This window comes from Mesorhizobium sp. RSR380A (genome assembly GCF_054719385.1).
Genome location: NZ_JBTTIB010000001.1, coordinates 1,299,600 through 1,408,224 on the forward strand (window position 1 = coordinate 1,299,600; position 108,625 = coordinate 1,408,224).

Annotated in this window: 116 protein-coding genes, 1 tRNA gene and 2 pseudogenes (2 of these 119 only partly in view); 53 read left to right on the forward strand and 66 right to left on the reverse strand. The window is 62.4% G+C overall.

What is annotated here, in order from left to right:
* From ACYG9Z_RS06170 to ACYG9Z_RS06180, 3 genes are all read left to right on the forward strand, one after another.
* On the forward strand, nt 1–112 hold the 3' end of the coding sequence (locus ACYG9Z_RS06170) for a type I secretion system permease/ATPase (RefSeq protein WP_245259977.1). Its footprint begins 1,562 nt before the window's first position; only the last 112 of its 1,674 coding nucleotides appear in the window; its start codon lies off the left edge, out of view; its stop codon occupies nt 110–112.
* Nucleotides 113–131: 19 nt separating this feature from the next.
* Nucleotides 132–1,469 carry an HlyD family type I secretion periplasmic adaptor subunit gene (locus tag ACYG9Z_RS06175; RefSeq protein ID WP_023681016.1) on the forward strand — a complete coding sequence of 446 codons (1,338 nt, stop codon included), beginning with the start codon at nt 132–134 and terminating at the stop codon, nt 1,467–1,469.
* Nucleotides 1,470–1,746: 277 nt separating this feature from the next.
* Nucleotides 1,747–2,094, forward strand: a complete 348-nt coding sequence (locus tag ACYG9Z_RS06180) for a conjugal transfer protein TraD (RefSeq protein ID WP_348524581.1) — start codon at nt 1,747–1,749, stop codon at nt 2,092–2,094.
* Here ACYG9Z_RS06180 and ACYG9Z_RS06185 read toward each other — a convergent pair.
* Complete coding sequence (locus tag ACYG9Z_RS06185; protein WP_023753022.1) at nt 2,063–2,371, reverse strand: AIPR family protein; 309 nt, start codon at nt 2,369–2,371, stop codon at nt 2,063–2,065. The two genes, ACYG9Z_RS06180 and ACYG9Z_RS06185, sit on opposite strands and share 32 nt — an antisense overlap.
* A gap of 237 nt (nt 2,372–2,608) precedes the next feature.
* On the opposite strand from ACYG9Z_RS06185, the gene ACYG9Z_RS06190 reads away from it, so the two are divergent.
* Both ACYG9Z_RS06190 and ACYG9Z_RS06195 read left to right on the forward strand, forming a co-directional pair.
* On the forward strand, nt 2,609–2,797 hold the full coding sequence (locus tag ACYG9Z_RS06190; RefSeq protein ID WP_156931615.1) for a hypothetical protein: 189 nt from the start codon (nt 2,609–2,611) through the stop codon (nt 2,795–2,797).
* A 129-nt stretch (nt 2,798–2,926) separates the two neighbouring features.
* Nucleotides 2,927–3,466 carry a hypothetical protein gene (locus ACYG9Z_RS06195; protein ID WP_023714719.1) on the forward strand — a complete coding sequence of 180 codons (540 nt, stop codon included), beginning with the start codon at nt 2,927–2,929 and terminating at the stop codon, nt 3,464–3,466.
* Nucleotides 3,467–3,489: 23 nt separating this feature from the next.
* Here ACYG9Z_RS06195 and ACYG9Z_RS06200 read toward each other — a convergent pair whose 3' ends face one another.
* The 11 genes from ACYG9Z_RS06200 to ACYG9Z_RS06250 all read right to left on the reverse strand — a co-directional run bounded on the left by ACYG9Z_RS06200 (nt 3,490) and on the right by ACYG9Z_RS06250 (nt 11,843).
* Nucleotides 3,490–4,083, reverse strand: a complete 594-nt coding sequence (locus tag ACYG9Z_RS06200) for a hypothetical protein (RefSeq protein WP_023753021.1) — start codon at nt 4,081–4,083, stop codon at nt 3,490–3,492.
* Entirely contained in the window at nt 4,080–4,679 is a 600-nt protein-coding gene (locus ACYG9Z_RS06205; protein WP_031244251.1) for a L,D-transpeptidase, read from the reverse strand. Before ACYG9Z_RS06205 ends, ACYG9Z_RS06200 begins: the two co-directional genes overlap by 4 nt.
* A complete protein-coding gene (locus ACYG9Z_RS06210) occupies nt 4,663–5,826 on the reverse strand; it encodes an AAA family ATPase (RefSeq protein ID WP_023726606.1) in 1,164 nt (387 codons plus the stop codon). Before ACYG9Z_RS06210 ends, ACYG9Z_RS06205 begins: the two co-directional genes overlap by 17 nt.
* On the reverse strand, nt 5,823–6,461 hold the full coding sequence (locus ACYG9Z_RS06215; RefSeq protein WP_023753019.1) for a TadE/TadG family type IV pilus assembly protein: 639 nt from the start codon (nt 6,459–6,461) through the stop codon (nt 5,823–5,825). The genes ACYG9Z_RS06210 and ACYG9Z_RS06215 overlap by 4 nt, the downstream gene beginning before the upstream one ends.
* Nucleotides 6,455–6,949 carry a TadE/TadG family type IV pilus assembly protein gene (locus tag ACYG9Z_RS06220; protein ID WP_023753018.1) on the reverse strand — a complete coding sequence of 165 codons (495 nt, stop codon included), beginning with the start codon at nt 6,947–6,949 and terminating at the stop codon, nt 6,455–6,457. Before ACYG9Z_RS06220 ends, ACYG9Z_RS06215 begins: the two co-directional genes overlap by 7 nt.
* 5 nt (nt 6,950–6,954) lie before the next feature.
* Nucleotides 6,955–8,406 (reverse strand): TadE/TadG family type IV pilus assembly protein, encoded by a 1,452-nt coding sequence (locus ACYG9Z_RS06225; protein ID WP_023753017.1) that lies wholly within the window; start codon nt 8,404–8,406, stop codon nt 6,955–6,957.
* Between the two features lie 69 nt (nt 8,407–8,475).
* A complete protein-coding gene (locus ACYG9Z_RS06230; protein ID WP_023753016.1) occupies nt 8,476–8,757 on the reverse strand; it encodes a hypothetical protein in 282 nt (93 codons plus the stop codon).
* 4 nt (nt 8,758–8,761) lie between these two features.
* Nucleotides 8,762–10,207, reverse strand: a complete 1,446-nt coding sequence (locus ACYG9Z_RS06235; protein WP_023726611.1) for a type II and III secretion system protein family protein — start codon at nt 10,205–10,207, stop codon at nt 8,762–8,764.
* 51 nt (nt 10,208–10,258) lie between these two features.
* Nucleotides 10,259–11,299, reverse strand: a complete 1,041-nt coding sequence (cpaB, locus tag ACYG9Z_RS06240) for a Flp pilus assembly protein CpaB (RefSeq protein WP_023726612.1) — start codon at nt 11,297–11,299, stop codon at nt 10,259–10,261.
* A 92-nt stretch (nt 11,300–11,391) separates the two neighbouring features.
* A complete protein-coding gene (locus tag ACYG9Z_RS06245; RefSeq protein ID WP_023753013.1) occupies nt 11,392–11,610 on the reverse strand; it encodes a Flp family type IVb pilin in 219 nt (72 codons plus the stop codon).
* 14 nt (nt 11,611–11,624) lie between these two features.
* Nucleotides 11,625–11,843, reverse strand: a complete 219-nt coding sequence (locus tag ACYG9Z_RS06250; RefSeq protein ID WP_023753012.1) for a Flp family type IVb pilin — start codon at nt 11,841–11,843, stop codon at nt 11,625–11,627.
* Between the two features lie 527 nt (nt 11,844–12,370).
* Between ACYG9Z_RS06250 and ACYG9Z_RS06255 the strand changes: the two genes are divergently transcribed.
* Genes ACYG9Z_RS06255 through ACYG9Z_RS06275 form a run of 5 tightly spaced genes read left to right on the forward strand, consistent with a single transcriptional unit; the run spans nt 12,371 to nt 16,843 of the window.
* Nucleotides 12,371–13,759 carry a CpaF family protein gene (locus ACYG9Z_RS06255; RefSeq protein WP_023753011.1) on the forward strand — a complete coding sequence of 463 codons (1,389 nt, stop codon included), beginning with the start codon at nt 12,371–12,373 and terminating at the stop codon, nt 13,757–13,759.
* Nucleotides 13,759–14,730: a type II secretion system F family protein gene (locus ACYG9Z_RS06260; RefSeq protein WP_023726616.1), complete on the forward strand. Its 972-nt coding sequence runs from the start codon at nt 13,759–13,761 to the stop codon at nt 14,728–14,730. Before ACYG9Z_RS06255 ends, ACYG9Z_RS06260 begins: the two co-directional genes overlap by 1 nt.
* 30 nt (nt 14,731–14,760) lie before the next feature.
* A complete protein-coding gene (locus ACYG9Z_RS06265) occupies nt 14,761–15,702 on the forward strand; it encodes a type II secretion system F family protein (protein ID WP_023753010.1) in 942 nt (313 codons plus the stop codon).
* Nucleotides 15,703–15,754: 52 nt separating this feature from the next.
* On the forward strand, nt 15,755–16,303 hold the full coding sequence (locus ACYG9Z_RS06270; RefSeq protein WP_023726618.1) for a tetratricopeptide repeat protein: 549 nt from the start codon (nt 15,755–15,757) through the stop codon (nt 16,301–16,303).
* Between the two features lie 9 nt (nt 16,304–16,312).
* Nucleotides 16,313–16,843: a prepilin peptidase gene (locus ACYG9Z_RS06275; RefSeq protein WP_023753008.1), complete on the forward strand. Its 531-nt coding sequence runs from the start codon at nt 16,313–16,315 to the stop codon at nt 16,841–16,843.
* A gap of 658 nt (nt 16,844–17,501) precedes the next feature.
* On the opposite strand, the gene ACYG9Z_RS06280 is transcribed toward ACYG9Z_RS06275, so the two are convergent.
* On the reverse strand, nt 17,502–18,002 hold the full coding sequence (locus ACYG9Z_RS06280; RefSeq protein WP_156931613.1) for a hypothetical protein: 501 nt from the start codon (nt 18,000–18,002) through the stop codon (nt 17,502–17,504).
* 93 nt (nt 18,003–18,095) lie between these two features.
* Nucleotides 18,096–18,419 (reverse strand): hypothetical protein, encoded by a 324-nt coding sequence (locus tag ACYG9Z_RS06285; RefSeq protein ID WP_348524880.1) that lies wholly within the window; start codon nt 18,417–18,419, stop codon nt 18,096–18,098.
* A 210-nt stretch (nt 18,420–18,629) separates the two neighbouring features.
* Between ACYG9Z_RS06285 and ACYG9Z_RS06290 the strand changes: the two genes are divergently transcribed.
* On the forward strand, nt 18,630–18,815 hold the full coding sequence (locus ACYG9Z_RS06290) for a hypothetical protein (RefSeq protein ID WP_023833470.1): 186 nt from the start codon (nt 18,630–18,632) through the stop codon (nt 18,813–18,815).
* Between the two features lie 188 nt (nt 18,816–19,003).
* Here ACYG9Z_RS06290 and ACYG9Z_RS06295 read toward each other — a convergent pair whose 3' ends face one another.
* Nucleotides 19,004–19,228 carry a DUF768 domain-containing protein gene (locus tag ACYG9Z_RS06295; RefSeq protein ID WP_023753006.1) on the reverse strand — a complete coding sequence of 75 codons (225 nt, stop codon included), beginning with the start codon at nt 19,226–19,228 and terminating at the stop codon, nt 19,004–19,006.
* Between the two features lie 771 nt (nt 19,229–19,999).
* Between ACYG9Z_RS06295 and ACYG9Z_RS06300 the strand changes: the two genes are divergently transcribed.
* The 3 genes from ACYG9Z_RS06300 to ACYG9Z_RS06310 all read left to right on the forward strand — a co-directional run bounded on the left by ACYG9Z_RS06300 (nt 20,000) and on the right by ACYG9Z_RS06310 (nt 22,918).
* On the forward strand, nt 20,000–21,196 hold the full coding sequence (locus tag ACYG9Z_RS06300; protein WP_460222884.1) for an IS256 family transposase: 1,197 nt from the start codon (nt 20,000–20,002) through the stop codon (nt 21,194–21,196).
* 271 nt (nt 21,197–21,467) lie between these two features.
* Complete coding sequence (locus ACYG9Z_RS06305; protein WP_084566247.1) at nt 21,468–21,698, forward strand: helix-turn-helix domain-containing protein; 231 nt, start codon at nt 21,468–21,470, stop codon at nt 21,696–21,698.
* A 485-nt stretch (nt 21,699–22,183) separates the two neighbouring features.
* The gene (locus ACYG9Z_RS06310; protein WP_245259832.1) at nt 22,184–22,918 is read left to right on the forward strand and encodes a tyrosine-type recombinase/integrase; all 735 of its coding nucleotides are present in this window, start codon (nt 22,184–22,186) and stop codon (nt 22,916–22,918) included.
* A gap of 96 nt (nt 22,919–23,014) precedes the next feature.
* On the opposite strand, the gene ACYG9Z_RS06315 is transcribed toward ACYG9Z_RS06310, so the two are convergent.
* Nucleotides 23,015–23,090, reverse strand: a tRNA-Ile gene (locus ACYG9Z_RS06315).
* 134 nt (nt 23,091–23,224) lie between these two features.
* Here ACYG9Z_RS06315 and ACYG9Z_RS06320 point away from each other — a divergent pair.
* Complete coding sequence (locus tag ACYG9Z_RS06320) at nt 23,225–23,935, forward strand: SIMPL domain-containing protein (protein WP_023686087.1); 711 nt, start codon at nt 23,225–23,227, stop codon at nt 23,933–23,935.
* A 259-nt stretch (nt 23,936–24,194) separates the two neighbouring features.
* Here the strand turns inward: ACYG9Z_RS06320 and ACYG9Z_RS06325 are convergent, their stop codons facing one another.
* Nucleotides 24,195–24,539 carry a hypothetical protein gene (locus tag ACYG9Z_RS06325; protein WP_023672466.1) on the reverse strand — a complete coding sequence of 115 codons (345 nt, stop codon included), beginning with the start codon at nt 24,537–24,539 and terminating at the stop codon, nt 24,195–24,197.
* 220 nt (nt 24,540–24,759) lie between these two features.
* Entirely contained in the window at nt 24,760–25,206 is a 447-nt protein-coding gene (locus ACYG9Z_RS06330; RefSeq protein WP_023686086.1) for a YcgN family cysteine cluster protein, read from the reverse strand.
* 202 nt (nt 25,207–25,408) lie between these two features.
* Between ACYG9Z_RS06330 and ACYG9Z_RS06335 the strand changes: the two genes are divergently transcribed.
* Nucleotides 25,409–27,604 (forward strand): OmpA family protein, encoded by a 2,196-nt coding sequence (locus tag ACYG9Z_RS06335; protein ID WP_023751188.1) that lies wholly within the window; start codon nt 25,409–25,411, stop codon nt 27,602–27,604.
* 325 nt (nt 27,605–27,929) lie between these two features.
* Nucleotides 27,930–28,445, forward strand: coding sequence for a TIGR00645 family protein (locus tag ACYG9Z_RS06340; protein WP_023672463.1), 516 nt, complete (start codon nt 27,930–27,932; stop codon nt 28,443–28,445).
* 130 nt (nt 28,446–28,575) lie between these two features.
* Here ACYG9Z_RS06340 and ACYG9Z_RS06345 read toward each other — a convergent pair whose 3' ends face one another.
* The 3 genes from ACYG9Z_RS06345 to ACYG9Z_RS06355 form a co-directional block, all read right to left on the reverse strand.
* Nucleotides 28,576–29,442, reverse strand: coding sequence for an SDR family oxidoreductase (locus tag ACYG9Z_RS06345; RefSeq protein ID WP_023741127.1), 867 nt, complete (start codon nt 29,440–29,442; stop codon nt 28,576–28,578).
* Between the two features lie 119 nt (nt 29,443–29,561).
* Nucleotides 29,562–30,269 (reverse strand): helix-turn-helix transcriptional regulator, encoded by a 708-nt coding sequence (locus ACYG9Z_RS06350; RefSeq protein WP_156931471.1) that lies wholly within the window; start codon nt 30,267–30,269, stop codon nt 29,562–29,564.
* An 8-nt stretch (nt 30,270–30,277) separates the two neighbouring features.
* Entirely contained in the window at nt 30,278–31,150 is an 873-nt protein-coding gene (locus tag ACYG9Z_RS06355; protein WP_023751190.1) for a S1C family serine protease, read from the reverse strand.
* 169 nt (nt 31,151–31,319) lie between these two features.
* On the opposite strand from ACYG9Z_RS06355, the gene ACYG9Z_RS06360 reads away from it, so the two are divergent.
* On the forward strand, nt 31,320–32,270 hold the full coding sequence (locus ACYG9Z_RS06360) for a S1C family serine protease (RefSeq protein ID WP_023748202.1): 951 nt from the start codon (nt 31,320–31,322) through the stop codon (nt 32,268–32,270).
* 3 nt (nt 32,271–32,273) lie between these two features.
* On the opposite strand, the gene ACYG9Z_RS06365 is transcribed toward ACYG9Z_RS06360, so the two are convergent.
* Both ACYG9Z_RS06365 and ACYG9Z_RS06370 read right to left on the reverse strand, forming a co-directional pair.
* Nucleotides 32,274–33,119 (reverse strand): arginase family protein, encoded by an 846-nt coding sequence (locus ACYG9Z_RS06365; RefSeq protein WP_245259836.1) that lies wholly within the window; start codon nt 33,117–33,119, stop codon nt 32,274–32,276.
* 160 nt (nt 33,120–33,279) lie between these two features.
* Nucleotides 33,280–33,704: pseudogene (locus ACYG9Z_RS06370) on the reverse strand (VOC family protein).
* A 66-nt stretch (nt 33,705–33,770) separates the two neighbouring features.
* On the opposite strand from ACYG9Z_RS06370, the gene ACYG9Z_RS06375 reads away from it, so the two are divergent.
* On the forward strand, nt 33,771–34,397 hold the full coding sequence (locus ACYG9Z_RS06375) for a TetR/AcrR family transcriptional regulator (RefSeq protein ID WP_023751192.1): 627 nt from the start codon (nt 33,771–33,773) through the stop codon (nt 34,395–34,397).
* Here the strand turns inward: ACYG9Z_RS06375 and ACYG9Z_RS06380 are convergent.
* Nucleotides 34,330–35,286, reverse strand: a complete 957-nt coding sequence (locus ACYG9Z_RS06380) for a LysR family transcriptional regulator (RefSeq protein ID WP_023751193.1) — start codon at nt 35,284–35,286, stop codon at nt 34,330–34,332. The genes ACYG9Z_RS06375 and ACYG9Z_RS06380 overlap by 68 nt on opposite strands.
* A gap of 109 nt (nt 35,287–35,395) precedes the next feature.
* Here ACYG9Z_RS06380 and ACYG9Z_RS06385 point away from each other — a divergent pair, with 109 nt between their 5' ends.
* Together ACYG9Z_RS06385 and ACYG9Z_RS06390 are read left to right on the forward strand one after the other, a co-directional pair.
* Nucleotides 35,396–36,031: an FMN-dependent NADH-azoreductase gene (locus ACYG9Z_RS06385; RefSeq protein WP_023751194.1), complete on the forward strand. Its 636-nt coding sequence runs from the start codon at nt 35,396–35,398 to the stop codon at nt 36,029–36,031.
* Nucleotides 36,032–36,545: 514 nt separating this feature from the next.
* Entirely contained in the window at nt 36,546–36,827 is a 282-nt protein-coding gene (locus ACYG9Z_RS06390) for a hypothetical protein (RefSeq protein ID WP_245259837.1), read from the forward strand.
* A 47-nt stretch (nt 36,828–36,874) separates the two neighbouring features.
* Here the strand turns inward: ACYG9Z_RS06390 and greA (ACYG9Z_RS06395) are convergent, their stop codons facing one another.
* The 3 genes from greA (ACYG9Z_RS06395) to ACYG9Z_RS06405 form a co-directional block, all read right to left on the reverse strand.
* The gene (greA, locus tag ACYG9Z_RS06395) at nt 36,875–37,357 is read right to left on the reverse strand and encodes a transcription elongation factor GreA (protein ID WP_023751195.1); all 483 of its coding nucleotides are present in this window, start codon (nt 37,355–37,357) and stop codon (nt 36,875–36,877) included.
* 101 nt (nt 37,358–37,458) lie between these two features.
* Nucleotides 37,459–37,749, reverse strand: a complete 291-nt coding sequence (locus ACYG9Z_RS06400; protein WP_023751196.1) for an HlyU family transcriptional regulator — start codon at nt 37,747–37,749, stop codon at nt 37,459–37,461.
* Between the two features lie 101 nt (nt 37,750–37,850).
* The gene (locus tag ACYG9Z_RS06405) at nt 37,851–38,528 is read right to left on the reverse strand and encodes a PadR family transcriptional regulator (protein ID WP_023672450.1); all 678 of its coding nucleotides are present in this window, start codon (nt 38,526–38,528) and stop codon (nt 37,851–37,853) included.
* A 272-nt stretch (nt 38,529–38,800) separates the two neighbouring features.
* Between ACYG9Z_RS06405 and ACYG9Z_RS06410 the strand changes: the two are divergent.
* A pseudogene (locus ACYG9Z_RS06410) lies at nt 38,801–39,057 on the forward strand (DUF2798 domain-containing protein).
* Nucleotides 39,058–39,102: 45 nt separating this feature from the next.
* Here ACYG9Z_RS06410 and ACYG9Z_RS06415 read toward each other — a convergent pair.
* The 5 genes from ACYG9Z_RS06415 to ACYG9Z_RS06435 all read right to left on the reverse strand — a co-directional run bounded on the left by ACYG9Z_RS06415 (nt 39,103) and on the right by ACYG9Z_RS06435 (nt 44,953).
* The gene (locus tag ACYG9Z_RS06415) at nt 39,103–39,483 is read right to left on the reverse strand and encodes a thiol-disulfide oxidoreductase DCC family protein (protein ID WP_023751197.1); all 381 of its coding nucleotides are present in this window, start codon (nt 39,481–39,483) and stop codon (nt 39,103–39,105) included.
* Between the two features lie 69 nt (nt 39,484–39,552).
* Nucleotides 39,553–39,846: a GYD domain-containing protein gene (locus ACYG9Z_RS06420; protein WP_023672447.1), complete on the reverse strand. Its 294-nt coding sequence runs from the start codon at nt 39,844–39,846 to the stop codon at nt 39,553–39,555.
* 190 nt (nt 39,847–40,036) lie between these two features.
* A complete protein-coding gene (gene rpoD / locus ACYG9Z_RS06425) occupies nt 40,037–42,061 on the reverse strand; it encodes an RNA polymerase sigma factor RpoD (protein WP_023672446.1) in 2,025 nt (674 codons plus the stop codon).
* Between the two features lie 412 nt (nt 42,062–42,473).
* Nucleotides 42,474–44,414 (reverse strand): DNA primase, encoded by a 1,941-nt coding sequence (dnaG, locus tag ACYG9Z_RS06430; protein WP_023751198.1) that lies wholly within the window; start codon nt 44,412–44,414, stop codon nt 42,474–42,476.
* A 170-nt stretch (nt 44,415–44,584) separates the two neighbouring features.
* Nucleotides 44,585–44,953, reverse strand: coding sequence for an RcnB family protein (locus ACYG9Z_RS06435; RefSeq protein ID WP_023751199.1), 369 nt, complete (start codon nt 44,951–44,953; stop codon nt 44,585–44,587).
* A 388-nt stretch (nt 44,954–45,341) separates the two neighbouring features.
* Here ACYG9Z_RS06435 and ACYG9Z_RS06440 point away from each other — a divergent pair, with 388 nt between their 5' ends.
* Nucleotides 45,342–47,006, forward strand: a complete 1,665-nt coding sequence (locus ACYG9Z_RS06440) for a Na/Pi cotransporter family protein (protein WP_023691517.1) — start codon at nt 45,342–45,344, stop codon at nt 47,004–47,006.
* A 95-nt stretch (nt 47,007–47,101) separates the two neighbouring features.
* Nucleotides 47,102–48,283 carry an MFS transporter gene (locus tag ACYG9Z_RS06445; RefSeq protein ID WP_023751200.1) on the forward strand — a complete coding sequence of 394 codons (1,182 nt, stop codon included), beginning with the start codon at nt 47,102–47,104 and terminating at the stop codon, nt 48,281–48,283.
* A 7-nt stretch (nt 48,284–48,290) separates the two neighbouring features.
* Here ACYG9Z_RS06445 and ACYG9Z_RS06450 read toward each other — a convergent pair whose 3' ends face one another.
* Nucleotides 48,291–48,848, reverse strand: a complete 558-nt coding sequence (locus ACYG9Z_RS06450; RefSeq protein WP_023672441.1) for a GNAT family N-acetyltransferase — start codon at nt 48,846–48,848, stop codon at nt 48,291–48,293.
* 109 nt (nt 48,849–48,957) lie between these two features.
* On the reverse strand, nt 48,958–49,407 hold the full coding sequence (locus ACYG9Z_RS06455; protein WP_031243959.1) for a GatB/YqeY domain-containing protein: 450 nt from the start codon (nt 49,405–49,407) through the stop codon (nt 48,958–48,960).
* Between the two features lie 260 nt (nt 49,408–49,667).
* On the opposite strand from ACYG9Z_RS06455, the gene carA reads away from it, so the two are divergent.
* Nucleotides 49,668–50,885, forward strand: coding sequence for a glutamine-hydrolyzing carbamoyl-phosphate synthase small subunit (gene carA / locus ACYG9Z_RS06460; RefSeq protein WP_084566248.1), 1,218 nt, complete (start codon nt 49,668–49,670; stop codon nt 50,883–50,885).
* 263 nt (nt 50,886–51,148) lie between these two features.
* On the opposite strand, the gene ACYG9Z_RS06465 is transcribed toward carA, so the two are convergent.
* From ACYG9Z_RS06465 to ypfJ, 3 genes are all read right to left on the reverse strand, one after another.
* The gene (locus ACYG9Z_RS06465; RefSeq protein WP_460222885.1) at nt 51,149–52,069 is read right to left on the reverse strand and encodes an aldo/keto reductase; all 921 of its coding nucleotides are present in this window, start codon (nt 52,067–52,069) and stop codon (nt 51,149–51,151) included.
* The gene (locus ACYG9Z_RS06470; RefSeq protein ID WP_023751204.1) at nt 52,066–53,331 is read right to left on the reverse strand and encodes a TCR/Tet family MFS transporter; all 1,266 of its coding nucleotides are present in this window, start codon (nt 53,329–53,331) and stop codon (nt 52,066–52,068) included. The genes ACYG9Z_RS06465 and ACYG9Z_RS06470 overlap by 4 nt, the downstream gene beginning before the upstream one ends.
* A 176-nt stretch (nt 53,332–53,507) precedes the next feature.
* A complete protein-coding gene (gene ypfJ, locus ACYG9Z_RS06475) occupies nt 53,508–54,443 on the reverse strand; it encodes a KPN_02809 family neutral zinc metallopeptidase (protein WP_023744344.1) in 936 nt (311 codons plus the stop codon).
* Between the two features lie 186 nt (nt 54,444–54,629).
* Here ypfJ and ACYG9Z_RS06480 point away from each other — a divergent pair, with 186 nt between their 5' ends.
* Nucleotides 54,630–56,696 carry a hypothetical protein gene (locus tag ACYG9Z_RS06480; RefSeq protein WP_031243960.1) on the forward strand — a complete coding sequence of 689 codons (2,067 nt, stop codon included), beginning with the start codon at nt 54,630–54,632 and terminating at the stop codon, nt 56,694–56,696.
* A gap of 28 nt (nt 56,697–56,724) precedes the next feature.
* Here ACYG9Z_RS06480 and ACYG9Z_RS06485 read toward each other — a convergent pair whose 3' ends face one another.
* Together ACYG9Z_RS06485 and mntR are read right to left on the reverse strand one after the other, a co-directional pair.
* On the reverse strand, nt 56,725–56,913 hold the full coding sequence (locus tag ACYG9Z_RS06485) for a hypothetical protein (protein WP_023672434.1): 189 nt from the start codon (nt 56,911–56,913) through the stop codon (nt 56,725–56,727).
* Nucleotides 56,914–57,004: 91 nt separating this feature from the next.
* The gene (mntR, locus tag ACYG9Z_RS06490; RefSeq protein WP_023672433.1) at nt 57,005–57,460 is read right to left on the reverse strand and encodes a manganese-binding transcriptional regulator MntR; all 456 of its coding nucleotides are present in this window, start codon (nt 57,458–57,460) and stop codon (nt 57,005–57,007) included.
* A 257-nt stretch (nt 57,461–57,717) separates the two neighbouring features.
* On the opposite strand from mntR, the gene ACYG9Z_RS06495 reads away from it, so the two are divergent.
* The 3 genes from ACYG9Z_RS06495 to ACYG9Z_RS06505 all read left to right on the forward strand — a co-directional run bounded on the left by ACYG9Z_RS06495 (nt 57,718) and on the right by ACYG9Z_RS06505 (nt 60,755).
* Nucleotides 57,718–59,076, forward strand: coding sequence for an Nramp family divalent metal transporter (locus ACYG9Z_RS06495; protein WP_023697071.1), 1,359 nt, complete (start codon nt 57,718–57,720; stop codon nt 59,074–59,076).
* Nucleotides 59,077–59,129: 53 nt separating this feature from the next.
* A complete protein-coding gene (locus tag ACYG9Z_RS06500) occupies nt 59,130–59,987 on the forward strand; it encodes a protein-L-isoaspartate O-methyltransferase family protein (RefSeq protein WP_023697070.1) in 858 nt (285 codons plus the stop codon).
* Between the two features lie 117 nt (nt 59,988–60,104).
* A complete protein-coding gene (locus tag ACYG9Z_RS06505; protein WP_023751206.1) occupies nt 60,105–60,755 on the forward strand; it encodes a dihydrofolate reductase family protein in 651 nt (216 codons plus the stop codon).
* A 64-nt stretch (nt 60,756–60,819) separates the two neighbouring features.
* Here the strand turns inward: ACYG9Z_RS06505 and ACYG9Z_RS06510 are convergent, their stop codons facing one another.
* Nucleotides 60,820–61,698 (reverse strand): LysR family transcriptional regulator, encoded by an 879-nt coding sequence (locus ACYG9Z_RS06510; RefSeq protein WP_460222886.1) that lies wholly within the window; start codon nt 61,696–61,698, stop codon nt 60,820–60,822.
* Nucleotides 61,699–61,785: 87 nt separating this feature from the next.
* Here ACYG9Z_RS06510 and ACYG9Z_RS06515 point away from each other — a divergent pair, with 87 nt between their 5' ends.
* Nucleotides 61,786–62,385: a LysE family translocator gene (locus tag ACYG9Z_RS06515; RefSeq protein ID WP_023689744.1), complete on the forward strand. Its 600-nt coding sequence runs from the start codon at nt 61,786–61,788 to the stop codon at nt 62,383–62,385.
* Between the two features lie 162 nt (nt 62,386–62,547).
* Here the strand turns inward: ACYG9Z_RS06515 and ACYG9Z_RS06520 are convergent, their stop codons facing one another.
* A complete protein-coding gene (locus tag ACYG9Z_RS06520; RefSeq protein WP_023751208.1) occupies nt 62,548–63,342 on the reverse strand; it encodes an SDR family NAD(P)-dependent oxidoreductase in 795 nt (264 codons plus the stop codon).
* A 179-nt stretch (nt 63,343–63,521) separates the two neighbouring features.
* Here ACYG9Z_RS06520 and ACYG9Z_RS06525 point away from each other — a divergent pair, with 179 nt between their 5' ends.
* The gene (locus tag ACYG9Z_RS06525) at nt 63,522–63,986 is read left to right on the forward strand and encodes a MarR family winged helix-turn-helix transcriptional regulator (RefSeq protein ID WP_023683783.1); all 465 of its coding nucleotides are present in this window, start codon (nt 63,522–63,524) and stop codon (nt 63,984–63,986) included.
* 29 nt (nt 63,987–64,015) lie between these two features.
* On the opposite strand, the gene ACYG9Z_RS06530 is transcribed toward ACYG9Z_RS06525, so the two are convergent.
* Nucleotides 64,016–65,194: an MFS transporter gene (locus ACYG9Z_RS06530; protein ID WP_023683782.1), complete on the reverse strand. Its 1,179-nt coding sequence runs from the start codon at nt 65,192–65,194 to the stop codon at nt 64,016–64,018.
* Nucleotides 65,195–65,393: 199 nt separating this feature from the next.
* Here ACYG9Z_RS06530 and ACYG9Z_RS06535 point away from each other — a divergent pair, with 199 nt between their 5' ends.
* A complete protein-coding gene (locus tag ACYG9Z_RS06535) occupies nt 65,394–65,750 on the forward strand; it encodes an ArsR/SmtB family transcription factor (RefSeq protein WP_023683780.1) in 357 nt (118 codons plus the stop codon).
* Between the two features lie 20 nt (nt 65,751–65,770).
* On the opposite strand, the gene ACYG9Z_RS06540 is transcribed toward ACYG9Z_RS06535, so the two are convergent.
* Entirely contained in the window at nt 65,771–66,241 is a 471-nt protein-coding gene (locus ACYG9Z_RS06540) for a nucleoside deaminase (RefSeq protein WP_023691527.1), read from the reverse strand.
* Nucleotides 66,242–66,418: 177 nt separating this feature from the next.
* Here ACYG9Z_RS06540 and ACYG9Z_RS06545 point away from each other — a divergent pair, with 177 nt between their 5' ends.
* The 3 genes from ACYG9Z_RS06545 (at nt 66,419) to carB (ending at nt 72,235) form a co-directional block, all read left to right on the forward strand.
* Nucleotides 66,419–67,195, forward strand: a complete 777-nt coding sequence (locus ACYG9Z_RS06545; protein WP_023689739.1) for a metallophosphoesterase family protein — start codon at nt 66,419–66,421, stop codon at nt 67,193–67,195.
* Nucleotides 67,196–67,437: 242 nt separating this feature from the next.
* Nucleotides 67,438–68,496, forward strand: a complete 1,059-nt coding sequence (locus ACYG9Z_RS06550; protein WP_460222887.1) for an SH3 domain-containing protein — start codon at nt 67,438–67,440, stop codon at nt 68,494–68,496.
* 235 nt (nt 68,497–68,731) lie between these two features.
* Entirely contained in the window at nt 68,732–72,235 is a 3,504-nt protein-coding gene (carB, locus tag ACYG9Z_RS06555) for a carbamoyl-phosphate synthase large subunit (RefSeq protein WP_023751210.1), read from the forward strand.
* A gap of 27 nt (nt 72,236–72,262) precedes the next feature.
* Here the strand turns inward: carB and ACYG9Z_RS06560 are convergent, their stop codons facing one another.
* The 5 genes from ACYG9Z_RS06560 to ACYG9Z_RS06580 form a co-directional block, all read right to left on the reverse strand.
* A complete protein-coding gene (locus ACYG9Z_RS06560; protein ID WP_156931475.1) occupies nt 72,263–73,003 on the reverse strand; it encodes a thymidylate synthase in 741 nt (246 codons plus the stop codon).
* Nucleotides 72,969–73,673 carry a hypothetical protein gene (locus tag ACYG9Z_RS06565; RefSeq protein ID WP_023751211.1) on the reverse strand — a complete coding sequence of 235 codons (705 nt, stop codon included), beginning with the start codon at nt 73,671–73,673 and terminating at the stop codon, nt 72,969–72,971. The genes ACYG9Z_RS06560 and ACYG9Z_RS06565 overlap by 35 nt, the downstream gene beginning before the upstream one ends.
* Nucleotides 73,674–74,055: 382 nt before the next feature.
* A complete protein-coding gene (locus ACYG9Z_RS06570) occupies nt 74,056–74,448 on the reverse strand; it encodes a Rid family hydrolase (protein ID WP_023683775.1) in 393 nt (130 codons plus the stop codon).
* A 238-nt stretch (nt 74,449–74,686) separates the two neighbouring features.
* Nucleotides 74,687–75,151, reverse strand: a complete 465-nt coding sequence (locus ACYG9Z_RS06575; protein WP_023751212.1) for a cupin domain-containing protein — start codon at nt 75,149–75,151, stop codon at nt 74,687–74,689.
* Between the two features lie 300 nt (nt 75,152–75,451).
* Nucleotides 75,452–76,003: a DUF4142 domain-containing protein gene (locus ACYG9Z_RS06580; RefSeq protein ID WP_023751213.1), complete on the reverse strand. Its 552-nt coding sequence runs from the start codon at nt 76,001–76,003 to the stop codon at nt 75,452–75,454.
* A 326-nt stretch (nt 76,004–76,329) separates the two neighbouring features.
* Between ACYG9Z_RS06580 and ACYG9Z_RS06585 the strand changes: the two genes are divergently transcribed.
* Complete coding sequence (locus tag ACYG9Z_RS06585; RefSeq protein ID WP_023751214.1) at nt 76,330–76,668, forward strand: hypothetical protein; 339 nt, start codon at nt 76,330–76,332, stop codon at nt 76,666–76,668.
* A 284-nt stretch (nt 76,669–76,952) separates the two neighbouring features.
* Here the strand turns inward: ACYG9Z_RS06585 and ACYG9Z_RS06590 are convergent, their stop codons facing one another.
* Nucleotides 76,953–77,441, reverse strand: a complete 489-nt coding sequence (locus ACYG9Z_RS06590) for a GNAT family N-acetyltransferase (protein ID WP_023751215.1) — start codon at nt 77,439–77,441, stop codon at nt 76,953–76,955.
* Nucleotides 77,442–77,446: 5 nt separating this feature from the next.
* Nucleotides 77,447–78,376, reverse strand: coding sequence for a lytic transglycosylase domain-containing protein (locus tag ACYG9Z_RS06595; protein ID WP_023751216.1), 930 nt, complete (start codon nt 78,374–78,376; stop codon nt 77,447–77,449).
* Nucleotides 78,377–78,553: 177 nt separating this feature from the next.
* Here ACYG9Z_RS06595 and ACYG9Z_RS06600 point away from each other — a divergent pair, with 177 nt between their 5' ends.
* Nucleotides 78,554–79,135, forward strand: a complete 582-nt coding sequence (locus ACYG9Z_RS06600) for a methylated-DNA--[protein]-cysteine S-methyltransferase (RefSeq protein ID WP_023751217.1) — start codon at nt 78,554–78,556, stop codon at nt 79,133–79,135.
* A gap of 161 nt (nt 79,136–79,296) precedes the next feature.
* Here ACYG9Z_RS06600 and ACYG9Z_RS06605 read toward each other — a convergent pair whose 3' ends face one another.
* Complete coding sequence (locus ACYG9Z_RS06605; RefSeq protein WP_023695754.1) at nt 79,297–79,623, reverse strand: hypothetical protein; 327 nt, start codon at nt 79,621–79,623, stop codon at nt 79,297–79,299.
* 298 nt (nt 79,624–79,921) lie between these two features.
* Here ACYG9Z_RS06605 and ACYG9Z_RS06610 point away from each other — a divergent pair, with 298 nt between their 5' ends.
* Both ACYG9Z_RS06610 and ACYG9Z_RS06615 read left to right on the forward strand, forming a co-directional pair.
* Entirely contained in the window at nt 79,922–80,134 is a 213-nt protein-coding gene (locus ACYG9Z_RS06610) for a cold-shock protein (protein WP_015316174.1), read from the forward strand.
* Between the two features lie 230 nt (nt 80,135–80,364).
* The gene (locus tag ACYG9Z_RS06615; protein WP_023671961.1) at nt 80,365–80,565 is read left to right on the forward strand and encodes a hypothetical protein; all 201 of its coding nucleotides are present in this window, start codon (nt 80,365–80,367) and stop codon (nt 80,563–80,565) included.
* Between the two features lie 100 nt (nt 80,566–80,665).
* On the opposite strand, the gene ACYG9Z_RS06620 is transcribed toward ACYG9Z_RS06615, so the two are convergent.
* Both ACYG9Z_RS06620 and ACYG9Z_RS06625 read right to left on the reverse strand, forming a co-directional pair.
* Complete coding sequence (locus ACYG9Z_RS06620; protein WP_023689726.1) at nt 80,666–81,526, reverse strand: EAL domain-containing protein; 861 nt, start codon at nt 81,524–81,526, stop codon at nt 80,666–80,668.
* A complete protein-coding gene (locus ACYG9Z_RS06625; protein ID WP_023751218.1) occupies nt 81,523–82,434 on the reverse strand; it encodes an EAL domain-containing protein in 912 nt (303 codons plus the stop codon). Before ACYG9Z_RS06625 ends, ACYG9Z_RS06620 begins: the two co-directional genes overlap by 4 nt.
* A 276-nt stretch (nt 82,435–82,710) precedes the next feature.
* On the opposite strand from ACYG9Z_RS06625, the gene ACYG9Z_RS06630 reads away from it, so the two are divergent.
* On the forward strand, nt 82,711–83,913 hold the full coding sequence (locus tag ACYG9Z_RS06630) for a pyridoxal phosphate-dependent aminotransferase (RefSeq protein ID WP_023751219.1): 1,203 nt from the start codon (nt 82,711–82,713) through the stop codon (nt 83,911–83,913).
* Between the two features lie 59 nt (nt 83,914–83,972).
* Here ACYG9Z_RS06630 and ACYG9Z_RS06635 read toward each other — a convergent pair whose 3' ends face one another.
* Nucleotides 83,973–84,368 carry a (R)-mandelonitrile lyase gene (locus ACYG9Z_RS06635; RefSeq protein WP_023711180.1) on the reverse strand — a complete coding sequence of 132 codons (396 nt, stop codon included), beginning with the start codon at nt 84,366–84,368 and terminating at the stop codon, nt 83,973–83,975.
* Between the two features lie 48 nt (nt 84,369–84,416).
* A complete protein-coding gene (locus ACYG9Z_RS06640; protein ID WP_023724921.1) occupies nt 84,417–84,968 on the reverse strand; it encodes a methyltransferase family protein in 552 nt (183 codons plus the stop codon).
* A 147-nt stretch (nt 84,969–85,115) separates the two neighbouring features.
* On the opposite strand from ACYG9Z_RS06640, the gene ACYG9Z_RS06645 reads away from it, so the two are divergent.
* The 3 genes from ACYG9Z_RS06645 (at nt 85,116) to ACYG9Z_RS06655 (ending at nt 89,498) form a co-directional block, all read left to right on the forward strand.
* Complete coding sequence (locus tag ACYG9Z_RS06645; RefSeq protein ID WP_023705865.1) at nt 85,116–85,976, forward strand: alpha/beta fold hydrolase; 861 nt, start codon at nt 85,116–85,118, stop codon at nt 85,974–85,976.
* A gap of 247 nt (nt 85,977–86,223) precedes the next feature.
* Nucleotides 86,224–88,275: an elongation factor G gene (locus ACYG9Z_RS06650; RefSeq protein WP_023683761.1), complete on the forward strand. Its 2,052-nt coding sequence runs from the start codon at nt 86,224–86,226 to the stop codon at nt 88,273–88,275.
* A 725-nt stretch (nt 88,276–89,000) separates the two neighbouring features.
* A complete protein-coding gene (locus tag ACYG9Z_RS06655) occupies nt 89,001–89,498 on the forward strand; it encodes a methyltransferase family protein (RefSeq protein ID WP_023751220.1) in 498 nt (165 codons plus the stop codon).
* 22 nt (nt 89,499–89,520) lie between these two features.
* Here ACYG9Z_RS06655 and ACYG9Z_RS06660 read toward each other — a convergent pair whose 3' ends face one another.
* A complete protein-coding gene (locus ACYG9Z_RS06660) occupies nt 89,521–90,417 on the reverse strand; it encodes a LysR family transcriptional regulator (protein WP_023671970.1) in 897 nt (298 codons plus the stop codon).
* A gap of 80 nt (nt 90,418–90,497) precedes the next feature.
* Nucleotides 90,498–91,472, reverse strand: a complete 975-nt coding sequence (gene trxB, locus ACYG9Z_RS06665) for a thioredoxin-disulfide reductase (protein ID WP_023705868.1) — start codon at nt 91,470–91,472, stop codon at nt 90,498–90,500.
* Between the two features lie 257 nt (nt 91,473–91,729).
* On the opposite strand from trxB, the gene ACYG9Z_RS06670 reads away from it, so the two are divergent.
* Complete coding sequence (locus ACYG9Z_RS06670) at nt 91,730–92,209, forward strand: Lrp/AsnC family transcriptional regulator (RefSeq protein WP_023751221.1); 480 nt, start codon at nt 91,730–91,732, stop codon at nt 92,207–92,209.
* A 5-nt stretch (nt 92,210–92,214) separates the two neighbouring features.
* Here the strand turns inward: ACYG9Z_RS06670 and ACYG9Z_RS06675 are convergent, their stop codons facing one another.
* The 4 genes from ACYG9Z_RS06675 to ACYG9Z_RS06690 form a co-directional block, all read right to left on the reverse strand.
* The gene (locus tag ACYG9Z_RS06675) at nt 92,215–92,862 is read right to left on the reverse strand and encodes a D-glycero-alpha-D-manno-heptose-1,7-bisphosphate 7-phosphatase (protein WP_023683759.1); all 648 of its coding nucleotides are present in this window, start codon (nt 92,860–92,862) and stop codon (nt 92,215–92,217) included.
* Nucleotides 92,855–93,427, reverse strand: a complete 573-nt coding sequence (locus ACYG9Z_RS06680) for a D-sedoheptulose-7-phosphate isomerase (RefSeq protein WP_023683758.1) — start codon at nt 93,425–93,427, stop codon at nt 92,855–92,857. Before ACYG9Z_RS06680 ends, ACYG9Z_RS06675 begins: the two co-directional genes overlap by 8 nt.
* An 8-nt stretch (nt 93,428–93,435) precedes the next feature.
* Nucleotides 93,436–94,929: a D-glycero-beta-D-manno-heptose-7-phosphate kinase gene (rfaE1, locus tag ACYG9Z_RS06685; RefSeq protein WP_023751222.1), complete on the reverse strand. Its 1,494-nt coding sequence runs from the start codon at nt 94,927–94,929 to the stop codon at nt 93,436–93,438.
* Nucleotides 94,930–95,053: 124 nt separating this feature from the next.
* Nucleotides 95,054–95,686, reverse strand: a complete 633-nt coding sequence (locus tag ACYG9Z_RS06690; RefSeq protein WP_023671977.1) for a LysE family translocator — start codon at nt 95,684–95,686, stop codon at nt 95,054–95,056.
* 134 nt (nt 95,687–95,820) lie between these two features.
* Between ACYG9Z_RS06690 and rfaD the strand changes: the two genes are divergently transcribed.
* From rfaD to waaC, 3 genes are read left to right on the forward strand one after another with little or no spacing between them, the layout of a single operon-like run.
* Nucleotides 95,821–96,771, forward strand: a complete 951-nt coding sequence (gene rfaD / locus ACYG9Z_RS06695) for an ADP-glyceromanno-heptose 6-epimerase (RefSeq protein WP_023683756.1) — start codon at nt 95,821–95,823, stop codon at nt 96,769–96,771.
* Nucleotides 96,744–97,751 (forward strand): lipopolysaccharide heptosyltransferase II, encoded by a 1,008-nt coding sequence (gene waaF, locus ACYG9Z_RS06700; protein ID WP_023683755.1) that lies wholly within the window; start codon nt 96,744–96,746, stop codon nt 97,749–97,751. The genes rfaD and waaF overlap by 28 nt, the downstream gene beginning before the upstream one ends.
* Nucleotides 97,748–98,722, forward strand: coding sequence for a lipopolysaccharide heptosyltransferase I (gene waaC, locus ACYG9Z_RS06705; protein WP_023683754.1), 975 nt, complete (start codon nt 97,748–97,750; stop codon nt 98,720–98,722). Before waaF ends, waaC begins: the two co-directional genes overlap by 4 nt.
* Nucleotides 98,723–98,745: 23 nt before the next feature.
* Here the strand turns inward: waaC and greA (ACYG9Z_RS06710) are convergent, their stop codons facing one another.
* Nucleotides 98,746–99,219 (reverse strand): transcription elongation factor GreA, encoded by a 474-nt coding sequence (gene greA, locus ACYG9Z_RS06710; protein WP_023683753.1) that lies wholly within the window; start codon nt 99,217–99,219, stop codon nt 98,746–98,748.
* Nucleotides 99,220–99,507: 288 nt separating this feature from the next.
* Nucleotides 99,508–100,044 carry a tetratricopeptide repeat protein gene (locus tag ACYG9Z_RS06715; protein ID WP_023741092.1) on the reverse strand — a complete coding sequence of 179 codons (537 nt, stop codon included), beginning with the start codon at nt 100,042–100,044 and terminating at the stop codon, nt 99,508–99,510.
* A 229-nt stretch (nt 100,045–100,273) separates the two neighbouring features.
* Between ACYG9Z_RS06715 and ACYG9Z_RS06720 the strand changes: the two genes are divergently transcribed.
* From ACYG9Z_RS06720 to ACYG9Z_RS06730, 3 genes are all read left to right on the forward strand, one after another.
* Nucleotides 100,274–100,699 (forward strand): DUF3775 domain-containing protein, encoded by a 426-nt coding sequence (locus ACYG9Z_RS06720; RefSeq protein ID WP_023683751.1) that lies wholly within the window; start codon nt 100,274–100,276, stop codon nt 100,697–100,699.
* Between the two features lie 198 nt (nt 100,700–100,897).
* Nucleotides 100,898–101,974 carry an extensin-like domain-containing protein gene (locus tag ACYG9Z_RS06725; RefSeq protein ID WP_023751223.1) on the forward strand — a complete coding sequence of 359 codons (1,077 nt, stop codon included), beginning with the start codon at nt 100,898–100,900 and terminating at the stop codon, nt 101,972–101,974.
* 132 nt (nt 101,975–102,106) lie between these two features.
* A complete protein-coding gene (locus ACYG9Z_RS06730; RefSeq protein ID WP_023737838.1) occupies nt 102,107–102,892 on the forward strand; it encodes an extensin-like domain-containing protein in 786 nt (261 codons plus the stop codon).
* Nucleotides 102,893–102,905: 13 nt separating this feature from the next.
* Here the strand turns inward: ACYG9Z_RS06730 and ACYG9Z_RS06735 are convergent, their stop codons facing one another.
* The gene (locus tag ACYG9Z_RS06735; protein WP_023751224.1) at nt 102,906–103,631 is read right to left on the reverse strand and encodes a gamma-glutamylcyclotransferase; all 726 of its coding nucleotides are present in this window, start codon (nt 103,629–103,631) and stop codon (nt 102,906–102,908) included.
* A gap of 112 nt (nt 103,632–103,743) precedes the next feature.
* On the opposite strand from ACYG9Z_RS06735, the gene ACYG9Z_RS06740 reads away from it, so the two are divergent.
* Nucleotides 103,744–104,451 carry an LssY C-terminal domain-containing protein gene (locus ACYG9Z_RS06740; protein ID WP_352824589.1) on the forward strand — a complete coding sequence of 236 codons (708 nt, stop codon included), beginning with the start codon at nt 103,744–103,746 and terminating at the stop codon, nt 104,449–104,451.
* 70 nt (nt 104,452–104,521) lie between these two features.
* On the forward strand, nt 104,522–105,832 hold the full coding sequence (locus ACYG9Z_RS06745) for a hemolysin family protein (RefSeq protein WP_023689708.1): 1,311 nt from the start codon (nt 104,522–104,524) through the stop codon (nt 105,830–105,832).
* Between the two features lie 28 nt (nt 105,833–105,860).
* Here the strand turns inward: ACYG9Z_RS06745 and ACYG9Z_RS06750 are convergent, their stop codons facing one another.
* Nucleotides 105,861–106,739, reverse strand: coding sequence for a DMT family transporter (locus ACYG9Z_RS06750; protein ID WP_023701605.1), 879 nt, complete (start codon nt 106,737–106,739; stop codon nt 105,861–105,863).
* Between the two features lie 258 nt (nt 106,740–106,997).
* On the opposite strand from ACYG9Z_RS06750, the gene ACYG9Z_RS06755 reads away from it, so the two are divergent.
* Nucleotides 106,998–108,293: a glucoamylase family protein gene (locus ACYG9Z_RS06755; protein ID WP_023701604.1), complete on the forward strand. Its 1,296-nt coding sequence runs from the start codon at nt 106,998–107,000 to the stop codon at nt 108,291–108,293.
* 165 nt (nt 108,294–108,458) lie between these two features.
* On the opposite strand, the gene ACYG9Z_RS06760 is transcribed toward ACYG9Z_RS06755, so the two are convergent.
* On the reverse strand, nt 108,459–108,625 hold the final stretch of the coding sequence (locus tag ACYG9Z_RS06760) for an NADPH-dependent FMN reductase (RefSeq protein WP_023671992.1). The gene runs 439 nt beyond the window's last position; only the last 167 of its 606 coding nucleotides appear in the window; its start codon lies off the right edge, out of view; it ends in the stop codon at nt 108,459–108,461.

The window sequence follows — 108,625 nt, forward strand, 5'->3', positions numbered from 1 at the left end:
CGACAAGATCCTTCTGTTGCGCGATGGCGCTGTCGAGGCCTTCGGCATGAGAAACGAGATCGTGGCGCTGCTCAACCAGCGCGCGGCTCCAATGGCGGTGGCAACCCAATGAGCTGTGGCCGGAGAGATCGATGAGCGACGGCGCCCTCACCTACCGGAGCCTGTCCGGCGAAACCGGTATCCTGGCCCCGGATTCGATCCGGGTGCCGGCCTGTGTCGGCCTGCTGATCATCATTGCCTTCTTCGGCATCTTCGGCGGCTGGGCGGCTTTTGCCCCGCTGAACGGCGCCGTGCTCGCCGACGCCATCGTCAAGGTGGAAGGCAATCGAAAGAGCGTACAGCATTTCGACGGCGGCACGGTGAAGGAGATCCGCGTCAAGGATGGCGACATCGTCAAGGCAGGCGATGTGCTGGTGGTGCTCGACGACACGCACGCCCGTTCCGAATTCAACCTCTATTCGCAGCAATATGCGTTGTTGCGCGCTACCGATGCCCGCATTCGTGCGGAGCTCGACGGCCATGAGGCAGTCGCCTTTCCGAAGGACATCACCGCTGAGCACCAGGCCTATCTGCAGGACGCGATGGCCAACCAAATTGCCGACCTTGGGAGCCAGCGCGCCTCGATGGCCGGTGCCAAGCAGATCCTGCAGAAACGGATAGCCGAACTCGACGAGCAGATCGATGGAAAGCAGGCGCGCGTCGAATCTTTTCGTGCGCAGCTCAAGTCGACAATTGACGAAAAGGCAGGCCTCAACAAGTTGCTGAAGGCCGGCCTGACAACGCGCACGCGTGTCCTGGAGCTCGACCGCTCCGCCTCCGACCTGCAGGGCCTGATCGACCAGGCTCTCGGCGATATAGCCGGAAACCGCCAGAGTAAGGCCGAGCTTGAAAGCCAGATTGCGCAGCTCACCAACGAGCGCCGCGCAAAACTCTCAACCATGCTGATCGACGCTCAGTCCAACCTCGCCGACCTGGTACCGAAAATGTTCGCCGCGCAGGCCACGGTCGACCGCGCCGAAGTGCGGGCGCCCTATGACGGCCAGGTGATGAATCTCACCGTTTTCTCGACCGGCGCGATCGTCGCCCCCGGCCAGACCATCCTCGACATCGTGCCGACTAGGAATTCGTTGATCGTTCAGGCGCAGGTGAAGGTCGAGGACATATCCAGCCTGCGCGCCGACATGACGGCCGAGGTCCGCTTCACGTCCTACAAGCAGCGTTCGATACCGGTCATTCATGGACGGGTCACCCGCATTTCGGCGGATCGCGTCACCGACAGCAAGACCGGGCTTCCCTACTATCTTGCCGACGTAGCGGTCGATCCCGCGGAATTGGCCGGGGCCCCACAGATTGCGCTTTATCCGGGCATGCCGGCGTCAGTCATGATCGTCACCGAGGAACGCACCGCACTGGACTACATTTTAGGCCCCCTGGTTGTGTCGTTCCACTCCGCGTTTCGCCAGAAGTAACGAGCTTCGCGCCCAACATATTCGCGTTTTTTCAATTTGCGGACGCGGTCCAAGGTAGGTGGCGAGACCCATCTTATTCGATGGTCTGCGCCATCTCCAAGGCGGCCCAACCCGTCCGGGAGCTTATTTCGATTTCCGGCGATAACGGTTGGGCTAGTTCCATGTTGCACGAACTTTCCGGCTCTCTGTCGCTTAAATCCTTTCTTTCCGGGCATGTCTCGGCCCATTCCTTGCTGTGCCTGCAACATGGCTGCAACACAAATCGATATGTTTGTTCGTGTATGTTCGTCCGATCGGCCTCCTCGTCAAGGCAGGCATCCTTGATCTGACCAACTACGATCGCGCTGCCAACTACGGCGCGATGCTCTGGATGACCGCGAAGGTCCAGAGCCCCGAAGGCGAGCAAGCCCAACGATTATGGACTGAGAAGGGTAGCCAGGCGTTCGATGCTGAAGGGCGTGACGAGCGGATGGGACGGCGAACTTACCCACAGTTGGCGCGAGCAGCGGCCGGCACGAAGCCCGAACAGCAGACTTCTCCGGTGCGCCAGCGCCGACGCCGCAGTCAAACGCCCGCGCAGGAAGCTTTCGTCGCTACCGCGCGCACGTTCGTAGAACCAGCGTGACTGACGTTGCATACCGCCCGCCGGGCGCGCCCAGATCGGCCCGAAAGCTCCTGCATCCGTCGGTGGAAGGATGATTGGACGAGAAGTCGGCCATGTCGACCTTGTTCTGATTGTTGGCCGACTGGGAGATGCGCGGCGCGATCTCCTCGATGTCACCATCGTCCAGAATCTCGATAATCTTGAGCGGCACTTGGAGGCGGCTCGCGTCCACATCGTCCTTGCGCCACGCGCGGAAGATCGAACCGGTCGTCTGCCGCGCAATCACGCTGATCAGCAATGGCAAGACCTACGTTGAGCCCACAACCACCGCGTCCGTTTCCGCGGTCTGGGCGAGGAGCTGGGACATGGACGAAGGTTTGCTATCTAAGAATTCGATGACTGCTAAGGCACTGAAGCGCAAAAATCGCGATCGTGGTTACCCGGTGGGCAGGCCATTGGAACCAGCTCGCGAATTCAGCGTTTCGAGCGGATGATCAGAAGTTTCGCTTACGCCCTTATCCTCGTCCAGGTATCCATGGCGACCGCGCTGGCTACACAGGTGTTCCTGTCGACCGCCGAGGAAGCCCGTAGCTCAGAACTCTCGCTGGCGCCGGCGCCAGGCGAAGAGGGATGCGCCAAGGCGATGTGGCCCAATATTCCGGAACGATGTCTGCAACGAGTCGAGCCGAAGGTGGTGACGCTCGTGCTCACCCAAAACAACTAATGGCGCATGGCGCTTTCTGATATGCAGCTGCCATGCGCCGCTGGCTGCGCTGCCGCGGCACCACCAACGCTCCGTTAAGCCTCGCTCAATCTCTGCAAGCTATCTTGTTGCCAGTTTGTCGAGGGTGACATGAAGCGCAAGTCGATAATGCTCTTTGCCTTCCCAGCTCTGATCCTGCTGATCTTGGCAGGGGAGCGCATGGCGACTTTCTTGCTGGGAGCATATCCGGCCAGTCCCGCAATGTGGCGGATCTGGCTTGAACTAAGGCCGCTGTCGACGATGTTCTGGCAACAGGTCGATCTTTATCTCGGGTCGTCGATGGTCCTTGATGCCTTGATGCTGGCCGCCGCGTCGATGGTTTGCTGGATGGCGTGCCGCACAAGAAGGTCGGCCGCGTTCTTCTTCCTTGCCAACCACGTCGCCCTGCTTTTCGCCGGGTTGATGATCGCTGTCACCAGCCATTCCGAAACAGCCAGCACGATCGCCTCTTTCACGGTACCCGGCGGCCTTCCGTTCCAACTTACGGTCGATTTCACCTTGAACAACAGTCTTGTGCTGTTTCTGGGCGTGACGGCATGCGCCTACTGCCATGTCATCTTCCTCAGCGAAACCCGACAGCGGTCCGAAGCGCTGGCCGCTAGGCTCGTTGCTCTGCAGCGAGATCTCTAGGATAGCCCCACCTTTTTCCGGCGTTAGTTGATCTTCCGGTAGTAAACCTTGCCGTCGGCCTGCTCTATGCGCTGGTAGTCGGGGCTTGGGGCAGGCGCTGCAGCTGCAATCCTCCTTTTGGGCGGACGCGGTGTATCGACGACGCTGGGCTCGGTCGCGTCTTCACCATCGAGAACAGCAGGCGCCTCCGCCATGCTGCTGGTCGTGTCGACGGAAGGTTCCGCTGCGCTCGACGTGATTTCGTCATGGACAATAGGCTGGTTCTGTTCCAGCCGGGCTATGCTCCGGTTGATTTCGCCAAAGCTGCTCTGCAGTTGAGTGTCCAGTTTTTCAAATCGGCTCTGAAAACCGTTGTTGACCGTGTCCAGCCGGCCCCCGATTCGTTGTTCAAACGTCCCGAGTTGTTCCAGGCGCCCTTCCAGAAAGCGCATATCGCTGATGCCGCGGTAGAGATAGACTGCGGCTATTATGTTCACCAAGGTGAGCAGGGACGTGCCGATGATGACCGCGCCGATAATGCTTTTGTCGCTCGGTTTCCCAACGACAGCCTGCTCTCCGGTGCGGGCTGCTGTCCCAATCTCGATTGCCGGCATGTCCGGTTCGCTGATCATCGTCATTGAACCACCACCTTTGCGCCGATCGCGACGCGCCTGAAGAGATCGATCACATCGGTGTTGGTAAGGCGAAAACACCCCGATGTTCCATCGAAGCCAACCCCGGACGGATCGTTGGTTCCGTGTATCCGATAGAGCGTGTCACGCCCGTTCCGAAGCAGATAGAGCGCCCTGGCGCCAAGTGGATTGTAAGGACCGGCAGGCACCATTTGCGGCAGGTCCGGCTGGCGGGCGCGCATTTCGCGGGGTGGGTGCCATTCCGGCCATTCGGTCTTCGCCCCCACCTTGACTACCCCGGTCCAGCCAAATCCGTCGCGTCCGACGCTGATCTGATAGCGAAGCGCCTGGCCTTGTCGGGTCACCAGGTAAAGCGCTTTCTCGCCCTTGCGGATAACGATTGTTCCGGGCTGTTCGGTCGTCTCGAAGGCGACAGTCTTGCGCAGGCTGGGCCCCATTGCCGGCAGCGGCGGCCGATCCGAAAGTGCCGATCGTGCGCTGGCGAAATCCTGGGCCAACATCATCAGCGCAATGCTCATGACGCAGGCCAATCCCGGGCCAATCCGATACCTACTTGGCCGCCCCCTATTTGGCAGCGTCATCGAGCCGCTCTTTGAACATCCGCTTGAGGTCCTTGTTGAAGCGCGCACGCCCATCCACCTCGGCAGGCAGGATAGCACGGTTCAACGCATCGGTGAGAAGCGCATTGTCCAGCGCGACCGACTTGATGTGCGGCGCCTTGAAGATCTTTTCCAGCTCGCTGCGCGAAAAGTGGTTGCCGAACCATTTGCGCTTGTGCTTGTTGGCGACCAGCGTGATGCTGACAGCATTGCCACGCAACTCACGGATCTTCTTGTAGAGCCGTTTGCCTTGCCGTAGCGAGGCGACGTTGAGTTCGAAGACGATGAAGATCTCATCGCTCGTCGACAGCACGGAATTGTGCCAAGGCGTCTCGATGTTCGGAAGGTCGATAACGATGTCGTCGAACCGGTAGGCCACAAGGTCCAGCAGCCGAAAGACAAAATCACTGCCCTGCGGTTCGAAAGGCAATTGCGGCCTCTCGAAGGAATAGAGCGTCAGCCCGGACGGGCGCGAGAGCTTGATGACATCCATCAGCTCGACGTCGAGCCTCTCCGGCTGGCCGATGATGCCGCCGAGGTCGAACTGGTTGAACTGGTTGAGATAGGCGCCGCAATTGGCGCTCTGGAAATCGAGGTCGACCAGACAAGTGGAAGCCGCCCGCTCTTTCGACTTCGATGACAGGAACTCGGCCGCCGACAAAGCGAGCGTCGTCGCGCCGGCGCCGCCGCTCGCACTGATGAAGGTGATGATACGGCTTTTGGTTCCCTGGTTGCCGGTGTCGTGGAAGGTCACCGCATTGAGCAGTTCCTTGCCGTCGAGCGGCTTGTGCAGCCAGTCCGAAGCGTTCATGCGCACCAGCACACGCGTCTGCTCCGACGACAGTTCGTCCGAGACCGCGATAAGCGGCACGGTTGCCCAAAGGGCGCGCACTTCGACGATGCCCGGCCTGCCGAGCAACTCGCCATTGCCGAGGTCGAGGATGACGATGCCGGGGCGCGTGTCCGCGGGCGGCCCTTTAAGGAAGTCACCGGTCTCGGAAATCCGGACATCATAGATCGCCAGCGCGTCGAGCCGCGTCGCCACATCGCGCTTGAAATTCGCATCCGACGAGAACAGGGCGACCTGCTTGCGTTTGGTCGGTGTAACCTTGGTGTTGATGGCGTTCATGGTGTCCACGTGCTCTTCATGTCTTCGCCCGTAACCGTGCTCAGCATCGAGGGCATGGTGATGTCGCCGAACCCGAGCAGTCCGCCGAGAAAGAAGAACTGGAAAGGATGATTGACTATGCTGACCGTTATCGTCGGAACCGGCCCGCTGGGACGCGTCCAGTAGCCGAGGCCGGAGGCGGCGTATTCTATCTGAATCTCGGATTTCTGGAGGGTGGGCAGAAGAGTGACCATGCCCGCCCGCCCCCCGCCACCGCTGAAAACAAAATCGAATGAGACCTGGCTCGCTGTGAGGTCCTGACATGTGCTGCCTGTGCGGCAAACGCACGAAACGGTGCCGGCGGTATTGGCGGTGCAGATGTAGTCGTACGTGCCCGCAGGAACGGCGGTTCCCACCAGCAAGGTGTCGGAGGGTGTCTTTGCCTCCTGCGCAAGCCCACTCGCGACCGGCGTCGAAACCTGCGCCAGTCTGGCGCCCATCTGTACGGCCTTGTTGCCCGCGTTCCATTGGTACAAGAGATAGCCAAAGTCGACAAAGCCGAGCAGCAGCGTCAGCAGCAACGGCATGGCAACGGCCATTTCAACCATTGTAGCGCCGGACTGATCCGCGCCGAATTTTGTCTTAGCCGTCACCATCCGAAGACTCGCTCCTGATGCGACACGGTTATTGTGAGAGCCCCGAAGCCCAGATAGCTCCAAAGCCCTAGATCGCTGTATGGGAATGAAGTGCTGACCTCTACGACATCCACTGTGCTGGTGCTGCTGAGGTATAGTTCGGTGCCAGTGGAGACATCGACCGCGTCAGCGAAACTCTTGGTGACCGTGACCTGTCCATTGGTCCAGCCTTTTACCCTCGCGATGCTGCCGGTCACAGTGCCATTTACAGCCAGGTTCGTTCCCAGGGTAACGCAATTGGCCCAGTTGGTGTCGTTACAGCGGGCCATGTAACGTGCGCCGTCCTCTACACCAGCCTCGAGCAGAAGGCGCGTGTTCAGGATGTTGGACAATTCGAACACACCCGCCGACAAAAGCAGCATTAAGGGTACGATGAGCGCCACCTCGACCAGTGCAGCGCCGTTCTCGTCGCCTCTGAAACGCCGGGTGATTTGCCTGAGCCTGATCATCTGCTCTACCGGTAGAGCTGGGCTTCATTGCGCTGAAGCTTCTTCAGCGTATTCTGACCGACGACCGTGCTGATGTCCTCGATCTCGCCGTAAATGTCGGCGTTGGGCGCACCGCCCGCCGGTTCGGTTACGAACACGCTGGCAAAAGCCTGCACCGGCAAAGTCTGCCCACCACCTTGGACTGTGTTGGCCACGCAGTCGATGATCGCCACGTAAAGCAGTCTTCTGTCGGCACCCTGCGTCGTCGTGTTGCACTGAGGGGCAGTCGCCTCCTGCCCGCTCTTCAGGGTGGGATTGGCAGTTTCAAACTTGTAGACACAGTATCGGCTGGGATTTGCGCCGCACGAGGTAATCACCCCGGCAGTGCTGGCGTTCCCATGGTTGACGGTCCAGTAACCTGCGAAGTCCCAGCTGCCATCTCCCAGCACGCCTGCCTGCGAACAACTGCCCGACGTAAAGCAATTGTCCCGGGGAAGCGCCTTATAATTGTTCGCCTGCCCGCTGTTGGGCGCATCATAGCTGCAGTTTGACTTGCCCGCATTCTTCACAACCATGCCTTTGCGGACATTGGGCGCCGGCGGGTTAAGTGTGGGATCGGTCTTATATGGCCCGCCATTGTCGTAAATGTCGAAACGGGTGTTGATTCCGGCATTTACTGGAGGAATGTTGCCCGGGCGGGTCTTTACGCCGTTCTGACTATAGCAGGCAGGCGGGCTGGTAACCGCGAACATTTCAGTAAGCGTCTCCGTCGATTTGTCGCCCTGCGGCGATGACAAGAACCCATAGTTGCCGGGACCATATTGTGCGCTGGAGCCGCCGGTCTGCTCCTTCAGCCAAATCATCGGCTTAGTGGTTCCCGACACGGCTGTCTGGAGAGCGCCGATAGACGTATAGGGATTGCAAATGAACATCGGTGTGAACTGACACAGGGCGTTGTTAAACCCTGCCACCGCCTGCGTCTGCAGGTTCATGGTGTCATTGCTTCCGACAAAACTCGCCGGGAAGATTGTAGCAAACGCAGTGGAGTTGACAGTTACCTCAGCGAATCTCGCCACCTTCGGATCTGTGGTGCTCCAGTTCACGCCGTTTTCGTCCACGCCGGCGGCGTTGAGCCCGATGCTGTCACTGGCGGGAATGCCGGACAGGTAGGTGACGGTCAGGTCGGCGGGAACCAGCTTGTGATAGTCAGCGGTAGAAAATTTCGTGGCATTTGTCTTCAGAAGATTGTCGCGAGCCCGGTTGGCCCTGGTAATAGCGTCCGTATTGCCATCCAGCTCGGCCGCTGCCGCCAGCGCAAATGCATCGGCGCCTTTCTGCATATCGTTATGAAGACTATTGGCCCGGCTCATGTCGATCGCCAGAAGCGCGAAGCCAACGAGCACCGGCACCATGATTGCGGCGAATAGCATCGCTACGCCGCGTTGATCGTTCCAGAACGCCCTAATGGTCCCCAACATGACCTTACTCTCTGCTTCCTTTCACCGTGCCCCTCGCTCACCCGGCGCAACGCGACCGCATCCTTCTGTTCAATTCGCTCCGTTGGTCACACCCGACCCGCCGACATTGACCGTTATCGCTGGCGGCGGCGGTGGTGGCGGTGGAAATTTATAGCTCTGGGCAACAGCGGCAGCCCGCGTGCCGTCGCCTTCGATATGTGTGTTCTTCGCGTTCGGATTGAACGGATCCACCGTCTGCAGCAGCGAATTGTATTTCTGCGTGTCGCCGGCGGCGAGCGTCACTGAATCGTAGTGGTTCAGATAGTCGGCGGCGCAGCCCGATAGTGCACCGGCGCACAGAATGAGGATCAAGGCGCTATTTCTTGACATAGAGCATCTTGTCCTTCGATTTGAAGTCCAGCATGTGGCCATAGGGGCCAGTCACGCCGTCGCCCGTTTCATATTTTCGTATCATGTCCTTGTTCACTTCGAGCTGACCGAGGATGAAGAACTCCGGGTCGTTGGCCGGACGTGTCTTGTCGAATGGTGTCGCCAGCTGCTCGCCGGGCTTCACCGGCCGCACGATGTGCGGCGTGACGATGACGACCAGTTCGGTCTCTTCCTTCTGGTTGCTCGAATTGCGGAACAGCGAGCCGATGACCGGAACCTGGCCGAGCCACGGAACCTGGTTCTGCAACTTGGTGGTTTTGGTGGACAGCAGTCCGCCGACGGCGAAGCTCTGGCCGTCGCGCAATTCGACGACGGTTTCCAGCTTGCGGTTGGTGAAGATCGGGTCTCCGGCGGTGGTGAAACCGGTGAGGTCGCTCACCTCCGGCGCAAGCTTCATATGGATCTTGCCGTCGTCGAGTACGACCGGCGTGAAATTGAGATTGACGCCGAACTGCTTGTATTCGATCTGGATCAGCCCATCGGCGGTGACGCTGCGGATCGGGACCTGGCCTCCAGCGTTGAAGCTGGCCGGCTCGCCCGAAAGCGTCGTCAGGTTGGGCTCAGCCAGCGTGCGCACCACACCCTTGGCCTCGAGTGCTTCGATGATCAGATCGACCTTGATGTTGCTGTCGATGACGCGGGTGATCAGCGCCGCGAAGGGATTGGTGTTCGACAGCAGGCCGGTGATCAGATTGCCGGGCCCCAGCACCACATCATCTTCGTCGACGGCAGCAACGCCCGTGCCTGTACGGGTCGTGCCGCTGCGATTTGTGCTCTTGATCGACACACCGAGGTCGCGGCCAGCATTGCGCTTGGCTTCCAGCACGCGGACCTCGAGATTGACCTGCTGGCTATCATCCACAATGACGGAATTGATGATGGCGTCGGGACCATATTGCTGCGCCACTTCCATGATGGACGCCAGCGTGGCGCCATCCTTGACGTGACCGCCGAGCCTGACCTTGCCGTTGATCGAACCGATTTCGATGCGCGCCCTGGGCGCTACCTGGCGGATCGCCTGCGCCATGTCGCTGACATCAACGCCGACTTCGATCTGGATGACGCCGAGTGAGCGCTTCTCAGGCGAGAAGAGATTGACCGTGGTGGTGCCGGCGCCCTTGCCGATGACATAGAGCGTGCGATCGGTCATCGGCTGAGCATCGGCGATCTTCTCGTCGCCGACGACGATATCGCCCAGATTGGCGCTCACCTGAATCGTGACCGATTGCGAGATCGGCAGAAAAACACGATGGACACTGGGGTTCGACACGTCGATGAAACGGTCAGCCGCATCGGCTGCAAGGCCCGATAGCATCAGCGCAGCCATACCGGACAACGCGGCCGCCCCCATCCTAGCCCAAAACCCCTGCATCCCCATCTCCCCAATCACTGCCGCCGGCAGCCCTCGATTACCGCGTGTCTTCTATGGTTGTCGCGGCACATCGTAGGATTCGAGCTTTACGCCGCGAAACACGCCCACTGTAACATTCTTCGGCGGTTCCGGCTGTACGTATTTTATCACTTCCTTAACGACTTCCCGGACTTCCGGCGCGGACGCCACGGCCGGAGCCGGCTTCACTTTGCCCAACTCGTCGAGGCGGCTGCCCACTCTGTCCACCGCCTGGGTCAATCCGGCAATCTTATCGTCGGCGCGCTTGCGCTCAGCTGCGGCCTCCGCTTCGGCGGCTGCCTGCTTATCCAGTTCGGCCTGCCTTTTAGCAACATCGTCAGGCGTTTCGCCGGTCAGATCCGAGAGCGTGACGCGTTCGGTCGTCTCGCCCTTGCTGGCCGCTGCTTGGCGAAGCGCCAGCGACAATTGGCCGGCGCCCGCCGCCAGGGTCAGCTTCTGCGCATCCTTGGTGCTGGCCTCCAGCGTTACGGCCTTGACCACGGTCGGGGCGTCCTTGCTTTCATCGGCGACCTGGTCGACGGCAAGCACCTTCATGCTCTGTAACAACACATCGACAAAACTCTTGTCCATACCGTCACTGTCGCGCACAGTGCGCGTCAGCAAGACATCGACCCGGTCACCCGGGAAGACGAATCCGGCGACGCCAAGCACGTCGTTGACGCGAATGGACACTGCTTTCATGCCTTCGCCGAGCACTGCCGAAAGCGTGGCGCGCTGGCCTGGGCCGGTGATCTTGTTGGCAAGCAGCGGTTCGTTGACGCCGATCATCTGCAGCGCCTGCTTTGCGCCTTCGCCCGCGAGCGCGTCCTTTGTTGTCTTGAAGGCGCCGGCTGGAACCGCGCCCGCCGGCCAGGCGATTTCGCGCAGCTTTTCTGATGTCAGCGTGTCGCCGAACTTCAACGGCACCGCCGCCACCACGACCGTGTCGCGCTGGACGCCGTTTGCCTCGGCCATGGCGCTGCGCTGGTTGGCCAGCCAAATGTTGACAAGCACCACCGCGAGCACGCCAAACACGCCGGCGAGCACGATCATGATAAATGTATTGGCACGCATTTGACCCAAGCCCCCAGGCCACTGCGGGAACTCGCCCGCCTCGATTTAGGATCAGGCCCGGATTTTAGGATCCGGGCCTGATTTCTTGTCGATCAGCTGCCAGTGCCAGCAGCGGAATCGCAAACGCCACCTGCTTTTCCATTGAGTGTGGTGCAAAGACCCGTAAATCGACCGGAAACCCAACCACCGATCGCCAGAATGGCGAGGATGGCTGCACCAGCGATAATGCCGACCAAGATGGAATACTCAACCATGGCGGCGCCGCTTTCGTCGTCGCGGAACTGCTGCGCGGTCGTCATGAGCGTGTTCATCTCAGTTCGTCCGATCAGCTGCCGGTGCCCGCGGCTGCATCGCAAACGCCGCCGGCCTTGCCATTCAGCTTGGTGCAGAGACCAGTGAAGCGCCCGGTCACCCAGCCGCCGATGGCGAGGATCGCCAGGATCGCCGCGCCGGCGATAATGCCGACGAGGATGGAATATTCGACCATAGCAGCGCCGTTTTCATCGTCGCGGAACTGCCGGGTCATCGTCATGAGCTTCTTCATGTCAATGTCTCCCTTTGGAGGTTGAACCCGACGAGACAGAGCCAAGGATGAACCCCATACCCAAGCATCCCCCGTCGTCTCGATCCTAGGTCGCACGAAAAAGCAGAGTCAAACGGATTAACGGTTCCTTAACCCTCCAATACCTGAACTTGCGCAATCAAAAGCCATTTGGATTCTAACAAGAGCTTGATTCGGCTGGATTTTCAACCGTCCTTAACCATTCGTTCACAATTTGGCCGCAGCCAAGGCAAAACGACAATCGTATTAGCAAATCTGCATATTCCTTTATATCTAAGGGTTTACGGGGATCTTTCACCCGCATCTCATTTGTTGCGGTATGAAAGGTTCCGTGAGGTGGAAGTTGGGGAGACGGTCAAGCGCGCGGCATCGAAATAAAACGATATTTTTCTGGCCTCCTCCTTAACTATGTTGAAAGCATTGGCCTCACGCGAGACCCTCCAGCGCTTGTGCCTCGCTTGGTTAACGTTTAGTTTCCGCTAATAAGGGCTAGCGGGGTGTAAGGGATTATGCTGGGGCGGTTTATCAAGGGACCAAGCGAGCAGCAGGCTGCGACAAGGGCCGAGCAGCCGACGGTGCTGCCTGCCGCGCCGGCCCTTTCGCCGGCCGCTGATATTGAACCGCGCGGCGATGATTTTCTGACACTCAAGGTCGAACTTCATCGGCACCTTATCGATCGGTTCAATCTGACCGCTCTTGAAAATGCCAGCAAGGACGAGATTCTGAATGAGATCCGTCCGATCGTTCGCGAGTTCGTTCGAAATCGAAGTGTGCCGCTGAACGCCCGCGAGCTCGACCAACTGACCATCGACACGGCCGACGAGATGCTGGGCCTCGGGCCGATCGAGCCGCTGCTCAAGGACGACTCCATTACCGATATCCTGATCAACACCCACAAGCGTGTCTTCATTGAACGGCGTGGTCTGGTTGAAGAGACGGCTATCCGGTTCCGTGACGAGGCGCACCTGCTGCGCGTCATCAACAAGATCGTTTCGGCGATCGGCCGGCGCGTCGACGAATCGTCCCCGATGGTCGATGCGCGGCTGGAGGACGGCTCCCGCGTCAACATCGCGGTTCGGCCGATATCGGTGGACGGCCCGCTGGTCTCAATCCGCAAATTCTCGAAGAATCCGTATTCGCTCGAACGACTGATGACGCTCAATTCAATCAAGCAGCCGATGATCGATCTGCTGCGAATCGCCGTCCAGGCGCGCAAGTCGATCCTGGTTTCGGGTGGCACCGGCAGCGGCAAGACGACCTTGCTCAACGCGCTGTCGAGCTACATTCCTTCCAGGGAACGCCTGATCACCATCGAGGACGCGGCGGAACTGCAATTGCAGCAGCCGCATGTCGGTCGGCTCGAAACACGTCCGCCGAATGTCGAGGGCAAGGGCGAGGTCCGTCAGCGTGAGTTGGTCAAGAACGCACTGCGCATGCGGCCCGACCGCATCATCGTTGGTGAGGTGCGTGGCGAGGAAGCCTTCGACATGCTGCAGGCCATGAACACCGGCCATGAAGGCTCGATGACCACCATCCATGCCAACACACCACGAGACGCCATCTCGCGCCTGGAGCAGATGGTCGGCATGGCCGGCATGCCGATGACACACGAATCCATCAGAGCTCAGATTGCCTCGGCCATCGACATCATCGTGCAGACGCAGCGTCTTTCGGATGGGGGCAGACGGGTCATTTCGATATCGGAACTGACCGGCATGGAAGGCAATGTCGTTCAGCTTCAGGAAATCTATCACTTCGTCAGACGCGACGTCACTGCGGACGGTGCGATTATCGGCGATTTTCGAGCAACTGGTGTCCGTCCGCGTTTCTCATCGGAGGCGGCGACGCTCGGACATCACTTTGGCAAGGACGCCTTCAATCCGCAGGTTCCGCTCTGATGCTGTCCGGCCAGCCCTTGCTCTATTTCATCTATACGGTGGCGGCAGCGTCAGTCATTCTCGCCGCTGAGGCCCTGTATCTTTCTTATGCCAGTCGCCGCTCGCGCGCCGGAGCGGTCAATCGCCGGTTGAAGCGCCTTGCTGACGAGGTTCCGGCCGAGCAGACCCTGCAACGACTGCTGCGCGAGCGTGGGCTGACAAGCTCCGGTGACTTCCTTTTTGGTCTAGTGGGTCTGAATAGACTCTACACGCAATCCGGCATCACAGGGAATCCCGTGACTTTCGCGGTGACATTCATTGTCGTTGGGCTTGCCCTGGCAATGGTTCTCTCATTGTTCCTGGGTGTCTCGACCCTGATATCGTTCATCATTTTCCTGGTGACTGGGCTTTTGCTGCCAATCCTTGTTCTGCGACGCGCCCGAAACAAGCGTATCCGGAAGTTCGCCAGGCAACTTCCGGATGCGCTGGACATGATCGTGCGCTCGCTGCGGGCTGGACATCCCGCCACGGTGGCAGTTGGTCTCGTGGCCCGGGAGATGCCCGATCCTCTCGGCACCGAGTTCGGCATCGTGTCCGACGAGATCACCTTTGGTCTCAGCATGGAGCAAGCGGTGCGGAAGCTGTCTCAGCGTGTCGGCTTCGAAGGCCTTCATCTGCTGTCAGTGTCACTGTCGATTCAGGCAAAAACAGGCGGTAATCTGACGAATATCTTGCACAATCTCTCATCGGTGCTGCGTGAAAGGCATAAGCTTGGGATGAAAATCAGAGCGCTTTCAGCGGAAGGTAGAGTGTCAGCATGGATCATCTCGCTATTTCCAGTCGTTATGTTCTTCGTTCTACTGGTTCTTGCGCCAGCGTACTATGGCGATGTTTTGGGCAATCCAATAATTATGCCTGTATTCGTGATCTTTGGGACATGGGCACTTCTGGGTGATTTCATCATGTATAAAATGGTCAACTTCGACTTTTGACGGGAGGTAAGTATAAACATATTAGCAAATATGCCTGATGTGGGCCTTCTTGTCTCCCTTGCTGTCTTTATGGCGGCGGTGGCGCTTTTCCTTTTCGGCGCTCTTGTTTTCTTGCCCGCGTTGCAGACACGAAAGCTGGTCGCACAAAGCCTGACAGCCGAGGGGATCGTCGATCGCCGGTCAATGCTCGGCCTTGAGCAACAGGCTAAAGTCTTGGCCCAGCGACCCATCGAGGCGTATTTCCGGTCCGTAGAGAAAGAGCGGGACGAGCCCAATGCCCTTGAGGCGAAGCTTTTTCGCGCCGGCTTTTATCAAGCAAGCGCTCCTTTCATATACACCTTGTCACGATTTGGAGCGGTTTGTGTCGGCTTCTCGTTGATGTATGCGCTTCTATCTCAAGTGCTGCCCCCTGATTTGCCCGCGTTTGTGACCCTTGCCGGGTCCGCTTTGTTCGGGCTTGCTTGCATCGTTATTCCGAGCATCATGCTCGATCGTTTCGAAAATTCGCAGAAGCGAATCTACCGGCGCGGCTTCCCCGATTTCATGGACATGATGATCACCTGTGCCGATGCCGGCATGAGCCTGGAGGCCGCTGTCGAACGGGTGAGCCAGGAACTGGTCGCGACCCACAAATGGCTGGGGATACAGCTTTCGATCATGACGTTGCAGCTGCGCGCGGGTAAACCGTTGCGAGAGGCTTTGCGTGAACTGGCGGACCGCATCGGCCTGGATGAGGCGCGAGCTTTGGCTGTGTTGTTTCGTCAATCGGAAGAACTCGGCACCAGCCTTACGGATGCGTTGCGCGTCTACAGCGATGAAATGCGGTCACAGAGAATCCTTCAAGCGGAAGAGCGTGCGAATGCGCTGCCGGTCAAGATGATGATCCCGTTGGGTATCTGTATCTTCCCGGTGGTGCTAATGATCGTCCTTCTGCCTGTTGTTATTCGGATGCAGGCCATTTTCAATCATTAACCTATATGCTTTGGTTCTAATTAACCGAGTCGAAGGAACCCTGGGGAACGAAATGACAGGGCCAATACGTCTCACCGCCGCAGCCAGCGTGTTGCTTTTCGTGCTCGCCGGTTGCCAGTCGACCGATAGCAGCTTGGGTGTCGTTCGCACCAACGAGCCATCGAAAGGCGACGTAACGTCCTTTGGCGATGCTTTCGACGGGCTGAAGACGGTCGGCGACGTCGAATACTATGCCTCGGACCAGGCCGTCGCCGAGGCCAAAAATCAGTTCCGTGGAGAAAATTACGGCAATGCCGGCGCCCTGTTCTTCAAGGCGACGCAACTGGCCCCCAATGATGGTGGCGCCTGGATGGGACTGGCCGCCTCATGCGACCGGATCCACCGCTTCGACCTCGCCGATCGGGCCTATGGCCGAGCCTTCAAGCTGGTCGGCGCGACGCCCGAATATTACAACAATGTCGGCTATTCCTATCTGCTGCGCGGCAAGCTGCAGGACGCACGCGCGAATTTCCTCAAGGCCTACGAACTGGCGCCCAACGATCCGACCGTGGTCAACAATCTGAAGCTGCTGTCATCCAGCGTGCAGAACATAGAGCGGTAGAGCCCCAGCATGTTGCTTGCCGCGTCGCTGCTGCTGAAGGTGCTCGCCGTTCCGCTTCTCGCGAGAGTTGCATGGCTGGACTTCACGACACAGAAAATATCCAATCGTGATGTGCTGCTGCTGTTGTGCCTGGGAATCGGATCGATGCAATTTATGTCGATTCAGGCCGGGTCATGGTGGGACATGGGTCTGAGCTTCATTGTGGGCTTTGCCCTGTTTGTCGTGCTCTTTCCCTTCTGGGTCTTGCGCAAGGTCGGGGCCGGAGACGTCAAGCTTATAGCGGTGGTGCCGTTCCTGGCCGGCGGGACCGACCTCGTGTTGTTTACCTTGCTGTTGCTGGTCTTTGCGCTCATCACGGCAGCGGTCGTGAAGAATCCCTTCATGCTGCCTGCCGGTGCCTTTCGGCTTTACGCCGAGCATCTCGATCGCAAGGGTGTTGTTCCGTTCGGCGTGCCGATCTCAATCGCGGCGATCTGCTCGATCGTATTCCACATCGTCAGCCAAGTAACAGGCTATGGCGGTATTGAGAATTTCCTCTGATGCGCAACCGGCTAGCTATTCCACGCCGGCAAGGGGCTGAGCAATAAAAAGCCCGCCACCGTGAGGCAGCGGGTTCTCTTTCGGAAATGATGAGCTGCCTTTTACGGCCGGCCTTCATGGGGCGGGGTTGCGGATGCCTCTGGCCGGACATTCGACGTCATTGAAGCGAGGCACTCCTCCAGACGTTCCAGCCGCGCCTTCTGGCATCGCAGTGTGTGCGCGACGTCATGCAGCCTGGATTTACCCTGAGAGTTGGCGGCAGCGATCAAGTCTATTTGTAGCCGACTGATCTCGCTCCGCAGATCGCGAGCGTCAGCTTCCATCAGACCCCTGATCCATCCAGCCCCGCGCATTCCAGCACACCATCCACCGAGCCCTGCGTCGCACGATAGCAGCGAGTTTGCTAACAACCATGCCATGAACCTTCTCGAATTTTATGCATTGCTAATATATAAAAAGCCCGCCACCGTCAGGCGTCCGGGCAGTTTTTGCCCCGTCGGATCGGACTGTGAGGTTTGTCACGGACGCATCGACGTATCGGCGTAGGCTACGTGCAGTTTCCTGCAGGGGTAAAGGGAGTGGTCCCGATGCTTGTGAACCTTCCTATGCTTGTGAATCTTCGTCTTGTCGCAGTTGGTCCCCTTGCCGATTGGGTCCGTCATCGAGCCGAGCAGAAGGCGCTGTTGAAGGCGACGGACGAGTTGAGCAAGTCACCAGACGACATGCTCAGCGACATCGGGATTTCCCGTGACGACATCACGACGTTTGCGTTCCGCAGCCCGGCGTCGAGACGTTGGGGCTGAGCAACAAAAAAGCCCGCCACCGTGAGGGAGCGAGCCAAATTATTCGAGAAGCAAACTGGATCGTTCCAGGTTCTGTAGCGCGGGAAGCGCCGCCGGTCGCCGAACACCCGGCCGAGGATGCGAATGCAAGAAGATGGCCCTCGTCCGCACACCAGGGAATCGAGAAGGAACGTCTCGTGCAGACTTCCCTTGGCGGCAAAGCGGCCCCCATAGCCTCGCCCGTGATTGTTGCGCCAGCTCATGGTTTGCGGATGACCGCCTCCAAACATAGCGAGCACAACGCACCCGTCCTCCAGTTCCGCGTCTGGATCAATGATAAGGTTTTCAGCCCGAAGCTCGGGGTAGGTGTCTGTCACCGCAAACACATTGTAGGCCCACTTGCTGGCGGCACTGCGAGGCAAAACTGCTGCCCCAGGGTCACGTGACCGTGCCGAGACGATCGCGGGCTATCAGATGCCGTCGACGTTCTCTTGAGCCGCGACCGAAATTCGGCTAGTCGAGTCAGCCGCTTCCGATGATCGCCAGTATATCAAGCAAACGACCAGCCCGGCGTACCCGACTTGCAGAACGATCAGCGCAAGGACCGCACAGCCGAGCGCGGTCCAAATTGAACCGGCTTCGATGTAGGTCCAGATCGCCACAATGATCGCAGTGGCAGACATGCCGACCAAAAACTGTGGAAAATACATTCCTCCGCGTTTCATTAATTTAGCGATTGCGCAATTAGCTGATTCTAAAATATCGCTGCAGCATGATGTCGCATCGGCTAGCACTTACCCATCCACAGAAATGGTCGCTGCAGTCTTTGGGTGTGGGGCCGCACCGGCCACCGCGCGCGAAGATAGAGCCCCCGCGCTGCCTAGATATAGTCATATTAGCAATCACGCCATTAACCCATGTAGGCGCTCCCAAGCCAAAACTCAGGGAATCCCTCTTGAAGGCTCAAACGAGAGGACAAGCTAATACCGTTGAGAGTCGCGGGCATGGACGACGGTATGGGCGAGCATCTTGGGGTTTTCGACCTTGACGCTTTGCGCAAGGCTTTCCTCGAGTTCGTAGAAGAGCATAAAACCACGGATCATCCTGAGTGGGGCGAACTCGCCAAGCTGTTCCTCGAAAATCAACGAGAGCGGCACCAAGAACCGGACCCTGCCCAGCCGGAGGGGTGAACGCACCAGCGCTGTGTGACCGGACCGGCGCAGAAGCCATGACCAGAACAAACCGGGGATTCACGGATTCGCGGTGTCGATCTACATTTGCTCTGAGATGGCATTGGCGTGGCGCTGGCCGGTTAGGTAAGCGAGCCCCTTGTCAGGCAGTCCGGCATGTAGGACATGACCGGCACGTCGGGGAAGCCTCAGGCTAAGTCCACCCTTTCGGCGACACGACGATTCACTTCGATAATCAATTCGAAGACGCTTTCAAGCTCGCCGTTGATCTCGTCGGCAGGAATCCCGGCCTTCTCGGCAGCTGTCATCAACTGGTCTTTCAAGTCGCCAACCGAGATGGGGTCTACCCGCGCCACAATGGGCAGTTGTTTGGCTACCCACTTATCGAGAAACCTCAGGCCACGGACGCTCATTTGTTAGCAACCTCTCATCCTTGACACTGCACCCGCCCGCGGCCGGGTGACACCCGATCGCATAAGCGTGACGATTCCCTCCTATGACTTCCCGTATGCGGTTGTCGATTCGACTTCGAAGGCCGTGATCGGCCAGATATGGAATTAGTCGGCCCGGTCACGCGCATCGACGGCGACAAGGTAACCGTCAGCCTGCGGCCACTGATGACTGTCGACGCCGAGCACGTGCGCGTTGTTGAGAGCCATGTGGGGTCGCCACGGCGAAAAAAGCCGATTGTTGACAAAGCCTAACGGCGCTGCTTGAGGAGATCAAAGGCCTCGTCGCAGGGGCAGCCGCCGGAAAGAATGGGATTCGGGCCGCTTTGGATAATTATGCGGTTCCCGAGCCAGCACCGCGACAAGTACCGAGCAGTCGAGCTCCTCGTTGAACGAAAAGTGCGGGTCAGCCTCTGGCAAGATCTGAGCCAAGCGTAGCGATTTCAACCTGGCTGTCTTGGCGGCACGTTCTGTGCATTCAACCTCATTGATCGCTTTCGCGGACCGCACTGCACCTCGACGTTCTCCCAGCCAACACATTTCCTGGTAGCCTCATTCTCACCTCCCCCCAACGCAAATTTCCACATTCGGATGAACCATGTCGCCCTTCATTCTGATGAAGCCCAAGCTCAAACAGGGTAGTGTGCTGAGAGTTCTGCAAATTCGCTGAGAGGGGGCGGTCATGGCAGGCTGGTGATTGTTCACGTCACCTGATTCCCGCGAAGGAACGCCACCATGACCAAGACTGAAGTTAAGACCGCCAGCGCTGCCGTCAAAGACATTTTGCTTTCGAACCCGGATGGATTGCACGAAGTGCTCCGTGCGGTGATGCAGGAGGTGCTTGAGGCCGAGATGGACGAGGCGCTGGGTGCCTCGAAGAGCGAGCGCACGCCCGAACGGCTTGGCTATCGCTCGGGCTATTACGGCCGCACCCTGGTCACCCGGGTGGGCAAGCTTGAGCTGCGGGTTCCACAGGACCGGGCCGGGCGCTTCTCCACCGAGCTGTTCGAGCGCTACCAGCGTTCCGAGCGGGCCTTGGTGGCGACACTGGCGGAGATGTATGTGCAGGGCGTGTCGACCCGCAAGGTGAAGGCGATCACGGAAGAACTGTGCGGCCATGCCTTCTCGGCCTCGTCGATCTCGGCCATCAACAAGCGGCTGGACGAGAGCCTCGCTGCCTTTGCCAGGCGCCCCCTTCAAGAGCCGTTTCCTTACCTCATCCTCGATGCGCGCTACGAGAAGGTGCGTGAAGCCGGCATCGTGATGAGCCAGGCGGTGCTGATCGCGGTCGGTATCGACTGGGACGGAAGGCGCCAGATCCTGGCCGTGGAGATGGCCAATCGCGAGAGCCGCTCGGCCTGGAGGGACTTCCTCGTCGGCCTCAAGGCGCGCGGCCTCAAGGGCGTCGAGTTGGTTGTGTCCGACGATCACGCCGGCCTGGTGGCAGCGATCGGCGAGGTGATCCCCGAAGCCGCCTGGCAACGCTGCTACGTGCACTTCCTCAGGAACGCGCTCGATCATCTGCCGAGGAAGCACGGCGACGACTGCCTGCAGGAATTGCGCTGGCTCTACGACCGGCGCGATCTCGCAGAGGCCAGGGCTGATCTTGCCGCATGGCTTGCCAAATGGTCGGCACGCTATCCGCGCCTGACAGGCTGGGCCGAGGATGCCATCGAACAAACCCTGACCTTCTTCAGGCTGCCGAGACAGCACCACAAGCATCTCAAATCCACCAACATGCTGGAGCGGCTCAACGAGGAAATCCGCCGGCGCACCTATGTCGTGCGCATCTTCCCCAACACCGAAAGCTGCCTGCGCCTGGTCAGGGCCTTGGCCGTCGAGACCAACGCAAACTGGATGGAGGCCAACCGATACATCAACATGGACGACCTGCGCGAGCACAAGAAGCTCGCTCTGCGCCAAGCCGCATGACCAGCATCATGGCTGCCCCATTTTGCAGAACTTGACGCACACAACCAATGGTTGCCGATAGCCGCATGCCGAGGCCTAAGCTCATCAACAGTCGCACGATTTGGGATCGTGTCACCCTCGATATCGCTTTCTCCTCCCTGCCAGACAAAGATAACGGCCTCCAAGAACTGTTAGATCGGAGTAAGCAGAAGGCGGCAACAAGATAGGAAGCTACGCGCATTGCGTATACGCTGTGGGCGTAGTACCATTATCCTCCGAGTGGAATGATGACGTGAACGAGAATGACAAGCTTGCGCGAGATGTGAAAGCCTGGCGTTCGAAGGGAGGTTTCACTGCTGAGAGTGCAGCGAAGGTGTTGGGAATACCGAAACGCACATACGAGGGCATCGAGCAAGGTCGAGGTTTCCCGTACCCGAAACTCCTACGCGTTGCCCTCGAAAGCAAAAACCTTTCGCTTGAAGCGATGATAGAGGTCTCTCCGCATGTGAAAAAGCGGCGGTAGAGGACTGGAAGGAGGCCTAATCGCCCGGCCATTCAAGGGTGACACTTTCCCCGGCGTTTCGTCGCGCCTCAAAAATGGAAAGACAGTCTATCGCTATCGTGCAGAGGGAATGCCTGAAATCCGCCTCCCCGGCCAGCCCGGTGATCCGGAATTCGAGGCTGCCTACAAAGGGCGACCCAGAGCCAGGGCCTAAAGGCAATTATTATCGACCTACCCGGTCGGGCGTTGCCAAAGACGTTCGGTCATGCAGCGCGGCGACTTGAAGGGACTATGGAATGGCTGGACGAAGCAACGCAGCGGAAGAATGCCAGGCTGATTGAACGCTTCCTTCGGAGCAGGTCGAACCTGCCTACCCGCTGACTTGGCGCGATACGCCAGTAGAACATCTCGACGCCGACCATCTGCGTGCGATTGTCGAAAGCGCCTTTGCCGCCAACCGGACGGTTGCCAAGCACCTGCTGGTCGCAATCAAGAAGCTCCTGTGGGTGGGGATCGAAGTTGAGAAATGGATCAAACCGCAGAACAATCCCTCACTGTCGATCCGCGTCCGCATTCCTAAATCCACCACCAATCCCGCGTGGCCGGTCCCCATTCGTGAAAAGTTCGAGGCGCGCCATCCGATCGGCTCCCCGCCGCGCACCTGTTACGCGCTCGCCTTTTGGCTCGGCAACCGACGAGGCGATATCGCCTCGTTGCAATGGGACGATTTGGTTTTCGAGGAGATCGAACTGTTCGATGGCTCCCTAGGGGTGATCGAAGCCTTCGATTTCCGGCAGAAGAAGAACCGCAACCGTCACGGCGGTCGCGAGATGTTTATCCCCATCCTCGACAAGCTGGCGCAAGCCTTGGCGCCGCTCGACCGTTCGAAAGGCGGAACGGTACTGAAGAATGCCTATGGGCGTCCATTCGCGGAAAAGAGCCTCACCGGCATGATGGCACATTGGAACAAGCAGGCCGGCATTCCGGAGGGCTACACTCTCCACGGGCTACGCCGCACCTTCGGCACGTATCTCGCCGAATGCAACATCCAATCGCGTGCCATCATGGAGGCGATGGGGCATTCTTCCATGACGGTGACGGACGAATATGTCCGGGAGGCTAACAAGAAGCGAATGGCCGTCGACATAGCCCGCGCCATCAACGAGCGCGAGGCCAAACGATGCGATGAAGCACCGAGCGGCCCTGCGCGTCGTCAAGTAAGTGAAATCAACCGACCATGAGCAGGGTCCCATATCGGGTGCCCTTTTCTTCGGGCCCATAATGGGCCCAAAACGTTTTGGGCCGAGGCATATCTTTAATAATGAAATCAATGGTTATGGTGGGCCCGGAGGGACTCGAACCCCCAACCAAGCGGTTATGAGCCGCCGGCTCTAACCATTGAGCTACAGGCCCCACGCGCGCTGGATTAGTGTTTTTCCTTGCGCGGCACAAGGCTTTCCGGACGGGCTGGCCGAGATCGCCCAAATCAGCCCATATTCGCGCCCTAGTCGACAGGCGCGACTGGATCGCACACCGAGGAGATTTTCATGACCAGACATATTTTGCCGCTCGCACTTGCCGCCGCGATCGCTTTTCCGGCGATGGCAAGCGCTGCCGATTCGCTGCCCCCGCCCCGCATCATCGTGTCGGGTGAAGGCCAGTCGACCGTGGCGCCTGACCTGGCGCTGCTGACGCTCAGCGTCATGCGCGAGGCCAACACCGCACGCGCGGCACTCGACGCCAACAACGACGCCATGGCCGCCGTGATCGCGGCAATGAAGTCGGCAGGGATCAAGGACCGCGACCTGCAGACCGCCGGCATCCAGATCAACCCGCGTTACAACTACACCAACAAACCGGACGGCAGCCAGGAAGCCGAGCTTGTAGCCTACCAGGTGACCAACACACTCTCGGTGCGCATCCGCGACATCGACAAGACAGGTGAGATTCTCGACAAGGCTGTGTCGCTCGGCGTCAACCAGGGCGGCGGCATTTCGTTCTCCAACGAAGACCCGAAAGCTGCCGTCACCGAAGCCCGCAAGAAGGCGGTCGCCGATGCCATGGCCAAGGCCAAGACGCTGGCCGAAGCCGCCGGCGTCAGCATAGGCCGGGTGCTGGAAATCACCGACCAGAACGTTGCGCCGGCGCCGATGCCGATCAATGCCAAGGCCTTCGATGCGGCAGGCGCCGCGGTTCCCGTGCAGGCCGGCGAGAATGCCTACGCCGTGCAGGTAACAGTGACATTCGAGCTTAAGTAGCAGGCCGCCGGGCCGGGCGCGGTTCTGCTGAACCCGTCGGCCGGAACCGCAGATTTCCGACATGAAAAACCCCGGAGGACTGGCCTCCGGGGTTTTTTCGAGCCGCACCTTTCCGCGGAGGGAAAGGGGCTCCTGGCTGACCCTAGAAGGGTCATGCCGCTACTCCAGGCTGATCCTCGCGGAGGATCATGCCTCCGGATCGACCTTCGCAGAAGGTCGTATCCCAGACTGATCTTCGCAGAAGATCAGTCTGGTTCTCTTAGCGATAGATAACCGGGCAGCCGCGCTCATTGGCGAACACGACCACCACGCGATCGCCATACTGGCGGCCGGCGACCTTCACCACGCGGCGATTGACATCGACGATGCGGACGCGGTGCAGGCCCATGCGCTCGGCCTTGTCGAGAGCGCGGTCCGGCGAGCAGCGGCGCCAATTGCGGTCACGGCGAAAGCCGTCCTCATCGTCGCCGGTGTAGACGCCGACGCGGCGGTCATGGTTGTTGCCGAAGCCGAGATAGATCGAGTCCGCCTGAGCGGGCACTGCGGCAAGGGTGCCGAGAGCTACGAGACCCGAAAGGGCTGCCGTCTTGAATGAGTTGAACATTGTCTTCTCTCCTTGTTGAGGGCTTGCGCCCGTCTTGGTCGAACCGATGGGGGGAGAATGCTCCTTGCAATCTGAACTCTTCGCGAACCGGCCGTTCATTTTCGGTTAATCTAACCGACAGGTTGAAAGCAACCGCCCCTTCCACCGCTGCAAACGATCCTGACCGTCAAAAACGTCCAATGGCGCAGAACGCCCTATGGCAACGTCCGTTCCAGAATGCTCAGGGCTCGTCGTCGAGCATATAGTCGAAATAATCGTCCGGCTCGGCCAGATCGGTCTCACTGGCGCGGACGCGGCCGCGCATGGAGATGCCGGCATCATGAACGGTCTCGGCACTTCCCGACACCAGCCTGTGCCACCAGTAGAGGTCGTGCCCCTCGGCAACCAGCCGGTAGGCGCAGGTTTTCGGCAGCCAGGTGATGGTGCGCACATTCTGCGGCGTCAGCCCGACACAGTCGGGCACGCGCGCCAGCCGGTTGGCATAGTCCGAACAGCGGCAGCTTTGCCCATCGAACAGCCGGCAGCCGACTGATGTCCAGTAGATCTCGCCGGTATCCTCGTCCTCGAGTTTAGACAGGCAGCATTTGCCGCAGCCGTCGCACAGCGATTCCCACTCGGTGGGCGTCATCGCTTCCAGCGTCTTGATCTTCCAGAACGGCGTTTCCATTATGGGCTGAGATGTGGCCTCCGCATGCGGCAAGGTCAAGCTGTTGTGTGACTTCAAATTCCGGCCGCACCATAGGAAAAACATGAAGTTGCCTTCAAAACGCCGGTCAATCGTCCTTGGGTGCGGGTAATGCCTGCAAACCGGAACCAATCCGGTCAAGGACAGTTTGGGCAGGGATGGGACCCCACAAGGAGAATTTAAGATGAAACGCCAACCACGGGTACTGGCAGGTACGGCACTTGGCCTGCTTATGGCATCCGCGCCGTTGGGCGCATCCCCGTTGCAGGGCAACGCCGTTTTCGGCCCCTTGCAGCACACGGCCGCGCCACTGATCCTGGTCCAGGACGACCCTGCTGCAGATGGTCAGCAGACCGACCAGGAACTGCCGCGCAAAAAGAAACGCCAGCAGGCCGAACAGGCAGCGCCGGCCGCCGAGCAGCCTGCACCGGCTGCAGAGCAACTCGCCCCTGCCGCCGAGGAACAACAGCCGCGCAGGAAGAAGCGGGATCAGCAGCAGACCGAGCAGGCCCCGGCCGAACAGGCCGCACCTGCCGCCGAGGAACAGCAGCCGCGCAAAAAGAAGCGCAATCAACAGCAGCAGATCGAGGCGGCGCCTGCGGATGAGGGCGGCGCCCAGGCAGCGCCGGCGACCGATGAGCAGCCGCTCAAGCCACGCAAGAAGAAGCGTGACCAGCAGCAGATCGAGGCAGCACCGGCTGAACAACCGGCCGAACAGGTAGCTCCGGCAAATGAAGAACAGCCGCTAAAGCCACGCAAGAAGAAGCGCGACCAACAGCAGATCGAAGCGGCGCCCGCTGAACAGCCGGCCCAGCAGCCTGCCGAGCAAGCAGCGCCCACCGAACAGGTGGCGCCGGCAAACGACAACAAGTCGGGCAAGAAAAAGCGCAAGCAGGATCAGCAGATTGAGGCCGCGCCTGCCGACAAAGCGCCAGACGTCAAAGTTGCGCCTGCCGGAGAGCCCGCGCCGCAGGCCGAGCCGATTCAGCCCCCGGCCGATCAGCAAGCGGCTCCCGCCGAAGGTGAACAGCCGAAGGATCAGGCGAAAAAGCACGGCAAAAAAACTGTCGGCGAACAGCCGGTGACGGGCGAACAGCAGCCTGCGACCGGTGAACCACAGCCTGCGGAGCAACCGGCCAATGCCGAGCAGCCCGCGCAAGGTGAGACGCCGGCGCAAGGCGAAGCCACGGCCAACCCCGACGAAGCACCCATCCTGGACAGCCAGAAGGATGCCAGGCGCAAGCACCGCAAGGACCAGGGCGGCAACAGCCAAAATGGGAACGGCCAAAATGGGAACGGCCAGAATGCTGGCGGCCAGACGGGCGAGCAGCCCGCGCAGGGCGGCACCGAGGCGCAAGCCCCGAAGCCGGCTCCGGTCGACCAGGGACCGCCGCCCACCGACGACAAGTCAGCTCAGCAGGCAATTCAGCCAGAAAAGATCGCCCCGGTGACGGAGGAAAAAGGCAAACGCGTCGAGCGTGCACCCGATGAGAACGTCCGCGACCGCCGGCGTCCGAAAGGCGTCGACGTCGTCAAGGAACTCGGCGACCGCGTCATCCTGCAGTTCAACAACCAGACGATCGTGGAAAGCAATGACGCTCCGCGCATGCACCGCGGCGCCAGGAATGTTTACTATGAGGAACTGTCGGGCGATCGCTCTCGGGAAATCGTCGAGCGCGACAATGGCATCCAGATCGTCACCATCCGCAACCGCAATGGCGACGTCATCAGGCGATCGCGCATCACGCCGGATGGGCACGAATATGTGCTGAGCTATGTCGACGAGCGCAGCTATGACGACGACAATGACTGGCGCGATCCCGGTGACGACCTGCCGCCGATGCGGCTCACCATCCCGCGCCGCGAGTACATCCTCGATTCGGAAGATGTCGAAAGCCCGGACGATTATTACGAGTTCCTCGAACAACCGCCGGTGGAGAAGGTCCAGCGCCTCTATTCCATCGACGAAGTGAAGCGTTCGGCGCGCGTGCGCGACATTGCCCGTCGCGTCGACCTCGATACATTGAACTTCGAGTTCGGCTCGGCCTCGATATCCGACACCGAAGTGCAGAAACTGGAAGGCGTCGCCACGGCCATGGAGAAACTGTTGAAGAAGAACCCGGCCGAAACCTTCCTGATCGAAGGCCACACCGATGCGGTTGGCACGCCGGAAGCAAACCTTGCTCTGTCCGACCGGCGCGCTGAGTCTGTCGCCGAAGCGCTGACCAATGCCTTCGGGATCCCGCCGGAAAACCTGACCACTCAGGGCTATGGCGAGGAATACCTGAAGGTCAACACCACGGCGCCCAACCGCGAGAACCGCCGTGTCGGCATCCGTCGCATCACCTCGCTGGTGGCACCGGTGGCGAGTAACAATTGATCTGCTTTCCAATGGCTTGAGCAGCTTTCTGGAATCAGATCGACAACAAGGACCCATCCCGGCAGATCGGGATGGGTCGAGCTGCGGACAGCAATCCCGGTTCAGCAAGAATTGTACTGGTATTAGAACCGGCTCATTGAATAGAGCGGCCGCCCTCCCCAGATTCAAGCCTGGGCGTTCCCTGCCCCGTCCCGACTCCAGCGGGATGCATTGAACCCCGCCGGCCCTCCCGGCGGGGTTTTTTGCGTCGCAATTTGCCTTGCAAACTGCGGCAAGCTGATCGAAATACCCCAGTCGACCTCAGAAAGCTGACCGGAACCGCTGCATGAAACGTCTCGAACTCGCCATCGAATCGATCATCCTCGCCTCACGCTGGCTGCTGGTGGTTTTCTACATCGGGCTGGCCCTAGCGCTCGCCGTCTATGCGCTGTCCTTCGGCAAAAAACTCTACGAGTTCGTCATGGTCGCCTTCACACTCGACGACACCGACACCATCCTGAAGATGCTCGGCCTCATCGACGCCGCACTTGTCGCCTCGCTGGTGGTGATGGTGATCATCTCCGGCTACGAGAATTTCGTCAGCCGCTTCGACGACCAGGATGGCGGTGTGCACTGGCTGGGTACGATCGATGTCGGTTCGCTGAAGGTCAAGGTCGCCTCGACCATCGTCGCTATTTCCTCGATCCACCTGTTGCAGGTGTTCCTGAATTCGTCTTCCTATACGATCGACCAGTTGATGTGGCTGACCATCATCCACCTCGCTTTCGTCGTCTCGGCGCTGATGCTGGCCTATATCGACCGGCTGATGGGACTGAGCAAAGGCAAGAAGGGCGAGGAGTGATGAGCCCCTTTCTCCCCGTTCATGGGGAGGTGATGCTGGTCCGCACAGCGGGCGAAAAGCCAATTGCTTGGTTTTTCGAAAAACGCCGGCAGGTGGATGAGGAAGCAGCGCCGTCGGCCCGTGATTTCCGTCAGTAGATGCTTTTGACGTTCGTCGGCGAATTGGCAAATACCGCGTCCGGCACGAAAAAGTCTCCGGCCAGCGGCCCGGTCGCGCCCGGCGCATAGACCGCGAAATCGGTCACGCCCTCGGCCCGCAGCACCTCTTCATCGATGTAGAAATTGCCTGATGTCTCGCGCGATGAGCGCAGGAAGATGGCGTGTGCGGCATCGGCCATGATGTCGGGTAAGCGGCTCATCGCCGCCACCGTCGCGCCGCCGAGCAGATTGCGCACCGCAGCCGTGTCGATGGTCGAGATCGGCCACAGCGAATTGACCGCGATGCCGTCCTTGGCAAACTCGGCGCTCATCCCCAGCGTGCACATCGACATGCCGAACTTGGCCATGGTGTAGGCGACATGGTTCTTGAACCATTTGGCCTTCATGTCGAGCGGCGGCGCCAGATTCAAGATGTGAGGATTGCTTGCCAACTTCAGGTGCGGAATGCACATTTTCGACACCAGGAAGGTGCCGCGCGTGTTGATCTGGTGCATCAGATCGTAGCGCTTCATGTCCGTCTCCAGCGTGCCGGTGAGCTGGATGGCGCTGGCATTGTTGACGCAGATATCGATGCCGCCGAACTTTTCGACGGTCTTGGCAACCGCCTCAGCCACCTGCGCCTCCTCGCGGATGTCGCACAAAACAGGCAGCGCCTTGCCGCCGGCCTGCTCGATCTCCTCAGCTGCCGAGTAGATCGTGCCCGGCAGCTTCGGATGCGGCTCGGCGGTCTTGGCCGCGATCGTCACATTGGCGCCGTCGCGCGCAGCTCGCAGCGCGATCGAAAGACCGATGCCGCGCGACCCGCCGGAGATGAACAGCGTCTTTCCCTTGAGCGACATGTCTTGGCACCTCCCTTGCTACATCACTGACGCGAACCATTGCGCGGCGGCAATGCACCGCGCAAGGCCTCGGCAGCCTGCAACGGGTTACGCAACGTAGGCTCAAATGGATAAGGGGGTTAGACCAGCACTAGGCCCTGCCGCATCGCGATCGCGATGGCATCCGTGCGGTTCGCAGCACCCAGCTTGATCAGGATCGCGGCGACGTGGAACTTTGCCGTGTGCACGGAGATGTTCAGCCGCCGCGCGATCACCTTGTTGGGCGCGCCTTCGGCCAGCAGCGCCAGCACTTCGGCCTCGCGCGGCGACAGCGCCGGACGGGCGGTAGCGCCATCGTCCAACGGCTCCTCGCCGAACAGCCCGCTATGGCTTCCGCCGTTGGCGGCGCCATCGAAATCGTCGTGGCGAGCGGGCGTCGAACGCCCATCCCTGGACACCCGGTAGCCGGCCGCCGCCAGTCTGACGGCAGCCGCGATCAGATTCGCATCCGACGCCAAAGGCAGCACGGCAAGCACCCGGTTTTCCGGCCGGCCAGCGCTCGCGGATAGCAGCACCCGTGGGATTGCGCTGTTGCCACCATCGGCCCGATCGAGCCAGGCCGCACTGTTCGCAACAGCGTCATCGACGACAGCGACGTCGGCAATCCCGCTGCCGGCCACGACCGGAAGCAGATCGTCCGCCATGGCAAGCGAAGCTGACAGGCGCTCGGCACGCGCGGCATCGTGCAGCGCGATCAGCACCACGAGCTGGCGTCCGCCGCCCGCCACCTCCGGCCCACCCACCTCCGGCCCACCCGCCTCCGGCCTTGTCAGCGTGTCGCTTTCCATCGGCCCTCTCAGCTCAGCGGTTTTTCACCGACGGTCAGCGCGACGTCGCGCTGCTCGCCGCCGCGCACCACGCCGAGCGTCACCGCGGCGCCCGCGCTATCCGGCCCAAGCTTTCGGATCAGTTCGCGCGGGCCGTGCACGGCCTCGCCATTCCACGCCACGATGATGTCGCCCAGCGCAAGGCCGGCGGCCTTGGCCGGACCATTGTCGTCGAGGCTCATGACCATGGCGCCGCGCGCCGCGCCGTCACGGATCGGGTGCAGGCCGGCGCCGAGATAGCCGCGCGCGACATGGCCCTTTTCACGCAGCGTCGCCACGGCCCGCTCGATCGTCTCATAAGGCATGACCAGCGCACGACCACGTGGCCCAAACAGCAGCATGCCGATCAGCGCGCCCTTGGCGTCAAGCACCGGCCCGCCCTCGAAACGGCCGCCGGCATTGACGGCGAGATTGATGCGCCGATCGATGGTGCCGCCGCGCATCGAGCGCCAGGCGGGGCCGACCTCGCCGACCGAGCCCGAGATAGCCAGCGCCGAGCCCTGACTGCTGCCGACAGCGATGGCGACGTTGCCCGGCCGCACCCCATCCGCCTTGGCGAGCGCAGACGCCGCGGCCGCGCCGGCCGGCTTCAGAAGCGCTACGCCGGTCGACGGATCGCGACCGACCAGTTCGGCCTTCACCGCTTCGCCCGAAGCCAATGTCAATTCGATCTCCTCACCGGCCTCGACAGCTTCCTCGGCGGTGACGAAATAGCCGTCACGCCAGTGGAAGGCGCTGGCGGTGCGATGGTGATGGGTGGCGAAACTTGCCGTTGCCGGCGCAGCCTTGGCGGCGAGATCGGCGATGGCCTCGGAAAATGCATTAAGGTTGAAGTCACTCATGATGATCTCCTGGGTTTTCTCATGCCCCAGATATCGCTCGGCAGTGCGCCCGGAGGTACTCGTCTGACGGCTAGTTACTGGTTTGACTGGCCATCTGGTCAGGTCGCGGCAGTTCGAGCCGCTCCGCACATATAGTCATCATCGCGCCTGAAAACACGGAGCCCCGCCAATGGCCCTCGCCGCCCACAAATTCGAAACCGACGACACACTGCTCGACGCCTATTCGACGACAGTCGCCGACGCCGTCGACCGCATCGGCCCAGCCGTCTGCCGCATCGAGCGCGTCGGTGGCCAAGGTGGCCATGGCTCCGGCTTCGTCATCGCGCCGGACGGGCTGGTCGTTACCAATTTCCATGTCGTTGGCGATGCCAAAACGGTGCGCGTCTCTATGCCCGACGGCGCCTCCAGCGAAGGCCGCGTGCTAGGCCGCGACCCTGACACCGACATCGCGCTGGTGCGCGCCGATGGCAGCTTCACCGAAGTCGCGCCGCTCGGCGATTCCAAGCGGCTGCGGCGCGGCCAGATCGCCATTGCCATCGGCAATCCGCTCGGCTTCGAATGGACCGTAACGTCAGGCGTGGTCTCCGCACTTGGCCGTTCGATGCGCGCCTCGACCGGGCGGCTGATCGACGATGTCATCCAGACCGATGCCGCGCTCAATCCCGGCAATTCCGGCGGACCGCTGGTGTCGTCGGCAGGCGAGGTCATCGGCGTCAACACTGCCATGATCCACGGCGCGCAAGGCATCGCCTTCGCGGTCGCCTCCAACACCGCCAATTTCGTCATTTCGGAGATCATCCGCTTCGGCCGCGTGCGGCGCGCCTTCATCGGCATCTCGGCCGACACCACCAACCTGCCGCGCCGCGCAGCGCTCCTGTCGCAGGTGACTACCAGTACGGCGGTGCGGTTGCGCAGCGTCGAGAAGGATGGCCCGGCGGCGAAGGCCGGCCTCCGGGAAGGTGACATCATCGCGGCAATAGACGGTCGCCCGGTCACCGGCGTCGACGACCTCGTGCGCATGCTCGACGCCGAACGCATCGGCCGCGAGACGCTGTGCACAGTGGTGCGCCGCACCGGCGTCAGCCAGGTGACGGTGACGCCGGTAGCAAGGGCGAGCTGAGCCTTATTGAGGCTTGAGCACCCGCCCGAGCAGCGACACCAGCAGTCGAGCAAGGTCACCGGTCGGGTCGAGGTCGGGATCGTAGATCGTCATGTCCAAGCCGGTGCAGCGCTGGTCCGCTGCCAGCGCCGACAGAATGGCAACGAGTTCATCGGGATCGATGCCGGGGCTGCCGGGCGAATCCACCGCCGGCATCACCGTCTGGTCGAGCACATCGACATCGAGATGCAGCCAGTAGGGACAGCCGGCGCGCGCCAGCGTCGCTCTTGTCTTTTGCAACACTCCAGCCGCGCCGAGTTCCTGCGCGGCAAAGACGTCGATGCGCGTGACGGCGGTCGCATTGATGTCGGGCCAGGCAAAATCGGCATCGCGGCTCTCGCGTTCGCCGATCTGAACCACCGCCTCGTCGGCGACGAGCGGACCGACAACACCTGGCCATTGCGCCAGCAAAGCCTCGCCGCGTCCGGTGGCAAGTGCTAGATCCATGCCGGCAGCCGAGCCGAGTGAGGCATTGACATCGTAGTTGCCGGGATGGCGGAAATCGCTGTGGCCATCGACATGGACCAGGGCGACCGCGCCCGAGCGCCGCGCAGCGACCAGTGCGCCAAGCAGGATCGAGCAGTCGCCGCCGATGATCAGCGGGAACTCTCCTTGCCCAAGCGCACCGGTGACGATCTCGGCAAGATCGAGGTTGAAGCGGCGGATCGCCGGACCATTACGCAGCCTAGTGCCCGGTTGCGGTTCGGTACTGTAGCCGGGTCTGTCGAGATCGACCACCCGCCCCGGCGCCAGCGACTCGATCAAACCAGCTTGGCTCAGCGCCTGCGGCGCACGCCAGGTGCCGGGCACATGGCCCGGCTCCAAGGGCCGAAGGCCGAGATTGGATGGCGCCCGAACAAGGCAGATGTCACGCATGCGGCAGGCCCAGCTTCAACGTCACCAACATAGACCGCATGGTGCGGGTCCGGCCACAGCGGCCGGAGCCGCTGCCGACATTTGCTGCCATCGTTCAGGCGCCCGCCGCGCCCGCCGCGAATTGCGCCTGAAATTCCGGGCTGAGCGGGATGGGCTTGATGACGTCGATCAGCACGCCATTGGGATCCCTGGTGATGAAATGGCGCTGGCCGAAGGGTTCGTCGCGCAGCGGGCACAGGATCGGCAGGCCGGCCGCAACGATCCGTCATAGACAGCGTCAGGATCCCTCACCTCGAAATTGATCAGCAGCCCCGATGTGCGGCCGCGCCCCTCCTCGGGGATCGTCTCGTGGTCGCCCTGGACGATGCCGAGATTGACGCGGCGATCCTCGGCAGACTGCAGATGCACATACCAGTCGCTCGCAAACAGCGGCTTGAAGCGGAAGTGATTGATATAGAAGGCTTTTGTTCCGGCTACGTCGCCCGTCATCAGCACCGGATAGTAGCTCGTCGTCTTCATCTTTCTTTCTCCCGTTAGCCAACATACAGTTTGCATGTAATTCGAAATAACATACAGGCTGCATGTATGCAACGAGAAACCCCGCGCCGCTCCAACCGCGACCGCACCGAAGCGACGCGCGCCGACCTGATCGCTGCGGCGCGCAAACTGTTCATCGAAAAGTCCTATGCCGAGACCGGCACGCCGGAGATCGTTGCGGCCGCCGGCGTCACCCGCGGCGCGCTCTATCACCACTTTGCCGACAAGCAGGCGCTGTTTGCCGCCGTGGTCGAGCAGGAGGCGGCGGCGGTGGCGCAAGAGATCGAGCGCGCCTCGCCGCCTTCTTTGTTTGCCCGTAATGCGCTGATTGCCGGCTCGGACGCCTATCTCGCCGCCATGCGCGCGCCCGGCCGGACGCGGCTTTTGCTGCTCGACGGGCCGGCCGTGCTTGGCCGCGCCGCCATGGATGCGATCGACAATCGCCACGGCAACCGGTCGCTGCGCGAAGGCCTGGTTGCGGCAATGCGCGAACAGTCGATGACCAGACTGCCGGCCGATGCGCTGACCGCTTTGCTCGCCGCTGCCTTCGACCGCGCAGCACTTGCCGTCGAGGCCGGCGCCTCGGCCGAAGACTATCGCGCCGTGCTCATTGCTCTGATCGATGGGCTGTCTCCGGCTCATCCTCAGGCAGGTCGTCCGGGTCGAACTCGTTGAAGCAGCCGAGCTGGCGTTTGAACTGGTCGATCAGCCAGGCCGCCGCCGGTTTCGGGCTGCGGTCGGCGCGGTGCATGGCATAGAGCGATGAGCGCACCTCGCTAAAGGGTTCAAGGTCGAGTTCGACCAGCCTGCCGCTGGCCAAATCGTCCGCGATCAGCCAGCGCGGCAACCCGCCCCAGCCCAGCCCCTCGCGCATCAACGTATGCTTGATACGCACGTCTGTCAGCCGCCATGTACGATAGGCAAAGACGCCGAAGTCGCGTCCCTTGGTGCGTTCCGACTGGTCGGTGACAACCAGCTGGGTGTGCTCGCGCGCATCCTCGAGCGCCACCGGTTTCGGCAGCAGTGCCAGAGGATGGGTGGGGGCGGCAGCCAGCACGATCGACATGAAGCCGATGCGCACGAGATGCACGTCGACCTCGCCCAGCAAGCCACCGATGCCAAGATCCGACTGTCCGCTGACGACATGGTCGGGGATCAGACCGAGCGTGCCGATATGCAGTCGCATCATCACGGTCGGGAACTGCGCCTCGAACGCCTTCAGCACCCGCACCAGCACCGGCGAGGGCAGCGCCGCGTCAACCGATAGCGTAACTTCAGCCTCCAGCCCCTGATGGTGACCGTCGGCACGCGAACGGATGCGCTGCAGCACGCCGACCATGCGCCGGGCGTCCTCCAGCATCGCCCGGCCGATTTCGGTCAACTGCGGCTCGCGCGTGCCCTCGCGCTCGAACAGTTTCAGGCCAAGCTGCGCTTCAAGATTGGCGATGCCGTAGCTGATGACGGACTGCGCGCGGTTAAGCTTGCGGCCGGCGGCTGAGAAGCTGCCGGTGTCGGCGACCGCAACCAGGATCTGCAATTGGTCGAGCGTCGGATTGGGCTGCACGGCATACCTACTTTATGAATGGATCATATAGATAATATACCAGTTTTTTGAATGGGTCGGTAGGTCCATATCAGGCGGGAGAAATCAATTCCCACTGGAGAGAACCGCTATGTCTATCCTGCTTGTAACCTCGAGCCCGCGCGGCGCTGCCTCGCACTCGACCCGTATCGCTACCGAATTCGCTGAAAAGCTCGTCGCCGCCGACCCGTCGAATACGCTCGTCGTACGCGACCTCGTGGCCAACCCGCTGCCGCATATCGACACCGATTATGCGACCGGCATCTACACCCCCGTTGAAGCCCGCACGCCGCGCCAGGCCGAAGTCGTCGGCGTCTCCGACATCGTGCTTGACGAACTGTTCGCAGCCGACACCGTGATCCTGGCCACCGGCTTCATCAACTTCAACATCTCCTCGACCCTGAAGTCCTGGGTCGATCACATCTCCCGCTCCGGCAAGAGCTTCTCTTATGGCGAGAGTGGTCCCAAGGGCCTCGTCACCGGCAAGAAGGTCTATATCGTACTCGCCTCGGGCGGCATCTATTCCGAAGGTGCGGCCGTGCAGTTCGATCACGCCATCCCCTATCTGCGCGGCGTGCTCGGCTTTCTCGGCATGACCGACGTCGACGTCATCCGGATCGAAGGCGTCGGCATGGGTCCCGACGCCGTGACCGCCGCGCTCGCCAATGCGACGGCCAAGGTCGATGCCGTGGTGGCCAAGACCGCGAGCGCGCAAATCGCCGCGTAAGCACACCCCGTCATTCGCATTGAAAAGGCAGGCGCTTCGGCGCCTGCCTTCTTGCTGTCCGGGGCCGAGAGCAGGGTCCACCGGCAGATGGCGTGGTGTTCGTGGCGGGGTTTTCGATGGCTGCCAACTATTCTTGCCCGTTCATCAGCTGGCCCTCATAGGTTTGGAAGCCCCCGGCATCGCCATCGGATTTGCCGTTGGTCCACGGCCAATCTGTTTTTGCACCGACGGATCGGGCTAGACTCGTGCATCCCTGTCAAAACAGAGAGGCAACTTATGGCCGAATGTCCGAGTGGAGGAGAGAACAACGGAATTGTCGCAAGCGCTGTTGCCGACGACGATCCGCGTCTCGCGTTCATCTATCAGGAGGCGGTGAGAGGTCTCACTCAACAGCAGACGCTTGTGGAGAACATGAGCACCCGCCGGCAGCCTTGTCTTTGCCACCGCATTTGCCAACTCGCTACTCGGCGGTGCGGCGCTTTCCAACGGGCTTGGGCTTTGGGATTGGACCGCAGTGGCCCTGTTGTTCGGCATCGGCGGGCTGATCGTCTTCATATTTTGGCCCTATCACCAATATACATTCCGCTTCGATCCGGAAGATCTGCTTGATCAATATGTCGACGGCGACAGGCCGACGACAATGTCGGCCATGCGCCGCGCGCTTGCCCTTCGGATCAAGGCGGACATGGCCGGCAAGTGGCGAATTATCCAGCGGCTCCGGCTGGCGTTGCAGATTGCGCTGGTTTTTCTGCTGCTCGACATCCTGGCTTGGCTTTTGGCAATTGCGGGCATCTGATCACGTCTCAAGGTGCACCGGCCTCGGTCGCGCATCATACCTGCGTCCTAGGAAATGGACAGGATCTCAAGTTCGCGCGGCCCTAGTTGGACAAAGTCGCCAACGGTTTTTCCGGTCAGCGCGATGGCAACCGGCGAACCATGCGATATGGAAGCTTCAGACGGGTTGGCCTCATCCTCTCCGACGATGCGGAAGGTCTGAGTGCGGCCATCATCACGCTTGAAGGTAATGGTGTGCCCGAAGGCGATCACCTCATTAGAGGTGGGCACCGGCATAAGCTGAGCCGTACGCACGCGCTCGGCATAGTAACGCATATCTCGAACCGGAATCGCTGACTGGCGTCGCCGCTCGTTGACATCTTCCAGCACGCTAGCGGCCTCAAGAGCTTGCTGGGCGCGAGCCAATTCAACCTGCAGCGTCTTGAGGCCCGCTTCCGTGACAAGGTTGACCCGATCGGAGACAGGGCGAGCCGGCAGGATGGTTTCCGATGCTGCCTCGGCGCTTTCCTCCTTGGCAAACGCTACGCTCAATTGTCGATACTTTCTGCTTGCGGCCCACTGCCATTATTCGAGATTCTGGCGACGGATGACCGGCGCAAAACCTATGTTCGGCGCCTCGACCAGTTCGGCCCTTACCCGAATATCCTCTCGCCTTGCTCGTCGACCAGTTGCATGCCCTTCTTGATCGAGATGTCGACGGCGTCGTCCAGTCCGGCAAAGCGATCGGCGCGGATGAATTTGTGTTCCTTCATCACGCCGTCGACCTCCTTCGAAACCACGCCGCAAGTTTGGTACTGGCCCTCCGCCTTGTATGGCGTGGCGCTGATCAAAAATCCCTTGTGCTCAACCTGCTTTGCCGGTGCTGCGCTCTTGGGCTCGCCCCCCTCACCGCCACCACCGAAAAGACGTTTCAGAAAAGACATGGGGCTTCCTCCAACGGCAATCATCCTGCACCACGTCTCGCGGTGCAGGATGATTTTCAGTACCGTTCCTCAGTCGAACGGGCAAGGGTTCTCGCCCGGGGTCAACCGCGCGATAGCGCTTCTAGGGCTTCAGCGGCGGCTTCCAGGACTGCAATCGCCTCGGCCTGCTTTTCAGCCGGCGCGTCGACGAGATCGCCGAGCGCGGCACGCAGCCGGTGGCGCACGGCGCGGAACTCGTCGCGGGCTTCCGAGCGACCCCGTCCACCACGCCGTCCGCCTTCCTCGCCGTCGTCGTTCCAGCCGAACCAGTCCCGCGCTTTCGCCATCTTGCGGCCGAAGCGCTCGAGATGCTCGAGCACGCCGTCGATCATCTCGCGGTTCTCGGCGAGATGCGCCTGCCCCGCCTCGGTGATCGAAAACACCTTCTTGTTGCCGTCGGCGGCTGAAGCCGCATAGCCGGCCTCTTCCAGGAAGGTCAGCGTCGGATAGACGACGCCCGGGCTCGGGCTGTAGATGCCGCTGGTGCGCTCTTCCAGCGCCTTGATGATGTCGTAGCCGTGGCGCGGCGCCTCGGCCAGCAGCGACAGCGTGATCAGCTTGAGATCGCCGTCGGCCAGCATGCGCCCGGCACGAAACATGTCGCCCGGGCCGCCGCGTCCACCGCCACGTCCGCCGTGGCCGAACGGACCAAAGCCGCCGCCCCCTCTTCCACCAAATTTGCCTGCCATGTGCAGGAATGCGCGCTCGGCGCGCTCGCCAAAGGGATGATGTCTGTGCATGAATTGCTCCTTGAGTTATATCTTACGATACATCTTAATTAGGCTTACCCCGCCGACGAGTCAAGATATATCTTACGATGTATCTAAAGGCGGCGCCAGAAGGTTGATTTCGCCGCCGCCGGCAGCTAGAAAGCGCGTGAGGGCCAAAACCTCTCCGTAAGCGTCTGACGTCAAGCAACGCATCCACCCCGGTCTTTCCGGGCAGTTCCGCCGGAAACCCGGCGCAATGGATGCCAAATGCGACGGACCGGATGTTTCAGGAAAATCCAAAAATGACCACGACCCGTAAGCGCGGCAAGCTGCCGGCGCGCTATGCCGCGATCGTCAGTCCGCTGGTGCTGTCGCTGCTGATGACCATCATCGTCTCGTTCATATCGACGCTGAAAAGCCTTGGACTGCAACCTGATTTGCGGCTGTCTGGCTCACTGCCTGGGGCCTGTCCTGGCTGGTAGCGTTCCCAACGTTGCTCATGGTGCTGCCGGCGGTGCGCCGTATTGTCGGCTGGCTTTGCGAGCCGGCGTCCCGGTAACGCCCAGGACGGCAAGGCCCGCAGATATCTTCGGGCCTTGCCTCGCTACCAGCGACCCTTGCGCCGGTTCCAGGCATAGAGAAGATCGGCGAAACGATCATAGGCCAAGCGTGTCAGCGGCAGCGCGACCGGATTGCCGAAGAGCGTCGCCAGCCAGCCGTCGCCCGGCGTCGCCCGCCAGACGGCAACCGCGACATCGGCGCCGACCAGCAGCCTGCCTTCGGCATCGGTGGCATGCAGCCGGCGGCGTATGTCCTCCAGCGAGGCGCTGTAGCCAGAGAGCGCCGCCAGTTCGAGGTTGATGTCGCGGAATTCGATCCGCCCGGCCTTGATCGCCTCGATCAGCCGCCGTTTCTGCCGGGTGATGCCGCCATCGCAAACCGGGCAGCGTGTGTTGTACCAGACGGTCAGCGCAGGCTTGGACATGGCGCGACTATCGCCTTGACGGCACGGCCCCGCAATATGACGCCGAGCCGCACGGACCCGCGCCCAGCGCTATCCAAGCGAAGTGACGATCTCGCGATAGGCAAATTCCGGGAAAGCCTTGAGCGTTCGCGTCTTGACGCTGCCACCCGTTGCCAGCATCAGGGCGAAACGAGCAAGCACAGCATCGTCGGGCGCCTCGATAATCGCCACCATGTCATATTCGCCCATAGTCAGGTAAAACGCCTTGAACGAGCCGCCCATGTCGGCCAGTTGCTTCTTGGCGGCATCGAGCCGCTTCGGCGACTCTCGGATATTTCTGGCGCCCTGTTCCGTCCAGTTCATCAGCAGGATGTAGGTTGTCATCACACACCTCCCTCCGGCGCCACGGAGCACGGCTGAGGACATCAGCCGGGGCGGACATCCGGTTTTTCGCCCAGAACATGCATCCGACCAGGCAAGTATCCTCCCGACGGAGATGGGCGACAAGAGCCTTCACCCGGCAACAAAAAGGGCGCCATCGGCGCCCTTTTCGAATGCTGGTCTGTTGCCGGTATCAGCTGTCGAGAAAGCTCCTCAGCTTGCGGCTCCGGCTCGGGTGCTTGAGCTTGCGCAGCGCCTTGGCTTCGATCTGGCGGATACGCTCGCGGGTGACCGAAAACTGCTGGCCGACTTCTTCCAGCGTGTGGTCGGTGTTCATGCCGATGCCGAAGCGCATGCGCAGCACCCGCTCCTCGCGCGGCGTCAGCGAGGCGAGCACCCGCGTGGTGGTCTCGCGCAGATTGGCTTGGATCGCCGCATCGATCGGCAGGATCGCCATCTTGTCCTCGATGAAATCGCCCAGATGTGAATCCTCTTCGTCACCCACAGGGGTTTCGAGCGAGATCGGCTCCTTGGCGATCTTCAAGACCTTGCGCACTTTTTCGAGCGGCATTGCGAGCTTTTCTGCCAGTTCCTCCGGCGTCGGCTCGCGGCCGATTTCATGCAGCATCTGGCGCGACGTGCGCACGATCTTGTTGATCGTTTCGATCATGTGCACCGGGATGCGGATGGTGCGCGCCTGGTCGGCAATCGAACGCGTGATCGCCTGCCGGATCCACCATGTCGCATAGGTCGAGAACTTGTAGCCGCGGCGGTATTCGAATTTGTCGACCGCCTTCATCAAGCCGATATTGCCTTCCTGGATCAGGTCGAGGAACTGCAGGCCGCGATTGGTGTATTTCTTAGCGATGGAAATGACGAGGCGCAGGTTGGCCTCGACCATTTCCTTCTTGGCGATAGCGGCTTCGCGCTCGCCCTTCTGCACCTGGTTGACGATCTTGCGGAATTCCAGGATCGAGATCGCCGTCTCGGTGGCGAGGTTCTGGATTTCCGAACGCAGATCCTTGATCGCGTCCTTCTCGTTCTTGGTGAATTCCTTCCAGCCGCGCGAGGTCAGGTTGCCGATCGAGCGCGTCCAGTTCGGGTCGAGCTCGGAGCCCTGATATTCCTTGAGGAACTCCTCGCGGCGCACGCCATAGCTTTCGGCTAGGCGCAGCAGCTTGCCTTCGTTCTGCACCAGGCGCTTGTTGATGTCGTAAAGCTGCTCGACCAGCGCCTCGATGCGCGCCGTATTGAGCGACAGCGACTTCACCGCCTTGATCAGCTGGTCCTTCAGCTCCTTCAGGCGGCGGTCCTGGCTGGGCGACAGCGTGCCGGTCGCGGCCAGACGGTTCTCGACCTGCTGGTCCTGCAGCTTGCGCAGCTTCTTGTAGGTGTCGGCGATGACGTCGAGCGTCTCCATCACCTGCGGGCGCAATTCCGCTTCCATCGCCGCCAGCGACAGGCTCGCCTCGTCCTCGTCTTCCTCGTCGTCATCGACCAAGCCGCGCGTGTCGGCGCCGACATTGGTGATGTCGTCTTCCTCGTCGCGTCCACGCCTCGGCTTGTCCTCGGCCTTGGGCGCCTCCTCGATGCGCTCGACCACCGGCGCCTGCTTGGCTTCGGGGCCCGCATAGGTGGCTTCGAGGTCGATGATCTCGCGCAGCAGGATCTTGGATTCGTTGAGCTCGTCACGCCAGATGATGATGGCCTGGAAGGTCAGCGGGCTTTCGCAGAGGCCCGCAATCATCGTCTCGCGGCCGGCCTCGATGCGCTTGGCGATCGCGATTTCGCCCTCGCGCGACAGGAGCTCGACCGAGCCCATCTCGCGCAGATACATGCGCACCGGGTCATCGGTGCGGTCGGTCGGCTCTTTCTTGGTGGTCGTGGCGGCGACGGCGGTGCCGGTCTGCTCGGCCAGCTCGTTGGCGTCTTCCTCGGCGTCGGCATTGCTGTCGGCGGCCTCGGGCTCCTCGCTCTGATCGTCGTCCTCGACCACGTTGATGCCCATGTCGGACAGCATCGCATTGATGTCTTCGATGCGATCCGGATCGGTCTCTTCCGACGGCAAAACCGCGTTCAGTTCGTCGAGAGTCACATAGCCGCGCTTCTTGGCGGCCTTGATCATCTTCTTGACAGCATCATCGGAAAGGTCGAGCAGAGGCCCATCGGTGGCGCCTTCACGTTCGGTCTCGACCTCTTCCTTTTCCTTTGTCGCCATAGTCTTTATCTTCTCCTAGCGGCCGAGCATCGAAGCCGCGTAGCTGCCGCACCGGTCAAACTACATGCGCTGGTGGCGCTTAACCGGGCCGGTAACCGAATCAACTCTTTTGTTTGTTCATATCGTGCCCCCAAAACCGGTTTTCACTTTTGGGCGATATGCATTAAGTCCAGATTAACCCTGATATCTGTGGCAGGCTGACAGCCTGTCCAGTGATCAGCACCTCGCGTCAGTGCATTTCCATCGACGCCGGCGCGGGTTAAGGTTTCGAATCGTCCTGATTCCGTCATTCTGCCAGAAGGTCAAGCGCCTCTCGCATGATTCGCATCAAAAAAGCGAATCAATTACCAGACTTAGAGGCGTCGATTCGACGCGCAGCACGTACAACATTCATTCTTGCGCAGGTTTCGACCTAGACGCGCCCACCCCTGCCCGAGGATACACCGAACCCTTCGATCAGCGCTTCCGTTGCTTGTACATCACGGAATTGCGCCTGAATCTCGATGAGGTGCCGGTAGTTTTCGTCAGTGGGATCGCTGGCGAGCGCTGCTTCCGCCTGTTTCAGCTCCTTATGTAAGGTGCGCGCGCTGCGCTGCAAGTGCAGCGCCTGGTTGAAGGCGTCGCGGGCATCGTCAAGCGCTGCGGTTTCCAGCGCGGGCCATTGCCTGGCCCGTTGGATGAGCGCCACGGCGCGCCCCCAGATATCGCTGCAGCCGGCACGTTCGATGGTGGCGATCACCGCGCTACGGTCATTGGCCATGTCGTGCGCCATCGCATCGAGGATGGCGGCGTGCAGCCGCTGCAGATCGGTGTTGGCGAGATCGAGGAACTCGACATGGGCGAAGTTCTCGTCGATCAGCGCCGGATGGTTGACGAGAGCTACGATGATCGTCGCCTCGCGCACCGACATCATCTCGCCACCGCGCTTGACCATGGCGGAGCGGCCGAGGCTTTCAGTGATCGCGGCGCGCGCGCCTGCCCCGCTGCCTTTGGCGAACTGTCCGCCGGGTGCGGGCGTTTTGCCCTGCCCCGGTTTCCAGTCCTGGCGACCTTGCCGCACTTCGCGCTGGGCGCTGAAGAAGGTCAGCTCCCGCTCGCGCATCCACTGCTGGTAGTGGTAGCGCTGGCTCTCATCACGGATGCGGCTGGTCAGTTCGCGCAGCGTCTTTGTCAGCCCCGCCCGCCGCTCGGGCGTGTCGAAGACGCCACCGGATGTCTCACGCATCCACAACAAATCAGCGAGAGGCCGCGCTTCCGCCAGCACGGCACGAAACGCGTCCGGCCCTTCTGCCTTGACCAGATCGTCGGGATCCTTGCCCTCCGGCAGCAGCGCAAAGCGCACCGACCGTCCGGCCTGCACCGACGGCAGCGCGAGATCCGCGGCGCGCCACGCCGCCTTCAGCCCGGCCTGGTCGCCGTCGAAGCACAGCATCGGCTCAGGCGCCATGCGCCACAGAAGTTCGAGTTGGTTTTCGGTGAGCGCGGTGCCGAGCGGCGCCACGGCATTCTCGAAGCCGGCCTGCGCCAGCGCAATCACGTCCATATAGCCTTCGACGGCAATCACCGTGCCGCCTTTCGCCAGCGCTTTGCGGGCGCGGGCGAAATTGTAGAGCACGTTGCCCTTGTGGAAGAGCTCCGTATCGGGCGAATTCATGTATTTGGCCAGCGCATCGGGCGCCAGTGCGCGGCCGCCAAAGGCGATGATCTTGCCGCGCGAATCCGGGATCGGGAACATGATGCGATCGCGGAACCAGTCATAGGAGACCGGGATGTCGTCGCCATGACGCACCAGCCCGCAGGCCTCGATGTCGGCCTTGGGCACACCCTTGGCGGCAAGATGTTCCTTCAGCGCATTGCGGCTGTCGGGCGCAAAGCCCAGCCGGAACGATTGCTGCGTCGCCGGCGTCAGCCCGCGATCCCTGAGATAGGCGCGGGCTTTTGCACCCTCCGGTCCTTGCAGCCGCTCCTGGAAGAAGGCAGTCGCCATCTCCATGACATCGGTCAGACTGGCGCGTTCCTTCTCACGCTGTTCGTCCCGCTCGTCGCGCACCGGCATCGGCACGCCGGCCATGTCGGCGATCTTCTCGACCGCTTCGGGAAAGCTTAATCCGTCGAGCTCGGTCAGGAACTTGAAATGATCGCCCGACACCGAACAGCCGAAACAGTGATAGCGGCCCTTCTTGTCCTCGCAGTGGAAGGAGGGGCTCTTTTCGCCATGGAACGGACAACAGGCCCAATAGTCGCCGCGCGAGGCGTTGGTCTTCTTCCTGTCCCATGCGACGCGCTGGCCGATGACCGATGAAATCGGCACACGGTCGCGTATCTCATCGAGAAAGGCGGGCGGAAAGCGCATTGGGGAACTCGTTTGTCCCTCATATAATCATGCTCGCGGAATCCGACGACCCTTATTGCGGACCATACCCGGTTTCCACAGCCAAAAAGCCCGGTTTCTACAGCCAAAGAAAGGCGGCCGTTTCGGGCCGCCTCCTTTCAAGTCTCTGCATTGCGCCGGCGAGGCCGGGCTTAATGCGCGGCAATGGCGCCGAAGATGATGCCGGACAGGACGCTGACCAGCACATAGTCGTTGCCGACGCGGATCCATTCCTGGCCGCGGCCGGGGCGATGCAGGCCATAGCGGCCATAATCGCGGATCGGCTGGTGCCGCTTCCAGCTGGAATATTTCTGGCCATTGCGCCAATGGCTGCGCTTGACGACCACCGTCTTCTTCACGACGCGCTTCCTGACATCGACATGCTTGCCGGGCCTCTGCAAGTCGACCTGCGTGTAATTCGACTGCGGTGCGACCGGTGCGTTCACCGGTGCGGCCTGGCCGGTAAGCGAAGTGGCGGCCAGCATCGAGAAAGCGAGGGCGGAAAGAACAACACGTTTCATAGCGGGGCTCCTTGGTTGTCGATGCCTAGGGAATAGCGCCCGAAGGATGAACCGAAACTGAACACTAGCATTACATTTACGTAATGAAATCCTGTGCTTATCCTGGATATTTGAACATCATCGCAAAGGCGATTGCCGGGAGTCCGGCAAACCGGGACGATCCGCTGCCATCACCAGGGATCCGCCATGCAACCATTTGCGCATCCGTCCATTTTCCGACACGCCCTGTCGCGCCGCGACGGCTCTTGAAATCGACAAGATTTTATTACCCGGCTAAAATATTCCGGATATTGTTCAAGACTGTCATGACCATGATTCGCAGCCCCGTTTCCCTCCCTGCACTGCGCGCCCTCCGCGTCGCGGTCCCTGTCTGCGTGCGGGTTTCGAAATGAGCGGCTCCGTCGTCCTGCTGCATCTGGCGGGCGCGGTGGCGCTGATGTTGTTTGCCACCCGCATGGTCAAGACAGGCGTCGAGCGCGCCTATGGCGACGTGCTGCGTCACCGGCTGCGCTCCACCATGCGCAATCCGATCATGGCGGTTTTGGCCGGCTGCGGCCTGTCCATCGCGCTGCAGAGCTCGACCGCCGTCACGCTTCTCGTCGGCTCCTTCGCCGGCGCCGGCATCGTCTCGGGCATGTCGGGCCAATTGGCTGTGCGCGGCGCCGAGATCGGCTCGGCGCTGGTGGTCAAGCTCTTGACCTTCGATCTGACGCTGCTGGTGCCGATCTGCCTCGTCGCCGGCACGGTCATGTTCATGGCCACCGAGCGGCGCGACTGGCGCCAGTTCGGCCGCATCCTGGTCGGCATCGGCCTTTTGGTACTGTCGCTGGAGATGATCGGCCAGGCCTCGGAGCCGCTGCGCCAGAGCACGCTGATGCCGCTCATCATCGAATATTTCTCCAGCGACTACGTCACCGCCTATCTGCTCGCCGCGCTCGTTACCTGGCTCTTCCACTCCTCGATCGCCGCCGTGCTTTTGATGGTGACGCTGGCCGGCCGCGGCTTCATCCCGCCCGAACTCGGCATCGTTCTGGTGCTCGGCGTCAATCTCGGCTCGTCGATCATCGCGCCGCTGCTCACCCGAAGTGCCGAACCTGGCGTGCGCGTCGTGCCGATCGGCAATCTGTTGATGCGCGGCATGGGCTCGCTGATGATGCTGATCCTGTTCATGACGCTGAAGCCGCCGGTCGCCTTCCTCGGCGCCACCGTGCCCGACCAGATCGTCAACGCCCACATCCTGTTCAATGTGCTGATCCTGCTCGCCGGCCTGCCGCTTGCCAGCCTGATCTATCGTGCCTCTGAGAAGATCGTCGCAATGGGCACCAAGCCAGCGCCGGCTACAGAGCTCGATGTGGTCGAACTCTCCGCCCTCAACGACGGCGCGCTCGACGTTCCGAGCCAGGCGCTGGCCAACGCCACCCGCGAGGTGGTGCGCGTCTGCGAGACGGTCGAGATCATGCTCAAGCGTATCATCGAGCTGTATGAAAGCGCCGACGGCGACAAGATCAAGGCGCTGGCCGCCCTTGACGACCGCGTCGACAGGAAGCACGCGGCGATCAAGCTCTATCTGGCCAAATTGACCAGGAACTCGCTCACAGAGGACGAGGCGCTGCGCTGCCAGGAGCTGATAGGCGCCTGCGTCAAGCTCGAGCAGGTCGGCGACATCATCGTGCGCAACATGCTGGTGCATGTGAAGAAGAAGTTCGAGCGCGGGCTGGAGTTCACGCCCGAGGGCTGGAGCGAGCTGCTCGCCTTTCACACCTCGGTGCTGGCCAATGCCAGGCTTGCCTTCAACGTGCTGGTGTCGCGCGACCCTGAGACTGCCCGCCAGCTGGTGCTGGAAAAGGACCGGCTGCGCGACCGCGAAAAGGAAACCAGCGCCAGCCATTTCGTGCGGCTGCGCGACGGCACCGCCAAGAGCGTCGAGACCAGCTCCATCCACCTCGACACCATCCGCGACCTGAAGCAGATCAACTCGCTGCTGGCGTCGATGGCCTACCCGGTGCTGGAAGAGCGCGGCCTGCTCGGCGGCTCCAGGTTGAAGGCGAGCTGATCAAGAAAACCTAAACCGGCCGCAAAAATTTCTGCATTGCCGGCAAGCGCCATCCATGATTTGAGGCCAACTCGTTCAAGGATCGCTTCCGCGCCATGCTTCCGCTCATTGCCCTGTTCATCGCCGCCTTCGCTTTCGGCACCACCGAATTCGTCATTGCTGGCGTGCTGCCGCAAGTGGCCGACGGCCTTGGCGTTTCGATCCCGACCTCCGGCTATCTCGTCTCAGGCTATGCCGGCGGCATCGCGGTTGGCGGGCCATTGCTGGCGCTCGCCACCAAGGGCATTCCCCGCAAGACGCTGCTGCTTTGCCTGACCGTCGCCTTCACCATCGGCCAGGCCGCTTGCGCGCTGGCGCCCGATTTTACCTCGATGCTGCTCTTGCGCATTGCGGTCGCCGTCGCACACGGCGCCTATTTCGGCGTCGCCATGGTGGTGGCTGTCGGCCTCGTGCCCGAGGACAAGCGCGGCATGGCCGTGGCTGTGATCCTCTCCGGCCTCACCGTATCCAATGTCATCGGCGTCCCGGCCGGCACCGCAATCGGCAATCTCTGGGGCTGGCGCGCCACCTTCTGGGTGATGTGCGCGCTTGGCGTCGTAGCCTTTGCCGCCATGGCTGCGCTTTTGCCGCGCACGACAGGCGCATCAAGGCCATCCGCCAGTCTTGGCAGCGAGGTTCGCGTGCTGGCGCGCCAGCAAGTCTGGACCTCGCTGATCCTGATGCTGATGTTGATGATCGGCCAGTTCGGCCTGTTCACCTACATCACCCCGACCCTGCTTGAGGTGACCCATCTCGACGAGGGCCTGATCCCCTGGGTGCTGCTGCTCAACGGCGTCGGCGCCACCGTCGGCGTCTTTCTCGGCGGCAAGCTTTCCGACTGGAAGCTGATGCCGTCGCTGATCACAATGCTTGCGCTGCAAGCGGTGATGTTGGGCGTGATCTATGCCGTCAGCCCCTACCCCGTGCCGATGGTCATCGCCATCGTTATCTGGGGTGGCCTCAACTTCGCCATAGGCACGCCGATCCAGACCCGCATCCTGGCCTGGACGGCGGACGCCTCCAACCTCGCCTCCTCGCTCATCCCCTCCGGCTTCAATGTCGGCATCGCGCTCGCCGCGTCGCTGGGCGCTGCCATGCTCAACGCCGGCTACGGCTATCGCAGCCTGCCGGTTGTGGGCGCTGCCGCCATGCTGGTGGCGGTGGTGGTGGCACTTGCCTCCTACATCTGGGAGGGGCGCAGCCGGGCAGCGCCGCCGCTGCCAGCAGCGGCCGAATAGCATCGGACTACAAATCGATCCGGAACAACAAACTCTCGGCGCCGCCATACGCGGCGTCCTTGATGAACGGACCGACCACACGGCCGCCATTGGCCAGCACCACCTTCTGCGAGGCCGGATTGTCGAGGTCGGTGGTGAGCTCGACATATGGCAAACCAACAGCCCTCGCCTCGTCCAGCATCAGCCGCAGCGCCTCGGTCGCATAGCCTCGTCCGCGCTTCCACGGCACCACGGCATAGCCGATATGGCCGAGCACATGCGACGGCAGTGCGGCCGTACCCGGCTGCCAGCGAAAGCCGATCGAGCCGGCGGCCTCGCCGTCCCAGATCCAGCGCCGGAAGCCCGGCAGCCGCGGCACGGTCGTGCCGTCCGGCAAGGTAATCGGGCCTCCTTTGGCCTCGGGATCGTCGAGGCTGGCAAGGAACGCCGCGGGATCCTCGTCGATCGCCGCAAGTTGCTCGCGCGTCGCTTCCATCAGCCGGACATTGTCCGGCGACCAGCCACGCTCGAGCGCCGCCTTGTAGGAGGGCAGATGTTCGAGCGTGGGTTTGACGATTTCGATCATGGTGGGTCTCTCCGGCAGGTCAACGCTTGCTCGCTTAAGCCGGTGCGGACCGTTTCTTGCCCAGAGGTAATGCCCCTGCTCTCCTTCGCCATTGAAGTGGTGTCGGCTCCTACTGCAGCAGGCCTTTGACGATGCCGCTGGCCTTGCCGAAATCCATCTGGCCGGCATATTTCTGCTTCAGCACAGCGATCACCTTGCCCATGTCCTTCTGGCTGGCGGCACCGGTAGCAGTGATCGCTTCGCGCGCCGCTGCAGTCACCGCCGCCTCGTCCAGCTGCGTCGGCAGGAAGCCGCGGATGATCTCCATCTCGCCACGCTCCTGCGCCGCCAGTTCCGGGCGCTTGCCGTCCTCGAACGCCATGGCCGATTCCTCGCGCTGCTTCACCATTTTGGCCAGGATCTGCAAGATCTCCTCGTCGCTGGCGGGGTCCTTGGCCGAGCCGCGATTGGCGATGTCGCGGTCGTGAATGGCGGCCTGGATGAGCCGCAGCGTCGGCAGCCGGTGCTTGTCCTGCGCCTTCATCGCGCTTTTCAGGGATTCGGCGATTTTTGCGCGCATGATGCTTTCTCCTTCGAACGGCGCGGACAATAACCGCGGCCCATCCGCAAAGCAAACGCGCCAAAGCCCTGATATCGTTCGACGAAACAAATGCTCGCCGTTTTTGGCACGGGCATCATTGACCGCTCTGGCGCCTTCCCCTATGTACTCGGCCTTGCACAAGACAAAGAATTGATGCGCGCAGGCTCGAGAGATCGGCCGCGCCGTTTGCTGCGCAGATGGCCCGCCATCGAAGCGCGCAGCGTGACAGGAGCGTCGCCATGGCCGAGATGACCCCCGAACTGACCCCGCCTTGGGCAACCGAAAAGCCGACCGCCGTCCTGGTGCTGGCCGACGGCACCGTCATCGAGGGTCGCGGCCTCGGCGCCACCGGTTCCGCCGTTGCCGAAGTCTGCTTCAACACCGCGCTCACCGGCTACCAGGAAATTCTCACCGACCCGTCCTATGCCGGCCAGATCGTCACCTTCACCTTCCCGCATATCGGCAACATCGGCACCAATGACGAGGACATCGAGGACTTGAACCCGGTCGCCCGTGCAGGCGCCGTTGGCGCGGTGTTCAAGGCCGATGTCACCAACCCGTCCAACTACCGCGCCGACACCGGGCTGGACCAGTGGCTGAAGAAGCGCGGCATCGTCGCGCTGTCGGGCATCGACACCCGGGCGCTGACCGCGCTGATCCGCGAAAAGGGCATGCCCAATGCCGTCATTGCGCACGCGCCCGACGGCATCTTCGACATCGACGATTTGAAGCGGCGCGCCGCCGCCTGGTCGGGCCTGATCGGGCTTGACCTCGCCAAGGAAGTCACCTCGGGCCAGTCCTCGGTCTGGCGTGAAACGCCCTGGGTGTGGAACGAAGGCTTTGGCGAACAGGCCGAGCCGTCGATGCACGTCGTCGCCATCGACTACGGCGTCAAGCGTAACATCCTTCGCCTGCTTTCCGGCCTCGGCGCCAAGGTCACCGTGGTTCCGGCCGGCACCGGCTCGGAAGAGATCCTGGCCATGCAGCCCGACGGCATCTTCCTCTCCAACGGCCCCGGCGACCCGGAAGCCACCGGCGACTACGCCGTGCCGGTCATCCAGGACCTGCTCAAGACCGACATCCCGGTATTCGGCATCTGCCTCGGCCACCAGATGCTGGCCCTGGCGCTCGGCGGCAAGACCGCCAAGATGCACCAGGGCCATCACGGCGCCAACCACCCGGTCAAGGATCATACCACCGGCAAGGTCGAGATCGTCTCGATGAACCACGGCTTTGCCGTCGATGCCGACTCGTTGCCCGAGGGCGTCGAGGAAACCCATGTCTCGCTGTTCGATGGCTCCAACTGCGGTATTGCGCTCACGGGCCGTCCGGTGTTCTCGGTCCAGCATCACCCCGAGGCCTCGCCCGGCCCGCAGGACTCGCACTATCTGTTCCGCCGTTTCGTCAATCTGATCCGCGAAAAGCGCGGCGAGCAACTGCTGGCCGAACGGGTTTGATTTTACAGGTCTTCGCCTAGCCGTTGCCCAGATCGTGATGCTCCGAATAGCCGGAGTTACAAACGCGGCGCGATTGCCCTTGTCTTGGGTCAATGGAATAAACCGGTCAACCGGTCTGTTTGTGACGGCGCGAAGCGACGAAGGCTTCGAGAGCGCCGACGGCATCCCCTGAGCCCAAGCCCCCCTCATCGCTTCGCTTGCGCGCCGCATTAACGGACGAAGCACACACCTATGGCGGGTTCGAAGTTCGCGCCTGGGTGACCTTATGCCACCGGCCGGCGTTCGCTGGCCTCCAGTATGGCGAACCATTGCTGGCGGTCGAGGTCGATCTCCAGCGCCTTGACCATGGCGGCCAGCCGCTCGGGCTTCATCGTGCCGAGCACCGGCGCCAGCCGCGCCGGATGACGCAGCAGCCAGGCGATGGCGACGGCGGCGAGATCGCCGGCGCCGATCTCGGCAGCCACCGCCGCGATTGCCGCCCTGACCCGCGCCTCGCGCCCTTCCTTGCCGGTGAACAGCAAGCCGCCGCCGAGCGGCGACCAGATCATCGGCGCATAGCCGAGGCGTTGCGCGTGATCGAGGCTGCCATCCATCAGCGCATTGGTCTTCAGCACCGACATCTCGATCTGGTTGGTGGCCAAGGCAAACGGCAGCCGCGAGGCCAGAAGGTCGAACTGCGACGGCGTGAAATTGGAGACCCCGACCGCTCTCACCTTGCCCGACTTGACCGGCCCGGCAAGGGCCGCCGCCGTCTCGTCGGCATCCATCAGCGGATCCGGCCGGTGCAGCAGCAACAGGTCGAGATAGTCGGTGCCGAGATTGGCGAGCGAACGGTCGACCGAGGCGGCAATGTGGGCCGCACTGGTGTCGTAATGCTTCAGCCGGTTCTGAGGCCGGTTGGCCGATGCCAGAATGATGTCGCATTTCGAGATCAGCTCGATGCTGTCGCGCTTGCCCTTCCAGCGCGACAAGCCGGCGCCAAAGGCAGCTTCCACCTGGTAATGCCCGTAAATATCGGCATGGTCGAAGCTGGTCAGGCCGAGATCGACCGCAGTGCCGATCAGCCGCGCGATCTGATCGGCGTCCGGGCGCGCGGCGTTGTCGAGCAGGCGCCAGGCGCCGAACACCAGCCGCGACAGCGACACTCCGTCCTTGGTCAGCTCTATGCGGCTGTCATGGCTCATATCTGGGCTCCATCTTCCGCAGCGCCGGTGGCAACGCTTTTCACCGCCGTCGGCCTCGCAACTTTCGTTACAAAGACAATGACGGCAAGCGTCAGGAAGCACGCGCCAACCAGATAGGGCGCGCCGCCAAACACCACGGGCGCATTAGGCCCGGTGAACCAGGAAAAGATCGCGGTGTACAGCAGCGGCGTGATGATCGAGGTGATCGAGAAGATCGACGTCATCGCGCCCTGCAATTCGCCTTGCGCCGATGGCGGCACCTTGGCGGCGGCGAGGCTTCTCAGCGGCGGATCGGCCAGTGCTTCCAGGCAGCCGACGACGATCACCGCATAGATCATCCAGCCTTGCGAGGCGAAGGCGTAGCCGAAGGCGCTGGCCGCCGTAAATGTCAGGCCGATCACCGCCGTCTTCCACTCGCCAAGTTTGGGGATCACGCGCGGCAGCACCGTCGCCATGACGATCGCCCCACACAGGCCGAAGGCGCCGAGCGAGAAGCCGATCTGCTGCTCGCTCCAGCCATAACGATAATTGGACACGAACGACCACACCGCCGGATACATCATGTGGCCGAGCGTCATCAGGAAGAAGGCGAGCCCGATCCAGCCGATGCCCTGATATTGGCGCATCTGCAGCAGCGTGCCGACCGGGTTGGCGCGTTTCCACTCGAAGCGGCGGCGGTGCTTTTCATCGAGCGTTTCAGGCAGGAAGAACATGGCGATGAGGAAGTTCACGAAGGCAAGCCCGGCGGCAAAGTAAAACGGCACTCGCGGCCCGAACGTGCCGAGCAGCCCGCCCAGCACCGGCCCAATGACGAAGCCGACGCCGAAGGCGATGCCGAGCAGACCGAAATTCTTCGCCCGGTTGTCGTCGTTCGAGATGTCCGCAATGAAGGCCGACGTCGTCGAGTAGCTGGCGCCCGAAATGCCGGCCAGCACGCGGCCGATGAACAGCATCGGATAGGACCAGGCGATGGCGCAGATCAGATTGTCGATCGAGAATGTAAGCACCGAGGCAAGCAGGATCGGCCGCCGCCCGAAGCGGTCGCTCAACCCGCCCATGATCGGCGCGAAGAAGAACTGCATCGCGGCATAGACGAAGAACAGCCAGCCGCCCTCGATTGCCGCTTCGCTGATGCCGACGCCGGAAAGCTCCCTGAGAAAGGCCGGCAACACCGGCATGATCATGCCGAAGCCGATAATGTCGAGCAGCAGCGTGGTGAAGACGAGCGCAAGGCCCCGCCTGGCGGTTTTGGGGTCGATCATGATGGCGTCTGCTCCCTCGGACCGCCCTTGGGCGGGCGCCCGTTATAGGCGAGGCGTCACTTTGGAACAATAGGAGAACGCCTCAGGCGTTCTCCTCCTGACATCTGTTGCCGGTGGTGAAACGGCCCGCCGACGGATGCGCTTTGAACCGCGGTCGGCTGGAACTTGCGAGCGCCTCAAACCGGACCGGTCAGCGTGTTGCAATCCGACAGCTTGCCGCTCTTGTAGCCGCGCGCCAGCCAGGTCTGCCGCTGCTGCGACGTCCCGTGGTTGAAGCTTTCCGGCACGACATAGCCCTGCATCTTCTTCTGCAGCGTATCGTCGCCGATCTGCTTGGCGGCGTTGAGCGCCTCTTCGATGTCGCCCTGTTCCAGAATGCCCTTCTGCGCGGTGAAATGCGCCCAAACGCCGGCGAAGCAGTCGGCCTGCAGCTCGATGCGCACCGACATCTGGTTGGCTTCCGCCTCACCCATCGACTGCCGCATCTGGTTGAACTTGGGCAGGATGCCGGTGAGGTTCTGCACATGGTGACCGACTTCATGAGCGATCACATAGGCTTGGGCGAAATCCCCCGAGGCGCCGAACTGCTGGTCGAGCTGCTGGAAGAAGGTGGTGTCGAGGTAGACCTTGTGGTCGCCGGGACAATAGAACGGTCCGGCTGCCGTCGAGGCGGAGCCGCAGGCCGAGCGGATCTGGCCGCTGAACAGCACAAGCTTCGGGTCCTCGTATTTCAGGCCCTGCGACTGGAAGATGCCGGTCCAGGTCTCTTCGGTCTCGGCCAGCACGGTCGCCACGAACTGCTTCATCTCGTCGGAAGCAGGCGTGCCGGCGCCGTCGTCCTGGCCGCCGCTGTTGTCGGTAATCTGGCCACCGCCACCCGGCAGCACGCCGCCGCCGTCGCCGCTGCCCAGGATCTGCGACGGGTCGAAGCCGAAATACCATCCGGCCAGCACCACGAGGACGACCAGCAATATGCTGCCGCCGCCGCCGGTGCGGCCGCCGATCGGGATGCGGAACTGGCCAGGGCTGCCGCCGCCCAAACCACCACCGCCGCCGCTGTCGCTGCGCTCGTCCTCGACATTGTCACTCTGACGGCGGCCCTTCCAGAGCATGGCAACTCCCCGTATGCAAATTTTCGGCTGGCCTGGCCGATGTCGTGGCCCAGTCCGACCCAACAGACAATTATCGCAATGGTTGCGCCAAGTCACAGTATTTTTCGTGGCAGCGGCATCGCGTTCGCACTCTGGTCGAGGCGGCATGCGCGCTGTAGCATCCGGTTCGAACGGGGGTGTCGGGACTTGCGGACGATCGGTCGATTTCTGCTGCTGGCGGTGGTGATATGCCTCGGCCCGTTGCCGGCGCGCGCCGTGACGCTCGATTCCAGCGTCGCCGTAACCGATCCCGAGACATTGCAGGCGCTTGAGCGTGGCGGCCTCTCGATCAGCCGCCTGCTCGGCCCGGCGCTGGGTCTCACGCGCGAGGTCGACAATCGCGGCCTGTTTTCGGTGCGCGCGCTGACCCCTGTCCGCAACGCCGTCAAGCAGCAGATCGCCGACGAGCCTGCCAATAGCCCCGATCCCTATGTCGCTGCGCTGGCGAAGTCGAAGGACCCCAGCCAGAAATTCAACCCGAAATACATCGACGATGACGGTTCGACGCTCGACCTGACCGGCGTCGTCAACCGCATGGACCGCGGCTATCTCGGCCACACCGAATGCGGCGAGATCAGGCTGATCTACCGCTTCCACTATTCGGTCGCGGAAAAGCCGGCGAAGGGAAAGACAGCGCAACGCATCTCGTCGCGGCTGCCGCTGACCATGAGTCTGGTCTTCAACGCCAGGCCCGGCGAGGCTCGCCCCCGCGCTTCGAGAGATCGCCCAAGCGCCACCGCCGTTTCCTGTGCCGAAATCGCCAAGCGCTGGCTCGCCGCCGGCCAGAAGGACCTTGCGCCCGAGCAACTGGCAGCCTGGCTGCGCTCCGACGAAGGGCCGCTCTCCAACGCCATGCTGAATTCGTCGCAGATCATGCGGCTTGAGCTGAACATGCAGGTTCTCCGGCTGTCGGCCTCGAGCCGCCGCGACTTCGGTGGCCACGCCGAATATCTCCTCAAGATTTTCAAATGGGACCCAACGACGTCCACCTTCCAGGAATCGAAGATGGAGAACCAGATCGACCGGAAAGTGGTTCTGGCCGACCGGCCGGCCTTCGCCAAATGGCTGCTCACCGACCGCAACATCTACGATCTCGACCGCGGCCGGCTGGTCATCGACGACAAATTCCTGGCGACCAGCGCCGTCTCGGTCGCACCCGGCGGCATGGCCAGATCGCAAAACAACATCGCCTATGGGCTGCTCGACGATGCTGACATCGACAAGGCGTTGCAGGATTATGTCGCCAGGGGCAACACGCTGCGCAGCGTGAAATCGGTGGCCGGCTTCAATCTGCGTCTCAACGAAATGACCTGCACCGGCTGCCACCAGACGCACGGCATTGCCGGCTTCCATTACACCGGCGCCGATCCGGCCAGCGAGCCGCGCCGCAACGCCGTCTTCGTCCCCGGCTCGGCGGTGTTCTTCGCCGACCTGCCGCGCCGCCGCGCCATCGTCGAGGACTTCGCCGCCGGCGGCCATCCGGATTTCTCACGCGGCTTCGCCGCCCGTCCGGACGCCAAACTCGCCGAAGCGCTGAAAGGCACCGATCTCTACAATGGCTGGGGCTCGATCTGCTACAGCGGCGATGACGCCAGCTTCAAGGACTGGAGCTGCGGCGAAAGCCTGCGCTGCGCCGGCGTCCATGAAAGCGACATCCATCCGGGCTTCGGCACCTGCGTCAGCGAGGCGGCCACCGCAGTCGGCGACCCCGTCGAGTTCGGCGAGATCAAGATGTCGAGCTGGGGCAGCGACAAATATTGCCGCCTGTCGCCGGCCACCGCAAAAGCCTGCGCCATCGATCCGGCGCGCGACAAGAAACCGGTAATCAAGCTCGCCGGCTATGGCGCGGCGCGCCAACGCTACGACAACCCCGAGCAGAAGACCGGTGGCTTTCCCGGGGGCATGCTGCGCAAGGCAAGCTGCGACAAGCTTCCCGACGAGGCGACTTGCGGCCGCCTCGCCAAGACCGGTTTCAACGACTGCATCGCGTCGGGCAAGGACCACAAATTCTGCACCAAGGAATTCACCAAGACCGCCGGCCTGCGCGCCTGCGACAAGGCGCATCCCTGCCGCGAGGACTATATCTGCACCGCCGGCTACGACGATCTGGCCGCAGCCAAGCCTGGCAAGGGCTCCTGCATTCCGCCCTATTTCATATTCCAGTTCCGCGTCGACGGCCATCCGCGCAGTTGGGTGCAGGACACCGAGGAATGAGCGGCAGGTTGCCGCTTGCGAACAGAACTCAGATCTTCTGCTTGGTGCCGGCGCTTTTGCCGTCCGAGCTTTTGGAGCGTTCCTCGAAACGCGCGGCGCCCTTTTTCAGCGCATGGCCGGTTTCGACCTCGGTCTTGCGTTCGTCCTTTGCCGCTGCCTGCCTCAAACCCTCGGCCGCCTGCTTGCCCTTCGCGGTCGGTGCCTGTTCGACGCCCATGTTTTCCTCCTTGGCGCGCGACAACCACGCGCAACGTCAGGAGCAACGAGCCTGACGTGCGGAGGTTCCAGTGGTGCGGCCCCGGCACCCCTCAGCGCGGCGCGATCATCGCCTTGCGAAAGGCTTCCAGCGTCTCGGCGCTGACATGATGCTCGATGCCCTCGGCATCGATGCGCGCCGTCTCGGCGCTGACACCGAGCGAACGCAAAAACGCTTCTACCGTCTGGTGGCGGATGCGGCTCTCTTCCGCCACCTTGCGCCCGGCGTCGGTCAGGAACACACCGCGATAGGGTTTTCTGGAAACGAGCCCGTCGGCGCACAGCCTGGTCAGCATCTTGGCCACCGTCGGCTGGGCGACACCCAGCCGCGCAGCAATATCGACCTGACGCGCCTCATTGCCGTCCTCGATCAGGTCGGCGATCAGCTCGACATAATCCTCGACCAGCGCGCCGCGGCGCGCTTCGCGCTGCTGCCGGAACCCTTTCGAATGAATCTCGGCGTCAGGCAGCGGCTCCTCGCGTCCAACCGGTCTGTGCTTCAGCGCCAACACGCGCTCCTTCCTATCTTTTGACAAGAATCGGCTTTGGGCAAAGCAATCGCCCTTTGCCATTCATAGCACGGGCTTAACTGTTCCAGCCGTTTATTTCCATTCCATGGTAGGCGCAACCGGCGTTTGCGATCCCCTGCCGGCCTGCCGGTCGGCGCAACAGGAAGCACATACAATGAAATATAGCCTATTGCATAATGTTGAGCCCTGGCATAGATAGGATGACGTCAACCGATCCACCCAGTGGAAAGCCCTCCATGTCCGAAGCTGACGCTACCTTGGGATCATCCTGGCGATTTGACAGGCCGGAGGACAATCCTCCCAGCCTGCGCGAGGTGAACTCCACGATCGCGGTGCCGCAGTCCGGCGTCTGGTTCCGTCGCCTGTTCGCCTTCATGGGACCGGGCTACATGGTCTCGGTCGGCTATATGGATCCGGGCAACTGGGCCACCGACCTCGCCGGCGGCGCCCAGTTCGGCTACACGCTATTGTTCATCATCATGCTGTCCAACCTGATGGCGATCCTGCTGCAGGCGCTTGCCGCCCGGCTTGGCATCGCCACCGGCCGCGACCTCGCCCAGGCCTGCCGCGCCTATTATCCGCGTCCCGTCAGTTTCGTGCTGTGGATCGCCTGCGAACTCGCCATCATCGCCTGCGACCTCGCCGAGGTGATCGGCACGGCGATCGCGCTGCAGCTTCTGTTCGGCATTCCGCTGATCGGCGGCGCGTTGCTGACGGCGCTCGACGCCTTCATCGTGCTGCTCTTGATGAACAAGGGTTTCCGCTATCTCGAAGCCTTCGTCATCGCGCTTTTGATCATCATCTTCGGCTGTTTCGCCATCCAGATCTTTGCCGCTGCCCCTCCGGTCGGCTCGATCCTGCATTCGATGTTCGTGCCGTCGACGGAGATCGTCACCAATCCGGCGATGCTCTACATCGCCATCGGCATCATCGGCGCCACGGTGATGCCGCACAATCTCTACCTGCACTCCTCGATCGTACAGACACGCGCCTATGAACGGACCGAAAAAGGCAAGCGCGACGCCATTAAATGGGCGACGACGGACTCGACCATCGCGCTCGTCCTGGCGCTGTTCGTCAACGCCTCGATCCTGATCGTCTCGGCGGTGGCCTTCCATGGCACCGGCCATCAGGATGTCGCCGAGATCGGCCAGGCCTTCGAGCTCTTGTCGCCACTGCTTGGCCTCGGCATCGCCTCCATCCTGTTTGCGGTGGCGCTGCTGGCCTCCGGCCTCAACTCGACGGTTACGGCTACGCTTGCCGGCCAGATCGTCATGGAAGGCTTTTTGCGCCTGCGCATTCCGCAATGGGCGCGCCGGCTGCTGACGCGCGGCATCGCCATCGTCCCGGTGGTGGTCGTCACCGCGCTCTATGGTGAAAAGGGCACCGGCCAGTTGCTGGTCTTCAGCCAGGTGGTGCTGTCGATGCAGCTGCCCTTCGCAGTCATCCCGCTGGTGCAGTTCGTCTCCGACAAGAAGAAGATGGGCAACCTTGCCATTCCCCGCGGCGTGGCGGCCCTCGCCTGGGTGGTCGCGGCGGTCATCCTGGTGCTCAACTTCAAGCTGCTCTACGACACCGTCTTCGGCGTCGGCTGAGTTTCATTCCCGACCGCGACAAACCGGCCGCTTGCGCTATCTTGATCGCCATCATGACAAGTGTCGAAGACGCCAGGAAATTTTACGCGCAACTGATGGCGGCCAATGCCGGCTCGGCCGATCCGCGCCTCGAAGAGGCGTTCGCCACCGTGCCGCGCGAGGCCTTTCTCGGTCCTGGACCCTGGGCGGTCGTCGCCGGCAGGGCGCTCACCACCGGCAACGGCAAGATCATGACGCCGAGCGCCGATCCTGTTCACATCTATCAGGACGTACTGGTGGCGCTCGATGCCGACAAGGGCATCAACAATGGCGAACCCTCCCTGCACGCCATGTGGATCGGCAGGATCGCCCCCAGACCGGACGAGGCCGTCACCCATGTCGGCGCCGGCACAGGCTACTACACCGCCTTGCTGGCGCGGCTGGTTGCGCCCGGCCCGGTGACCGCCTTCGAAATGGAGGGCGATCTTGCTGCCAGAGCGACAAAGAATCTCGAGACCTACGGCAATGTAAGCGTCGTCCACGGCGATGCCGTCACCGGCGATCTGCCGCCGTCCGACATCATCTATGTCAATGCCGGTGTCGTCGCACCGCCGGCTGCCTGGCTGCGGGCGCTGAAACCCGGTGGCCGCATGATCTTTCCCTGGCGCCCGTCCCAGAGCGTCGGCCTGGCCGTGATGGTGACCCGCACCAAACAAGGTTTTGCCTGCGACCCCTTCATGCGCTCGTGGTTCATCCCCTGCGTCGGCGCCTCGGTCGCCGGTTCGGCGGCCAAAATCCCCGACCTCCAGAAGGCCGCGCGCAGCCGTTCGATCTGGCTGACGTCAGACAGGGCGCCGGACCGAACCGCCACCGCCATCATCGGCGACGTCTGGTTTTCGTCGCAGGCGCTTGGCGGCGGGCGACGGCGGTAGGTACCCTTGTCGGCCGGCAGCGTTTTTCTGCCAACGCCTGTCGGGCGGCCGCCGGCCTGTCCGTCCTTAGATCGAAATCCGGCCCTGACGGCGCGGATCCTGGAAAAGGAAAATCCAATGCGAAAGATCATCGCTTCCACCTTCGTCAGCCTCGACGGCGTCATGCAGGCGCCAGGCGGCCCGGAAGAAGACCCGGTTGGCGGCTTCGAATTCGGCGGCTGGACGTTCCACTACTTCGACGAGGTGGCGGGGGTGGCCATGGAGGAAATGTTCTCCAAACCCTTCGCCCTGCTGCTCGGCCGCAGAACCTACGACATCTTCGCCGCGTACTGGCCTTACCAGAAAGATCCGATCGGAGACGTCTTCAACCCTGCGACCAAATATGTGGCCACGCATCGGCCGGACAGCCTGACCTGGGAGAACACGCAATGGCTTGGGGACGATATCGTCGCCACGTTGCGCAACCTCAAAAAGGAAGATGGAGCTGACCTGCTCATCCAGGGTTCGAGCGAGCTGATCCAGACTTTGCTCGCCAACGGTCTGATCGACGAGATCCGGTTGATGATCTTCCCGCTGCTGCTGGGCAAGGGCAAGCGGCTGTTCGATGGTGGTGCGATGCCCGCCGCTTTCAAGCTGGTCAAGTCGCAGGCCACTACCACAGGCGTCATCATGGCGACCTACGAACGCGGGGGTGAGGTCAAGGTCGGGTCGTTCGCTACGCAGAAGCCGTCAGAGGCCGAGCTCGAGCGGCGTAAGAACTCGAAGTGACAGGGACAGGCTTGGCACCTTTCCTCTCCCCCGATCGACGGGGGGAGAGGAAATCCAAGTTCTGTCAAGCCGCCACAGCCCGCCGTGCCAACCCACCCCGGATATACCGCGCGAACTCCTGCGCTGCCGGCGCCGTGCCGTACTTCGGCAAATGCAGATTGATGGAAAAATTCGGCAGCGGCGGCAGCCCGGCATCGAAAGGCAGGATGTCGAGGTCGGCGGGCACGGTGGAGGCCAGCCAGGCGGTGACGGCAAGGTCGGAGCGCACCGTCGCGGTCGTGGCGTCGATGTTGCCGTTCTCGAACACGGTGCGCCATTCCAGCCCGTGCTCGTTCAGCGCCGACAGCACCACCGGGCGGAAGGCGCAGGTGTCGGCGACGATCGACACCGGCAGCGGCCGCTTGGCGCGGGCGACGCCGCCCTTGGCCCCCACCCAGACCAGCCGGTCAATGGCCAGGCACTCACCGGCCGACGGGCCGACCCGTTCCTCGATGACGGCAAGGTCGATGGTGCCGGCCGCGAGGGCCGCGGCAAGGTCCGGCGAAGCCGCACAGAGCAGTGAAATCTCGACCTGCGGATAGGTCTCGGCATAGGCCTTCAGCACCGGCGCCAGCAAAGTGCCGACAAGGTCATAGGGAACACCGAGCCGCACCTGGCCGGCGACCTCGGTGCCCGCCATCTCGGCCCAGATCTCGTCATTGAGGCCAAGCAACCGTTTGCCCTTGCCGAACAGCCGCTCGCCGGGCCGCGTCAGCCGCAAGCCACGCCGGTCGCGCTCGAACAGGCTGCAGCCGAGCGCTTCTTCCAGCCGCTTGATCTGCTGGCTTACGGCGCCTTGCGTCAGATGCAGCGCGTTCGCCGCCGCCGTCATGCTGGCCTTGTCGGCTACAGTGACGAAGGTGCGGATCAGCGCTGTGTCGAGGTTGCGGATCATGGTTGGCATTATATCTGCTAATGCCAACCATCGCAAACATTGCATTTACTGAAGTATGCAGAAGTCTACCGTAGGGCCTTCGATGGAGGACGCCTCATGTTGCAGCCCATCTTTCCGCTCATCCTGTTTGCCTTCGTGGCCACCGTCACGCCCGGCATCGCCACCACCCTGTCGACTGCCTCAGGTGCACAGTTCGGTTTTCGCCGTTCCGTTCCCCTATTGGTCGGCAGCGCCGCCGGTCTCGCCACCGTGACCGCTGCTGCCGCCGCCGGGCTCGCCGGTCTGCTGCTGGCCATGCCTTCGCTGCAACTGGCGATGAAAATCATCGGCTCGCTCTATCTCATCTGGCTGGCAATCAAGATCGGCCGCGCCGGGCCGCCCAATCTCGATGTGGCGATGGCAAAACCCAACAGCTTCTTCGGCGGCGCCGGCATTCAATGGATGAACCCGAAGGGCTGGGCGATGGGACTGGGGGCGGCGGCCTCGTTCGCGGCCCTTGCCGACGGGCCGGGACAACTCGCGCTGCTGCTCGGCTCGACCTTCGGCCTCACTGCAGCCGTCTCGCTGTCGATCTGGTGCGTGGCGGGCATGGTGCTGGCACGGCTGCTCGAGACCGAATGGCAATGGCGCGCGCTCAACATCGTGCTGGCGCTGGTGCTGGCTGCATCGATCATACCGATGTGGCGGGGAGCGTAAACGCAGAGGTTGGCGCCAGTACCCCCACCCGGACCTGCGGTCCGACCTCCCCACAAAGGGGAGGTAGGGGAGCGCGCACTTTACCCTCCCCCTTGTGGGGAGGGCCGCGAACGAAGTGAGCGGGGTGGGGGTCCTGGTTCGCGAAGCGAACCAGCTCTCTCCTCAGGCCGCGTAGCGGGCAGCCGGCTTGTCGGCGTGCAGGTTGCCGTAGAAGACTTGCCTTGCCCCGAGGAACGTGTCCAGCTTGGCTGTGTCGGCAAGTGCCGGCACGGTGACGGCTTCGCCCCTGGATAGGCCCACAAGCGCGGCATCGACCATATCGTCGGCGGACATGATGATCTCCTTCGGCAGATTGTCGATGTCGCCGCCGGCAAGCTCCCAGAAATCGGTGCGGGTCGCGCCCGGCAGCACCGCCTGCACCTTCACATTGGTGCCGGCGACTTCGCGGTGCAGCGCCTCGGTGAAGTTGACGACGTAGGCCTTGGTGCCGCTGTAGATGCCGCCGAACGAGGTATCATAGGCGAGCACGGAGGCGATGTTGACGATGGCGCCGCGGTTGCGCGCAAGAAGCCCCGGCAGAACGGCGCGGGTCAGGCGGGTCAAGGCGATGACGTTGACCTTGATCATGCGCTCGGCCTCGTCGGCGTCGGCCGTTGCCACCACGGCCTGGCCACCAATGCCGGCATTGTTGACCAGCAGCGTGACGCTGTCGTCGGCTGCGATCGCCTGCTCGACGCGGCGCACATCATTGTCGTCGGCAAGATCGGCTGATATCACGCTGACCTTGCGCTTGTAGGCATAACGCAGCTTTTCAGCCAGTTCCTCCAGCCGGTCGGCGCGCCGCGCCACCAGCACCAGATCGTAGCCCTGCCCGGCCAGCCGGTCGGCATAGACAGCACCTATGCCGGCCGATGCACCAGTGACGACTGCGGTACCCTTGTTGTCCTGTCCACTCATTGTCCTGTTCCTTTTTCTGCCCGGCGAGACAGGTCGATGACCCTCGTCCCGCCCTGACTTCCAATTAGTGGTATATGCCACCATCTTGGAAGTAGGTATATGCCACTATCTTGTCAACGGAGGCGGCAGAAACTATTTCTGCGACAGGCCGGCAGCGGTTTTGCCGGCAAGGAGTCGTGATGAGCAAGACCGTGCTGCCGGGATTCAGCCTTTGCAACAACGCCACGCTGCGGCGCGCCGCGCGCAAGCTCGGCCGCTTCTATGACGATGTAATCTCGCCTTCGGGTCTGAAGGGCACGCAGTACGGCCTGCTCTACCAGATCCATGTCAGCAACGAGCCGGCGATGGGCACGATAGCCGAAGCGATGGTCATGGATCTCTCGGCGCTCGGCCACACGCTGAAGCCGCTGATCCGCGACGGCTATGTCGACACCTTCGCCGACAAGGACGATCGCCGCGTCAAGCGGGTGCGGCTGACGCCGCAAGGCCAGACCAAGCTCGAGGAGACGACGCAATTGTGGAGCACTGCTCAGCAGCGCTTCGAGGCGCTGTTCGGCCCGCAACGAGCGGCAGATCTGCGCGCTATGCTGGATGAAGTCGCGGCGCTGGACTACGACGTGCCGGCGGCCGCCCCTTCAAGCTGAAAGAACGGCCGCCGGTCCTTTGCAAAGATCTATTCCGCCGGCATGGCGACCGGCCGGGCCGCCCAGCGGCCGGCCAGCACCACGCCAAGCCCGATCAGCGGGAAGATGGCGGCGACCAGGCCGAGATCGGCCGGCACGCCGTAGCGCAGCACGGCGCCGCCGACCACAGCACCCAGCGCCACGCCGAGATAGAGGGCCGAAGCGTTGAGCGACAGCACGATCGGGGCGGCGTCGGGCGCCAGCTTGATGATGCGGCTGGCCTGCGCCGGCGGAAATGCCCAGCCGACCATGCCCCACGGCACCATCATGGCCATCAATGCCGGCCCGGCGAGATGCTGCGGCAGGAAGGTCGGGATGACCGAGAGCATCACCAGCATGACGGCGCTCAGCGCCAGAGACCAGCCGACGGTGCGCGTCGCACCAAAACGGTCGGCCGCCTGGCCGCCGGCTATGTTGCCGATGACGGCGCCGACACCGAAGGCGAGCAGCATGCCGGGCAGCGCAATCGGGCTGAGGCCGCCGCTCTGGATGGCCAGCGGCGCGATATAGGAAAACACCGAGAAGGCGCCGATCAGGGCAAGAGCGGTGGTCAGCAGGATCGGCATGACGCCGGGGCGCAGCGCCGCAGCCAGCCGCCGCCTGAGCGGCAGCTTGGTACCGACAATGCCGCGCGGCAGCCGGTACCACAGGATGGCGCCGACCAGCGCGCCGAGCCCGGCAATGGCAAAGAAGGTCCCGCGCCAGCCGGCTATCGTGGCAACCAGCGCGCCGAGCGGTGCACCCAGCGCAACCGCCACCGTGGTTCCGCCGACGACGACGGCAATGGCCCGCGCCCGGTGGTGGTCATCGACCAGCGCCACCGCCGTGCCTTGAGCGGTAGCGGCAAACAGGCCTGACGACAGCGCCATGATGATGCGGGCAATGAGCAGCAGCTCGAAGGACGAGCTCAGCGCCGCCACCACATTGCCGATGACGAAGAACGCCAGCGTCCACAAGATGACGCGGCGCCGGTCCCATTCGCCGGTCAGCGTTGCCAGGATCGGCGTGCCGATGGCGTAAGCCAGCGCGAAGGCGGTGATCAGCGTGCCGGCGAGCGGAATGGAAATGCGGGCGTCGGTGGCGATATCAGGCAGCAGGCTGGAGATGACGAAGCCTTCGGTCGAGATCGTGAACGATCCGAGCGCAAGCCAGAAGAGGCGCTTGTCCATAGGGCGTGTCCTTAGTTCAAAACTTATTGAACAATTGGACATAACAGGACATGATGTCAATGAAGCCAGGTGAAAATAGCTGAAGCCTGCTGACAGCCCTGTGTCAGGACAGCCATCGGGCCAATCGCGAAACGGACTGTGCATGCCCGCGAAAGATCGACGCGTTGAAATCGCCACCGACTGTGCTTAGTTTCGGGCCATGACTTTGCCGCACCCCAATACAGACCAGATCAGCCTGCCGGTTGTGCTCGGCGTGCTTGGCGACCCGACCCGGCTCGCCATCGTGCGCTATCTCGCCAGCAAGGAAGGCGTGCCGCTGAACTGCAGCCGGTTCCTCGACCTCGGCTCCAAGACCAATCTCAGCTATCACCTGGCCAAACTGCGCGAGGCCGGCGTCACCCGCGCCGAAGTGGCTGGCACCAACCGGATGATCACGCTGCGCCGCGCCGACCTCGACGCCCGCTTCCCCGGCCTGCTCGACAGCGTGATTGCGGCGGCCGGAGATGATCCGGCTCTGCCCATCGTCGGTGGCCACGACATCGAAATGCCGGCCTAACCGGTTTAGAAGTCAAGGTCCTAGCGCTGCCAAAAACCGATATGCGGGGCGAGGAGCTCTTCGTCCATCTCGGGGAAGGGTCCGTGGACCTCGACCGGCTTCTGCCCGGAGCCGAGGACTGTGCGCGACGAGAGGTTCATCGTCGGATTCTCGGCGTGGTTGCCAGTCAGCGCGAGAAGCTTGGTCTCCTCGAAGCCGTAGACCAGCCGGCCGATATTGGCCCAGTACAGCGTTCCCGTGCACATCGCACAGGGCTCGCCGGTTGTGACCAGCGTGCAGGACCAGAGGAATTCCGGCGGATAGGCGTCCGCGGCACGCCGGGAGAGCTCGGTTTCGGCGTGGCGCACGGTGTTGATGTTGCCTTGCCGCATCAGGATGCGATCGTCGGGGCCGACGAGCACGCAGCCGAAAGGATGGTGCCCGTGCGCGGCAGTCTCGCGCGCGACATCATTGGCGGCGCGGAGGTGGGCAACCATCTGGTCGCGAGTCATCGCCTGTCTTCCCCCGGATGAACTTCGGAACGGCGTGGACGCTAGCAGATGGAGTGCTTCCGCGATAGCCAGCTCCCGGCTGTCTCGAACGATCTCAAAGGCTTGATAATGAAGGCAGCGGCTTGATAGGAAGACGGCCGCAAGCCTCCAACGGGGCTGCACCAAGGGAGCCCTCGCATGCGCATTGCCGTTCTCGCCGACATCCATGGCAATGTGCTGGCGCTGGATGCCGTGCTCGCCGATCTAGCGCGGCGCGGCGGCGCCGATCTCACCGTCAACCTTGGCGACTGTGTCTCCGGCCCGCTCTGGCCGCGCGAGACGTTCGAGCGGCTCGAAGCGCTCGACCTGCCGACGGTGCGCGGCAACCATGACCGCCGGGTCGCGGTCGATCCGGCCGACGATACGATGTGGGCTTCAGACCGCTATGCGCAGGAACGGCTGACATCAGCGCAGCGCGAAGCCCTGCTCGCCCTGCCCTTCACGCTGGAGATTGTTCCCGGCGTGGTCGCTTTCCATGCGCGGCCCGACCATGACGAGAAATACCTGCTCGACGCGATCGTCGATGGCCAACTGGTGCGCGCGCCGCTTGCCGCTATTCAGCGGCGGTTGCAGGCGCTGGACCCGGCCTGCCGCATCGTGCTGTGCGGCCACAGCCACCGCGCGGAACTGGTCCGTATCCCCGGCGGCCCCTTGCTCTTCAATCCCGGCAGCGTCGGCGCCCCCGCCTATGAAGATGACACGCCCCCGGCGCATGTTTCGGAGCAAGGCAGCCCGCATGCGCGCTACGGCATCCTCACCTTGGATGGCGATGGTCCAGACCGTTTTGAGACCATCGCCGTCGACTACGACCACGAAGCGGCGGCGAGACAGGCCGCACAGGCGGGCCGACCGGAATGGGCGCATGCGCTGAGGACCGGCTTCATGCCCAAACCCTCTTGGCAAGGCTCCGCTTGACCGCATGGCTGCGCCCTGCTTCCGCCTCGCGGCACCAAACATCGGACGCATTTTCAGACTTACATGGCCGCGTATCGTCCCTTATAAAACCGCCTTGGCATACGGCAGGACTGCTGCCGCAAGGGTAATCGGCGCACGGCCAAATGATGAGGCGCACAATCCGAACCATTTTGCATCGACTGACTGGCGCTCCGCTCCTGCGGGCAGCCCGGTTGTTGGCGGGTCCGTTGGTGGTGGGCCCGTTGTTGGTGAGCTTGCCGGCCAATGCCGAGGACGCGCCTGCCGACATCGTTTCCATAGTGACCGAGCTCGGCCCAGGCGATCTCCTCAACATCCGCGCCACGCCGTCGCCTGTGGGCAGAACCCAGGCGCGTCTGCCGATCGGCTCGAGCGTCAGGAATTTCGGCTGCAACGAAGTGGACGGCCACCGCTGGTGCAAGGTCGAGGAGATTGACAATCCACTGGTCAAAGGCTGGGCGCCCGCGCGCTATCTTATCCCCGACAATCCGACCGTGGTCGAAGTTGACGCCGTGCCGCCCCAGGTGACCGCCAGCGCTGAAGCCGGCGGCCCGGCGCTCGCGCCCGACATGCCGACGCAGCCGGCCGATGTGGCCGCAGCGCCCCGGACGACTGCACCCGCCGCCTCTGCCGCTCCGGCTGCACCCACTCAGGCTCCACCCACCCCGGCTGCACCCGCGCCGGCTCCACTCGACCTGACGGAGCGCCTTGGCGGTACGGATCCAGGCGCGCCGAAGTCCGCCGCCGAGATCGGCAGGACCGCCATGCAGGATGCTTACGGCCTTGCCTTCGCAGCGAATGAAAGTCCGCCGACGGACGAAATCCCTGCCACAGAGGCTCCGGCAACGGAGGCCACAGGGACGCCGGAACTCGCCGCCGCCGCGTCTGCGGGAGCAGCGCCGGATACAGCGTCCGCGCCGGGGGTACTATCCCCGACGCCACGGCCAGACCAGGCCAAAGCTGCGACCGCTACGCAAACCGTTGCACGGCTGGAACCCCCGCCCGCCCTCGGCGCCACCGCCGAGATCCCCTGTGCCCGCTATGTCGGACAACCGATGACCCGCTGCGCCGTCAACATCGTCCACAATGGCGCCGACAAGGCCGATATCACCGTGACCTGGCCCGACGGCGGCACCCGCGTCATCTCCTTCTCTGCCGGGATGCCGGCCAACTCGGATTCGCCCAGCGAGTTCCGCTTCACAAGGGAAGGCGCCCTCAACATGATCCGCGTCGGGGTATCAGAGCGGTTTGAGATTACGGATCAGCTCGCGCTGGGGGATTAGGTGTCAGGCAGTAGGGAATGGGCAATAGGCGCCTTAACCTCGCTCCTGCCTAATCCCCACTGCCTGATCCCTACTGCCTGATCCCTACTGCCTAGCCTCATTTTCGGGGTTACATCTCCCAAAACTCTTCCCTATAAGGCCCTCCTAGCCTGATACCAGAATCGCAAGCACAACCGGCCGGGTCTTCCCGTCCCGGTTTTTCGTGCAAGCCGCTCGCCGAACGGAACTCACAACGATGCCAAGACGCACCGACATCAAGTCGATCCTGATCATCGGGGCCGGCCCCATCGTCATCGGCCAGGCCTGCGAGTTCGATTATTCCGGCACACAGGCCTGCAAGGCGCTGAAGGAGGAGGGCTTTCGCGTCATCCTGGTCAATTCCAACCCGGCCACCATCATGACCGACCCGGAACTGGCCGACGCCACCTATATCGAGCCGATCACGCCTGAAGTCGTCGCCAAGATCATCGCCAAGGAGCGGCCCGACGCGCTGCTGCCGACCATGGGCGGCCAGACCGCGCTCAATACTGCTCTGTCGCTGCGCCGCATGGGCGTGCTCGAACGCTACAATGTCGAGATGATCGGCGCCGACGCCACGGCGATCGACAAGGCTGAGGACCGGGCGCTGTTTCGCGAGGCGATGAAGAAGATCGGCCTGGAAACGCCGAAGTCGATGCTTGCCAATGCCACCGATGTCAAGAACGCCGACCGCAAGACGCACGAGGCCGAGCGCGCCGCCGTAAAGGCCGAGGCGCCTGCCGACCTCGATGCCGCGCTCGACGCGCTGGAAACCCGCTGGAACCTCGGCGAAGGCGACCGCAAGCAGCGCTACATCAGCCATGGCATGGCGATTGCCGCCCAGGCGCTCGACCATGTCGGCCTGCCCGCCATCATCCGCCCGTCCTTCACCATGGGCGGCACCGGCGGCGGCATCGCCTACAACCGCGCCGAATTCTACGACATCGTCCAGTCCGGCCTCGACGCCTCGCCGACCACCGAAGTGCTGATCGAGGAAAGCGTGCTCGGCTGGAAGGAGTATGAGATGGAGGTCGTCCGCGACAAGGCGGACAATTGCATCATCGTCTGCTCGATCGAGAACATCGACCCGATGGGCGTACACACCGGTGACTCGATTACCGTTGCCCCCGCGCTGACCTTGACCGACAAGGAATACCAGATGATGCGCAACGCCTCGATCGCGGTGCTGCGCGAGATCGGCGTCGAGACCGGCGGCTCCAACGTGCAGTTCGCCGTCAACCCGGCCGATGGCCGCCTCGTCGTCATCGAGATGAACCCGCGAGTCTCGCGCTCGTCGGCGCTGGCGTCCAAGGCGACCGGGTTCCCCATCGCCAAGATCGCGGCCAAGCTCGCTGTCGGCTACACGCTGGACGAGCTGGAGAACGACATCACCGGCGGCGCCACACCCGCCTCCTTCGAGCCAAGCATCGATTACGTCGTCACAAAAATCCCGCGCTTTGCCTTCGAGAAATTTCCCGGCGCAGAGCCGGTGCTGACCACCGCCATGAAGTCGGTCGGCGAAGTCATGGCCATCGGCCGCACCTTCCAGGAGTCCCTGCAGAAGGCTTTGCGTGGACTGGAAACCGGCCTGACCGGCCTCGACGAGATCGAAATCCCCGGCCTCGGCCACGGTGCCGTAGCTGCCAACCACGCCGACGACCGCAACGCCATCCGCGCCGCGCTCGGCACGCCGACGCCCGACCGGCTGCGCATGGTGGCGCAGGCGATCCGCATGGGCACCTCGCTCGAAGACGTGCACGCCATGTGCAAGATCGACCCGTGGTTCCTCGAACAGATCGCCGGCATCGTTTCCATGGAAGCCCGCATCCGCGAGCACGGCATTCCGCAAGACGCCGTCAATCTGCGCATGCTGAAGGCGATGGGCTTCTCCGATGCCCGCCTCGCCTCGCTGACGAAGAACGACGCCGAAGTGATTGCGAAGATTCGTGAAAAGCTCGACGTTCATCCGGTTTATAAGCGCATCGACACGTGCGCCGCCGAGTTCGCCTCGCCCACCGCCTACATGTACTCGACCTATGAAGTGCCCTTCGCCGGCGCGCTGGCCAATGAAGCGCAAGTGTCGTCGCGAAAAAAAGTCGTCATCCTCGGCGGCGGTCCCAATCGCATCGGCCAGGGCATCGAGTTCGACTATTGCTGCTGCCATGCCGCCTTCGCACTGCGCGACGCCGGCTATGAAGCGATCATGATCAACTGCAACCCGGAGACGGTGTCGACCGACTACGATACCTCCGACCGGCTCTATTTCGAGCCGCTGACGGCGGAGGACGTGCTGGAGATCCTGCGCGCCGAACAGGCCTCGGGCGAACTGGTCGGCGTCATCGTCCAGTTCGGCGGCCAGACGCCGCTGAAGCTGGCCGATGCGCTGGAGAAGGCCGGCATCCCGATCCTGGGCACGTCACCCGACATGATCGATCTCGCCGAAGACCGCGACCGTTTCCAGAAGCTGTTGCACAAGCTGAACCTCAGCCAGCCGAAGAACGGCATCGCCTATTCGGTCGAGCAGGCGCGTCTCGTCGCCGGCGAGCTCGGTTTCCCGCTGGTGGTGCGTCCCTCCTATGTGCTCGGCGGCCGCGCCATGCAGATCATCCATGACGAGGGCATGCTGCAGAGCTACCTGCTCGACACCGTGCCCGGCCTGGTGCCGGAGGACATCAAGCAGAAATACCCCAACGACAAGACCGGCCAGATCAACACGCTGCTGGGCAAGAACCCGCTGCTGTTCGACACCTATCTCTCCGGCGCCATCGAGGTCGATGTCGACTGCCTCTGCGACGGCAAGTCGACCTTCGTCTCAGGCATTCTGGAGCACATCGAGGAGGCCGGCATCCACTCCGGCGACAGCGCTTGTTCGCTGCCGGTGCATTCGCTGCCTTCCGATCTGGTCGACGAGCTGGAGCGACAGACGGCGGCGCTTGCCCGCGCGCTCAATGTCGGCGGGTTGATGAACGTGCAGTATGCGATCAAGGACGGCACGGTCTATGTGCTGGAGGTCAATCCGCGGGCATCGCGCACCGTGCCCTTCGTCGCCAAGACCATCGGGCGTCCGATTGCGAAAATCGCCGCATGCATCATGGCCGGCGAGAAGCTGGAAGACGCCTTCGCCCATTACGGCGCCATGCCCGACCCGCGCAACCCCGGCCACATCGCGGTCAAGGAAGCCGTCTTCCCCTTCGCCCGCTTCCCCGGCGTCGACATATTGCTCGGCCCGGAAATGCGCTCGACCGGCGAGGTCATGGGCCTCGACCGCGACTTTGCGCTCGCCTTCGCCAAGAGCCAGTTAGGGGCCGGCGTCGACCTGCCGCGCTCCGGCACGCTGTTCGTCTCCGTGCGCGACGAGGACAAGGCCGGCATCCTGCCGGCGGTCAAGCGTCTGGCCGGCCAGGGCTTCAAGGTGCTGGCGACATCCGGCACCGCCCGCTTCCTCGCCGAAAACGGCGTCGACGCCCAGAAGATCAACAAGGTGCTGGAGGGCCGCCCCCACATCGAAGACGCCATCCGCAACCGCCAGGTCCAGATCGTGTTCAACACCACGGATGGCCAGAAGGCGGTGTCGGACTCGAAGTCACTGCGGCGGGCAACGCTGATGCAGAAGGTGCCGTACTATACGACGCTGTCGGGGGCGGCGGCTGTGGCTGAGGCGATTGCGGCGCTGAAGGCGGGGAGCCTGGAGGTGAGGCCACTGCAGGAGTATTTTGCGTAGGGCATCGCCGAATGCCAGCTAGTGGTTCTAACAACGTTCCAGAAATTCCTTCGTACTATCTATAACCTCAACCAAGTTCTGGATTGGGGTTATCTCCCAGGTCTGAATGAACGCTCGCGAGAGAAACAGGTTCAACGGGCCTGGTTGTGTCGTCGGCGGCAGCTTTGAACCATCTGCTTCTTTAGCTTTTCTAAGAATGGAAAATTGTATCTGACGAAGATAGTATATGTCATTGTAAAGAAAGTTTAATATATCGCAAGATCGAAACATGACGTTCAGCGACAACTTTCCGTCTCTATATTTAAAATCTCCGCTTGTAGGACAAGGGACGTAGCCAGGCCATCTTTTATTGTATAAGTCAGAAGGCCTAAAGAAAGTAAAAACGTGGGTACTAGCACGCGGAAACGCTGAGACTTCGCTTACTATTTTATCGATTTGGTTGATGGCATTTAGCGGGACAGGTCTAGAAGCTGTGTCGGGAAAATTTTCTAGCCGGCTGCGATAGCTAGGTTTGCTAACTCGATTCTTTTCCGAGGTATAGACACGAGCCGTTCTTTCGATCGCCTTTAGTCCCCGAATACCAAGCAACTCGCCGTACTCATAGCGTCGCTCAGCGAAATATGTGAATCTTTCCGGTGAATATGGTATAAATATAACTAGAGGGCTTATCTCTAGCGATCTTTTAACCCGCTTGCCTTGTAAAAAAACTTCGGAGATCGCCCTGCAACAGGCATCAGTTTCCGATTTTGACGTTATTGCGTAAGTCATTAATTATTTCTTTTGCGGGTGAACACATCAGAACCGCCAACGCCAAACCGAAGAAAAACATCGACGTGACGGTTCCCTTTTTTGTGACACTATACATCTTCTTCAGATTGGTTTGCCGATAATTCTGCAGAAGGTACAAAATGAATACCTGCTGGAGATCTTCTTTTAGCATGACTTCACGATCTAAAGATCCGGAAATAGCTTTCAAGAAATTTCTAAAATTTCTCCGAACATCTTCAACCGCCGCCTCCTTGTCGTCGTGCCCGAACAGATCGTCGAGATCGTCTATAACATCGCCGGAAACCGTATACCTGTAGTACCAGCTTTTGATGTCAGCGGCTTTTCTATGGGGATGATTTTTCTCAGAAACGTGAGTGTACATCACGATCAGGCGGCACGCCGTAATTCCGAGTACTATCAAGCCCAAGCCAAGAAAGAAAACAAAATATCTAGATCCTCCAACCGAATTAACTATCGCAGCCGCAGCAGCAATAAATGATAGCATGCCTAGAGCGGCTTGAAACAACTTACCACGCTGATCTTCATACCAATCGTGGCGCCCAACGGCGTACTCGATCATACGATACGCTCTATCTTGCAAATCGCCGTTTTCGCCAAGTTCGTATTCGGCAGCGACCTCCGATAATTTCTTGCGAATTTGGGGCTGCATAGTTGGCCTTTGGTGCGAGCGTATGGATGAGTCTCACCGTCGATTAGAGCATATAACGCGCTACTACATCCACGTGTTGTTATCGACCCACGGCAACGAATCCGAAAATAAGACTTTCAGAATAGCCCCTCACCCCTGCTCCGGATACGGCATCCCATGCTTTGTGCAGGAACCACCAGCCGACTAGGCTTATCATGTCGATGTCGGAGCAAGTGATGACATCGTCGGGGTCGCGCGAACCGACCTCCAGATAGCGCGTCCTCATCGACGAGCGGTTGATCATGTGGTGGCCGTTGCCGCTGTTTCCGGCGAAGGCGGCGGTAGCTTGCCTCGAGCAGCGTCTCACCGCTGTCTTGGACCAGTCTCAACTCGACAGGGAAGCTCACGCCACCGCCACACACTCGATCTCGATATCGAACTCCATCGGCCACGACGCCACCGGCACGAAACTCCGCGCCGGCGGGTTCGTGGAAAAGTACCTGGCATAGACCCGGTTGATGGCGTTGTAGAAGCCGGAATTGACGGCGTAGATGCGCACCATCACCACATTGTCCAGCGAGGTGCCGGCCGCTTCCAGGCAATGCTTCAGCGCCTTCAGCGACGCCTCGGTCTGGGTTTCGATGTCGCCGCGCACCATCTCGCCGGTCACCATGTCCACCGGCGGCGTCGCCGAGATGAACACGAAGCCATTGGCCCTCACCGCCGTCGAGCAGGGCAGCCCGAGCGCCCGCACCTTGGCCGACATGACGGGCACTTCGATGACTTCTTTTTTCACGGTGATGCTCCCTTTGTTTGCCAAGCTGGCGCCAAGGCCCCCTCACCCAGCCTCCGCTTCGCTCGGCTGACCTCTCCCCGAGGGGAGAGGAGCCGGTCAGCGCCAGCGCTTCCCTCTTCTCCCCAGCGGGGAGAAGGTGGCCGCGAAGCGGTCGGATGAGGGGGCCGGCGCCACCTTTAATCGTGAGGAACTTATCCCCCCACCCAGCGAACACCAGCGCCGAAGCATGGTCCAGCCCTCACCCCTGCCCCGGATACAGCGTCCCGTCCTTGTGCAGAAACCTGCCATCCGAACTCGGGCTCATCATGTCGATGTCGGAGCAAGTGATGAGATCATCCGGATTGCGCGAGCCGACCTCGAGATAGCGCGCCGTTGTGGACGAGCGGTTGATCATGTGGTGGCCGTTGCCACTGTTCTTGGCAAAGGTCGCGCAGTCGCCGGCCTTGAGCAGCGTCTCGCCGCCATCCTCGACCAGCACCAGTTCGCCTTCCAGCACATAGACGAGCTCGTCCTCATGGCTGTGCCAGTGCCGCTGGCTCGACCAGCCGCCTGATGGCAATGTCATCAGGTTGACGCCGAAATCGGTGAGGCCGCCGGCATCGCCGAGGCGGTGGCGTGTGCGCTCGGCGCAAGGGGCGTCGAAGGGTGCGGGGTAGCCGGAGCCCTTGCGGACAGGCACGGTGGACAGGTCGAGCTTGGGCATGGGAGCTCCATTGAATTGGTGGCGGCAGTGTATGTCACTGCCGGCGCAGCCACAGAGCCACTTTGCCGCAATGCCTTGCCAACGGCAGGCATCGGCCGTCGCACTCTACGGCGCCCCCTCTGTCCTGCCGGACATTTCCCCCACAAGCAGGGAGATTGGCTGTCGCCTCAGCCTTCGCCAATTTTCACCGTCGCAAGAAAAGCACGGCGCCGACGCTGCTGATCTCCCCACTCGTGGGGGAGATGTCCGGCAGGACAGAGGGGGCGCCGTAGAATGCTATTGGTGGCTAGTCACCAGCCCTCAACCCTGATGCGCCGCCGCGAGTTTCTTCACGTGCTTCTCGTGCATCTGCAGCGTCGGCAGCGTCTTCTTGGCGAATTCCTTCATCGCCGGGTCGTCGCCCGAGTTGGCATAGGTGCTGAAAAGGGCAACGGCCTCCTTGTGCGCGTCCGTCTGCATCTGGATGTACTTGGCGTCAAAATCCTTGCCGCTTGCGCTCTTCAACTCGTCGAGCATTGCCTGCTCCTTCGGCTGCAGGGCCGGCCCCGCGGCTTTGGTCGAACCGGTGGTCTGGCCCTGGCTCAGCGCCGCCTTGAACTCCTTGCCGGCTTTGGTGTGGTCCTTGACCATCTGCTTGGCGAATTTCTTGACGTCAGCCGCCTTGGATTTCTCCTCGGCGAGCTTGCTCGACTGGATTTCGAATTCGTTGGAGCTAGGCACCGTCTTGACGAAGGTTGGGGTATCGACCTTGCTGGCGGCCATGGCAGGCGCGACCGCAGTCGAGTTGGCCGCAAGGGCGGCAGGGGCACCGGCGAACAAGGCGACGGCGGCAATGGTGAGAAGCGTTTTCATCTGAGGTCTCCGATTTGAAAATTTCCCTCGGCTAATCAAACGCGGCGTTGGCGGCAGGGTTGCGTCCGGAGAACTATTCGTCAGCGACCATCTGCCGAAGAGCCGTCCCGAGCCCCTGGCGGACAAACCTCCAGGACAGCACGCCTCGCCATATTGCAGCTGTTCGTTCCAGTTCGGCCGACCCTCAGGCGTGAAATCCATAAGGTCCCACAGGATCTCGCAGATGCCGATGGCGCGCGGATCCTAATGGACGGCGCTGCATTGGGAGCCGGTTGCACTTCCCTGTATTGCGTCTGCAGGTTAGATTTCCGGAGCTGGGGAGACACATGCAAGAGGATGAAGAGATCGATCTGCGCTGCCCGCAAGTGGTGGCCGACAACGCCGCCAAGGGGTTGAGGCTGCGCAAGCAGTTCGGCCGGGGCGGCACCGAGATCGGCGTGGCGCGGGCGACGGAACTCAAGAACCGCGAAAAGCTGGCGCCCTCGACCATCCGCCGCATGGTCAGCTTTTTCGCCCGCCACGAGGTCGACAAGCGCGGCAAGAATTACGGCAATGAAGACAATCCATCGGCCGGCCATATCGCCTGGCTGCTGTGGGGCGGCGACGAGGGCCGCGCCTGGGCGATTGAGCTCAAAAAGAAGATCGGCAATGCGCCCGATATCTGAGGGCGACCGCAAAACGACTGGCGGGCCCCAAACCCCCGCCTGGGACCCGCCAAGGAGTGGCTGAACACATGCCGGTGCAGCCCCTCCACATCTGCCAGTCGTCGATCCGCCATCGGTCGAAAGGCATGCAAGGTGAGGTAGCATCCGGTTGCGGCGGCCTATGTGAAGCAGTTCACAATCCGAAGGATTTCAACAGCGCTCGAGCAATTCCAGGAAAAGTGGGAACCGGTTTTCCCGGGAAAAAGCGCGTAGCGTCTTTCCCAGGGAATTGCGGCAAGAAAGCCTTACCCTTCCCAGGCGACAGGCATCATTCCCAGCCGCTCGTAGAGCCGGAGCGCGGCGGCGTTCTCGACCGTGTTGGTCTTGAGGTCGACATGGGCCGCGCCCCGATCGCGAAAGGCGTTGAAAGCCTGCCACATCAGCGCTTCGCCAATGCCTTGGCCGCGCGCTTCGGGATGGACCGCGAGGTCCTTGACGAAGGCCCTCGTCCAGCACAGCGCTGCCGCCGCCAGCCGTCCCTTGGCGTCGATGACGAGGAAACACAGCGCCGGGTCGAATTCGGCATCGCTGGATATGCGCGGCCACCATTCGTCGAACGGGCCGTCGGTGCCGTCGTCGAACACCTCGGTCAAAAGCGCATGCAAGGGCTGCGCGTCACCATGTTCGAAGCAGCGCATGGTAAAGCCGTCCGGCCAGTGCGGTGCAACGAGCGTCTCGTCGAGGATCTTGCGCAGCCGGATGTCGTTTGGAGCCGGCGGGCGCGGTTCAGGCATCGCGCTCAGGCGTCGGGCTGCAGCCGGCGGCGCTTGCGGTCGACACCGAGGCCGGTGGCCTCGAGCAGGCCTTTGCGCTTGGCGTCGAAATAATAGCCGGTCTGGTAGAGCCAATCGGCCTTCTTGGCGTTGCCACCCGCCACCAGCCAGGCGCCACGCAGATATTTGACCGCGTATTTCAGATTGGTCTCGGCGTCGAACAAGCCCTTGGCCGGCCCGTCATAGCCCATGCCGCGCGCCGTCGCGTGCTTGATCTGCATCAGCCCCCAATGGCCGTTATTGTAAGCCTTGGGATTGTAGGTGCTTTCGCGGTTGACGACGTGGCGCACCAGATCGACCGGCACCTCGTAGAGAGCAGCGTATTTCTGGATCAGCCGGTCGACGTCGCCGCGCATGCCGGTCGCATGCTCTTCTTCCGGGAGACCGAGCGGCGCGGCGGGGAACTGGCCCAGGGAAGCCGGGTTCTGCGGCACGACATAGGCCACCTGCTGCACGCCGGGCATGGCGTTCTGGCCGCCCTTGGCGGTCGCCGGCATGACAAGGCCGGCGGTCGTATATTGCGCCGCGACCGGCTGTCCGGCGTTGGCGGGCGCAGGCGCCTGCCAGGCATTGGCGGCCATCACCGCAGGCACGGCCGGGGCCGTGGGCGTCGCGCCGGCAAAGGCTGCGGTCGCGGCAGCCGGCAGCGCAGCGGCATCGAGCGCTGGCGTGGCCGGCGTCGCTTCGGCCGACTGAACGGGTGTTATGCCCGAGGATTGCGGCAGCACCGAAACCGTATCGGGCAGCGGCACGGTGAAGCCGGCATCGCTGCCGGCGGCGGTCGCGGTTTCGGTCAGCGCAGGCGTGGCCTTCATCTGCGAGGTCGATTGGCAGCCGCTGAGGGCAGCTGCGCCGACGATCACAGAGATCGCGATAAGGTTGAACTTTGCTGGCAAGCCGCGCGGGTCCGATTTGTCGGTTGTTAAGAAGTCCTTACACCAGCGATTCCTGGTGGGCAATCGGGACCATCTGGTGGTTTTCGGGTGGCGAGAGCCGGGATCAGATGCCATATTGTTCTGCATATGTACCGGTCGGTATCCCGGTTTTCGCCGCTTTGCGGAAAGGAGCGCATCATGGAAACGGCATCTTCGATCACAGCCGGCCACGCAGTGTTAGAAACAGTGATCGGCTTCATAGGCATCGCCTGGAGCGAAAAGGGCCTGATCCGGCTCTGCCTGCCCGAAAGGAGCCGCGAAGCGGTGGAGCGCCGGCTGATGCGGCATGCCGGTGTTGCCGCCAATACGACTGCGAACACTGGGCAGCCGCAATGGGTGGTCGAGCTGATCGCGTCGATCAAGGCCTATGCCTCAGGCGAGGACGTCGATTTCTCCGGCGTGCCGGTCGATCTCGACGGCGTCGACGACTTCCGTCTCGCCATCTACGACGCGGCGCGGAAACTGCATTACGGCGAAACCACCACCTATGGCGAACTGGCCAAGCGCGCCGGCCAAGCCGGTCTGCCGCGCGAAACCGGGGCAGCGCTGGGCGCCAACCCGGTGCCGCTGGTCATCCCCTGCCATCGGATTCTCGCCGCGGGCGGCAAGATCGGCGGCTTCTCGGCGCCCGGCGGCTCGGCCACCAAGGAAAAGATGCTGGCCATGGAAGGCGTGCGCGTCGGCCCGCCGCCGGCGGCGCAGGTCTCGTTCGGGTTCTAAGAGCTTGAATGGTATGCCGGCTGGGTATGTTGAGATTCAGGTCAGGCCGCACCGAGAACTATGGTCTTCGAGAACCGGAGCGGAGCGTACTAATGTACGTGGGCACCGGACGCGCAGAAGACCATCGTTCGCAGGCCGGCCTCACCTGAATATCAATATGCCTAATGACGGCGCAGGAAGCGGCGGTGAAAATGGTCGTTCTCGACCCGCTTGCAGAGATAGACCGGGCAGGATTCGGTATCGGCGCTCGGTACATAGGCGCGCTTCCTGACCTCGCCGACATTGCAGAATTGCTGGCTCTGCACATAGCGGTCGAAGAGCGGCAGCCCCGGCACGCGCCTGGACTGATAGCGCAGGATGACCGCGCCCTGGCGGGCGATCGTGCCTTGCACCCTGTCGCAGCTCATACGAGTGGGGTCGTAGCGCGAAATTGCCTGCGCCTCGGCGGCCGCCAGCGTCAGGCAGGCGGCAAGCAGAATGGTTTTCACAACCGTTTTCATGACAGTCTCCCAAAACCGGACTAACGCCGTCGGGCGTCCCGATCTTCCCGATTGCTCGACGCTTTCATGCGATTGGGGCGGCCTTTGGGCGGCGCCACCGCAACGCCATTTTTCGAGCCATCTTGTTTTTGGTGCAAAACCCGCCTATATCAGCTCCATTGATATTTCGGCCGATCGATCCGGGCCTCGCGATCTTCGCGTTTGCTGACGTCTATCTCCAAAATCTCGATACAAACCGGCTGAACCTCGGTTCGGTCAAACCAAAGCAAATGCGAGGACTATTCATATGGCAACTGGTACGGTCAAGTGGTTCAATGCCACCAAGGGCTTCGGCTTCATTCAGCCTGATTCGGGCGGTGCGGACGTTTTCGTTCACATCTCCGCTGTCGAGCGCGCTGGACTGTCGACCCTGGTCGAAGGCCAGAAAATCAACTTCGAGATCGAGCAGGACCGCCGCACAGGCAAGTCGTCCGCTGGTTCTCTGAGCAAGGCAGCCTGATTTTGCGATAGCGCGCGCCGGACGAGAGTTCGGGGCGCGCGGCAAGTCACGGATGTACTGACGGTCGCGCGAGAAGCGCGCTGGAGCAGAAAGACCCGACAAGCTGGATCAGCAGATAGCTGCCGGCACGGACTTAAAGCTCCGATCAGGCTACCGAAAATGGGAAGGCGGGATTTATCCCGCCTTTTTGTTTGTCTGGAATTGGACGATGGCCATGCTAGTTTCGCCCCATGACCAAGCTCGAACAGATTGAAAGATCCATCGCAGCCCTGAACACCAAAGAACTAAAGGCCTTTACCAAATGGTTCGCAGCGTATCAGGCAGAGGTGTGGGATATGCAGATCGAGGCGGACGCCAAGGCTGGCCGGCTGGATAAGTTTGCCGAGCAGGCTTTGGCTGAACTTCACGCGGGCCGAGTTCGCCCTCTTTGAATGCGCGCTACGGCCGAAGGCCGCAAGCCCAACCGGGCATCGCGCCCGTTGGCGTCCGGTCCGGAACGAGCCGCGAAGCGGCGGCAAGCGCGAGCACAAATCAGCGCCGCAGATGCAGCGGCACCACCTTGTTGTCGGCGCCAAGCAGCGCCTCGATCGACAGCGGCTCCCGGTTGAAGATCGTGCCGGCCAGCGCCGGGCGGCCGAGATGGAACCCCTGTAGCAGGTCGACGCCGCCATCCAGCGCGACGCGCAGATGCACGGATTGCTCGATGCCTTCCACCAGCACCTTGGCGCCGCGATCGTGCAGCGACGAGACGAGCGGCCGGAAGAAGCGCTCGGCGGCAGCGTGGCGGCAGAATTCGGCGAACCAGCCGCCGTCGATCTTCACAATATCCGGTTGAAGCAGGCTCATCCGCTCCGCGGTCGAGTGGCCGGTGCCGAAATCGTCGATGGCGATGCGGATGCCGTGGCGCCGCATCTCGCGCACCAGCGGAGCCAGCACATTATCGTCGGCCGCCTGTTCGGTGATCTCGCAGACCAGCATGGCGGCATGCAGGTCGAGATCGCCGAGATGCCGCGTCATCAGCCGGATCTCGGCCAGCGCCCGCCCGAGATGATCGTTGATCATCGGGTTGTAATTGAAGAACAGGTCGAGCCCGTCGACGCCGATGTTGCGGAAGTTTTTCAGATGCAGCATCCGGCACATCGTCTCGACAAACAGGCGGTCGCCCGGCGCAACACTGTCGAAGAACATGGCCGGTGCAACCGGCATGGAAGCGCGCTGCGGTTCGATCAGCGCCTCGACGGCAACCGCGGCCAACGCGCCACCGCGTGGCGCAAAGATCGGCTGGTAGGCGCTCTTCAGCCGGAATGCGCCATAGACGCCGTATTCGATGCCGACCTCGTCGGCAAAGATCGCTTCGCCGATATCGCGACGCCTCTCGCGCTGCCCGGTCATGGCCCGGTCCTGCGCCCGGTCCTGCGCCCGAACACCCTGCCCGGCCGCGCCGGAGGCGCTGCAGTCGGGCCGGCAGGCGTCTTGCCAGGCTCGGCCGCCGCGACAGACGGCTGCCCATCCTTGCCGAAAGCGCGAAAGCTGGTCGGCGCCAGTTCCGGCTTTGCCAGCACGAAGCCCTGCACCATCGATGCGCCGGATTTCTCGGCCAATTCAAGCTGCCAGCCTTCCTCGATGCCTTCGAACACCGTCCGGATGCCCTGTAGTTCGAAGTTCGTCACCATGGCAGTCAGTAGGGCAAAGCCGGCGCCCGATTCCATGAGCTGCGTGATCCAGTGCGCATCGAATTTGACGATGTCGGGCTTGAGCTCCTTGATGCGGTTGATGTCGGATTCATCGGCGCCGTAATCGTCGACGGCGATGCGAAAGCCATTGCCCCGCAGCGCCTCGACAAAGCTGTAGAGCGTTTCCTGCGACGCCGACTTCTGCTCGGTGACCTCGCAGACGATGCGCCGCGGATCGATCCCCGCCTCGTGCAGCACCAGCCGCATGTCGCGAAGCGCGTTGTCGGCAACGGTGCGCTCGGTGAACACCGACGGGTCGAAATTGACGAAGATCGAGGCTTCTTGCGGCAGGCAGGCGCCGGCGTTGAGCAAATGCAGCGTGCGCGTCAGCGCCTCGATGTGCAGGCGGTCGCCGGCCGGACAGGTGCGGAAGAAGTTCATCGGCGATTGCGGCTCGCCGTCACGAAACGGCCGGATCAGCCCCTCGAACGCTGCGATCGAGAGCTTGCCGTCCTTGAAGGCGAAGATCGGCTGAAAGGCGCTCTGCAGCGTGTAGGGACCCCAGACACCTGAAGCGGTGCCGTCATCGTGACGGATGATGTGGGCAAGCCCGGTGCTGCGCGACAAGGGTCCCTCGCTCCGCGAGACAGGCGAAATGGCTGGCGATCCTGCCGTCAAAGGTTTTAGCGGCCGTTGATGAATTTATTCTTGCCGGGGATAAGCCTATCGATTGCCGAGCCCGCAGCGCAGAGCGAAACGGTCATGCACGCGCTCCAAAAGCCGATCTTCACAGGTCCTTGACCCCTGGCTCATCCGACAATGCTTGCACTTGCCGGGTCGATGCGACATGAGAAGCGCCGCAGCTGTTTGCGGTTGCGCCGACCCCTCTGGAGATATCTGGTCATGGCCTTTCTTGCCGACGCCCTTGCCCGCGTAAAGCCTTCCGCCACCATCGCGGTGACGCAGAAAGCCCGCGAGCTGAAAAATGCCGGCCGCGACATTATCGGCCTCGGCGCTGGCGAACCGGATTTCGACACGCCCGACAACATCAAGAATGCGGCGATCGAGGCGATCCGCCGCGGCGAGACCAAATACCCGCCGGTTTCGGGCATCGCGCCGCTGCGCGAGGCGATCGCAAAAAAATTCAAGCGCGAGAACAATCTCGACTACAAGCCCGAGCAGACCATTGTCGGCACCGGCGGCAAGCAGATCCTGTTCAACGCCTTCATGGCGACGCTGAACCCAGGCGACGAGGTCATCATCCCCCGCCCCTATTGGGTCAGCTATCCCGAAATGGTGGCGATCTGCGGCGGCACCTCGGTGTTCGCCGACACCTCGATCGACAATGGTTTCAAGCTCACTCCCGCCGTGCTGGAAAAGGCGATCACGCCGAAGACCAAATGGCTGTTGATGAACTCGCCATCGAACCCGTCCGGCGCCGCATACACGGAAGCCGAGCTGCGCGCGCTGGCCGACGTGCTCTTGAAGCATCCGCATGTCTGGACACTGACCGACGACATGTACGAGCACCTGACCTATGGCGACTTCGTCTTCAGGACGATCGCCGAGGTCGAGCCGAAACTCTACGAGCGCACGCTGACCATGAACGGCGTCTCGAAAGCCTACGCCATGACCGGCTGGCGCATCGGCTATGCCGCGGGTCCGGTCCAGCTGATCAAGGCGATGGACATGATCCAGGGCCAGCAGACCTCGGGCGCCTGCACCATCGCGCAATGGGCCTCGGTCGAGGCGCTCAACGGCCCGCAGGATTTCGTCGCCAGGAACAAGGCGATCTTTCAGGGCCGTCGCGACCTCGTCGTGTCGATGCTCAACCAGGCGCGCGGCATAACCTGCCCGTCGCCGGAAGGCGCCTTCTACGTCTATCCGTCCTGTGCCCAGCTGATCGGCAAGAGGACCAAGGCCGGCAAGGTCATCGACACAGACGAGACCTTCTGCTCGGAACTGCTCGAAGGCGAGGGTGTCGCGGTGGTGTTCGGCTCTGCCTTCGGCCTCGGCCCCAACTTCCGCATCTCCTACGCCACGTCGGAGACCCTGCTGGAGGAAGCCTGCACGCGCATCCAGCGGTTCACGGCATCGCTGACCTGAACTGGCGGCACCGAGACATGAAACCCGGCTTCGAGCCGGGTTTTTGTCAGGAGCAGACCTCAGCCGCCATACTGCTCGCTGGTGACCGCTTCCATCCAATCTGCGTGGACGCCGTCCAGCGCTTCCTGCATGGCGACGTGGGTCATTGTCGTCTTTGGACCCGCGCCGTGCCAGTGCTTCTCGCCCGGCTCGAACGAGATCACGTCGCCCGCCTTGATCTGCTGGATCGGCCCGCCCCATGTCTGCGCAAGGCCGGCGCCCGACGTGACATAGAGCGTTTGGCCGAGCGGATGCGTGTGCCAGTGGGTACGCGCGCCAGGCTCGAAGCTGACCAGCGTGGCCCGCAGCCGCGCCGGCGCTTCCTTCTCGATGATGGGCGTCTGCAGCACGCGGCCGGTGAAATACTTCTCCGGTGCGATGATGGTCGGCACGCTGCCGCAGGCAATGATCTTCATCTCTGGTGACCCCTGAGTTCAGCAGAACCTACCCTGCCCCGGTGCCGGCTACCACCCCAGCCGAGGCCAGAACAGGCCGGCACGTACGCGATAGTCCGCGTAGGCTCCGGCCAGCGGCGTGCGCGAAAATTTCTTCTCTTCGTCCAGCGCCGCAAACACATAGAGGATAGCGATTCCGGCGACCGGCACCACCGCCCAGATCGACCAGGTCGCGATCCCCCACCCGATCCAGAAGACGATGTAGGACGTATAGAAGGGGTGGCGGACATGGCCGTAGGGGCCGTCGGTCAGCAGGCTGTGTGGATCGTCGGGTGCGAAGGCGAAGCGCAATCGCGCCTTGCGCGACGTGACAATCGCCCACCAGAACAGGGCAGAGCTCGCCAGTTCGACGGCAAGTCCGGTGAGCTTTGCCGAACCCGGCTGCGATTGGATCCAAAGGATGGCGAGAAAGAACAGCGCCGTGGCGATGACCGCCGCCGAAATCACCATGGCGCCTGGAGACATCGCCTGCGATTGGAAATGCGCCCGCATCGACCAGACATATTGGCCAAGCGTCGCGATGCTGCAGATCGAGACAAGAAGATCGAGGACTGGTTCCATTGTCGGGATTCCGCGCGTGATTGCCATGGAGCCAGCGATCGTGCCGGCTATCTCTTTAGAAATCCTTTCTTAACCACATGTTTAAAGAACATATAGAGCCAGCGATGCGATGTTGGCGGTCAGGCAAATCTCAAGGTCTAATCCAGCATGAGCATCACTCACCGCACCATCCGCACGCCGCAGGCCGACTTGCGCCTCAGCCAGTCGTCTGGGTCCGGCATGCCCATCGTCATGATCCATGGGTCGGGCAGTTCGCGCGCCGTGTTTGCCCGTCAGTTCGATAGCCCGCTTGCCGACGGCCATCGGCTGATCGCCTTCGACCTTCCCGGCCACGGCGAGTCCTCCGATGCCCGCGACCCGGCGACCGCCTATACGATTACCGGCCTTGCCCAGACCACAGCCCGGCTTCTCGACGCTTTGGGCATCGGCCACGCCATCATCTTCGGCTGGTCGCTCGGCGGCCATGTGGCGGTCGAACTGGCCAGCTTTCACCATGCGGTCAGCGGCCTGGTGCTGACCGGAGCGCCGCCGGTGTCGCGGGGGCCGCTTGGCATGCTGCGCGGCTTTCACGCCAACTGGGACATGCTGCTGGCCTCCAAGAAGGTCTACTCCGAACGCGACATCGAGCGCTTCGAGGCGCTTTGCTTCGGCGATACCGCCAGTCCGTCTTTCCGCGAAGCCATAAGGCGCACCGACGGCAGGCTTCGCGCCGGCGTGGCGCGCAGCATGTTTGCCGGCAAGGGCGCCGACCAGAAACAGGTGGTCGAGCACGCCCCGTTCCCGGTTGCGGTGATCAATGGAGAGCATGATCCGCTGGTGCGGCTGAGTTACTTCGAGACGGTGGCCTATGGCTCGCTGTGGGAACAATGCCATGTCATATCAGGCGCCGGCCATGCACCGTTCTGGGAACGCCCAGACCTGTTCAACCCGTTGCTGTCGCGCTACGCCGAGATGGTGGTGAAGCAGAGTGCAGCCGCCACGCCCACGCGCCGCACCCAGGCAAGCTGAAATCGCCGGACGGTTCTGATCCCGGGGTCTTGCCTCGGCCGCCTGACGGCGCACCGGATTCCTATTTTCCTTGCCCTGCCGGCTAACCCGTGGGACGATGGGCTTGGGCAGGTGGCTAAGAGAAACAACCCCGCCCCGCGACGGTCGAACAGGCCGGCCGCCGCTCACGACAGGGTGCGATCGGCGCAAAACCGTTTCCACTTTTGCTGATCGCACTCCAAGGGCCAAGCCTGAGTGGAGGTCAGCCATGGGTACTCGCGCCGGAGGACGACGCACGGGACCGAAATGCATTGCCATAGTCGGTCCCTTTGCAAGCGGTAAGACGACACTTCTCGAAGCCATCCTCGCCCGTACGGGCGCCATCCCCCGCCAAAATCCCGTTTCATCGGGAAGCACCGTGTCCGATCATTCGCCCGAGGCGCGGGCGCACGCCATGAGCGTCGAGGCGACCTTTGCCACCACCGAATTCATGGGCGAGCAGATCACCTTCGTCGACTGTCCCGGATCGATCGAATTCTCCTTCGAGGCCGAGCCGGTGCTGGCAGCCTGCGATCTCGCGGTGGTCGTCGCCGAGGCCGACGAGAAGAAGATCCCAGCCTTGCAGCTCATCATGCGCAAGCTCGACGATCTCGGCGTGCCGCGCATCCTGTTCCTCAACAAGGTCGACAAGGCAATCGCCGGCGTACGCGATACGCTGAAGATGCTGCAGCCGACGAGCGCGGCGCCGCTGTTGCTGCGCCAGATTCCGCTGCGCAAGGACAATGTGGTGATCGGTTCGATCGACCTGGCGCTGGAGCGCGCCTACATCTACCGCGAATATGCCGAAAGCCAGGTTGCCGAAATTCCAACTGACGACAAGGCGCGCGAACTGGAGGCTCGCTTCTCCATGCTGGAGACACTTGCCGACCATGACGACCAGTTGATGGAGCAGTTACTGGAGGAGATCGAGCCGCCGAAAGACGCGGTCTTCGACGATCTGTCCGCCGACCTGCGCGCCGGCGCCATAACGCCGGTGCTGATCGGCACCGCCGAAAAAGGCAACGGCGTGCTGCGCCTTTTGAAGGCGATCCGCCATGATGCACCGGATGTCGAGGCGACGCGCAAACGGCTCGGCGTCCCCGACGGCAATCACACCGTGGTCCAGGTGATGAAGACCATCCACACCGCGCATGGCGGCAAGCTGTCCGTGTCGCGCGTACTCTCTGGCCAGATCGCCGATGCAGCCGAACTCTATTTGTCGAATGGCGAGACGGCGAAGGTCTCCGGCATCTACAAGATGCTCGGCAAGGACCAGTCCAAGCTCACCGCTGCCAAGGCCGGCGACACGGTGGCGTTGGGCAAGCTGGACGAGGTCAAGACCGGCCAGACGTTGAGCTCCACGAAGGGCGGTATCAAGCCGCTGGTCACGCTGACGCCGCCGCAGCCGGTCTTTGCCTTTGCGCTACGGCCGAAGGAGCGCAAGGACGAGGTCAAAATGTCGGCGGCCATCCAGCGCCTGGCCGAGGAAGATCCCTCGCTCACCTTGCGCCACAATCAGGACTCGGCCGAGACCGTGCTGTCCGGCCATGGCGAGATGCATCTGCGGGTCGTGCGCGAGCGGCTGGAAGGCAAGAATCAGATTCCGGTCGAAGGCCATGCGCCTGCCGTCCCCTATCGCGAGACGATCCGAAAGACGGTGCAGCAGCGCGGCCGCCACAAGAAGCAGTCCGGCGGCCATGGCCAGTTCGGCGATGTGGTGATCGAGATCAAGCCGCTGCCGCGCGGCTCCGGCTTTCAGTTCTCGGACACCATCACCGGCGGCGTCGTGCCCAAGACCTACATCCAGTCGGTCGAAACCGGCGTGCGCGATTATCTGAAATCCGGCCCGCTCGGCTTCCCTGTGGTCGATGTCGCCGTCAACCTCTCCGACGGCTCCTACCACGCCGTCGATTCCTCCGACATGGCTTTCCAGATGGCGGCCAAGCTGGCCATGAAGGAAGGCATGGCGGCCTGCTCGCCGGTGCTGCTCGAGCCGGTCATGAAAGTCGAGATCGTCACGCCGTCCGAAGCCACTTCGAAGATCATCGCGCTGATCCCGCAACGGCGCGGGCAGATCCTTGGCTACGACGCGCGGCCTGACTGGCCGGGATGGGATGTCGTGGAGGCGACCATGCCGCAGGCCGAGATCGGCGACCTGATCATCGAACTGCGATCGGCGACCTCCGGCGTCGCCAGTTATCGTTGCGCCTTCGATCACATGGCCGAGCTGACCGGACGGTTGGCCGACGAAGCGATGAACGCCAACGGCAAGGCTGCCTGACAGGCCGAAGGATGATCCGCACAAAAAACGGCGCCCGGATGATCCGGACGCCGCTCTTATTGCGGACCGTCTTCTTGGGAGGAAAACGGCAGGTCCGCCGCACGTATCCGCCGCGCCATACGGCACTGGCAGACGAATAGGTTCGGACGCGGTAGCCGCCTGAGCCCGGATCTTCCGAGTGATGCCCCCATCTCCCGTTCGAACCACACCGCGTCCTATGATCTGCTTAAACGATGAATCGCGCCTGCGGCATGTTACCTGAGGTTACATGTCACTGTTACGCGGCGATTTTGCTCGATTTTTCGCTGGCTACGGCAGGCCCGGAAACAAAAAAGCCGGATCAATGAAGATCCGGCTGAGTTTGATTGGAAGTGCCTGTTAAGGCTAACCTCCAGAGGGGAACACTCGAGGGCACTAATGGGAGGAGAACGCGCCCAGGAGATGATCTATATATGTGCTGTTCATGCCCAAGAAACAAGCATCTATTTTGCAACACACGCATGCAAAAAGGTACAGGCTGTGGTCTAACCCATGTCTAGGGGCCATAGGACCACGAAAAGTTGCCAAATGAATGGCGCGACCGTGCTGTTGCCTTCGCAGAACCGCAAGTCGGGCTGATTCTCGCGCTCGCGGGCAAAAAGCCGAATGACGTTGAATCGGGCAGCAGGCGTTTATTTTTGCGGCAGCGGGATGGGAAGGGTCGGCCGGAAGATGGGAGACCTGACATGCGGACACCCCAGGCGATCGCCGGCAGCGCGGTCTTCTTCATCGCCGCACCTTGTGTCGTGGCCGGGCTGGTGCCCTGGCTGCTGACGGACCGCTACCGTCTGCCGCTGTCGACGCTGCCCGGCTTCGTGCCGGCTGGCTCCATCCTGATCGTCGCGGCCATCGCCCTGCTCGTCCATTCCTTTGCCCGCTTCGCGCTCGAAGGCCTGGGCACGCCGGCGCCTGTAGCACCCACCGAGAGACTGGTGATCGGCGGCGTCTACCGCCATGTCCGCAACCCGATGTACGTCGCCGTGCTGTCGATCATCCTCGGCCAGGCGTTGCTGTTTTCAAGCTGGAGCGTCGCTGCCTATGCCGCCATCGGCGCGATCGTCATGGGCTCTTTCGTCAGGTTCTATGAGGAGCCGACTCTCGCCCGCCGCTACGGTGGCGAATACGAGACCTACCGCCGCAATGTTCCCGGCTGGCTGCCACGGCTGACGCCTTGGCGGGGGTGACCAGCACCTCCCAAGGGCATGTTTAAAATGACCAGCTGCGCGCTTTGGCGATGATGAAGTCGCGGAAGACGTGCAGCTTGGCCTGGTTCTTCATCGCATCGGGATAGGCGAAATAGGTGTCGAAGGACGGCACCTCGGTCTCCGGCAAAAGCTGCACCAGATCCGATTCCTTGGAGATCACGTAGTCGGGCAGCATGGCGATGCCGGCGCCGCCCTGCACTGCGCGCTTGATCGACAAGATGTCGTTGATCTGCAGCGTCGGCACCCTTTGCCCGCCGTCGAAATCGCCGATCGTCTCCAGCCAGTTCAGCTCCGACAGATGCGACGGCACCGGCACGCCGAAAGTGACGATGCGATGGTTCTTCAGATCGGCGACCGAGGTCGGCTTGCCGTGCTTGCCGACATAGGACGGCGAGGCATAGAGGTGGAAATGCACGGTGAACAGGCGGCGCTGGATAAGGTCGGGCTGCTGCGGCTGGCGCAGCCGTATCGCGCAGTCGGCCTGGCGCATGGTGAGGTCGAGTTCCTCATTGGCGAGGATCAGCTGCAGGCTGATTTCCGGATAGAGCTCGATGAATTCCTGTACCCGCTCGGTCAGCCAGCCGGCGCCGAGCCCGACGGTGGTCGTTACCCTCAGCACGCCGGAGGGCCGGTCCTTGGCCTCGGTCAGCTTCGACTTGATGGTCTCCAGCTTCATCAGCACGTCATGCGCCGTGCGGAACAGCATTTCGCCCTGCTCGGTCAGCACCAGGCCGCGGGCATGGCGATTGAACAGCGGCACCCCGACATCATGTTCGAGCGCGCTGACCTGGCGTGAAATCGCCGATTGCGACAGGTGCAAAGTCTCGGCGGCATGGGTAAACGACCCAGCCTCCGCCGCTGCGTGAAACACGCGAAGCTTGTCCCAGTCCAACGCCATTGAGCTCCCCTCGTTCTGTTTTTGGCGTCTGAATGAAAAATCAGGCTTTTGAACGGCTTGCGACGCCGTCTTGATAGATTTTATTCCGCCGCTTCGCGGTGCACCTCGATGCCGGCCAGGTATTTTTCCGCCTCGAGCGCGGCCATGCAGCCGAGCCCGGCGGCGGTCACCGCCTGACGGTAGATGTCGTCGGTCACGTCGCCGGCGGCGAACACGCCGGGAACGTCCGTGCGGGTCGAATTCGGCGCCGTCCACAGATAGCCGTTCGGCTTCTGCTTCAGCTTGCCGACAAACAATTCCACCGCCGGCGCATGGCCGATCGCCACGAACACGCCGTCCACCTGGAGATGGGTGACCTCGCCGGTCACCGCATTTCTGAGCTTCAGCCCTTCGACCGAAGGCGGCAGCGGCGTCTTGCCAGGCCGGCCGGTGATCTCGTCGACGATCGTGTCCCAGATGACTCGGACATTGTCCTTTTTCAGCAGCCGCTCACGCAGGATGCGCTCGGCGCGGAAATCGTTGCGCCGGTGGATGACGGTCACGCTCTTCGCCAGATTGGAGAGATAGAGCGCCTCCTCCACCGCCGAATTGCCGCCGCCGATGACAGCGACATCCTTGCCGCGATAGAAAAAACCATCGCAGGTGGCGCAGGCCGACACGCCGAAGCCCATGAAGGTCTGTTCGGTGGGGATGCCCAGCCATTTCGCCTGTGCGCCGGTGGCAATGATCAGCGCGTCGGCCGTGTAGGTGGTGCCGGAATCGCCCGTGGCGCGGAACGGCCGCACATTGAGGTCAACCTCGGTGATGATGTCGTTGATGATATCGGTGCCGACATGCTCGGCCTGCTTCAGCATCTGCTCCATCAGCCACGGGCCCTGGATCGGATCGGCGAAGCCTGGATAGTTTTCGACATCGGTGGTGATCATCAGCTGCCCGCCCTGCTGCAAGCCTGCTACGAGCATCGGCTTGAGCATGGCGCGCGCGGCGTAGACCGCGGCGGTATAGCCGGCCGGGCCGGAACCGATAATAAGGACAGGCGCGTGCTTGGTGGTCATCTAAAGCCTCTGCGGGGGCAGACAATCGAGTGTGCCTTGGAAAAAGACGTGAAATGGTGCTGGTAATGTAAGGGTTGCCAACCACGCCAGCAAGACGATCAGGCCGTCGTCCCCGGAAAGCTTCGGCCCACAGGCGCATTCACGCAGTGGCCGCTTTCGTTGCGGTTGCAAAATCGCCCGACCAAGGGCTGGCATCGACACAAAAGTCGTTTAAGGACGAGATCGCGAAAGATTCTTGCGCCTAAGCCGAGACCGCCATGCTCCTGAAAGCCGACCTCGACGCCATCGACTGGAAGATTCTGCGCGAGCTTCAGGCCGACGGGCGCATGACCAATGTCGAACTGTCGAGCCGTGTCGGCATTTCCGCCCCGCCCTGCCTGCGCCGTGTCCGGCGGCTGGAGGAAAGCGGCATCATCAGAGGCTATCGCGCCTTGCTCAACGCGCCGGCGCTCGGCATGGATGTCGTCGCCTTCTGCCTGATCGGCCTGCATCACCAGGCCGACGCGGAGCTTAAAACCTTCGCCGAGCGCACGCGCGGCTGGCCGATCGTGCGCGATGCCTGGATGGTCTCGGGCGAATCCGACTTCCTGCTGCATTGCGTGGCGAGCGATCTAGGCACGTTCCAGACCTTCGTCATTGAAGAACTGGCCTCGGCCCCCAATGTCGACACGGTGCGCACCGCGCTGACCATCCGCCGCGTCAAGGACGAAGGGCTGGTGGCGTTCAGCGCCCCATGATCGTCCTAGATTCGGGCGAGCGACTCGATAGCCCCCAAAAGCGCTACCAGATCATCGGGGTTGCGCAGCGGCAGAACCTCGAAGCCCGGCTCATTATTTCCCTCGCCATCCACCAGCCAGCCGCGCGGCAGGCCGGCACGTTGTCCGGCCTGCATATCCGCGGGCTTGTCGCCGACGATCAGCGAGCGTGTGAGATCGAGGCCGAGGCGCTGCTGGGCCTCGAGCAGCATGCCCGGATTGGGCTTGCGCATCGGGTGGTCGGCGACCGCCAGTGACCCGCTGCCCGCCTCGTGGTAGGCGCAGGCCAGAACCATGTCGACGAAGGCATCGCCGGCGGCAAGCAGCTCGAGAACCCGGCCGTTGACCGCGGCAAATTCCTTCCAGCCGAAATAGCCGCGCGCGATGCCGGACTGGTTGGTGACGATGACGACCGGGATGTTGCCCCGGTTGGCGGCGGCGATGACCGACACGATGCCGTCGCGCAGCACCATTTTGCCGGGATCGTCGGGATAACCCGTATCGACATTGATGGTGCCGTCGCGGTCGAAGAACAGCGCCGGCGTCCCAGCGAGAAAGGACTGCATACCCACCCGCTCAACCCACAGGCCGGGTTCAGCCAGCGGGTATGGACCGTAGGCCCCGGTGTCAGCCATTTGACAGACGGTCTTCCACCACCTCGCAGAGATAGTGGTAGAGGCAGAGATGTCCCTGCTGGATGATCGGCGTCGAGGTCGAGGGCACGTTGAGCAGTATGTCGGTGAGCGGCTTCAGCTTGCCGCCGGTGTCGCCGGTCAGGCTGATCACCGTCATGTCCATCATCCGTGCCTGTTCGGCGGCAGCCAGAATGCTCGGCGAATTGCCGCTGGTCGAAATGGCGAGCAGCACGCCACCGGCCGCGCCATGCGCCTCGACCTGGCGCGAAAACACCGTGTCGAAGCCGTAGTCGTTGCCCCAGGCGGTCAGCATCCCGGCGTTGGCCGGCAGCGCAATCACATTGTAGGCCTTGCGCTCCTTAAGGAAGCGGCCGACCAGTTCGGTGGCAATGTGGATGGCGTCGCTGGCCGAGCCGCCATTGCCGCAGACCAGCAGCGCCTTGCCCGAGGAAAGCGCGGCGACGACCGCACTCACAGCACGTTCCATCTCGGCGGTCAGGTCACGCTCGACTGTCGCGGTGATCGCGGCCGCCGAGCGGACCAGATAGTCATTCAGTCCGGGCATGAAATCCCTCAGTTGGTACCGCCGCCGGCGCGCAATTTGCCGATCGTGCCGGTGGTGCTCTTGCCGGCGACAAGGTCGACCAGGACGACGCGGCCTCCCGCCTTCTGCACCACATCGGCGCCGACAACGGTTTCGACGGTATAGTCGGCGCCCTTGACCAGAATGTCGGGCAGCAGCGCCTCGATCAGCGCCAGCGGCGTATCCTCTTCGAACACCACGACCGCATCGACCGAGGCCAGGGCGGCGAGCACGCAGGCACGATCATGCTGATCGTTGACCGGGCGCCCGGCGCCTTTCAGCCGACGCACCGAGGCATCGCTGTTGAGGCCGAGCACCAGCCGGTCGCACTGGCTGCGCGCCGCGTGCAGAAGACTGACATGGCCGGCATGCAATATGTCGAAACAGCCATTGGTGAAGCCGACGCTCAGGCCCTCGTCCTTCCACGCCGCTACCATGCGCGCGGCCGATGCGGCATCGAGGATGGCGTCCTTGTGGGCGGTCGGGCCGTGCGAGCGGAACAGCGCGCCGGTGAGTTCCTCCACGGTCAGCCGCGCGGTGCCGCGTTTGCCGACCACCACACCGCCGGCGGCATTGGCGATGGAGGCGGCCATGATGCGATCGGCGCCCGCGGCCAGAGCCAGCGCGAAGCTCGCGATGACCGTATCGCCGGCGCCCGAAACGTCGAACACTTCGCGCGCCTGGGTGGCGATGTGGCGCGCCTCATCCGCGCCGACGACGCTCATGCCCTTTTCGCTGCGGGTGGCGACGACGAAGTCGAAGCCATGTGCCGAAATCAGCTGGCGTGCCGCCGCGACGATCTCGTCGTCGGCGAAAACCGGGCGACCGACAGCTTCGCCAAGCTCCTTGCGGTTGGGCGTGATGGCGGTCGCGCCGGCATAGCGCGCATAGTCGCGGCCCTTGGGATCGACCAGCACCGGTTTTCCCGCCTCGCGGCAGATGGCGATCAGGTCGGCGGCGACGCCGTCGAGCAAGATGCCCTTGCCATAGTCGGACAGAATGACGATGTCGGCGCGCGTGAGTGCGGCGCGAAAATGCCGGACCAGGTCCGCCCGTTCCTTGTCGTCGAGCGGCTTGATCTCTTCCTCATCGAAGCGCAGCACCTGCTGATTGAGCGCGCTGAAGCGGCTCTTCGACGACGTCATGCGACCGCGCTCCTGCGCCATATCAGCCGTATCGGCGCCGAGTTCGCGCAGCAGGCGCACCAGATTGTCGCCGGCCATATCGGTGCCGATCACCGATATGGGAATAGCGCTGGCACCCAGCGAGACGATGTTGGCGACAACGTTGCCTGCGCCGCCCATCGTCGAGGTCTCGCCGCGCCCGTGCAGCACCGGGATCGGCGCTTCCGGCGAGATGCGCTCGATGACGCCGTTGACGAAACGGTCGAGGATGAAGTCGCCGACCACCAGCACGGCAACGTCGCCAAAGCGGGCAATGGCGCGGTGCAAAGGTTCGGGCGAAGGCGGATTGTGCTTGATCATGTCACTGGCAATGCGAGGGAAAGGCCGACCTCAATCACGCTGAAAATTGTCAATTTACGGGCCGGATCGTTCATGGCGAAGCCGATATACCGCAAATCCGCGCAGCGCAACGTCAGGGCGGCCGTCAGCTCTTCTGCAACGCGACGTGGACGCCCAGTCCGACCAGCACCGCCCCGCCCGCCCTCTGCATGATGCGCTGCGCACGGCTGGAGCGCTTCAGCCGGGCGATCACCATGCCTGCCAGCAACACGCAGACAATATCTGCCGAAGAGAACATTAGATTGACGATGGTGCCCAGCACGACGAATTGCAGCCACACCGGGAAACCCGCCGAGGCATCGATGAACTGTGGCAGGAACGCCATGAAGAAGATCGCCGTCTTCGGATTGAGCACTTCGACGGTGATGCTCTCGAAAAATGCCCGGCGCGCCGATTTGCGCTCGATCGCCGGCAGCGCCGTATCACCGTCCCCGCGCTTGCGGAACAAGGACACGCCAAGCCAGATCAGATAGAGCGCGCCGATGAGCTTGACCGCCATGTAGAGCGGCGGCACCGCATGGAAGAGCACCGACAGCCCGGCGGCAGCCGCAAAGACATGGAAATAACCGCCAAGATGGATGCCAAGTGCCGCCGTCAGCCCCGACCAGCGCCCGCGCGCCATGGTCTGCGCGGCGGCATAGAGCATCGCCGGTCCTGGAATATAGGCAAAGATCGCCGTGGTGGCGAAAAACGCAATGAGCAGTTCGGTCGACGGCATTTTTTGTCCCCTAGCTTGCGGGCCTCGAATAAAGCGGGCCGCTCCGCGGTCTCACTATGGCGTCGTGGTGCTTCATCGACAGCCCGGCTGCCCTCCCTTATAAGGACCGGAAACGCAAGCAACCAGAGGCCTTCATGATCATCGTCACGGGCGGGGCCGGCATGATCGGCTCCAACATCGTCGCCGCACTCAATGCCGAAGGCCATGATGACATCCTCGTCGTCGACGACCTCACCGACGGCCACAAGATCGCCAACCTGGCCGATTTGCAGATAGCCGACTATCTCGACAAGGACGAATTCTTGGCCACCTTGGAAGCCGGCGACCTAGGCCGCGTCGAGGCCGTCTTCCACCAGGGCGCCTGCTCGACCACCACGGAATGGAACGGCAAGTTCATGATGGACGTGAACTACGCCTTCTCAAAGCGCTTGCTGCATGGCTGTCTTTCGCTGCGCATACCGTTCCTCTATGCCTCCTCGGCTTCCGTCTACGGCGGCGGTTCGGAGTTTCGCGAGGATCCCGCACTTGAGCGGCCGCTCAACGTCTACGCCTATTCGAAGAAACTATTCGACGACTATGTCAGGCGCACCGTGTTCGACACCGATCATTCGCAGGTCGCGGGCCTGCGCTACTTCAACGTCTATGGCCCGCGCGAGGCGCACAAGGGCGCCATGGCCTCGGTCGCCTTCCATCTGTTCAATCAGGTCGGGCGCGGCGAAAACCCAAAGCTGTTCGGCGCCCATGACGGCTTCGGCCCCGGCGAACAAAGCCGCGACTTCATTCACGTCGGCGATGTCGCCGACGTCAATCTGTGGCTGTGGAAGCGCGGCTCGAGCGGCATCTTCAACTGCGGCACCGGCCGCGCCCAGCCGTTCCGCGCCATTGCCGAGACCGTGATCGATACGCTGGGCCAGGGCGAGATCGAGTTCATCGAATTCCCCGATCACCTCAAGGGCAGCTACCAGAGTTTTACCCAGGCTGATATGTCCCGCTTGCGCGCAGCCGGCTATAATGGGCAATTCCGCAGCGTGGAAACTGGCGTCAGAGACTATGTCGAATGGCTGAAAGCCCAACGATCCTCGTGATCGGCCCACGCTGGGTGGGCGATATGGTCATGGCTCAGTGCCTGTTCTCGGCATTGAAGGAGCTCCATCCCAACGCCGCCATCGACGTGCTTGCCCCGGCCTGGGCGGCCCCGCTGGTCAAGCGCATGCCCGAGATTCGCCAGCAGATCGATTTCCCGCTGCAACCCGGCGCGCTTGAATTCATCATTCGCCGCCGCTTCGGCCGCCTGCTGCGCGGCCGCTACGACATGGCCTACGTCCTGCCGGGTAGCTGGAAATCGGCGCTGATCCCGTTCTTTGCCCGCATTCCGCGCCGTTTCGGCAATTTGCGCGAAATGCGCTATGGCCTGCTGACCGACATCTTGCCGCTGCCAGATGCCGTCAAACGGCACACCGCGCAGGCCTATTTTGGCCTCGCCCAAGGCGGACATTTCCGGCCGCCGCGGCTCACTGTCGACGCCGGCAATCAGAAAGAGCTGCTCGCTCGCTTCGCACTTCAGCCGGGAAAATTCGTCGCCATGATGCCCGGCGCCGAATTCGGTCCGGCCAAACGCTGGCCTAGCGAAAGCTATGCCGGCCTCGCCAGAGAGATGATGGCGAAAGGATTCAAGGTCGCGTTGTTCGGCTCGAAGAACGATCGCGACGTCACCGCCGAGATCGCAGCACTCGCGCCCGGTGTCGTCGATCTGGCAGGAAAGACGCGGCTGGAGGACGCCATCGACCTGATCGCCGCGGCCAGGCTGGCGGTGTCCAACGACAGCGGGCTGATGCATGTCGCGGCCGCCGTCGGCACGCCGGTCGTTGCCGTCTACGGTTCGACCTCGCCGGAAAACACGCCGCCGTTGGCTGAACAGCGCGAACTGATCTGGTTGCATCTGTCCTGTTCGCCCTGCCACCGGAAGGTCTGTCCGCTCGGCCACCTCAACTGCCTGAAGACGCTGGACGTTGCCCGAGTGGCAGCGGCGGCGGACAGGTTGCTGGAACTCCCGGCCGCCGCATGAAGGTGTTGATCGTCAAGACCTCCTCGATGGGCGACGTCATCCACACCTTCCCCGCCGTCGAAGATGCACGCCGCAAGCGCCCCGATATCGCCTTCGACTGGTGCGTCGAAGAGGCCTTTGCCGGCATCGTCGCGCTGCATCCGGCGATAGCAAAGATCCATACCGTCGCCATCCGGCGCTGGCGCAAGCATCTGTTCAACGCCGGCACATGGCGGGAGGCGACAAGCTTGCGCCGCGCTCTGCAAGCAGGCGAGTACGACCTCGTCATCGATGCGCAGGGGCTGCTGAAATCGGCCCTGGTGGCGAAACAGGCAGCGGCACCAATCGCAGGTTTCGACCGCGCAAGCGCGCGGGAGCCCTCGGCAACGTTGTTTTACCAGCGCAAATACGCCGTGCCGCGCAACCTGCACGCCATCGAACGCACGCGCCGGCTGTTCGGGCTGGCGCTCGGCTACGAGCCCGATCTTTCGGCGCTCGCATCCGGGATTGTGCCGCCTCCCGGCGGCCTGGCCGGCATTGACGGCAAGACGGCCTTCCTGCTGCACGGCACCAGCCGCGAGGACAAGAAATGGCCCGCCGAAGACTGGATCGAAACGGCTCGCCTGCTGGTTGGTAGCGGAATGACGCCGGTCACCACCTGGTCGAACGAGCGTGAGAAGGCGGTGGCCAAGGCGATCTCGAAAGCCGTGCCGTCAACGATCGTGGTGCCGAGATCGCCGCTGGCAGACATTGCCGCGATCCTTGGCCGCTCGACGCTGGTTATCGGCGCCGACACCGGTTTGACCCACCTCGCCAGCGCCTTCGGCCTGCCGACGGTCGCGGTGTTCCTGGCGACCGAGCCGGGTTTGACCGGCCCGCGCGGGCAATATGCCTCAACGTTGCTGGCCGCAGCGGGGGAGCGCCTCATGCCGGCACAGGTGGTGCCGGAAGCAGAAAAGCTATTAGCCCTTAAGCTCCAAGCTTCGGCATAGGACCTTCCAGCAATTCTGAGGTGCTAGATAAATTGCACCTGGACGATCTCATAACCCCTGGCGCCGCCGGGGGCGTTGACCTCGATGGCGTCGCCGACTTCCTTGCCGATCAGCGCGCGCGCGATCGGCGAGGAGATCGAAATACGGCCCGATTTCACATCCGCTTCCTGGTCGCCGACAATCTGGTAGGTCTTCTTTTCCTCGGTGTCCTCGTCGACCAGCACCACCGTGGCGCCGAACTTGACCTTGTCGCCGCTAAGCTTGGTGACGTCGATCACCTCGGCCCGAGCAATATAGTCTTCCAGTTCGTTGACACGGCCCTCATTGAGGCTCTGCGCCTCTTTGGCGGCATGATATTCGGCATTTTCGGACAGGTCGCCATGCGAGCGCGCTTCGGAGATCGCCTCGATGATACGCGGCCGCTCTTGCTGCTGGCGCCAGCGCAGTTCTTCCTTCAATGACGCGAACCCCTCGCCTGTCATCGGGACCTTGTTCATGATGCCTGACCTTTCCTGCCGCCACCCCCGCATTTCGGGGAAAGCCTTGTCGATGGGTATAAAAAGAAAACGGGTCCGGCAGCCTCGGGCTAACGGAACCGTTTCACCGCAATTTTCCCCAATATAGCGATCCTCGCGCGTTTTTCACGCTGAAAAAGCAGGCTTTTTGAAAAATCATGAGCCGACTTGCGCAATTGCCGTCACGGCATGTGCAGCGTGTTGCAGTTGCGACAACAAAAACCGGCTGCGATTGCTCGCAGCCGGCCCAGAGAAGCCGTTGGGGTGGGGTCAGCTTCTCATGAAATGGTAGATCTGTTCGGCCAGCATGCCGTATTCGCGGGAACCTTTGCCCGTCCGCTTCTCGATCTCGGCCAGCTGCGCCTGGGCGCCGGCCAGGTCGCCGATCTGCAGATGGGCCTCGCCGAGATATTCGCGCACCAGCGTGTAATCCGGGTTGATGCGGAGCGCTTCCTCGTAATAGCCGAGGCCGACGGTGACACGGCCGGAATGGCGATGCGAATAGCCGAGATAGTTGAGGATGCGTGGATCCTGCTTGTTGGCGGCAAGGCTGAGCACGGCGATCGCCTCGTCATAACGCCCGGCCATGGCCAGGTCGTGACCAGCATCGTAGATGTTGTCGTCGTCCAGCATGCCGTACTTCGGCGCGACGCATTTCTGCTTTTTCTTGTCCCAGACCTGCCCCTTCTTGCACTGGGTGGTGGTCTCGGTACCACCGCCACCGCCGCCGGCCGCAAACACCGGAACCGCAAAGAACTGCAGCGCCACAAGCGCCGCAGCCGCCTGGATCAACACTCTTTTATGCATCGAAGCCTCCTTGAGGGATAATGACGATCTTGAGGGAAAATGACGATAATGAAAAGCTAACGCCGGGATGCAGACTTTTCATCCCGGAAACCCGCAGCCGCCGAAACTATTTGTGCGGCCGTGCCTAACCTGAATTCGGTCAAAGGCGGGAGCCAGGGATCAGAACATGACGTGACGCGCGCTGCAAATCCGCTATCATTCGGGAAATGATCAGCGGGGGTGCCCGAGAGTGCAACAGCGCCGTGAGCGGGAATGGGAGCTATCGATCGGCCCGGACACCGTGCGCCTGTTCATTCTCAAGGCAAAGGGACTGAGTGCTGCCGTCAACGAAGACTATGCCGACGGTGCCGAGCATGAGGTCGAGCTCGATGGTGAATCACATGCCAATCACCACCATGACGGTCTGGCGGAGGAAAGCGCGGAAGACCTCACCGAGGAAGAGCTGCGCGAGCTGATCAACGACCTCAACGTCGACGAAGCGGCCGAGTTGATCGCGCTGGCCTGGGTCGGCCGCGGCGACTATGACGCAGCGGAATGGTCCGATGCGGTTGCCGCCGCGCGCGACCGCGCCAACAAGCGCACGGCGAAATACCTGCTCGGCATGCCGCTTTTGGCCGACTGGCTGGAAGAAGGGCTGGAAGCGATTGGCGCGTAACGACGTCGTTACCGTTCGTGATGGGCCGCAGGCAACCTCCGGGCGTTCGCGCCGTTGAGGACGATGGGGTCTGTTGTACTTTCCCGAACATGCAGGGTTGCACTGGTCATGGTCGTCACGGCTCTGCTGCTGACGCACCTGCTGACGCAAGCCGACGCCAAACAGCGCAAGAAGCATTACACGCCGCTGTCACAGCGGTTGGAGCAGTTGTTTTCACCGCGGGTCGACTCGCATCCTAAGCCGCGCAGCAAACACCGCCAGAAGCCCAGGCCACAGCGGCACATCCCGCCAAAGCAGGTGGAACAAAAGACCCCGGATAAAGAGCCCTCGCCCGCCGATGTTCCGGTGCAGCCCTCGCGCGTTGTCCCGCTGCCCGAGGCGCGTCCTTCAGAGGCGCCGAAGACCGGCGCGGCACCGATCGAAAAGCAAAAGGCCGAAGGTCCGAACCCCCTTGGCGCGCCCGACCGGTCCAATGACGATCGATTCAACGAAGAAAAGTCCCGTTTTAAAAAGCAGGCGCGGCCCGGACCGTCAGCCCCGAAGCCGTCGACCGATAGGCAAAGCGAGCCCGAGCCGCCGGCCGCGGTGCCGATTCCGACACAAAAGCCAGACACTCCGGAACCTGAAGCTCAGCCGCCGGCCGTTGCTCCGCAGCCACCTGAAAAACCCGATGCCGGCGACAAGAAGATGCTGCCTGATCCGCGCTCGGCCGATTTGCCCGATGAAAAAATGCCGGCGGCGGAAGTCGCCTGTCGCGAGCGGCTGACGGCCCTTGGTGTCGAATTCGAGGAGCATAAGGCGGAAAGCAATCCCGACATCGGCTGCTCGATCCCCTATCCCCTGCTGCTGAAGTCGCTCGGAAAATCCATCGCCATCGGCCCCGCGACCGAACTCAACTGCCCGATGGCCGAGGCGGCAGCCCGCTTTGCCGCCGAAATCATACAGCCGGCGGCGAAAGCCGAGTTCGGAGCCGACCTGAAATCGATCAACCAGGCATCGGCCTTTGTCTGCCGGCCGCGCAACGGCACGCGCCATCTGTCGGAACATGCCTTCGGCAACGCGCTCGATATTGCCAGCTTCACGTTGTCGGATGGCAGAAAGGTCGAAGTCGGTCCAACGCCGCCCGAGAAGGACGGCAAATTCCTCAATGCGGTGCGCAAGGCCGCCTGCGGACCGTTCAAGACCGTGCTTGGACCGGGCGCGGACCCGGACCATTCCCTGCATTTCCATCTCGATCTCGAACCGCGCCGGAATGGTGGCACTTTCTGCCAGTGATGGCCCTTCAGTGATCGTCATGCCGGTGATGGTCTGGCTGCCGCATTTCGGCCGCAGGCATGAACGGGAACGCTGAGTTTTCCTTTACCCTTGATCGTTAAAATCCCACCGATCAAGGACAGGATTCCGCCCATGGCCGCAATATTTCGCGCCGCGAAGGCAAAAAGCGCAGCGATACTGGCCACCGGTCTTGCGCTGGCCGCCGTTTCGGCTTGCAACACTGGCAGCGTGCTGTCGCTGCAGCCGGCCGTCGATGTCGGCTCGCAGACCGCGGCCGTGCCGCAATATGAAGGCATGCAGAAGCTCGTCCCGTCCAATCCCTATATGACTGCCGCCTATCCGCGCATGGACGAGCCGATGTCGGAGCCGCAGCAGATGCCGGCCAGCGAAACCGATTGCCGTGGCGAGCTGAAGCGCCTTCGCGTCGTCTACACCGATGTCCAGCCGATCCATGAGGGACAGTGCGGCATAGACTGGCCGGTCAAGGTCTCCGCCATCGGCGGCATCCAGATGAAGCCCGCCGCAACATTGACCTGCGACATGGCCGCAAGTTTCGCCGCCTGGACCAGCAACGAACTGGTTCCCTCCGCCCGCTGGCGTTATTTCTCGGGCGTCAAGACCATCCACCAGGGCTCAAGCTATTCCTGCCGCAACATCGCCGGCGAAGGTGTCCTGTCCGAGCACGGCAAGGGCAACGCCCTCGACGTCATGAGCATCGAGCTCAACAACGGCGACGACATCGACGTGCGCAAGCCCGGCCTGTTTGCCTTCCGCACCCGCGGCTTCCTCAACAATGTGCGTGCCGACGGCTGCCAGTATTTCACCACCGTGCTCGGTCCCGGCTACAATTACGATCACCGCAACCATTTCCATTTCGACATCAAGAACCGCAAAAGCGGCTACCGCGCCTGCCGCTAAGGCGTTTCACCGTTCAGAAACAGTCGGGATTGGCGTTCCTGGTGGAAGCGATGATTTGCTGGGCCACCAGATCCTGGATGCGCCAAAGGTTCCTGTCGCGGATACCGCTCTCTTCCAACTTGCTGACGGTTCGGAACAGGTATTGAGCCGACGAGCCCCAATGCCCGGCAGCCCGCGCCAGCGTGTCGGCAACCTGCTCCAATGGCAGCCGGCCGGCATAGGCCCTCCCGTCTGGCGCGGCGACGAAAGCCAAGACCAGCAACGGCCCATCCTTGGTCTTGACCTTGATCCAGCATGGCACGTTAGTCGGCGGATTGGCATCGATCTCGCGGCGCATCAACTGGCCAAGTAGCCCGAAATGGTCTTCCGCGGGCAGCCGATAGACGATGCCGTTGCAGCTGCCGCCTCGATCGAGCGCCAGCATCAGCGCCGGCAAATCACGGGTTCCGCGCCAACGGGTCAGCGTCAGGCAGAACGAGCGGTGCCATCCTGGCGCCGTGGCCGGGCGCTGCTCGACATGGGCAAATTCGGGGTTCCAGATCAACGACCCGTAGGCAAAGACCCATAGCGCTTCAGGCCGATGCTCCGACAGAAGTTGCTCGACAAGACTATCGAACTCCGCGTCTGTATGCTCGGTTGTTCCGGGCTCGGGACCCGGATCCGGTTCGACACGCTCGACCCTTGCGACAAGGTCCGCGGTCAATGCCATCGAGCTGCGACCCACCGGCTTCTTATCCATTCCTGCTCACCCCCCGCAAAAACGATGGCCGACGATAGAACGGCTGCTCGCCGCTGGCCATTGATTTCCAGGGTCCGTCAGGCACAGATACCGCACTGATCGGGCCGCTTTCATGAGCCGACGAAGCCTGCAACGACGCGCATTGACCTGGCTCGCCGCTCTTCTGGCGGTCTGGCTGGCCCTCGCCTATGTCGCCGCGCCGGAATTCTGGACGGTTCGCGACCGCGGCTTTCGCACGCAGACTTTCGAGATGGTGACACACACGCCGCAAGGCATTCCGGGCGACCCGATCAATATCGGCCTTGTCGGTACCGAAAAAGAGATGGTCCATGCCTTCGCCATGGCCGGATGGGATACGGCCGATGGCGTGACGCTAAAGACCGCGATCGAAATCGGTGAGAGCGTGCTGTTCGACCATCCCTATCCTGACGCCCCGGTCAGCCGGCTGCTGTTCGAAGGCCGCGCCCAGGATCTCGCCTTCGAAAAGCCGGTCGGCGGCAGCGCCGACCGGCGCCATCATGTCCGCTTCTGGCGCAGCGATGCGACCGGCGACGACGGCCGAACGCTCTGGATGGGCTCGGCCAGCTTCGACCGCGGCGTTGGTCTCAGCCACGATACCGGCGCCATCACCCACCATATCGCCCCTGACATCGACGCCGAGCGCGATCTCGTGATCCATGACGTGTCGGCGGCCGGCATGGTGATCTCGGTGAGCGACATCCCGGGCATCGGCGCCACCACGACTGGACGCAACGGCGGCGGCGATCCCTATTTCACCGACGGCAAGACTCTTGTCGGGGTGCTCAGGCAATTCCCCTGAACCACCGTCATTTCCCAAAAATCATCGCGGACTATTTTCCTGCGGCCCGCCGCAATGCTATTGAGCCCTGATGCTATACGTCGAAATCGCCACCGTGGTCGTCCTCATCTGTGTGAACGGCCTTCTGTCGATGTCCGAGCTCGCCATCGTGTCGTCGCGCCCGGCGCGGCTCAAGGCGATGATCGACCGCGGCGTCAATGGCGCCGGGCGTGCGCTGACGCTCGGCTCCAATCCCGGCAAATTCCTGTCGTCGGTGCAGATCGGCATCACTCTGGTCGGCGTGCTGTCAGGCGCCTTCTCCGGCGCCACGCTGGGCGACAGGCTTTCGGTGTACCTGGCCACGACCGGCATGCGCGAAAACATCGCCGACCCGCTCGGCGTCGGCATTGTCGTTGCGATCATTACCTATTTCTCGCTGATCGTCGGCGAGCTGGTGCCCAAGCAGATCGCGCTGCGCGATCCCGAGCGTGTTGCGGCCCGCGCGGCGCCTGCGATGACCATCCTAGCCACCGTCTCGGCGCCGCTGGTGTTCCTGCTCGACATTTCCGGCCGCGCCATATTGTGGCTGCTTGGCCAGCGCGGCGAGAGCGAGGAGAAAGTCACCGACGAAGAGATCAAGATGCTGGTCGCCGAGGCCGAGCACCACGGCACCATCGAATCCGACGAGCGGCGCATGATCGCCGGCGTCATGCGGCTCGGCGATCGCGCCGTGCGCGCCGTGATGACGCCGCGCACCGAGGTCGACTGGATCAATTTGCAGTCCGATGAGGGTGCCATCCGCAAGCTCTTGATGGAGACCCAGCATTCGCGCCTGCCGGCCGGCGATGGCGGCGTCGACGTCATGGTTGGCGTTGTTCAGACGCGCGACGTGCTGGCCGCCCTGCTCGCCGGCCGCGCACTCGATCCGCGCAAGCATGTGCGCGCCGCCCCCATCGTCTACGATCAGGCCGACGCGCTGGATGTGCTGCAGAAGCTGAAGGAATCCGACGTGCCGATGGCGCTGGTGCATGACGAATACGGCCATTTCGAAGGGATCGTCACACCTGCCGACATTCTCGAGGCCATCACCGGCGTCTTCCGCGCCGACCTTGATGCCGGCGACGAGGAAAACGCCGTCAAGCGCGAGGACGGCTCATGGCTGCTCGCGGGATACATGCAAGCCGACGAGATGGCTGACGTTCTCGGTATCGACCTGCCGGAAAATCGCGATTACGAGACCGTCGCCGGTTATGTGCTGTCGCACATGCACCATCTGCCGGCGACCGGCGAATGCGTCGACGCGCAAGGCTGGCGTTTCGAGGTCGTCGACCTCGACGGCCGCCGCATCGACAAGCTGATCGCCACCCGGCTGCCCAGCGGCCATCGCGAAGTGGTGCGTTGACGCTCTGCCGTCAAAGCGAATAGCGCGCTCAGACCGCGGCTTCGATCGGTTCGGCAAGCTTCGGATTGGAGCGCGAGGCGATCAGGCAACTGGCCACGATCAGGGCCGCTCCAGCCAGCGTGGTCCAGGTCGCCGCCTCGTCGAAGAACAGCCAGCCAAACACGATCGCCCAGATGAAGGCAGAATACTCCGTCGGGATCAGATATTGCGCTTCGGCCCGCGCGTAGGACCAGCTCATCAGGAACTGGCCGGAGAGCGACAGCGCCGTCACCCCGGCCAGCGGAAGCCAGAGATTGCCCGGCAGGGCAACCGCGAGCCAGGGAGCGGCGGGGAGAAGGACGGCGGCAACGCACAGGTTCTGGAACAGCATGATCTCGACTGGCTTGGCCACCAGCGCCTGCCGCCGCGAGAGGATCAGATTGTAGGCGTAGAACACCGTCGATGCGAGCACCGCCACCGTGCCAAGCAGGGCATCCCCGGTATAATTCCCTTGCCCGAACTGTCCGGCCATGATGATGACGACGCCGGCGATGCCCGCCAGCGACGCCCAGATCGCCTGGCGCTGTATGCGTTCGCCCAAAAGCAGCGCCGCCAGCAGGAGAGCGAACAGCGGCGCGACGAAACTAAGCCCGATCCCATCCGCTAGCGGCAATCTGGCAAGGCCCCAGAAGAACGACAGCAGAACGATGCCCACGATCACGGCGCGCAGCGCGTGTAGCCGCAGCACGGAAGGCGTGGGAAGGGAACGCGGCCCCGCCGCCCAGGCCGTGCCCGCGACCACGCTCGCAAGCATGCTTCGCCACAGCACCGTGTTGTAGACACCGACGGCGATGACCAGGATTTTCATCGCCGCATCCATGGCGGACAGAAGGAAGATCGCAAGTGCACAGACCAGCACCGGGGTCATGGGGGAAACGACGCCTGACAGGCTGGGTGACTTCACGGGGCATGCTCATGTGATGGATCGCAGCCGGATATATCAGGGGAGGACGGCCAGGCCAGATGGCAGGGCCGTGCATATGGCGGTCCAACCGATCTTCGCAGCCCCTCGATTTGAATTCGGTGCGTCGGCAGCGCCTTTCGCTATCGGCCCCAGCCTGCCCTCACCCATGATTGATCCGCTGGGCGAATGGCAAAAGCAGCCAAAGCCTCTATATCGATTGTCATGGATGCATCGAACGAACACGCGCTAAACGACGAGCTTCTCCAAGATATCCAGCGCCTGTCCTTCGAGTATTTTCTCAACGAGGCCAACCCTGCCAACGGCCTGGTCGCCGACCGCAACACGCAGGCGTCGCCTGCCAGCATAGCCGCCGTCGGGCTCGCTTTGTCGTCCTATCCCGTCGGTGTCGAGCGCGGTTTCATGACGCGCGATGCCGCAATCGAGCGGACGCTCGCCACGCTTCGCTTCTTCTGGAACGCCCCGCACGGGCCGGAGCCCGATGCCACCGGCTACAAAGGTTTCTACTATCATTTCCTCGACATGAAGACCGGCCGCCGCGTCTGGAATTGCGAACTGTCCACGATCGATACCGCCCTTTTGCTTGCCGGTGTTCTGGCCGCCGGCGCTTATTTCGACGAGGACGATGAGCTCGAACTGGAAATCCGCCAGCTTGCCGATGCGCTCTACCGCCGTGCCGACTGGCGCTGGGCGCAGAACGGCGGCGCCACCGTCACCCATGGCTGGCGGCCTGGAAAAGGCTTTCTCCGCTACCGCTGGGAAGGATTTGACGAGGCGCTGATCCTGTACGTCCTGGGTCTCGGTTCGCCGACCCACTCGCTAACTCCCGAGAGCTACGCGGCCTGGCTGTCCACTTACAAATGGAAGACCATCTACGGCCGCGAGATGGTCTATGCCGGCCCGCTTTTCATCCACCAGTTCTCGCATATCTGGATCGATTTTCGCGACATCCGCGATGCCTTCATGCGCGATCACGACCGGGACTATTTCGAAAACAGCCGCCAGGCGACGTATCTGCAGCGCGATTACGCAATCCGCAATCCGAGGGGGTTCGCGGGCTATGGCGAGAATTGCTGGGGCGTCACCGCCAGCGACGGCCCAGGTCCGATCGCGCGGCGAGCCGATGGACGCCGCTTCTTCGGTTATCTCGCCCGCGGCGCACCGTTTGGCCCCGATGACGGCACGCTGTCGCCATGGGCGGCAATCGCCTCCTTGCCTTTTGCGCCGGAAATCGTGCTGCCGGCGCTGCGCCATTTCCACGAGATGGACCTGCGCGACGGCAACCCTTACGGCTTCACCGCGAGCTTCAACCCGACGATCGCTGCCGACGACGGCCGCGCCTGCGGTTGGGTATCGCCGGACCATGTCGGCATCAACCAGGGGCCGATCGCCCTGATGATCGAGAACTACCGGTCCGACTTCCTGTGGCGATTGATGCGCCGCGTGCCGGCCATCACCACAGGACTGCGCCGGGCCGGGTTTTCCGGCGGTTGGCTGTGACAGGCGGCGATCCTTCGCGCGGGATCGTCAAGGCATCAGCGCGACCTTGCCGGTCCGACTCCACCATCCGGCCAAGGGAGCCGAGAGCGCCTCTTCACGTGAATGAAAAAGGGCGGCGCAAACGCCGCCCTTTGGAAAAATCATCGGTCCTTGGGAGGATAAGGCTCAGGCCGCCTGGGCTTCGCCGGCAATCGCGTCGGCCTGACGCGCTGCCTTGAGCACGCGGGCCCACCAGGCAACGTCGTTGACCAGCGCCGTGGCAGCCTGGTTCAGATGCTCGATCTCCTCGAGCTTCTTCTCGCCCTGGCGCACCGCCAGGAAATCGCTCCAGG

Excerpts from the sequence above, each read along its gene's own strand:
- ACYG9Z_RS06175 (WP_023681016.1), top strand. The coding sequence starts at position 132 with ATGAGCGACGGCGCCCTCACCTACCGGAGCCTGTCCGGCGAAACCGGT.
- ACYG9Z_RS06190 (WP_156931615.1), top strand. The coding sequence starts at position 2,609 with ATGGCGACCGCGCTGGCTACACAGGTGTTCCTGTCGACCGCCGAGGAA.
- ACYG9Z_RS06195 (WP_023714719.1), top strand. The coding sequence starts at position 2,927 with ATGAAGCGCAAGTCGATAATGCTCTTTGCCTTCCCAGCTCTGATCCTG.
- ACYG9Z_RS06200 (WP_023753021.1), bottom strand. The coding sequence starts at position 4,083 with ATGACGATGATCAGCGAACCGGACATGCCGGCAATCGAGATTGGGACA.
- ACYG9Z_RS06205 (WP_031244251.1), bottom strand. The coding sequence starts at position 4,679 with ATGACGCTGCCAAATAGGGGGCGGCCAAGTAGGTATCGGATTGGCCCG.
- ACYG9Z_RS06210 (WP_023726606.1), bottom strand. The coding sequence starts at position 5,826 with ATGAACGCCATCAACACCAAGGTTACACCGACCAAACGCAAGCAGGTC.
- ACYG9Z_RS06215 (WP_023753019.1), bottom strand. The coding sequence starts at position 6,461 with ATGGTGACGGCTAAGACAAAATTCGGCGCGGATCAGTCCGGCGCTACA.
- ACYG9Z_RS06220 (WP_023753018.1), bottom strand. The coding sequence starts at position 6,949 with ATGATCAGGCTCAGGCAAATCACCCGGCGTTTCAGAGGCGACGAGAAC.
- ACYG9Z_RS06225 (WP_023753017.1), bottom strand. The coding sequence starts at position 8,406 with ATGTTGGGGACCATTAGGGCGTTCTGGAACGATCAACGCGGCGTAGCG.
- ACYG9Z_RS06235 (WP_023726611.1), bottom strand. The coding sequence starts at position 10,207 with ATGCAGGGGTTTTGGGCTAGGATGGGGGCGGCCGCGTTGTCCGGTATG.
- cpaB (WP_023726612.1), bottom strand. The coding sequence starts at position 11,299 with ATGCGTGCCAATACATTTATCATGATCGTGCTCGCCGGCGTGTTTGGC.
- ACYG9Z_RS06245 (WP_023753013.1), bottom strand. The coding sequence starts at position 11,610 with ATGAACACGCTCATGACGACCGCGCAGCAGTTCCGCGACGACGAAAGC.
- ACYG9Z_RS06250 (WP_023753012.1), bottom strand. The coding sequence starts at position 11,843 with ATGAAGAAGCTCATGACGATGACCCGGCAGTTCCGCGACGATGAAAAC.
- ACYG9Z_RS06255 (WP_023753011.1), top strand. The coding sequence starts at position 12,371 with ATGCTGGGGCGGTTTATCAAGGGACCAAGCGAGCAGCAGGCTGCGACA.
- ACYG9Z_RS06260 (WP_023726616.1), top strand. The coding sequence starts at position 13,759 with ATGCTGTCCGGCCAGCCCTTGCTCTATTTCATCTATACGGTGGCGGCA.
- ACYG9Z_RS06265 (WP_023753010.1), top strand. The coding sequence starts at position 14,761 with ATGCCTGATGTGGGCCTTCTTGTCTCCCTTGCTGTCTTTATGGCGGCG.
- ACYG9Z_RS06270 (WP_023726618.1), top strand. The coding sequence starts at position 15,755 with ATGACAGGGCCAATACGTCTCACCGCCGCAGCCAGCGTGTTGCTTTTC.
- ACYG9Z_RS06275 (WP_023753008.1), top strand. The coding sequence starts at position 16,313 with ATGTTGCTTGCCGCGTCGCTGCTGCTGAAGGTGCTCGCCGTTCCGCTT.
- ACYG9Z_RS06290 (WP_023833470.1), top strand. The coding sequence starts at position 18,630 with ATGGACGACGGTATGGGCGAGCATCTTGGGGTTTTCGACCTTGACGCT.
- ACYG9Z_RS06295 (WP_023753006.1), bottom strand. The coding sequence starts at position 19,228 with ATGAGCGTCCGTGGCCTGAGGTTTCTCGATAAGTGGGTAGCCAAACAA.
- ACYG9Z_RS06300 (WP_460222884.1), top strand. The coding sequence starts at position 20,000 with ATGACCAAGACTGAAGTTAAGACCGCCAGCGCTGCCGTCAAAGACATT.
- ACYG9Z_RS06320 (WP_023686087.1), top strand. The coding sequence starts at position 23,225 with ATGACCAGACATATTTTGCCGCTCGCACTTGCCGCCGCGATCGCTTTT.
- ACYG9Z_RS06325 (WP_023672466.1), bottom strand. The coding sequence starts at position 24,539 with ATGTTCAACTCATTCAAGACGGCAGCCCTTTCGGGTCTCGTAGCTCTC.
- ACYG9Z_RS06330 (WP_023686086.1), bottom strand. The coding sequence starts at position 25,206 with ATGGAAACGCCGTTCTGGAAGATCAAGACGCTGGAAGCGATGACGCCC.
- ACYG9Z_RS06335 (WP_023751188.1), top strand. The coding sequence starts at position 25,409 with ATGAAACGCCAACCACGGGTACTGGCAGGTACGGCACTTGGCCTGCTT.
- ACYG9Z_RS06340 (WP_023672463.1), top strand. The coding sequence starts at position 27,930 with ATGAAACGTCTCGAACTCGCCATCGAATCGATCATCCTCGCCTCACGC.
- ACYG9Z_RS06345 (WP_023741127.1), bottom strand. The coding sequence starts at position 29,442 with ATGTCGCTCAAGGGAAAGACGCTGTTCATCTCCGGCGGGTCGCGCGGC.
- ACYG9Z_RS06350 (WP_156931471.1), bottom strand. The coding sequence starts at position 30,269 with ATGGAAAGCGACACGCTGACAAGGCCGGAGGCGGGTGGGCCGGAGGTG.
- ACYG9Z_RS06355 (WP_023751190.1), bottom strand. The coding sequence starts at position 31,150 with ATGAGTGACTTCAACCTTAATGCATTTTCCGAGGCCATCGCCGATCTC.
- ACYG9Z_RS06360 (WP_023748202.1), top strand. The coding sequence starts at position 31,320 with ATGGCCCTCGCCGCCCACAAATTCGAAACCGACGACACACTGCTCGAC.
- ACYG9Z_RS06375 (WP_023751192.1), top strand. The coding sequence starts at position 33,771 with ATGCAACGAGAAACCCCGCGCCGCTCCAACCGCGACCGCACCGAAGCG.
- ACYG9Z_RS06385 (WP_023751194.1), top strand. The coding sequence starts at position 35,396 with ATGTCTATCCTGCTTGTAACCTCGAGCCCGCGCGGCGCTGCCTCGCAC.
- ACYG9Z_RS06400 (WP_023751196.1), bottom strand. The coding sequence starts at position 37,749 with ATGTCTTTTCTGAAACGTCTTTTCGGTGGTGGCGGTGAGGGGGGCGAG.
- ACYG9Z_RS06405 (WP_023672450.1), bottom strand. The coding sequence starts at position 38,528 with ATGCACAGACATCATCCCTTTGGCGAGCGCGCCGAGCGCGCATTCCTG.
- ACYG9Z_RS06415 (WP_023751197.1), bottom strand. The coding sequence starts at position 39,483 with ATGTCCAAGCCTGCGCTGACCGTCTGGTACAACACACGCTGCCCGGTT.
- ACYG9Z_RS06420 (WP_023672447.1), bottom strand. The coding sequence starts at position 39,846 with ATGACAACCTACATCCTGCTGATGAACTGGACGGAACAGGGCGCCAGA.
- rpoD (WP_023672446.1), bottom strand. The coding sequence starts at position 42,061 with ATGGCGACAAAGGAAAAGGAAGAGGTCGAGACCGAACGTGAAGGCGCC.
- dnaG (WP_023751198.1), bottom strand. The coding sequence starts at position 44,414 with ATGCGCTTTCCGCCCGCCTTTCTCGATGAGATACGCGACCGTGTGCCG.
- ACYG9Z_RS06435 (WP_023751199.1), bottom strand. The coding sequence starts at position 44,953 with ATGAAACGTGTTGTTCTTTCCGCCCTCGCTTTCTCGATGCTGGCCGCC.
- ACYG9Z_RS06440 (WP_023691517.1), top strand. The coding sequence starts at position 45,342 with ATGAGCGGCTCCGTCGTCCTGCTGCATCTGGCGGGCGCGGTGGCGCTG.
- ACYG9Z_RS06445 (WP_023751200.1), top strand. The coding sequence starts at position 47,102 with ATGCTTCCGCTCATTGCCCTGTTCATCGCCGCCTTCGCTTTCGGCACC.
- ACYG9Z_RS06450 (WP_023672441.1), bottom strand. The coding sequence starts at position 48,848 with ATGATCGAAATCGTCAAACCCACGCTCGAACATCTGCCCTCCTACAAG.
- ACYG9Z_RS06455 (WP_031243959.1), bottom strand. The coding sequence starts at position 49,407 with ATGCGCGCAAAAATCGCCGAATCCCTGAAAAGCGCGATGAAGGCGCAG.
- carA (WP_084566248.1), top strand. The coding sequence starts at position 49,668 with ATGGCCGAGATGACCCCCGAACTGACCCCGCCTTGGGCAACCGAAAAG.
- ACYG9Z_RS06465 (WP_460222885.1), bottom strand. The coding sequence starts at position 52,069 with ATGAGCCATGACAGCCGCATAGAGCTGACCAAGGACGGAGTGTCGCTG.
- ACYG9Z_RS06470 (WP_023751204.1), bottom strand. The coding sequence starts at position 53,331 with ATGATCGACCCCAAAACCGCCAGGCGGGGCCTTGCGCTCGTCTTCACC.
- ypfJ (WP_023744344.1), bottom strand. The coding sequence starts at position 54,443 with ATGCTCTGGAAGGGCCGCCGTCAGAGTGACAATGTCGAGGACGAGCGC.
- ACYG9Z_RS06485 (WP_023672434.1), bottom strand. The coding sequence starts at position 56,913 with ATGGGCGTCGAACAGGCACCGACCGCGAAGGGCAAGCAGGCGGCCGAG.
- ACYG9Z_RS06495 (WP_023697071.1), top strand. The coding sequence starts at position 57,718 with ATGTCCGAAGCTGACGCTACCTTGGGATCATCCTGGCGATTTGACAGG.
- ACYG9Z_RS06500 (WP_023697070.1), top strand. The coding sequence starts at position 59,130 with ATGACAAGTGTCGAAGACGCCAGGAAATTTTACGCGCAACTGATGGCG.
- ACYG9Z_RS06505 (WP_023751206.1), top strand. The coding sequence starts at position 60,105 with ATGCGAAAGATCATCGCTTCCACCTTCGTCAGCCTCGACGGCGTCATG.
- ACYG9Z_RS06510 (WP_460222886.1), bottom strand. The coding sequence starts at position 61,698 with ATGCCAACCATGATCCGCAACCTCGACACAGCGCTGATCCGCACCTTC.
- ACYG9Z_RS06515 (WP_023689744.1), top strand. The coding sequence starts at position 61,786 with ATGTTGCAGCCCATCTTTCCGCTCATCCTGTTTGCCTTCGTGGCCACC.
- ACYG9Z_RS06520 (WP_023751208.1), bottom strand. The coding sequence starts at position 63,342 with ATGAGTGGACAGGACAACAAGGGTACCGCAGTCGTCACTGGTGCATCG.
- ACYG9Z_RS06525 (WP_023683783.1), top strand. The coding sequence starts at position 63,522 with ATGAGCAAGACCGTGCTGCCGGGATTCAGCCTTTGCAACAACGCCACG.
- ACYG9Z_RS06530 (WP_023683782.1), bottom strand. The coding sequence starts at position 65,194 with ATGGACAAGCGCCTCTTCTGGCTTGCGCTCGGATCGTTCACGATCTCG.
- ACYG9Z_RS06535 (WP_023683780.1), top strand. The coding sequence starts at position 65,394 with ATGACTTTGCCGCACCCCAATACAGACCAGATCAGCCTGCCGGTTGTG.
- ACYG9Z_RS06540 (WP_023691527.1), bottom strand. The coding sequence starts at position 66,241 with ATGACTCGCGACCAGATGGTTGCCCACCTCCGCGCCGCCAATGATGTC.
- ACYG9Z_RS06545 (WP_023689739.1), top strand. The coding sequence starts at position 66,419 with ATGCGCATTGCCGTTCTCGCCGACATCCATGGCAATGTGCTGGCGCTG.
- carB (WP_023751210.1), top strand. The coding sequence starts at position 68,732 with ATGCCAAGACGCACCGACATCAAGTCGATCCTGATCATCGGGGCCGGC.
- ACYG9Z_RS06560 (WP_156931475.1), bottom strand. The coding sequence starts at position 73,003 with ATGACTTACGCAATAACGTCAAAATCGGAAACTGATGCCTGTTGCAGG.
- ACYG9Z_RS06565 (WP_023751211.1), bottom strand. The coding sequence starts at position 73,673 with ATGCAGCCCCAAATTCGCAAGAAATTATCGGAGGTCGCTGCCGAATAC.
- ACYG9Z_RS06575 (WP_023751212.1), bottom strand. The coding sequence starts at position 75,151 with ATGCCCAAGCTCGACCTGTCCACCGTGCCTGTCCGCAAGGGCTCCGGC.
- ACYG9Z_RS06580 (WP_023751213.1), bottom strand. The coding sequence starts at position 76,003 with ATGAAAACGCTTCTCACCATTGCCGCCGTCGCCTTGTTCGCCGGTGCC.
- ACYG9Z_RS06585 (WP_023751214.1), top strand. The coding sequence starts at position 76,330 with ATGCAAGAGGATGAAGAGATCGATCTGCGCTGCCCGCAAGTGGTGGCC.
- ACYG9Z_RS06590 (WP_023751215.1), bottom strand. The coding sequence starts at position 77,441 with ATGCCTGAACCGCGCCCGCCGGCTCCAAACGACATCCGGCTGCGCAAG.
- ACYG9Z_RS06600 (WP_023751217.1), top strand. The coding sequence starts at position 78,554 with ATGGAAACGGCATCTTCGATCACAGCCGGCCACGCAGTGTTAGAAACA.
- ACYG9Z_RS06610 (WP_015316174.1), top strand. The coding sequence starts at position 79,922 with ATGGCAACTGGTACGGTCAAGTGGTTCAATGCCACCAAGGGCTTCGGC.
- ACYG9Z_RS06615 (WP_023671961.1), top strand. The coding sequence starts at position 80,365 with ATGACCAAGCTCGAACAGATTGAAAGATCCATCGCAGCCCTGAACACC.
- ACYG9Z_RS06620 (WP_023689726.1), bottom strand. The coding sequence starts at position 81,526 with ATGACCGGGCAGCGCGAGAGGCGTCGCGATATCGGCGAAGCGATCTTT.
- ACYG9Z_RS06630 (WP_023751219.1), top strand. The coding sequence starts at position 82,711 with ATGGCCTTTCTTGCCGACGCCCTTGCCCGCGTAAAGCCTTCCGCCACC.
- ACYG9Z_RS06635 (WP_023711180.1), bottom strand. The coding sequence starts at position 84,368 with ATGAAGATCATTGCCTGCGGCAGCGTGCCGACCATCATCGCACCGGAG.
- ACYG9Z_RS06640 (WP_023724921.1), bottom strand. The coding sequence starts at position 84,968 with ATGGAACCAGTCCTCGATCTTCTTGTCTCGATCTGCAGCATCGCGACG.
- ACYG9Z_RS06645 (WP_023705865.1), top strand. The coding sequence starts at position 85,116 with ATGAGCATCACTCACCGCACCATCCGCACGCCGCAGGCCGACTTGCGC.
- ACYG9Z_RS06650 (WP_023683761.1), top strand. The coding sequence starts at position 86,224 with ATGGGTACTCGCGCCGGAGGACGACGCACGGGACCGAAATGCATTGCC.
- ACYG9Z_RS06655 (WP_023751220.1), top strand. The coding sequence starts at position 89,001 with ATGCGGACACCCCAGGCGATCGCCGGCAGCGCGGTCTTCTTCATCGCC.
- ACYG9Z_RS06660 (WP_023671970.1), bottom strand. The coding sequence starts at position 90,417 with ATGGCGTTGGACTGGGACAAGCTTCGCGTGTTTCACGCAGCGGCGGAG.
- trxB (WP_023705868.1), bottom strand. The coding sequence starts at position 91,472 with ATGACCACCAAGCACGCGCCTGTCCTTATTATCGGTTCCGGCCCGGCC.
- ACYG9Z_RS06670 (WP_023751221.1), top strand. The coding sequence starts at position 91,730 with ATGCTCCTGAAAGCCGACCTCGACGCCATCGACTGGAAGATTCTGCGC.
- ACYG9Z_RS06675 (WP_023683759.1), bottom strand. The coding sequence starts at position 92,862 with ATGGCTGACACCGGGGCCTACGGTCCATACCCGCTGGCTGAACCCGGC.
- ACYG9Z_RS06680 (WP_023683758.1), bottom strand. The coding sequence starts at position 93,427 with ATGCCCGGACTGAATGACTATCTGGTCCGCTCGGCGGCCGCGATCACC.
- rfaE1 (WP_023751222.1), bottom strand. The coding sequence starts at position 94,929 with ATGATCAAGCACAATCCGCCTTCGCCCGAACCTTTGCACCGCGCCATT.
- ACYG9Z_RS06690 (WP_023671977.1), bottom strand. The coding sequence starts at position 95,686 with ATGCCGTCGACCGAACTGCTCATTGCGTTTTTCGCCACCACGGCGATC.
- rfaD (WP_023683756.1), top strand. The coding sequence starts at position 95,821 with ATGATCATCGTCACGGGCGGGGCCGGCATGATCGGCTCCAACATCGTC.
- waaF (WP_023683755.1), top strand. The coding sequence starts at position 96,744 with ATGGCTGAAAGCCCAACGATCCTCGTGATCGGCCCACGCTGGGTGGGC.
- waaC (WP_023683754.1), top strand. The coding sequence starts at position 97,748 with ATGAAGGTGTTGATCGTCAAGACCTCCTCGATGGGCGACGTCATCCAC.
- greA (WP_023683753.1), bottom strand. The coding sequence starts at position 99,219 with ATGAACAAGGTCCCGATGACAGGCGAGGGGTTCGCGTCATTGAAGGAA.
- ACYG9Z_RS06715 (WP_023741092.1), bottom strand. The coding sequence starts at position 100,044 with ATGCATAAAAGAGTGTTGATCCAGGCGGCTGCGGCGCTTGTGGCGCTG.
- ACYG9Z_RS06730 (WP_023737838.1), top strand. The coding sequence starts at position 102,107 with ATGGCCGCAATATTTCGCGCCGCGAAGGCAAAAAGCGCAGCGATACTG.
- ACYG9Z_RS06735 (WP_023751224.1), bottom strand. The coding sequence starts at position 103,631 with ATGGATAAGAAGCCGGTGGGTCGCAGCTCGATGGCATTGACCGCGGAC.
- ACYG9Z_RS06740 (WP_352824589.1), top strand. The coding sequence starts at position 103,744 with ATGAGCCGACGAAGCCTGCAACGACGCGCATTGACCTGGCTCGCCGCT.
- ACYG9Z_RS06745 (WP_023689708.1), top strand. The coding sequence starts at position 104,522 with ATGCTATACGTCGAAATCGCCACCGTGGTCGTCCTCATCTGTGTGAAC.
- ACYG9Z_RS06750 (WP_023701605.1), bottom strand. The coding sequence starts at position 106,739 with ATGACCCCGGTGCTGGTCTGTGCACTTGCGATCTTCCTTCTGTCCGCC.
- ACYG9Z_RS06755 (WP_023701604.1), top strand. The coding sequence starts at position 106,998 with ATGGATGCATCGAACGAACACGCGCTAAACGACGAGCTTCTCCAAGAT.